The following is a 115,343-nucleotide window of genomic DNA, read 5'->3' on the forward strand; positions in this document are numbered from 1 at the left end:
CGCCAGGTCGTTGGCAAGCCAGTAGTCCACGCGACGCGCCTGCAGCATGCGCAGCCCGGTGGTGTTGTCCTTGACCTCCGTCGCGGGGATGCCTTGCGACCGGAGCCAGTCCGCTGGCGCGGATTCGCGCAGCACGACGATGCTGCTGCCGCGCAGTTCCTGCGGGTGCTGGAGGCTGCGCGTGTCGTCGGCCCGGGCGAAAACGGCCGTGGCGCCGCGCGCCCAGGGGCCTGCCCACATGAACATCGACTCCCGCTCCGGCGTGCGCGTCACGGCGACCATGCAGTGGCCGGGGTGTTGCTTGACGGTCAGCATCGCGCGCGGGACCGGCATGAACTGCTGGTTGAGCGTCACGCCGCTGAGCGCCTGCAGGCGCTCCAGCATCGCGCCACCGGGACCGCCCGGGCCCTTGCCCGGTGCCGACTCGAAGACGCCGGCGTTGGGATAGACCAGCATCTCCAGCACCCGCGGCTGCGCCAGCGCGGTGGCGGCGTGCAGCAGCAGCGCGAGCAGGAGGGCGACCCGTGGCATGGCGGCAGGCGCGGCGCCTAGCGTTTGAAGATGGGCGCAGCGTAGCTCAGCCGGCCTGGAGTTTCAGCACCGTCAGCAGCCCGCCCTCGGGCGAGTTGCTGATGGACAGCTGGCCGCCCAGCCGCTGCACGGACTTCTCGACAATGGCCAGCCCCAGGCCCGCGCCGCTGGCGGCCGTGCGTGCGGCGTCGCCGCGGTAGAAGGGCACCGTGAGCCGGACCAGGCGGTCGGGCGGCACGCCGGGGCCATGGTCGCGCACGCGCAGCTCCACCCAGGAGCCCTGGCGCGTGGCGCTGACGTCCACGCGCGCCGGCTCGCCGGGCTCATGGCCGTAGCGGCGGGCGTTCTCGAACAGGTTCAGCAGCACGCGGCCCAGCTCGGTGTCGTCGACGAAGACCTTGAGCGCGGCGCTGACCTGCACGCGGAAGCGGATCTGGTCGGGGTCGCGGAAGCCCTGCACCTCGCGCTCGACGATGTCGGCCAGCCGGGCCTCGCGCAGCTGCGTCTCGTTGGGCCGCGCGTAGTCCATGAACTTGCTGATGATGGCGTCGAGCTGGTCGATGTCCTGCGCCATGAAGTGCCGCGCCTGCTCATCGCTGACGCTCATCTCGGTTTCCAGCCGCAGCCGGGCCAGCGGCGTGCGCAGGTCGTGCGAGATGCCGGCCAGCATGACGGCACGGTCTTCCTCCAGCTTGGCCAGCTCGCGGGCCATGCGGTTGAAGCCCATGTTGACCTCGCGGATCTCGCTGGTCATGGTCGTCTCGTCCAGCCGCGAGTCGTACTCGCCCTCGCGGATGCGGCCGGCGGCCTCGGCCAGCTCGCGCAGCGGCTGGTTGATGAGCCGCGCGATCAGCGCCGAGCCGACGATGGTGGCCAGCAGCGCGATCAACACCCACCACCAGTTGCCGGCGAGGTTGACGGACAGCGGCGCGGCGGTGGTCCTGAGCCAGAAGGCGTCCTCGCCGACGACGTAGCGCACCCACAGGCCCGGCACGTCGTTGACGCTGCGCGCGACCAGCGTGTCCGGGCCCAGCGTGCCGCGCAACTCGGCGGCCAGCTTCTTCGCGAACGGGCTGGTGTCGTAGGGCAGCCAGCGGTCGGTCTGCTCGGCCACGCGCACCTGCACCGTGTCGCCCCGCGCCATCGACGTGATGACGGCCACGCGGTTGATGGGGTCGGTGTGCTCCAGCGCGATGCGGCTGAGCTTGACGAGGCCGGCCAGCTGCTCGGCCGACTCCAGCGCCCGCGGCTCGGCCTCCAGCAGCTTGAAGGTGTACTGCCAGGCCAGCACCGCGCCGGCCAGCAGCAGCGCCAGCCACGCGAACGTGCGCCAGAAGAGATTCAGCGCGAGATGCGGTCGCGGCATGCGCTAGCTGTTTTCATCCGGCACGAAGACATAGCCCACGCCCCAGACCGTCTGGATGTAGCGCGGCTGGGCCGGGTCGGCTTCCAGCATCTTGCGCAGGCGCGAGATCTGCACGTCCAGGCTGCGGTCGAAGGGCTCGAACTCGCGGCCGCGGGCCAGTTGGGCCAGCTTGTCGCGGCTCAAAGGCTGGCGCGGGTGGCGCACCAGCGTCTTCAGCATCGAGAACTCGCCGGTCGTCAGCGGCAGCTGCTCGCCGTTCTTCATCAGGCGGCGCAGCGCCAGGTCGAACTCGAACGGGCCGAAGGTGACCGTCATCGGTTCCTTGGACGGGGCGCCCGGGGCTTCCGGCGGCGGGCGGCGGCGCAGCACCGCGTTGATGCGGGCCAGCAGTTCGCGCGGGTTGAAGGGCTTGGCGAGGTAGTCGTCGGCGCCGACCTCCAGGCCGACGATGCGGTCCACGTCCTCGACCTTGGCCGTCAGCATGATGATGGGCGTCTGGTCGTTGGCGGCGCGCAGGCGGCGGCAGATGGTCAGGCCGTCTTCGCCGGGCAGCATCAGGTCCAGCACGATGAGGTCCACCGTCTCGCGGGTCAGCTGCTTGTTCAGCGCGCGGCTGTCTTCGGCCAGCAGCACTTCGAAGCCTTCCTGGGTCAGATAGCGGCGCAGCAGGTCACGGATGCGGGCATCGTCGTCGACGACGAGGATGCGGTTCTGGCGGGGATTGGCGGCGTTGTTCATCGCGCTTCCTGAATTTGTAACAGCGGCATTGTGAGCAGGTTTGAAACCCGGCCGCGTAGGACAGCAGGCATCGGTTACAGCTCGTTGCCATATCGGGGCCATGGTGGGCCGCTAAGCTGGGAAGCCCCTGTTGAAAGGAAGTGCCATGCGTGTGTTGACCGCCCTGTCCGTTCTGACCCTGGCCGCCGCGGCCCAGGCTGCCGAGGCGCCGCGGGAGCGGCTGAGCCTGTCGGCCAGCGCCACCGCGGAGGTGACGCGCGACGTGCTGGGCGTCAGCTTCTCCACCACGCGCGACGGTACCGAGCCCACCGCCGTGCAGGCGGCGCTGAAGCAGGCGCTGGATGCCGCGCTGGCCGAGGCGCGCAAGGTCGCCAAGCCGGGCCAGGTGGACGTGCAGACCGGCGGCTTCTCGCTGTACCCGCGCCACGACCCCAAGACCGGCAAGATCAATGGCTGGCAGGGCAGCGCGGAGCTGCAGGTGGAAGGCCGCGACACGGCCGCCATCGCGCAGCTGACCGGCCGCATCAGCACGCTGAGCATCGCCCGCGTGGGCTACAGCCTGTCGCGCGAGGCGCGCGAGAAGGCCGAGGCCGACATCACGGCCCAGGCCATCGGCCGCTACCGCGCCAAGGCGGCGGACTACGCGAAGCAGTTCGGCTACGGCGGCTACGTGGTGGGCGAGATCAACATCTCGGGCGACGAGGTGTCGCAGCCGCGGCCCATGATGGCGATGCGCATGGTCAAGGCCGAGGCGGCCGATGCCGGCCTGCCGACCGAGGCCGGCAAGGCGACCGTGACGGTGAACGTCAGCGGCAGCGTGCAGCTGACGCGCGAGTCGTCCCCGCGCTGAGCGACCCGGCCTACCCGCCGGGCCGGGGGCTCACTCAGACGGCGGTCCAGCCCCCGTCCATCGCCCAGGCCTGGCCGCGCACGTTGATGGCGGCGTCCGAACACAGGAACACCGTCAGCGCGCCCAGTTCCTCGGGCGTCGTGAACTGCAGCGAGGGCTGCTTCTCGGCCAGCAGGCGGCGCTTGGCCTCCTCGTTGTCGACGCCGTCTTTCGCGGCCAGCGCGTCCACCTGTTTCTGTACCAGCGGCGTCAGCACCCAGCCGGGGCAGACGGCGTTGACGGTGACCGGCGTCGTGGCCGTCTCCAGCGCGACGCTCTTCGTGAAGCCGACCAGGCCGTGTTTGGCGGCCACGTAGGCCGACTTCTGCGCCGACGCGACGAGCCCGTGCGCCGACGCGATGTTGACGATGCGGCCCCAGCCGCGCTTCAGCATGCCCGGCAGCGCCAGCCGCGTCGTGTGGAAGGCCGACGTGAGGTTGATCGCGATGATCGCGTCCCACTTCTCGACGGGGAAGTCCTGCACCGGCGCCACGTGCTGGATGCCGGCGTTGTTGACGAGGATGTCGATGCCGCCGAACTCGGCGTCCGCGTAGGCCACCAGCGCGGCGATGTCGCCGGGCTTACTCATGTCGGCACCGTGGTAGCCCACCTTGACGCCCAGCGCCGCGACCTCGGCCTTGGGCGCCTCGGCGTCGCCGAAGCCGTTCAGGATCACGTTCGCGCCCTGCCGCGCCAGCGACAGCGCGATGCCCAGGCCGATGCCGCTGGTGGAGCCGGTGACGAGGGCGGTCTTGCCTTTCAACATGGAGGGGTCCTTCCGGGTTGCTACGATGGTTTCAAAGGATTGAACCATGACCTCGCCCGACCTGCGCTTCGTCAATTGCCTGGACGCCACCGGTCTGCACCGCATGGCGTACTGGGAGTGGGCCGGCCCGGGCGCCGACGCGCCGGTGCTGGTCTGCGTGCACGGACTGTCGCGTCAGGGGCGCGACTTCGATGCGCTGGCGCGGGTGATGAGCAGCCGCTATCGCGTCATCTGCCCCGACGTGGCCGGCCGCGGCCGCTCCGACTGGCTGCGCCAGCCCGGCGGCTACGCAATCCCGGCGTATGTGTCCGACATGATCGCGCTGCTGGCGCGGCTGGACGTGGAGCAGGTGGACTGGGTGGGCACGTCCATGGGCGGGCTCATCGGCCTGGGCGTTGCGTCGCTGCGCGGTGCCGAAGGGCGGCCGGGCTTCATTCGCCGCCTCGTGCTCAACGACGTGGGCCCGGCCATCCGCTTCGAGGCGCTGCAGCGCATCGGCGGCTACCTGGGCAAGGTGCAGCGCTTCGCATCCCTGGCCGACGGCGCGGCCTATCTGCGCACCATCTCCGAAGGCTTCGGGCCGCACAGCGACGCCGAATGGCTGGCGCTTTCCGAGCCGCTGTTCCAGCAGGACGGCGACGGCTGGCGGCTGCGCTACGACCCCGCCATCGCCGTGCCCTTCGGTGCCGTGACGCCCGAACTCGCCGCCTTGGGCGAGGCCGCGCTGTGGGCCGCCTATGACGCGCTGACCTGCCCGACGCTGCTGATCCGCGGCGCCGACAGCGACCTGCTGAGCGCCGAGACCGCGCGCGCGATGACGCAGCGCGGGCCGGGTGCCCGCCTCGTCGAGCTGCCCGGTATCGGCCACGCCCCCACCCTGATCCGCGACGACCAGATCGCCATCGTGAGAGACTTTTTGAGTTCATGAAGACAGGCTTGATGCCCGAGGGCGCGGCCACCGCGCCCATCGTCGCGTTGCTGGACACCAGCACCGAACATTCCCACGCCGAGGTGGCCCGCGCGCGCGCCTTTGCCGAGCCGCTGCTGGCCGCCGAGACGCTGGACACCGGCGAGAACGCGCTGGCCCACGCCGACGGCGTGGCCACCATCCTGCAGGCCGTGGGCGCCGCGCAGGAGCTGCAGGCGGCGGCCTACCTGGTCTACGCGGCCGACTTCCTGACCAGGCCCGAGGACGTCGTCGCCAAGGCCTTTGGCGACAGCCACGCCAGCCTCGTCACGCACACGCGCAAGCTGGTGCAGATGCAGCGCGCGGCGCGGGCCGCCAAGGTCAGCACCGACCAGAAAGCCCAGCAGACCGAGCGCGTGCGCAAGATGCTGCTGGCGTTCTCGAAGGACCTGCGTGTCGTGCTGCTGCGCCTGGCCTCGCGGTTGCAGACGCTGCGCTGGTACGCCGCCAGCAAGACGCCTTGCCCGCCGGAGCTGGCGGCCGAGTCGCAGGCGGTGTTCGCGCCGCTGGCCAACCGGCTGGGCATCTGGCAGATCAAGTGGGAGCTGGAAGACCTCGCGTTCCGCTTCCGCGAGCCCGAGGCCTACAAGGCGCTGGCCAAGGGGCTGCAGGAGAAGCGCGTCGAGCGCGAGCAGCGCATCGAGACCGCGCGCGCGACGCTGCAGGCCGACCTGTACGCGCAAGGCATCGCGGCCGAGGTGCAGGGGCGGCCCAAGCATCTCTACAGCATCCACAAGAAGATGCAGGGCAAGGACCTGTCGCTGGACCGGGTGTTCGACTTGCGGGCCTTGCGCGTCATCGTCGCCAGCGTGGCCGACTGCTACGCCGTGCTGGCGCGGCTGCACGAGCTGTATACGCCGGTGCCGGGGGAGTTCGACGACTACATCGCCAAGCCCAAGCCCAACGGCTACCAGTCGCTGCACACGGTGGTGCTGGGGCAGGACCAGCGGGCCATGGAAGTGCAGATCCGCACGCGCGAGATGCATGACCACGCCGAGCATGGCGTGGCCGCGCACTGGGCCTACAAGGAGGCCGGCGCGCGCGGCTACGCCGGCGTCAGCGCGGCGGGCGAGTTCGAGGAGCAGGTGGCGCGCGCCCGCAAGGCCGTGCTGAACCAGCTGCTGGCCTGGGAGCGCGACACCGTGCAGGGCGAGGGCGGGGCGGTGTTCGACGACCGCATCTACGTCTTCACGCCGCAGGCCACCATCGTCGAGCTGGCGGCCGGCGCGACGCCGGTGGACTTCGCCTACGCGGTGCACACCGACCTGGGCCACCGCTGCCGCGGTGCGCGCATCGACGGCCAGATGCTGCCGCTGAACACGCCGCTGCAAAGCGGGCAGACGGTGGAGATCATCGCGACCAAGGAGGGCGGGCCGTCGCTGGACTGGCTGAACCCCGAGCTGGGCTATCTGCAGAGCCAGCGCTCGCGCGCCAAGGTGCGGGCGTGGTTCAACGCGCTGCAGCAGGCGCAGACCATCGCCAAGGGCCGCGAGCTGGTCGAGAAGCTGCTGCAGCGCGAGGGCAAGACGGCGCTGAAGCTGGACGAGCTGGCCGCGCGCCTGGGCTTCAAGGGCGCGGACGCGCTGTTCGAGGTGGTCGGCAAGGACGAGTACTCGCTGCGCAACATCGAGCTGCTGCTGCGTCCGCCCGAGCCGGTGGCCGACGAGGACGAACTGCTCGCCCAGCGGCACACGCGCAGCGCCAGCAGCGGCGCTCGCGGCGGCGTGCTGGTGGTGGGCATCGACTCCCTGCTGACGACGCTGTCGCGCTGCTGCCGGCCCGCGCCGCCGGACGCCATCGCCGGCTTCGTCACGCGCGGCAAGGGCGTGGCCATCCACCGCAGCGACTGCAGCAACCTTGCCGAGATGAAGCGCCGCTCGCCTGAGCGCGTCATCGCCGTCGAGTGGGGCGGTGGCGAACCCGCGGGCAAGAGTGCGCCGGTCTACCCGGTCGACGTGCTGGTCGAGGCCGGCGATCGGCAGGGTCTGCTGCGCGACGTGCTGGAGATCTTCGCCAAGGAGAAGATGAACGTCGTCGCCGTCAACACGCAGTCGCTGCAGGGCAGTGCCGCCACCAAACCGCGCACCGGCGGCGGCGACACGGCGTGGATGAGCTTCACGCTGGAGCTGTCCGACGCCACCAAGCTGGCCAAGGTGCTGCGCGACCTGTGCGCCATCTCGGGCGTCCGTTCAGCGCGTCGGAAGTGATTTGTGGACGAGCCCTCAAAAAGCATGCTATAGTGCGAAGCTCTTCAGGCGCGTAGCTCAGTTGGTTAGAGCACCACCTTGACATGGTGGGGGTCGTTGGTTCGAATCCAATCGCGCCTACCAAATTTGGTAGGAATCAGAAGCCCGATACGAAAAAGTTCGTATCGGGCTTTTTGTTTTGCTTGTGCGCATCCGGTGTCTGTCGCCGCTGGGATTTCTGTCATCGCGTTCGCGCGATGCGAATGTCGTTGGCGGTTTGGCACTGCGGCTGCAGAACTGATCGAGCGGCCTAGAAATTTCTTCGAGGCACTTCTCCGCCAATCTCGGAAACCCAAGGCGTCTGCACGAGCGCCGCGCCGCCCATTGATCAATTGGGCGGTCCGCCTGTCGGCCGGAATCGCTGCGCCAGCAGGCGCTTGCGCACTGCATGGATGCAGTCGCGCTGCGTGCAGAGCCCCGCGGCCTACGACAGGCGCAAGCTGCGCGTGGCTGCCGCCGGCGCTGCGGCTTCGGCTGGCAGCAGGTCTTCGGCGAGTCGTTCCAGCACCTGCTGCAGCAGGAGTTTTTCCACGATGAAAGACAGGCATCTCGACCGAGCGAGGGCCTCTTGACCAGCGAGTGCGCCACCCGCCGTCGATCCACGGCGAAGGCCGGCGTGGCGATGCGTGCCTACGGTGCCCCTGTCCCCAGAGGCGAGCGGTTGGAACCCCGAGCGCGCTGCGCCGGCGTCGTCCGCATGTTGATGCCCAGGTTTTATCTAACCGTCAATCTAGGGGGGTGAGGTCTAGGGGGGAGGGGGCGCTCTTACACTTTTTGCAAATACGCCAACTGAACGGGTTGGCTTTTGAACAGTCCGATCAGGGGGGTGTATGAAGCCAGCATTTTCAAAAGTCGCCGGGCAATTCTTCGCGCGCTTCGCGGCGGCGGGGCTGGTGGCCTCGCTGCTCACGCTCGGTGTGGCGTCACCCGCAGTGGCGGCTTCAGCCCCCGCGCCGTGGGTGGAATCGGCCGATGTTGCCGTCGTGCTCCTCCCGGGCGCGCCGGTGCTCGATGCGGGCGCACGGTCCCTGGACCTGGACGTCGCGACCTGGGTGGATGTGCCTGCCGCTCACGCAGGGCACCACGTGGGTTTCTACATCGGCGACGGGCTCAGCTTCGATGGCTTTGTCGACACCCCCTTCAGCTGGAATGCCACGGCGCAGCGTTTCGAGGGGGCCGGCCTGACGTTGGTCGTCCATGCGCCGACGAGTGTCTCGGCAGCGTGGGCCGGTCCGTTCTTCGATATCGGCGCGCTGGCTGCCGGGCAGCAGGCCGGGCCTGCCTTGAAGCTCACGCTGAGCTTTGCGGACAACCAGTCCTACCTCGACTGGGTCGACGCCGGCTCACTGCAGCTGAGCGTCACCGCCGTCACCAGCGCCGTGCCAGAGGCCAGCGCACTGTGGATGCTGGCCATCGGGCTGCCCGCCCTGGGCCTGTGGCGCCGCCGCTCGGCGGCGTGCGCCGGTGGCCGCTGACGCCATTCGGGCGCGTCGCCGCGCGCAAGCCTGAGTCGACAACCTGCCCGGCCTAGGTCCGGGTGTTCTGCGAGAAACACCCCATGACGCAACGCACGGCTCCGGCTGCAGGAACTGCCCAACGAAGCGCCCGTAGCCTGACCGAACTGGCCAGGCGGCTGCGCGAAGCCTGGCAGGGTGGGCGAGGCAAGGCCGGCGCGGCGCCGTCGCCGCAGGCGTCCAGCTTCCAGCTGGAGACGCTCGAGCCCCGGCTGCTGCTGTCGGCCGACCCCGTGCTGTCTTTCGGCGCGGCCGGCGTACTCCAGGTCACGCTGGGCGACGGGAACGACCAGGTGCTGGTGCAGAAGACCGGCATCGCTGGCGATGGCGGCCTGATCCTGGACCTGACGATCAACGGCCACAGCCAGCGCATTGGAGATGCCACGCACGGCGTGAGTGCCTTGCAGCTGGACGCCGGCGCGGGCGATGACCGCATCACGCTCGACGCCCCGGGCCTTCAGGCGCGGGTGGAGGGCGGGCTTGGCAGCGACGTGCTCCACGGGCCGCTGGCCGACAGCACCTGGCTCATCACCGGCGCCGATGCCGGCTCGGTCGGCGCGACGCAGTTCCGCGGCATCGAGCACCTGGCGGGCGCGGTCGACAACCAGGACACCTTCGTGCTGCAGGACGGCGGCTCGCTGTCCGGCGGGCTCGACGGTGGCGTGGGCGGCTATGACACGCTGCGTGTCGAGACCGCCGGCTCGCCAGCGCTGGCCTATGAAGCCAGCGGCCCCTACGGTGGCGTGCTGCGTGTCGACGCGCGCAGCGTGGCCTTCGACGGCCTGGAGCCCGTCAGCGTGCTGGCCGGCGCCAGCGGCGACGTGACCGTCTCGCTGACGCCCGGCAGCAACGACGCGACGCTGAGCTACGACTCGCTCACCAACCAGCTCGTCATCACCTCCAACCTGCCGCAGGGCAGCGTGGGCAGCTTCGAGACCTTCCTGTTCCGCGCGCCCACGGGCCGCACGCTGACCATCAACACCGGTTTCGGCGACGACCACCTCCGCGTGGCGGACCTGCGCGGCCTGGCCGATGTCGGCAGCTTCACCCTCGCCATCAACGACTCGGATGCGGTGTTCCTGGATTCGGACATCCGCATCGACGGCGACCTGTCGGTGTTCGCCGGCGGCAGCATCAACGTGGCCGCCAACGCCATCGTCGCGGTGGGCGGCGACATCGACATGCTGGCCAATGCCGACTTCGACCCCACGCTGGGTCTGATCGACGACCTGGGCGATCCGAGCCGCTCGCTCGGCCCCAGCTTCGACGCGGTGTCGGCCATCCGCATCGGCAAGGGGGCCCGCCTGTCGGGCGGCGACGTCACGCTCAAGAGCATGTCGTCCAACCAGCGCACGATCGACCTGTTCGTCAACGACATCGGCATCGCTTCGCTGACCGCCGCGCAGCGCAACGGCCTGCTGGTGCCGGCGCTGCCGCAGGACGCCATCGTGTCCTTCATCGATGGCGGCGGCGCGGCCGACACCATCGTCCGCAGCGACACCAACGGCAACTGGGCGGCCGACGGCTTCGTCGCCGGCACGATGATCGAGGTGCGCGGCAGCAAGTCCAACGACGGCTACTACAAGGTCGCGTCGCTGACCCCGAGCACGCTGACGCTGGACGTCGCGGCTCACCTCACGGCCGAAGCCGACAGCAGCGATACCGAGATCCGCGCGGTCAACTTCATGGCACCGGGCACGGTGCTGGACTTCCGCCACAACGACATCCTGTCGTCCGACACCGTGGTGCGCGCCAGCGGCGACTGGGTGGCCGACGGTTTCAAGCGCTTCCAGTTCGTGCGCTTCAGCGGCACGCCGGACGGTGATGGCGACGGTGTGGGCGACAACGATGGCGAGTACCTCATCTCGGCGGTCACGCCGGACACGCTGACGCTGTTCTACCCCTCGGCCATCAAGGCGCAAGCCGGCGTGGCCGGGGCATCCGCCTCGTCGCCCAAGGGTGACCCCGGCGCCGTGCCGGTGGCTGTGGCGGACCCCAACGTGCGCCTGGATGGCCGCGTGGCCCTGGTGTTCGCCGCCGCGGCAGGCGGTGGCACCGTCACCCGCTCGGATGCCGGTGGCAGTTGGCTGGCCGAGGGCTTCGCGGTGGGGCAGTCGGTGAACATCGCCGGCAGTGCGCGCAATGACGGCGGCGCCCGCCTCACGGCCGTCAGCGCGACGGTGCTGACGCTGTCCGACGACGCACCGCTGACGGCCGAAACCACGGCGCTCGCGACGATCAGCGCCACCGGCGCCGCCGAAGGCGGCACCGGCCTGACGCCCGAGCCGCTGCGGGACGAGTTCGACGGCGTGGCCAGCTTCAGCGGCTCGACCATCACGCTGGCCACCGGCACCTGGGCGGCCAAGGGCGCGGGCTTCGCGGTGGGCAACCAGATCAGCGTCAGCGGCACCGGCAGCGACAGCAGCGGCAAGTCCAACGACGGCTACCACCGCATCACGGCCGTGTCGGGCGCCACCCTCACGGTCGAGGGCACGCTGGTCACCGGGAGCGACATTGCCGCCAGCTTCGGCAATGTCGAGGCGCTGACGCTCGACCTGGCCGGCAACACCATCAAGCGCTCCAGCGGCAGCTGGCTGGCGGCCGGGTTCGCCGTGGGCCAGGAGGTGCAGGTCGCCGGCGCGCTGCTGGCCGACGGCGTCAACAACGGCAACTTCGTCGTCACCGGCATCAATGGCGCCACGCTGACGGTGTCCGCCCCGGGCTTCGCCGGCTTCCAGGCCGAAAGCTCGCAGGAGCTGGACGTCTACTTCGGCGCGGAGCACGGCCGGCCGCTGGTGTTCTTCGATGCTGCCACGCACAGCCTGCGCCGTGACGGCGGCAGCTGGGCCGACGACGGATTCCTGGCCGGGCGCCAGATCAAGGTGCGCGGCACGATGGCCAACGACGCCATGTTCGCCATCGGCTCGATTTCCGCGGACGGCCGCACGCTGGTGGTGGACCTGGCCGCGAGCGGTGGCGCCGTGGTCGCCAACGAACTGGTGCGAGCGCCAGACATCCAGGGCGTGCTGCCCAGCGACCAGGTGAACCCCAGCCACCCCAACAACCCGCTGACGGCGGGCCTGGTGGCCGAGAGCCTGATCGGCAGCGTCCCGACCAGCGCGCTGTTCGGCGCGTTCTTCGCGGCGCCGGTCAAGCTGCCGGTGTCCAAGTACTCGGGCACCGCCAGCAGCACCGTGCTGATCGACGACGGCGCCAGCGTGCTGGCGCGCGGCACGGTCGACATCGATGCCGATGCCGACGCCAACGTGATGCAGATGGTGGAAGGCCTGCCGCTGGGGGCCACCTACGTCAGCTCCACGGCCGATGCCCATGTGCGCATCGGGCTCGGCGCCACGGTGCGTGCCGACGGCGCGGTAACGCTGGACAGCACGGCCAACCATGCGATGACGGCGATGAGCGACGTCTCCGTCAAGAAGAAATCGGCTTCCATGCCCCGGCTCGCGCTGGTGTACGGCGAGGGCACCACCACCACGCTCACCGAAGTCGCCGAGGGCGCGCTGGTCAGCGGCCAGCAGGTGGCCATCAACGCCACCAACGACGGCAACGAATTCCTGGTCGACGCCGGCGGCAAGGCCCGGCGCGGGCCGGCCCTGGCGGTGATGGGCGTGGCGGTCAGCCACATCCGCACCTCGGCCGATGTGAAGGTCGACGGCGCGGTGCGCAGCCTGGGGGCCGACACCGCCGCGCACGGCGAGGCCCCCGCGGTCGCCTCGCTGCAGATCGGCGCCACGGCCGACAACAAGGAGAACGACACCACGTCGCTGGCGTCGACCAAGTTCGTCGGCTCGCTGCCGCTGGCCGGCGCGCAGGCCCACGCCGACAGCGTCAACCGCGCCACCGTCACCATCGGCAGCAACGCGCAGCTGACCAGCGCCGACAGCCTCAGCCTGGGCGCCGGCGCCAAGGACAACTTCCAGGCCTTCGCCGTAGGCGGCCCCAAGGGCCCCGGCGTGAGCGTGGCCGGCGCCCTCGTGAAGGCGGATGTCACCAACGAGGCGGAGGTGCGCGTGCAGCCGCGCGCCACGCTCGACGCCGTTGGCGACCTGGCGGTCGATGCGCATGCCGACATGCCCAGCCAGATCCGCCTCGGCGAGTACCTGGGCAACCTGCGCGACGCGCTGGACCTGGACAAGCCCGACCTGTCGCTGGACGACAGCAGCACGGCGCCCAACAACTCCACCAATCCGCTGGCCGGCGTGGAAGACCACATCGGCGAGGGCGCGGGCGCGGCCACCAGCCTGCTGGGCTGGGGCCTCGATGCCGCCGCCGGCATCGCGCAGGCCGTCACCGACCTGATGGCCGTGGTGCCGCCCAAGTACTTCGTGCCGAACTTCATCGCCACCACCTACACCGAGTCGTCGTCCAGCGGCAACCCGGGGCTGGCGGCGGTCGGCAGCGTCAACACCAGCCGGTTCGACAACATCGCCCGCGCCTCCATCGGCGAGGGCGCCCGCGTCAACCAGAACGCCGCGCTGCAGCGCGATGCCGACGCGGCGGTCACGGTCACCGCGTTGGCTACGGCCGACGCCATCCACATCGCCGGGCAGGCCAACCCGCTGAAGCCGATGGGTGGCACCAAGGGGACCGTCGGCGTGGGCCTGTCGACGGTGGACAGCGGCTATGCCGGCACCGCCGAGGCCTGGGTGGAGGATGGCGCGCAGGTCAGCGCGCCCGGCGGCATCCGGGTGGCCGCCACTCAGTCGGACGAGCAGGTGCTGGTGGCGCATGCCAGCGGCAGCGGCATGGCCGGCGCGGGCGGCGCGCTGGCGCAATCCGACGGCACGCACACGACGCGGGCCTGGATCGAGGACGGCGCGCGCGTGCACAGCGGCGGCGCCCTGGGCATCGAGGCCGAGCTGTCGCTGCTGTCCGTGCAGGCCAGCGGGGCTCTGCAGAAGACCAAGATCGCGTTCGGCGCCGCCTCGTCGGCGACGACACAGCACAACGTCACCGAGGCCTTCATCGGCGACCGGCTGACTGCCGCCGTGGCGCCGGCCCTGCCCGGGCTGGTGCAGGCCGACACCACCGCCACCGTGCGGGCGACGTCCTGGTCCGACCTGATTTCGCTCGGCGTGGCCGGCGCCAAGGCCGGCACGGGCTCCGTGGCGCAGGTGGTGGGCGCCCGCGCGAGCACCACGGTGGACGAGCACGTGCTGGCCGCGACGCAGGACAGTGTGCTGCGCGTCGGCACCGGCGCAGCGCCGGCCGGCGCGCTGAACATCCACGCCGAGGCGGATGGCAAGACCGTCGGCATCGCCGGCGCTGTGGGCCTGGGCGGCAAAGCCGCTGCGATCGGCCTGGCCGGGGCTATCGTCCAGAACGACATCGACCGCACCGTGGCCGCCGCGCTGGGCGGCGAGGTGCATGCGGGCACGGTCGACGTGCAGGCCAGTGCGACCGGCCTGCTGGTGGGCGTCAGCGCCAGCGCGGCGGTCGGCAACGGGCCCGACGCCGCCGGCTCGGTGATCAGCGGCGGCACCGGCACGACGGTCACCGCCACCGTCCGCGACGGCGCGCTGGTGCGCGCCCAGGGCGACCTGACCGTCGCCGCACGCAACGACACCCGCGTGGTGACGGTGGCTGGCGCGCTGGCCAAGGGCGGCAAGGCCGGCGCAGGCGTCGGTGCCTCGGCTCAGGACGTCGCTATCACCAGCGTCGTGCAGGCCCAGATCAACGCGGCCGACGTGGAGGTCGGCGGCCAGCTGGTGCTGCGGGCCGATGCGATCAACGACGTGCTGGCCATCGCCGCCAGCCTCGGCGCCTCGAACATGGTCGGCCTGGCGGGCTCGGCGGTGCGCCTGTCGGTGGACAGCACGGTCGACGCCCGCGTGACCGCCGGCGCGGACATCCAGGTGCAGGGCAGCGCGCTGGTGCAGGCGCTGGACGACACGCCGGTGCTGGTGGTGGCCGGCGGTGCCGCCTTCGGCCGCCAGCTGGGCGTCGGGGCCTCCGGCGCGCAGCTGAGCGTGCGCCGCCAGATGCTGGCGGCCGTCGATGACGACGCCCAGCTCGACGCCGACGGCCATGGCACGCCGCCCGCGGGCCGCGACGGGGCGCGCGTGCGCGGCGTCGTCGTGCGCGCCGTCGCCACCGATACCGTGGTGACCGCCGCCGCGGCTGGCGCGATGGCGCAGATGCCCGCGCTGGCCGCCTCGGTGGCTGACACCCGCATCGACAGCGCCGTGGACGCCCGCATCGGCGACCGCGCCCAGGTCAACCAACGCGACGCCGCCAGCGCCGATGCCGCGCAGGCGGTGCAGGTCAGCGCGCGCCACGAGGTGAACACCCTCGGCGTGGCGGGTGGCCTGGTCAGTGGCGGCCTGGTGGGCGTGGGCGCTTCGGCGGACCATGCCGCCATCAACGCGCATGTCGGCGCCGTCGTCGGCGCCGGTGCCCGCGTCGCGGCACGCGACGACATCACGGTGCAGGCGCTGAGCCTGCTGGACCTGACGAGCACCGTCGTCACCGGCACCTCGGTGTCGGCGGCCGGCCTGGTGGTCGACGGCTCGGTGTCGGTGCTCGGCGTCACGCGCGACGTACTGGCCGGCGTGGGCGCCGGGGCGCAACTCGCCGCCGGAGACGACGTCGTCGTCGATGCCCAGTCGCGCCTGCTGCTGACGCAGGTCGACGCCGGCCTGGCCCGTGGCGGCAACGCCGGCCTGGCGGGCGCCGTGGGCGTCTTCACGCATGACAACCGCACGCAGGCCCTGGTGGCCGATGGCGCCAGCCTGCGTGCCGGCGGCGACCTGCTGGTGCAGGCCGACAACGTCGCCAAGCTGCTCGGCGTGGCCGGCAGCCTGGCCGTGGGCAGCGCGCAGGCGGGCCTGGGCCTGTCGGCGATGACGCTGACGCAGACCGAACGCGTCGAGGCGCTCGTTGGCAAGAACGCGACGCTGGTCGCGCTCGGCGCCGGTGGCGCCGCGACCGTGCAGACGGCCGTGGGCGATGCGCGTGCCGCCGACGCCGCCTTCCACGGCGCCAGCGTCACCGCGACGAACACGCAGGACGTGCTGGCCATCGCGGCCGGCGGCGCGCAGGCCGGCCTGGTGGGCGTGGCCGGTTCGGGCGGTGCCGTGGTCATGGACGAGACCACCCGCGCGCTGGTCGGTGACGGCACGCGCATCAACGCCGACGGCCCGGGCGCCCAGGGCGTCAACCTGCTGGCCGACAACCGCAGCACGGTGATGGTGCTGGGCGGCGCCATCGGCGCGGGCAACCAGGCCGGCCTCGGCGCCGGCGCTGGGGTGTTGATGCTGAAGAAGCAGACCGAGGCCGTGCTGGGCGGCACCGTGCTGGCCCAGGGCCATGTGCGCGTTCATGCGCTTTCGCGCGAGGACGGCGTGGCCGCGGGCGGCGGTGCCGGCGTCGGCACCAGCGTCGGCCTGGCGGGCGGCGTGGCGCTGACCACGCTCGACCTGGCGACCCATGCCGGCATTGCCGCGCGGGCTCGTGTCGATGCCGGTGGCAGCGTCGCCGTGGCGGCGGACGACCAGACCCGGCTCGACCTCATCGGCGGCAGCCTGTCGGGCAGCAGCACGGCCAGCCTGGGCGGCGGCGCGGCCGTGGCGACGCTGACCAAGATCGTGGACGCCGACATCGGCGCCGACGCGGTGGTCGATGCGCGTGGCCAGGCCGCGCTGGACGTGCTGGCCGGCCGCTTCACCGCGCCCGTCTACACGCCCGCCGTGGCGAGCAATGTGCAGGTGGCGGCACCCGCCGGCATCGGCGCCCAGAGCGGCAGCAGCGATCCATCCCTGGATGGCGAGCGCAGCGTCGGCGCCGTGCGTCAGAGCGGCTTCCGCGGGCTGTCGGTCAGCGCCACCAACCGCGACGACATCGCCACCTTCGGCGTCAGCATCGGCGGTGCCGGCGAGGTGGCCCTGCAGCTGTCGGCCTCGGCCGCGCTGGTGAAGGCCGACACGCGGGCGGGCATCGGCGCCGGCGCCGCGGTCAATCAGGCGGCCGGCGGTAACGCGCTGCAGGACGTTAACGTGGCGGCGGCCAGCGACTTCCACCACCTCGGCATTGCCGGTGCCGGCGGCATCGCCGGCACCGTGGCCATCACGCCCGCGGGGGATCTGCTGACGCTGGACGCCCGCACGCTCGCCACGGTGGGCGACGGTGCCCGCGTGGCCGCGCAGCGGCATGTGCAGGTGCAGGCGGAGTCCCGGGAGGACGTGCTGGCCGTGTCGGTGGCGCTGGCCGGCAACAGCGCCGCGGGCGGGGCCGTGGCCGCGTCGGTGTCGGTGCTCGATCTGGACACCGCGACGCAGGCCCATGTCGGCAATGACGCCTGGGTGCAGGCAGGCGGCAACGTCGTCGTCAGCGCACGTGACGACAGCGACCTCGACGTGATCGGCGGCTCGGCCGGCCTCAGCCTAGGCCAAGTCGGCATCGGTGGCGCCGTCGGCGTGACGCTGCTGACCAAGCGCACGGAAGCCACCATCGGCAACGGCGCCACGGTGGACGCGGCGGCCCGGGCCGGCGACCTGGCGGGCGTGCTCGACGGCACGCAGGACGCCAGCGGTGCGTTCGGCACGGTGAGCCGTCGTGGCGTCATCGTGCAGGCGCGCTCGGCTGAAGACCTGTTCGGCGTTTCCGCCAGCGCGGGCGTGGGCAACTTCGTAGCGCTGGCCGGCGCCGTCACTGTGTCGATCATCGACAGCGACACCACGGCCGCCATCGGCGGCGGCGCACGCGTCAACGGCGGGCCGGGCGCGGCCGATGCCGGGCAGTCCGTCACCGTCGTGGCGGGCAACAGCCTTAACCTGAAGGCCATCGACGGCGTGCTCGCCGGCTCCACCGCCGGCAGCCTGTCCGGCGGCGTGGACGTGGGCATCGTGCGCAACGACACCCACGCCTTCATCGGCGACAGCACGGCCGCTGCGCGCGGCAACCTCCACGCGCGCAACGACGTGCTGGTGCAGGCCGTCGCGCACAAGCAGATCGACAGCCTGGCCGTCTCGGCCGCGCTGGGCCGCGTGGGCCTGGGCGGTGCGGCATCGGTCTACCAGCTGGGCGGCAACTTCAACGCCAGCTACAGCTTCGACGACGCCGGCACCCGCCGCAACGAAAACGCGCTGCAGGGCACCGACACCGATCTCGCCAACGCCGCGGACAGCCAGGCCCGGCCCACCCAGCTGATCGCCACGTTGGGCGGCTACGACGGTCTGACCGAGTTCGGCGCGGCCCAGGTCAGCGGCGGCCAGATCGTGCTGGCCGCCGACCCCGGCTGGCACACCGGCGATGCGCTGGTCTACCGCCGCGGTGCGGACGGCAACCAGGCCGTCGGCGAGCTGCGTGATGGCGTCGAGTACTACGTCATCGTCGACGCCGCCCAGCCCGGGCGCATCCGGCTGGCGGCCACGCTGGCCGATGCAGAGGCCGGCCACGCGCTGGCACTGTCCGGCGGCAGCGGCGGCGGCCACACGCTGGGCAGCGCGCAGGCCGACGCCGCCCGGCGCGCCGCCCGCGGCGCGGCCACGAGGCTGCAGGCCGCCGTGCCCACGCAGGGCGTGACGACCGCCACCCAGGCCACCACCGCCACCAGCGCCGGCACGCAGGCCTTCATCGGCCAGCACAACACCGTCGCGGCCGGCGACGGCATCACCGTCGGCGCCGACGAGCAGCTGGACATGACGCTGATCGTGGGCGCGGTGGGCATCGACGTGACGGCCCAGGGCGCCGGCATCGGGGCGTCCATCGGCATCGTCAACAACCAGTCCGATGTGCGGGCCGAAGTGCGTGACGGCGCCGTGCTGTCCGCCGGCGGGGACATCACGATCAGCAGCGACTACACCAGCGACCTGCGCGCGCTGGCCGTGGCCGGCGGCGTCGGCGGCATCGTCGGCGCGGCGGCGTCCGTCGTCTATGTGCAGGACGTGGCGACAGCGCGGGCCTTCCTCGCCGACGACAGCGGCGGTGGTGGCGTGCAGATCACGCAGGCCGACGCGGTGCGCATCGACGCCCGCTACGACGCCCGCATCCAGGCCACCACGACGGGCCTGGCCATCGCCTACAACCCGACGCTGCCCGGCGTGGCCGGCGGCGCGGCGGTCAACATCCTCAGCCTGCAGGGCGGCGCCGACGCGCGCGTGGGCAGCGGTGCGCGCATCGGCGCGGCCGCCGGCCAGACGGTGGGTGACCTGCACGTGGGCAGCGAGGCCCACAGCCGCATCGACAGCTACCCGGGCAGCAGCGTGATGGCGGTGGCCATTGCCGGCGGCCCCGGCGCGGGAGCGGCAGGCGCCGTGCTGCTGGCCGACATCGGCACCGACGCGCTCGCCACCGTGGGCGCCGGTGCGGACATCACCCTCGGCGGCGATCTCGACGTGGCCGCGCGCTCGCAGGTCCGGCTGGACGCCACCCTCGGTGGCGGCGCGATCGGCATCGGCGTGGGCCTGGGCGCGGTCATCGTCCGCGCCGACGTCACGGGCGCCACGCGCGCCGAGATCCAGACGCGCGGCGGCGCGGCGGGCGGCGGCAATGCGCGGGTGCGCGCGCGCAACGTCAGCCTGCTGGCCGATGCGCAGGCCACCCAGGTGGAGGTCGAGGCGGTCGGCGCCAGCGGCGGCGTGCTGCTCGCCGGCACCGGTGTCGACGTGAAGGTGACCGTGGCGCCAAGCGTGGCCGCCACGGTGGGCGCCGGCGTGGTCGTCGAGGCGAGCGGCAATGTGCGGCTCGACGCCCGCCATGCCAGTGCCGCGGTCCGGGCCGATGCGCTGGGCGTGGCCGTGGCCGGCGGTGCCGCCGTGGCGGTGGCGCTGGCCGATGCCACCCAGGCGGCCGACGTACGCGCCGGCATCGGCGAGGGCGCCGTGGTCAGCGCCGACGGTTCGGTGGGCGTGTTCGCCCGCGGCACGAGCGCGGCGCCCGTGCGGGCACAAGTCCGTCCGTTTGCCGGCAGCCTCCTGCTCGCCGGCACCGGCGCCGTCGGCCATGCGACGGCGAGCAGCACGGTCGATGCGTCGGTGGGTGCCGGCGCGCAGCTGCGCGGCAGCCAGGGCATCACCGTCGACGCCGACGGCGACAACGCCGCGCGCTCCGACGGCTTCAGCGTCAGCGTGGGCCTGCTGGCCGGCGTCGGCCTCGTCAAGACCGAGACGATCGTCAACGGCCGCACCACCGCCACGGTGGGCGACGGCGCCGTGCTGACCGGTGGCAACCTGCGGGTGCATGCGGTGGCCGAGGACAGCGGCGTGTCCGTCAGCCGCGCCGCCAGCGGCGGCATCTTCAGCGGCCGCGGCGCCGATGCCCGATCGGAGACCACCTCGGTGGTCGGCGCGACGCTGGGCGACGGCGTCACGGTGCAGGCCGGCAACGTCACCGTGCTGGCCGAGTACCTGCCCGAGGCCGACGCCACGGCCAAGGGCTATGGCGGCGGCGTCATCGACGCGGGCGTGTCGGTGGCCGACAGCCTGGTCACGGCCACGGTGGATGCCCGCATCGGCAGCGGCAGCCAGGTCGACGCCAGCGGCGACGTGCAGGTGCAGGCGCTGCGCCAATCCGTCGGCGCCCAGGCCGAGGACCGCGTGCTGGCCGTCAACGGCGCGGCGGACACGCTCACCTACGGCGACTTCGGCATCGACAGCGGCGACGTCGTCCGCTACCAGGCGAGCCAGCCCCTCGCCGGCCTGGCCAACGGCCGGGACTATCTCGTGCTCAAGGCCGCGCCCGGCGCCGCCGGCCAGCAGGTGCTGAAGCTGGGCGTGCGCTTCCAGGGCACGCCGGCCAGCACCACGTCGGGCGGCACGCGCATCGACTACGGCCTGGACGCCGACAGCGACCTCGTGCGCTTCGCCGGCAGCCACCTGCTGCAGACCGGTGACGCGCTGGTCTACGACGGCAGCGACGGCGCCGCGCTGACGGTGCGCAACGCCGATGGCTCCACCAGCGCCGTGACGGCCGGCCAGACGCTCTACGCGCGCGTCATCGACCCGCGCAGCATCAAGCTGTTCAGCAGCAAGGCCGCGGCGCAGGCCGGCAGCACGCCCAACGTCGACGGCCGCACCGCCGTCAACGCGGCCGCCGATCGCATCACGCTGGCCGGACACGGCTTCGTCAATGGCCAGGCGGTGACCTACCGCGACGGCGGCGGCCAGGGCTTCACGGTCGACACGGTCAACCTGGCGCTGGACGGCAGCTTCGCGCCCCTCACCAACGACGACGGCACGCTGAAGGCCGGTGACTCGCACGCGCTGTGGTTCAGCGAGCCGCACGGCTTCGTGAACGGCCAGGCGGTGCGCTACCACAGCGACGGCGCGCCGCTGGCGCTGGCCGGCGGTGGCAGCCTGGTCGAAGGCGCCACGTACTACGTCATCCGGCTCAGCGACAAGGCAGTGCAACTCGCGGCGACGCTGGCCCAGGCAACCACCACGCCGACGCCGCTGGCGCTGCTGGCCAGCGGCAGCGCGCAGGTCGGCCACAGCCTGACCGATCCCGGCATTGCCGGCCTGGTGTCGGGGCGCACCTACTACGTCACCGGCGCCAATGCAGGCAGCTTCCAGCTCGCCGCCGCGCCGGGCGGCGTCGCGCTGGACATCGCCTGGCAGGCCGACGCCGCGGCACCGTCGGTGAAGCAGTTCATCGGCAGCGAAGGCCTGGACCTGCAGGCCTCTGCCGGCCAGCACGGCCTGCGCATCGACATCGCCAGCGGCGCCAGCCTGGCGGGATCGCAGCGCCTGCTGGGCGCCGGCGGCGTGGCGCTAGCCGAGGTGTCGCCGCCGTCGGGCGACGGCCGCAGCTCGGCCTCGGCCAGCGCTTCGTCGGGCGGCCTGGTCACGGTCAATGTCGGCAGCGCCGACGTCACCGTCCTCTCGAACGTGACCGCCAGCATCGACGGTGACATCACCGCCGGTGGCGCGGTCGTCGTCCGCAGCGACGCCGACGGCGACGCGAGTTCCAACATCACCAACATCAGCGGTGGCGTGGTCGCGGTCAAGGTCTCCACCACCAACATCGTCGTCAGCAGCGCGGCCACGGCCCGCCTGGGCGGTCAGGTGACGGCGGGCGGCGACGTGCAGGTGCTGGCCAACAACCACAGCCGCCAGACCGCCGAAGCGCGGGCCCAGGGCGGCGGTTTCGTCGACGTGGCCACCGCGGGTGCCCAGTCCATCTACACCCCCACGACGCTGGCCGAACTGGCCGACGGCCTGGTGCTGCGCAGCGGCGGCGCGCTGCAACTGCAGGCCAGCCTGGGGGCGGACCAGCAGGCCCGCTCGCGCATCGGCTCCGGTGGCTTCGTCGCCAGCGCCGATGGCGACAGCCGCGCCACCATCGACGGCAGCCGCACCACGGCCCGCGTGGGCCGCGATGTCCGGGCAGACGCCGGGACCGTCGCGGTGCTGGCTCAGGGCAACGCCATCCGGCTGGACGCCAGCACGGAGACCGGCGCCGGCGGCCTGGGCGTCAGCAACGATGCCGACGCCACCGCCACGCTGGCCGACCGCGCGCAGGTGCAGATCGACGGCGCCGCGAAGCTCAATGGCCAGCGCGGCATGGACCTGCGCGCCGGCTACAGCGGCCTGGACATCGACGCCTATGCCAACGGCAACACCAAGGCTTTTGGCGCCCGTACCGACGTCAATGCCACCGCCACGGCCGACAACGACGCGCGCGTGGTCGCCAGCGCGGGTGCCACCATCGCGGCGTCGCCGCGCACCGCCGCGGGTGGCCTGCAGGCGGTGGCGGGCTATGACGCGCTGGCGCTGAACGTGCAGACCTTCGGCACGCAGCAGACCCCGTCCGCCCGCATCGATCGCACGGGTGCCTTCATCGACGTCGGTGGCGGCGAGGCCACGCAGACGGACGACGGCGACGGCCGCATCCAGTGGGATGCCGACGTCGACCTGCATGCCGGCATCAGCCCGCTGGTGGTGATCGCTGCCGGCGGCCAGGTCAGCAACCTGCCCGGCGGGCCGACGGTCACGACCAGCGGCGACACCATCAGCATCGGCGACATCCAGAACGCCGGCGGGCTGCAGGCGCGCCTGGTTTCCGAGACCATTGCCGACGCCAACCCCGCGTCGCCGGCAGGCGCCGGGCCGCTGTTCCGCGTGTTCGACAACTTCGAGTCGGTGACGATCCGCAATGCGTCCGACAAGTCGCTGCGCATCGGCAATATCAACCCGGCCAGCAGCCGCCAGCCCACCATCGACCTGCTGGCCGGCAAGGTGGACCTGGACTTCGACATCCGCCGCGAGAACGGCCCGACGACGATCGTCATCGAGAACACCTCGACGCTCGGCGCGCCCGACATCATCCTGGCCGGCACCATCACCAACCCGCTGGGCAGCACGACGCTGCGCGCGGCGGCCGGCGACATCGTCGCCCGCACCGACCGCGGCGAGATCGTGGGTGGCCACACGGCGCTGATCCAGTCGCGCCAGCTCACGCTGGAAGCGCGCCAGGGCAGCATCGGCTTCGACAAGGACGCCACCAACCACGACGGCGACGGCCTCGACGGCCGCAACCGCATCAGCGTCGACCTGGTGCGCAGCGCCAGCGGCGCCACCGGGCTGACGGCGCTGGCCGGTGGCGACGTGGCGCTGGACCTGGCCGGCCGCCTGCGCGACCCTGCCGCCACGACCGCCGTCTTCAACATCGACGCGGTGCATGCCGGCCTGGCAGGGCAGGGCGGCGTGGACGTGCTGCTGCAGCAGGCGGTGCGCGAGGCGCCCGGCAGCGGGGCGACCGCGCCCGCCGTGCTGGTGCGCACGCCCGACGACGCGTCTAGCGCGGACGATGCCGCCGGCGACCTGTACGTCAGCCGCTTCCGCCCGGACGGCGCGGCCAGCCTGCCCGACGTCAATGCCTTCTTCGGCCGCAACGCCACGGCCATGGCCGCCAGCTACGACGGCCTGGCGGCCGCGCCCGCCGTGACGCAGCGCGCCGGCCTGCGCCTGCTGGCCATGGCGGCCGCCGCCGAGGCGACGCTGGTGTCCACGGGCAGTGGCGGCATCCGTGTCGTGGCGGCTGACGCTGCCAGCACCGATCAGCTGCGGCGCGTGAACCTGCTCGCCACCGTCGACGTGCGGGGCACCGGTGTCGTGCAGGCCGATCTCAGCGGCGACGTCCGCTTCGACGAGACCGACGGCGATCTGTGGATAGACCGTGTGCAGTCGCGCTCGGGCAATGTGTCGCTCAGCACCCGGGGGGGCAGCATCCTGGATGCCCACACGGGCGCCACCGACCCGGGCAACACGCCGTGGGTGATCGGCAACGCGATCACGCTGGACGCCCGCGGCGGCAGCATCGGGCTGCTGAACGACTTCCTCGAGATCGATTCGTCGGCCCAGGCTGCGGGCGCGGTGAATGCCAGCGCCGACGGCAGCGTGTACCTGCGCGAGACGGTGGGCGACCTGGGCCTGGGCGGCGTGGTGTCGCGCGGCGGCGACGTGGCGCTCGTCACGCTGGCCGGCGGCATGACCGACGCGGCCGACGACGCGGCGGCCGACCTGCAGGCCGCGCACATCGACCTGCGTGCCAACGGCGGCGCCATCGGCACCCGTGCCAACCGCATCGAGATCGAAGGCGCCGGCACCGGCCAGCAGCAGAACGTGCTGGCGCTGGACGACGCCGTGCCGGCCGAGGGCCATCTGGTCGTCAGCGCCAGCGGCGGCGTGCACCTGGAAGGCATCGACGGCACGCTGCAGTTGCTGCGCGCGCAGTCCTCGGGTGGCGAGGTGGAGATCGCCACGCGCGACACGGTGCGCATGGGCGAGGACATCGTCGTGCTGGTCAGCGGCACCACGGTCTTCGGTGAAGCGGTGACCGCGGGCGGCGCCCAGGCCGCCGGCGTGGTGGAACTGCGCGCGGGCGACGACCTGACGCTGGCCGCAGGCACTCGCCTGTCCAGCTCGAAAGCCGTGGAACTGCGCGTGGATACCGACCCGGCCGACCCTGACCCCGCCCGCGGCGGCACGCTCGACCTGCGTGGCGCCATTGCTGCGCCGACGCTGCTGCTCGAAGGCGGCGCCGACATCGACTTCCTCCAGCTCAACGACCCGCTGGGCAGCAATGCGGGCGGTAGCACGACGGTGCGGGGCAACGGCGGCGACGACCGCATCTTCGCCCGTGCCGTGGCAGGCCCCACGACGCTTCAGGGCGGCGACGGCGCCGACCGCTTCTTCCTGGCCAGCAATGCCAGCAAGTCGCTGTTCATGACCGGCAGCGCCTACGACGACGGCGCCGGCGATGCTGCGCTGGCCCGGCTGACCGGCACGCTGGCGCGGCTGGGCGGCATCCAGGTGCAGACGGGCGCCGGCGGCCCCGGCGGCACCGTGGACGGCATCTACGTCAGCGCCGATGCGGCCACCGAGGGCCTCACCGGCCAGATCGGCAGCGGCCTCATCAGCGGCTTGGGCATGGCCGCAGGCACCGGCATCGGCTTCAACGCCGACGTTGGCGCGGCACTGCTGGTGGAGCTGAGCGGCCACGACGACCGGGTGCGCATCAAGGAGATGGGCGCCACGCTCTATGCCGGCGTCTACGGCGGCGACGGCGACGACGTGCTGGACGTCTACAACGACAGCGACCGCCTGGGCGGCATCGCCGGCATCGTCGCGTTCCAGGGCCAGGGCGGCCAGGACACGCTCAACGTGCGCGCCGACGCCAGCACCACGCCGGGCCAGGTGTCGGCCATCAGCCTGACGGGCATGGAGATGGGCCGCAACCGCCAGGTGGCGGTGCACAACAGCAATTTCGGCGCGGGCTACGACCTGTCCGCGGCCGACTGGCCGGGGGCCATCTACTTCGCCAGCCGCAGCCTGGACCTGCAGGGCAACAGCAGCTTCAGCAGCACGGTCGAGGCGGTCAACCTGCAGCTGGGCGGCGGCAACGACCAGCTGCGCATCGACAGCAGCTATGGCGGCGTGACCACGGTGCGCGGCGGTGGCGGTGACGACCTGCTCACCGTCGGCAGCAGCGCCACCGGCCTGACGCCGGGACTGCTCAACCGCGTGGACTTCGTGCGCGGCACGCTGCGCCTGGACGGCCAGGCCGGGGCCGACCGCATCGTGCTGGACGACAGCGGCGACGACAACGCCAACACCGGCACCTGGCTGGGCAACACCGTCAGCGGCCTGGACATGATCGGGCAGGTGCGCCTCGACGGCGACGACGCCGTCAGCGTCAAGCTCGGCCAGGGCGCCGACCGCTTCTACATCCCTGGCATGGACGCCGGGCAGAACCTCGCGCTCGACCTGGGCGGCGGCCAGGACCGTGTGCATGTCGGGGCCAGCGAAGGGCAGGAAGCCAGCGGCAGCCTGGCCGGCCTGCAGGGCACGCTGTCCATCGACGGCGCCGGCCCCGAGGCCGAGGACGAACTCTGGATCCACGACGAGGCGGACGCCGCCGGCCGGCTGTGGACCGTGCGCAACCAGGTGGATGCGGCGCTCACGCCCGTGGGCGACACCCCCTGGCGCTTCGACACCACCACCGTGCAGCGCAGCGGCGCGGCCGCCTTCACCTACCGCCGCATGGAGACCGTGGTGCTCGGCGCCGGCAGCGGCGACGACACGGTCAACGTCGAGTCCACGCACCGCGAGCAATCGCCGCTGGGCAAGAACGCGTCGTTCAACATCAATGCCGGCGCGGGCGACGACATCATCAACATCGGCACGCCGCTGACCAGCGGCGGCTACACGCTGGACCGTTTCCTGATCGACACCGGCACGCCCACGGCCGACAGCGTGCGCGGCATTGCCGTCGTCGTGGACGGCGAGGCGGGCGACGACAGCGTGTCCTATCTCGACACGGCAGCGACCACCGCCACCGACCTGGCCATCACCAACAAGCCCTTCGCGCAGATCTTCCCCGCGCAGGCGCCGGCCACCGGCGCCGACCCGCGCTGGCTGGCCCTCTATGGCCGCGTGCTCGGCGGCGACCCCACGGCCACGCCCTACGCGCAGGTCGTCATCAGCCGCGCCGGCACGCTGGCGCCGCTGAACGTCAACAGCCGCGGCATCGAGGGCCTCTCCGTGTCGCTGGGCAGCGGCAACGACGTGACGCAGCTGTACAGCCAGACCTACGGCTACGACATCACCGTGAACGCCGGCGCGGGCCGCGACAGCTTCCAGATCGAGGCCGGCCTCGACAACCGCGGCCACCTGGCCGTGTTCAACGGCGGCGATGGCGACGACCAGTTCTTCGCCGACATGGAAACCGGCGTGCCGGCCGGCACCGCCAACGTGACCTTCAACGGCGGCAACAACGGCGCCAACGGCGACACGCTGCGCATCGCCGGTGACGGCGTGGCGTCAGGCAGCTTCAACCCCAGCGCCACCGAAGCGCGGGCGGGCGAGATCCTCGTTCGCGGCAACCATTTCGCCTTCAGCGGCGTGGAGCCCGTGGTCATCCACGGCCTGTCTGCGCTGGACGTGAACACGCCTGCCGACGCCGCGGCCGACCTGCTGATCGACAGCGTCAACGTGGCCGACCTGAACCTGCCCAAGCTGGTGCTGCACACGCTGACCGTGGACGGTGTCGTCAGCTGGACGCGCCAGACCAACCTCAGCCAGCCCGTGGCGGCCGACACCCGCCACGCCGGCCAGGTGGTGGCCATCAGCAGCGACGGCAGCACCATGGCGCTGGCCGCCGAGATGGACGGCGGCACCGGCGGGCTGGTGCTGGTCTACACCTGGAGTGGCAGCGCCTGGGTCGAGCAGGCCAAGCTCTACGCGCCGGACCTGCGCGACGGCGGCGGCCAGGGCTTCGGCTCGGCACTGGCCATCGACGGCAACACGCTGGTCGTCGGTGCGTCGGGTGACGACTCCGGCGGCAGCAACGCCGGTGCGGCCTATGTCTTCGTGCGCAGCGGCACGGCCTGGAGCTTCCAGGGCCGCCTGCTGGCCGCCGACGCCACGGCCGGCGCCACCTTCGGCCAGTCGGTCGACGTCAGCGGCAACAGGATCGTCGTCGGCGCCGCGGGCGGCACGGCCGCGCGCGACGCTGCCTATGTGTTCACCCGCAGCACCTCGCCGCAGGGCACGGTGGTGTGGAGCCAGCAGCAGCGCATCGCCATCGGCGGCAGCGTGAACGCCGACTTCGGCTACGCGGTCAGCCTGTTCGGCGATGTGCTCGCGGTGGGCTCGCCGGCCGACAGCAGCGGCGGCCGCGTGAACGTCTACACCCGCGCTGGTGCGGTGTGGAGCAGCAGTGCGCAGCTGACGGCCTCCAACCCGACAGCGGGTGAGCGCTTCGGCCAGGCCATCGACATGGATGCCAGCCGCATCGTCGTCGGTGCGCCGCTGTGGGACGGCGTGGCCGGCAACCGGACCGACCAGGGCCGGGCCTTCGTGTTCCAGTCCAGCGGCGGTGCCTGGCTGCGCACGGCGCGCCTGACCGCCGATGGCGGCCTGCCCGAGGCCGAAGCGCTGAACAACGGCCGCGCCGGTGACCAGTTCGGCGCCAGCGTCGCGCTGGGCGGCCTGTACGTGGCCGTGGGGGCGCCGGGCTACGACGGCACGGCGCTCGACGTCGGCGGTGCCTACGTCTTCATGCAGCTGGCCGACCAGGGCAGCGGCAATGGCGCCAGCTGGGTGCGCAGCACCGGCGCCACCGGCGACGGCCGGCTGGGCGCCGCCGAGCCGGCCGGCAGCTCGGTCAACATCGCCGCGCCGTACAACACGGCCGACCGCTTCGGCAGCGGCGTCGCACTGGGCGGCGGGCGCCTGGTGGTGGGCATGCCCGGTCACAACGACGCGCCCGGCGGCACCCTGCTGCGGCCCGACGTGGGCGGCGTGCGCACCTTCTCCACCAACGGCGTGCTGCCGACGAACGTCAGCGCGTCGATGTGGGCCGAGCAACTGGCCGACCCGCTCAACCCCACCGCCGTCGGTTCGCGCTTCGGCGCCAGCACCCACTACGACGCGGCCTCGCGCACGCTGTTCGTCGGCGACTCTGGCGACAACGCGGTGTACGTCTACATCAACGAGGGCCTGTACTGGCGCCCGGTGCAGACCATCACCCGCGCCGAGGCCGGCTTCGGCGCCGACATCGACGTCGACGGCAACTGGATGATCGTCGGCGCGCCTCAGGGCGACCGCGCCTTCATGTACAAGCGCGAAGCCAACGGCGAGACCTGGACGCTGTACCAGACCCTCGCCCCCGGCCAGAGCGGCATCCGCTGGGGCGAATCCGTCGCCATCTCGGGCAACCGCGTCGTGGTCGGCATGCCTGGCGCCAGCGCCAGCTATGCCTCGGCCGGCCAGGCCGATCCGGCCTATTCGCTGCAGCTGGGCGTTGCCGGTGGTGCGTTCACCTATGTGTTCGGCGGCACCTGGTGGGACCCGGACAAGCTGCTGATGCCCAACGACGCGGCACTGCCGGACAACACGTCGTATGTGCAGAGCATCTTCCTGACCGACAGCGTCACGACGTCGGCCGGCAGCGTCTACCGCGCCCACACCCTCAGCAACGGCGCGACGACCGCGAGCACCTACCAGGGCCGCTACGTGCGCACGAGCAACCTGCCGTTCTCCCTGACCGGCACCATCCCCGCACACGTCATCATGGCCTTTGCCGACGTGCCGGGACCCAATGCGGACGAGGGCGACACCGGCAGCGGCCTGGTCTACAACAACGGCACCGGCAAGCTGCGCACGAGCTACACGACCAACGGCCGCGCCGTCGGCCTGACCCGTGGCGACACGACCACGAACGTGGCTGCCGGCTCGGCGACCTACAGGCTGAACGTGGCGTTCGACGGCGACGTCGAGCAGGTGTTCGTGGGCACCGACATCGGGCCGTTCTGGATCGAGATCAACGACAACGGCTCGCGCACCCGCTACAACAATCGCGTAGAGATCGACTTCAACACGGACGTGATCGACAAGAACATCACGTCCATCACGGTCGGCCCGCGCACCGTCTTCATGGTGTCGGACACCGAAGACTTCGAGTGGGTCAACGCCTTCATCTACGCCAACGACACGGACAACACCGTCACGGTGACGATCCCGGGCGACGAAGATGGCAACACCGACTTCGACCGCGTCTACGTCGCCAGCACGCGGCCCATCCCCGGCACCGAGACCGTTCACGCCACGTTCAACGGCCTGGCCGGCGCGCAGTGGGGCTCGGCCGTGGACATCGTCGGCGACCTCCTCGTGGTCGGCGCGGCCGGCAAGTCGCGCAGCATGATCTACAGCGCCACGGGCGCCGACTACACCAAGTGGACTGCGACCGTCGGCGGCTTCACCGACAACCCGCTGCGACCGCTGCAGACCTTCGACGGCGCGCAGGGCACGGAGCTGACGACCAACGGCAACCAGCTCTATGTGATGGGCGGCACGGGCGGCACGCTGCAGTCCTATGTCCGCAACGGCAGCCTGTGGGCCAGCGGCGGCGCCGAGCTGAACGCGCAGGGCACGACGCTGTTCAACGGCGGCAACGAGGCGCTGGACCAGGCCGGCAACCGCCTGCTGGTGGGCCAGCCGGTGGGCGCCGGCTCGCTGAGCCTGCATGACCAGAACGGCAGCTACATCGGCCCCAACCTGGTGGCAGGCAGCTACAACACCGCCACCCGCAGCATGCAGGTGGACGGCCGTACCACGCTGGGCTTCGGCGCCGGTGCGCAGATCATCAGCGAAGGCTTCTACGTGGCCGGCACGGCCAACACCGACAGCATCACCAATGTGCTGTACGGCCTGCGCCAGCGCGGCTCGGCCTGGCTGCCGGTGGGCAGCGAGCTGACGCCGGCGGCGGTCGCCACGGCCAAGGCCGGCGTGGCGGTCGCCATAGACGGTGACACCGCCGTGGTGGGCGCGCGCGACTTCGACGACCGCGGCGCGGTGTTCATCTACCGCGCCAATGCCGCCGGCCAATGGGTCTATGCCAGCCTGCTGCAGGCGCCGGATGGTGTGCGGGCCGACCAGTTCGGTGCCGCGCTGGCGCTGTCGGGCGACAGCTTGGTGGTGGGCGCGCCCAGCAAGGGCGCGGGCAGCGGCGAGCTGTACTTCTACCAGCGCCTGGGCGATGGCTGGACGCTGCGCACCGAGGTCGCCGGCACGGCCGGCGCGCGGCTGGGGGCGGCCGTGGGCCTCTCGGGCACCGTGGCCGTGGCGGGTGCACCGGGCGTCAACCAGGCGCGGCTGTTCAACTTCAACGGTAGCAGCTGGGCGGCGGGCCAGACGATCACCGGCAGCGGTGTGCTGGCCGGCGAGTTCGGCGCCGCCGTCGCGATCGACCAGGGCAGCCTGGTGGTGGGCGCACCGGCCGGCAACGGCAACAGCGGCGCGGCGGCCGTCTACCGGCTGGGCGGCAGCACCTGGGCGCTGCAGCAGACCCTGACCGCCGGCGCGCAGGCCGCCGTGGGCGACCGCCTCGGCGCGGCCGTCGACATCAGCGGCGACGTGGTGGTCGTCGGCTCACCGGCGACGGCGGGCGGGCGCGGCGCGATTTACGCGTGGCAGCGCACCGGCAACGTCTGGGGCAACCGCGCCGTGCTGCAACTCGCCACCGGTGCGGCCAACGACCTGCTCGGCACGTCCGTGGCGCTGGACCAGGGCCTGCTGATCGCCGGCGCCTCCGGCCGCGACGTGGCCGGCGTGGCCGACCGCGGCGCCGTCTACAGCTGGCGCCTGACGGGCACCGGCTGGCGCCTGGAAACGCCGCTCGACCCGATCTACGCCAGCGACAGCGAGGCCGGCGACATGGTGGGCCACGCGGTGGCGCTGTCGGGCCAGCGCGCGCTCATCGGCGCGCCGCAGCTGCAGGGCCGCCCGGGCGCCACGCCCGACACGGCCGGCACCGGCTATGCATTCGTGCGCAGCGTGTCGCCGCCGTCCACCGTCACCGTCATCGAGGACCAGGGCGCGCTGATCGCCGGCGCCAAGGCCAACACGCTCACCGGCTCGGCCGGCGGGCGTGCGCTGTCGGGGCTGACGTTCTTCGACATCGCGACGGTGCAACTGACCACCGGCAAGGCCGACGACAAGGTCCGCATGGGCAGCGCCGGCATCACGGCCTACGGCCTGCAGAACCTGCGCATCCTCACCGGCAACGGCGACGACCAGGTGGCGCTGCTGAGCGACCAGCTCAAGCCGCCGGCGGTCGGCACCTTCGTGCCGGTGGCCACGCCCCCCGGCCAGCCGCAGCGCTACGTGCAGCTGACGGGCGAGTTCAGCGTCGACACCGGCGCCGGCAGCGATTCGCTGCGGGTGTCCGCCGACACCGACTGGACGCTCAACGGCAACACGCTGGCGGCGCGCAACGGCGCCGTCGTGGCGCTCAGGAACGTCGACGCCGCCAGGCTGGAAGGCGGCGCCAGCGCCAACCGCCTGCAGGTGCTGGCCTGGGCCGGCAGCGGCCAGGTGGTGCTGGACGGCGGCGCCAACTCCGACGAGTTCACCATCAGCGCTGCGGCGCTGGACGCGGTGCGCCTGGAAGACGCCGGCGGCACGCTGGACCAGCTCACGCTGCAGGGCACGGCCGGCGCGGACGTCTTCACCATCAACAACGCGCTGGTGCAGCTGGGCAACAGCGTGCTGAACTACGCCGGCATGGAGGTGCTGGCCATCGCCGGGCTGGCCGGCGCCGACACCTTCACGGTGCTGGACAGCAGCGCCCAGCGCCTGCTGCTCGACGGCGGCGCCGACAGCGACCTCTACCGCGTGCTGCAGGGCAGCAGCAGCGTCCAGGTGCTCATCCACGACAGCGGCCCGCTGCCCTCGCTGCTGGCCAACGGCACGCGCGTGAACGTCGACACGCTCGAGGTGCCCTCCACGGCGACGGCCACCGGCCTGCGCTACCAGGTGGGCGCCAAGGTCGTGGACTACGACGAGACCATCGAGCAGGCCACGCAACCCACCGTGCTGCCCGACCCGCGCCGCACCTGGGACCTGACCGACGCCAATGACGTCGTCACCATCGACGGTGCCACGCTGAGGATCCGCAACGGCGTGACGGGCGCGACCGAGACCGTCGACCTGCGGCCCTATGCCGAGATCACCTTCAATGCCAAGGGCGGCGACGACCGCTTCGACATCGTCAACCTGCCGGACTGGCTCACGCGCGTGACGATCAACGGCCAGGGCGGCAACGACCTGCTGTCGGGCGGCAGCCTGTGGAAGTTCACGGGGGCCGGCAGCGGCACGGTCAGCGCCGCGGATGGCGTCACCGACCTGATCTCCTTCACCGGCATCGAGAACGCCACGGCGAGCGGCCCCGGCCAGGCCTTCGTGTTCGTGAACAACACCGCCTCGCTGGCGGGCACCGCCACCGGCAGCGGCGCCGCCACGCTGGACTTCAGCGGGCGCTCGGCGTCCGTGGCGGTCGCGCTGTCGGGCAGCCAGGCGGGCCGGGTGACGACCGCTGCGGCCGGCGTGGTGCTGGGCGGCTTCAGCGGCGTGGCCGGCCTGGTGGGCAGCCGGGCCGCCGACCAGCTGAGCGGGCCCAACCTGGCCAGCGCCTGGGCGCTGACCGGCGTCGATGCCGGCAGCCTGAACGGCAGCCTGGCCTTCAGCAGCTTCGAGACGCTGACCGGCGGCAGCGCCGACGACAGCTTCGCGCTCGGTGCGGGCGCCCGGATCTCCGGCGCGCTGGCGGGTGGGGGCGGCCGCAACACGCTGGGCTGGACCTTGGGTGATGGCAACGATGTGGTCACCATCGAGCGCAACAGCCTGAAGCTGGCCGGCGCGACCGTGCTGCCCAGCTTCAGCGGCATCACGGCGCTGCAGATCGACACCGGCGGCGGTGCCGATCAGGTGTCGCTGCTCGCTGGCGTGGTGGACGCGCAGACCGTGCGGGTGGACACCGGCGCGGGCGACGACATCGTCAACGTGCAGGAGATCGGCGCCGGCTACCCGCTGGCGCTGACCGTCGGCATGGGTGGCGACGCGCAGGACCGGCTGCTGGTGCAGGCGCAGGACGACCTGGCGGCGTTGGGCATGGCGGTGGCCGATGCCACGCTGACCACCGATGACGGCCAGGTCAGCGTGCGCTACAGCGGCGTGCATGCGCTCGACCTGGTGGGCAGCGTGGCGGACGACCAGTTCCGCATCGACGCCGCCAGCGTCGGCGTCCAGGCGCTGACCATCGCGGGCCAGGCCAACGCGGACTCGCTGGTCATCCAGCTCGGCGACATCGCCAACACCGTGCTGGTCGACGGGCAGCAGCTCGTCATCGACGGCCTGTCCGTGCAGATCGAGTCGATCGCCAACCTGGGCCTGCGCACGGCCGGGGGCGACGATGCGGTGACGGTGAAGAACACCATCGCCGGCACGACGGACATCGACACCGGCGCCGGCGCCGACCGCATCGATGTGCGCGGCATCGGCGGCGCGACGCGCGTGGCCGCGGGCGCGGACGACGACGAGCTGCGCATCGGCCAGGCCGGCGCCGGCCTGCACGGCATCGGCAGCCTGCTGCAGCTGGCGGGCGATGCCGGCCAGGACAGCCTGTGGCTGAACGCCGACGACGGCACGGCCACCGCGCTGATCGGGGCGCTGTCCGGCACGGCCGTCGACGGCCTGGGCATGGCTGGCTCGCTGCAGCTGGCCACGCTGGAGAACCTGGACGTGCAACTGGGCGCCGGCGCCGACACGCTGGACGTCAGCGGCACGCTGGCCGGGCGCACGCGGCTGGCCGGCGGCGACGGCGCGGACCGCATCGTCGTGCGCGGCGGCGTCGGCAGCCTGTGGCTGGGCGGCGAGGGCGGCGCCGACACGCTGGTGGTGCGCGACGTGGCCGGCGCGCTGGAAGTGCAGGGCGGCGCGGGCGATGACAGCGTGCGCCTGGGCGCGCTGGAGCCGCTGCCCGGCCAAGGGCTGCTGAGCCGCCTGGGCGGGACGGTGCTGGTGAGCGGTGGCGACGGCGACGACCGCCTCGACCTCGACAACACCGGCGACACCGTGGGCGGCCGCGCCACGCTGGCGGCGAGTTCGGTCACCGGCTTCGGCCTAGCGAGCGCGCTGGAGTTCGGCTCGCTGGAATGGCTGCGCGTGGGGCTGGGCAGCGGCGCCGACGTCGTCACCGTCGCCGGCACGCCGGCCGGCCGCACCGATCTCGACACCGGCGACGGCGCCGACAACATCAGCATCGTTGCCAACGGCGGCGAGCTGCGCGTCGAGGCCGGGCTGGGCGCCGACACCATCACCGTGCGCGGCAACAGCGCGCCGGTGACCGTCAACGGCGGCGACGGCAACGACACCGTCAACCTCGGCAACCCGGGCCGTGGCCTGGGTGGCAACACGACCACCACCGGCCCCGGCCGAGCCACCGGCGGCACGCTCAACGGCCTGGCCGCCCGCGTGACCGTGGCCGGCGGTGCCGGCGAGGACCTGCTGTTCCTGGACGACACCGGCGACATCGCGGCCAACATCGGCACGGTGGACGCCGACACCCTCACCGGCTTCGGCCTGGGGCAGGGCGTGGTCTACGGCACGCTGGAGCAGCTCAGCATCAAGCTGGGGCTGGGCGCCGACGAGGTCACCATCGCCGGCACCCATGCCGGCAGCACGTGGCTGGACACCGGCGCCGGTGCCGACACCGTGACGCTGGCGGCCGCCAACGCCGGCGCGCTGACCATCGCCACGAATGCGGGCAATGACACGGTCAACGTGCGGGCCAGCCGCGAGGCGCTGGTGGTGCAGCTGGGCGTGGGCGACGACGCCATCAACCTCGGCAGCCAGGCGCCTGCGTCCGGCGGGCGGGCCGCCACCATCGCCGGGCCGGTCACGGTCAACGGCGACCTGGGCAACGACCGGCTGCGGCTGGACGACACCGGCAACACGCAGAAGCTGGACTACGTCGTCACGCCCACCCGCATCACCGGGCTGGGCATGGCGGCGGGCATCACGCTGGCGGGCATCGAGTCGGTGAAGGTGGAGCCGGCATCGGCCCCGGCGCCGCTGCCGCTGCCAGCGGCGGCGCGCGTCGACTGGACGGCCCGCTACCTCGCGCCGCCCACTCCGAGCGCGGCAGTGCCTATGCCGGCCCCAGCGGCGGCGTCGGGTGCCGACAGCTGGATCGCGGAGTTCCTGAACGCCGCCGCGTTGCCGGATACGACGGACGCGCTCGCCAGCCGGGCGGTGCAGGCGCCCACCGCACCGGTGCTGCGCAAGACGGTCAGCACCGCGGCGCTCTGATCTCTGGCCACAATGCCCCCGACCTCACACCCCCCACGAGCATGCAGCAACTGATCTACGAAACCGTCGTGCCGGTCACCGCGGCCCGCCATGGCCGCTGTGCGGTGCAGACCGCGCTGCACTACGGCTTCAGCCGCCACCTCAACTCGGTGCCGGTCATGGCGGCGGAGTTCGCGCCGGCCAGCGTCGACCATGTGCTGGTCTTCGCCGAGACGGGCACGGCCGGCGAGCTGGTGCCGGTGGTGTTGCTCGGCACGCGCGCCGGCGAGAACCTCTACCTCGGCGCGCAGGACGCCTGGCAGGCAGGCTATGTGCCGGCCTTCCTGCGCCGCTACCCGTTCGTGTTCTCCACGGAGGACGAGGGCAAGACCTTCACGCTGTGCGTGGACGAGGCGTTCCGCGGGCTGAACTGGCAGGCGCAGGGCGAGGCCCTGTTCAACGCCGACGGCACGCCCACCGCCTACGTGGACGGCGTGCTGCGCTTCCTGCAGGACTACCGGCGCGAGTTCACCCGCACCCGCGAGCTGACCGCGCGCCTGCAGGCCCTCGACCTGTTCGAGGCGATGCAGGCCCAGTTCACCGTGGGCGGCGGCGAGAAGCGCCAGCTGGGGGGCTTCCACGTCATCAACCGCACGCGCCTGAACGCGCTGGACGACGCCACGCTGGCCGACCTGGTGCGCGGCGGCGAGCTGGAGCTGGTGCACCTGCACCTGCAGTCGCTGCGCAACTTCCAGGCGCTGAGCCAGCGCCTGGCCAGCGCCACGCCGCCCCTGCCGCAGGCCGAGGCTGTCGGCGCCCTGGCCAACGGCTGAGGTGCTGCGCACCGAAGCCGTTCAGGCGCCGGCCGCGACCGCATCGAACGCGGGGCGGTCGGAAGCACAGGACTGGGCGCGCCTGGCGACGGCGCGCGACGACGCCGAGTTCGACCCCGCCTGGCTGGCGCTGCTGTGCGCGCAGCTCCCGGCCGTGCGTGCCGCACTGTTGGTGCGCGGGTCACATCAGCGCGGTGGTTTCAGCGCCGCCGCGGTGTGGCCGGAGGCCGCCCAGGCGGACCGCAGCCTCGCGCCGGTGGCCGAGCGCGCGCTGGCCAGCGGCCGTGGCGACCTGCGCGGCGCGGTCTCGGGATCGTTGCCGGCACTGGACGGTGAGCCGGTGCACCTCGCCTATCCCGTTGCCGTCGACGGCGTGCTGCATGGCGCCGTGGCGCTGGAGCTGCAGCCGGTCTCGCCGCAGGAGCTGCAACGTGCGCCGCGTGTCGTGCACTGGGCCTGCGCGCAACTGGAGGCCCGGCTGCGGGCGCAGGCCATGTCGGCCATGCGGGAGGATTTTTCGCGCGTGTCGCAGGCCGGGGAGTTGCTGGCCACGGCGCTGCAGCATGCGCGCCTGGGGGCCGCCGCGCTGGCGCTGGCCAACGAACTGTCGGCACGCCTGTCGGCCCAGCGGGTCAGTGTGGGCCTGGTGCGCGCCCGCAGCGTCGAGGTGGTGGCGATGTCGCACACCGCACTCGTGGAGGCCAGCACCGATGGCGTGCGCCTCATCGTCGATGCGATGGAAGAGGTGCTGGACGCCGGCCTGCCGCTGAGCCATCCCGCCGCGCCGGAGCTTGACGGTGCAGACGCCGTGCCGCTGCCCGACGCGCCTGCCCAGGCGGCGCTGGCTGCGGCCAACGGCAACGCCGGCGTGCTGTCGGTGCCGCTGGTCGACGCCGCCGGCGTGGTGGGCTTGCTGACGCTGGAGCGTGCCACGGCCGCCTTCAGCGAGGCGGAGACCCACGGCCTGCGGGCGCTGGGCCAGTTGCTCGGGCCGGTGCTGGCACTGCAGCGCGACAACGAGCGCGGCCTGTGGCGGCGGGCGGTGGATGGCACGGGCGACACCTGGCGCCGCCTGACCGGGCCGGGGCATGCCGGCCTCAAGCTGGGCACGCTGGGCGTGCTGTTGCTGCTCGCGGTGCCGCTGCTGGTGGACGTGCCGCACCGCGTGGCGGCACGCACCGTCATCGAAGGCGAGATGCAGCGTGCCAGCGTGGCGCCGTTCGCTGGCGTGGTGGCCGAGGCGCCGGTGCGCGCCGGTGACACCGTGCGCGCCGGTGCGCTGCTGGCCCGCATGCAGGACCGGGACCTGCAGCTCGAGCAGGCGCGCTGGCTGGCCGAGGAGGACCTGGCGGATCGCCGCTACCGGCAGGCGGCCGCGCTGCGCGACCGCGCCGAAATGGCCCAGGCCCAGGCGCGCATCGCCCAGGCGCGGGCGCAGCGGCAGCTGGCCGACGAGCAGTTGGCGCGGGCGCGGGTGCTGGCGCCGTTCGACGGCGTCGTCGTCAGCGGTGACGGCCGCAGCCTGCAGGGCCTGCCGCTGGAGCAGGGCAAGCCGATGTTCGAGATCGCGCCGCTGAACCGCTGGCGCGTCGTGCTGGAGGTCGACGAGCGGGACATCGCCGCGGTTCGCCCAGGCCAGCGCGGTGAGCTCGCGCTGGCCGGTTTGACCGGCGAGCGCGTGCCCTTCGCGGTGCGCCAGGTCACACCCGTGTCGACGGCCCGTGACGGGCGCAACTTCTACCGCGTTGAAGCCGACGTGGCCCAGGCCGCGGCCGACGGTGCACGGCTGCGCCCGGGCATGGAAGGTGTCGGCAAGATCGAGGCCGGCCACGCGACGTTGGCCTGGATCTGGACCCACGGGCTGACCGACTGGCTGCGCCTGGCCCTCTGGAAGTGGCTGCCTTGATGCCTGAGCCCCTCGCCCGGTCTTGCCCCGCTGAACGCGGGCAAGCCCAGTCGGTCTTGCAGATCGCGCAGCCGACGGAGCGGCTGCCCTTCGGCAGGCGCGACAAGTCCTCAGGACTTGTCGTGTCCGGCCTCAGCCCCCGAGGGGACGGCGATGCTCGTGGCATGGAGCCACGAGCACATCGCCAGACGGGCCGGCTTGGGAGCGGCCCGACGCTCGGCCCGGAGACAGCGGTATGAACCAACGCCCCATCCTGTCCGAGGACTGGTACCGCGTGGCCTTGCTGAAGCCGGCGCTGCGCAGCCACGCGCAGACGCATCGCCATGTCTACCGCGGGCAGGTCTGGTACCTGCTGCGCGACACGGTGTCCAACCGCACCCACCGCTTCCAGCGCTCGGCGCGCCTGCTGCTGGCGGCGATGAACGGCCAGCGCACCGTGCAGCAGTTGTGGGAGCGCGTGAACCGGCAGCTCGGCGACCAGGCGCCCACGCAGGGCGAGGTGGTGCAGCTGCTGGGCCAGCTGCATGCCGCCGACCTGCTGCAATGTGACGTGCCGCCCGATGCGCAGGAGGTGTTCGAGCGCGGCGAGCAGCAGCACCAGGCCCGGCGCCGCCGCGGCTGGAGCAACCCGCTGGCCATCCGGCTGCCGCTGGTCGACCCGGACGCCTGGCTGAACCGGATCACCCCGTTCATCCACCTCGTCTGGAGCCGCTGGGGCGCCATGGCCTGGCTGGCGCTGGTGCTGCCGGCGCTGATGCTGCTGCCGCCCCATTGGGCCGACCTGTCCAACAATTTTTCGGACCGGGTGCTGGCCACCCACAACCTGCTGCTGCTCGGGCTGGTCTTCCCGCTCATCAAGGTGCTGCATGAGCTGGGCCATGCCTTCGCCGTCAAGCGCGGCGGCGGCGAGGTGCACGACATGGGCGTGTTGCTGCTGGTGCTGGTGCCGGTGCCCTACGTCGAGGCCAGTGCGGCGGCCGTGTTCCGCTCCCGCGCCGAGCGGGCGCTGGTGGGGGCGGCGGGCATGCTGGTGGAGCTGGCGCTGGCGGCGCTGGCCTTCTACCTGTGGCTGCTGGTGGAGCCCGGGCTGCTGCGCTCGGTGCTCTTCAACGTGATGCTGGTGGCGGGCGTGTCGACGCTGGTGTTCAACGGCAACCCGCTGCTGCGCTACGACGCGTACTACATCCTCATCGACTGGCTGGGCATGCCCAACCTGGCCCAGCGTGCCACGCGCTGGTGGGGCTGGGCGCTGAAGCGCTACGCCTTCGGCATGCGTGACGCCGAGGCGCCGCAGGCCAGCCGCGGCGAACAGGCCTGGTTCGCCTTCTACGGCCTGGCCTCCAGCCTCTACCGGGTGCTCGTGGCCCTGGCCATCGCCCTGTTCGTGGCGGGCCAGTTCTTCTTCATCGGCGTGCTGCTGGCGCTGTGGTCGCTGATCACGATGCTGGCGCTGCCGCTGGCCAAGTCGGCGGCCTGGCTGTTCAGCCCGACGCTGGCTGGGCGCCGCGTGAGGCCGCTGGCGACGGTCGCGTCGGCGCTGTTGGCGGCTGCGGTGCTGCTGTTCGCGGTGCCGCTGCCGTCGCGCAGCGTGGCCGAGGGCGTCGTCTGGGTGCCCGACGTGGCGCAGGTGCGCGCGCTGCGCGATGGCGAGGTGTTGACGCTGGCCGCGGCGGGCAGCCGGGTCGAGGTGGGCGACGCCTTGCTGCAGTTGCGCGACCCGCGCCTGGAGGCGCAACTGGCCCAGGCCGACGCGCGCGTGCAGGAATTGCAGGGGGCCTGGCAGGCGCACTGGAGCGACCGCGCCGCCGCGCAGCTGGCCCAGCAGCAGTTGCAGCAGGAGCAGGCGACCCAGGCGGTGCTGCGGCAGCGCCTGGACGAGCTGACGATTCGCGCGCGGGCTGCCGGCCGCTTCATGCCGCTGCAGGCGCAGGACTGGCCGGGCCGGTGGGTCAAGGCGGGCGAGTTGTTCGGCCATGTGCTGGACGACGCGCCGGGCGCCGCACCGGCCGTGGCCCGCGTGGTCATCGCGCAGGACACCGTGGACCGGGTGCGGCATGCCACGCAGTCGGTGCAGGTACGACTGGCCCACGACCTGGCCGCTGCCGCGCCCAGCCGCATCGTGCGCGAGGTGCCGCAGGCGGATGCCTATCTGCCCAGCGCCGCGCTGGCCGTGGAGGGCGGCGGCCTGCTGCCCACCGACCCGCGCGACCCGCACGGCAGCCGCACGCTGGAGCGCACCTTCCAGTTCGACCTCGCGCTGCCGCCCGGCGCCCGCTGGGGCGAGCGCGTGCATGTGCGCTTCGTGCATCCGCTGGAGCCGGTGGGCTGGCAATGGCTGCGGGCCACGCGGCGGGTGCTGATGACGCAGCTGCAATGGTGAACGACCACCGCTTGGCACCCGCGGCCGTGCTCGCGCCGGACCGGCCTTTTGCCGAGCGGGCGGAACGCACCGAGCCGTGGGCCGACCGGGCGCTGCGGTGGCTGGCCGACCATGGCCAGGGCTGGCTGGACCGGCGCCTGCCCTGGCGCCAGCGGCGACTGGCGCGCATCGTGCCGCTGGTGCTGGCCCACGAGGCCGAACTGCGTGCGCTGGACGACGCCGCCCTGCGCACCCGCACCGCGGCACTGCGCGCGCAGCTGCGCCGCGACGGCGTGGACGACCTGCAGCGGCTGGCCGCCGCCTTCGCGCTGGTGCGCGAGACCGCCGGCCGCGTGCTGGGCATGCGCCACCACCCCTGCCAGATGATGGCGGGCCTGGGCCTGGTGCAGGGCTGCCTGGTGGAGATGGCCACCGGTGAAGGCAAGACCTTCGCGGCGACGCTGGCGGCCGCCACGCTGGCGCTGGCCGGCCACCCGGTGCATGTGATCACCGTCAACGACTACCTGGCCGGCCGTGACGCCGCCGACATGGCGCCGCTATACCGCGCGCTGGGCCTGACCGTGGCGGCCATCGACCACGCGATGGACCGTCCCGCGCGTCGGGCTGCGTATGGCCGCGACATCACCTACTGCAGCAACAAGGAACTGGCCTTCGACTACCTGCGCGACCGCACGGCGCCGCAGGGCCGGCGCAGCGCGCTCCATCAGGCCTGGGGCCGGCTGCGCGATGGCGCCGAGGCCGGTGACGCCGACGCGCCGCTGGTGTTGCGCGGCCTGGCCTTCGCCATCGTCGACGAGGCGGACAGCGTCTTCATCGACGAGGCGCGCACGCCGCTGATCCTGTCGGCCAGCCGCGAGCAGGCCGACGACGCCGGGCCCTGCCTGGAGATGCTCGCGCTGGCCCGGCGCCTGGTGCCCGGCGTCGACTGCGAACCCGACCTGCTGGCCCGCACGGTGCGGCTCACCGACGCCGGCCGCGCGCAGCTCGAAAGCCATGCGCGTGGGCTGGGCGGGTGGTGGACGTCGGTGCGTGGCCGCGAGGAGAAGCTGCTGCAGGCGCTGTCGGCGCTGCTGCTGTTCCAGCGCGACCGGCACTACCTGGTGGCCGACGATGCCATCGTCATCGTCGACGAATCCACCGGGCGCGCGATGCCGGACCGGGCCTGGCAGCGGGGCCTGCAGCAGTTCATCGAGGCCAAGGAGGGCGTGCCGCTGACGCCGCCGCGCGAGACCCTGGCGCGCATCACCTACCAGCGGCTGATGCGGCGCTACCTGCGCCTGTCCGGCATGACCGGCACGGCCACCGAGGTGGCCGGCGAGATCCGCCGCGTCTACGGCCTGCCGGTGGCGCGGGTGCCGCTGCACCGCCCGTCCCGGCTGGTGCGGCTGCCCACCGCCGGCCTGCCCGACCAGACCGCCAAGTGGCAGGCCGTGCTGGACATCGTGCGGCGCGTGGCGCTGGGCGAGGGCCGCCCGGTGCTGATCGGCACGCGCTCCGTCCAGGCCTCGGAAACGCTGAGCGGGCTGCTGCACGAGGCCGGCATCGAGCATGCCTTGCTGAATGCACGGCAGGACCAGGACGAAGCCGCGCTGATCGCCCGCGCCGGCGAGGCCGGGCGCGTGACCGTGGCCACCAACATGGCCGGGCGCGGCACCGACATCCGCCTGGGCGCCGGCGTGGCCGAGCGCGGCGGCCTGCATGTCGTGCTGACCGAGTTCCACGGCTCGGCCCGCGTCGACCGCCAGCTCATCGGCCGCTGTGCCCGCCAGCATGATCCGGGCAGCGCCCAGGCCGTGGTGGCCGTGGACGACGAGCTGTTCACGAGCTGCATGCCGCGCCTGGCGGCCCGGCTGGCGCGGCGCGCCGTCGTGCCATCCTGGCAGATCGAGGCGCTGCGGCGTCTTGCACAACAACAGGCCGAGTCACGCGACGCGCAGCTGCGCTTGCGGACCATGGCCCAGGACCGCCAGCTGCAGCGCCTGCTGGCTTTTTCGGGAGTGGGTGAATGAAGCGATATTGGGCGGCAGGGCTGCAGGCCCTGGGCATGGCGTCCGCGCAGGCGGCCGGCGCACCTGCGCCCACATCGCCCTACGAGTGCGTCATCGACGTCGACCAGACCGTGGAGCTGCGCGGCCCGAGCGAAGCCCGCATCCAGAGCGTGCTGGTGCGCCGCGGCGACAAGGTGCAGGCCGGGCAGACGCTGGTGCTGCTGGAGACCGCGGTGGAGCAGTCGGCCGTGGAGGCCGCCGCCTACCGCGCGCAGATGCAGGGCCGCATCGACACCGCCCGCGCCCGTGTCGAGTTCGCCGACAAGAAGCTGGCGCGCGTCCAGGGTCTGCATCGGCAGGAGTACGCCACCAGCCAGCAGCGCGACGAGGCCGAGGCCGAGCAGCGCCTGGCGCACTCGGAGCTGCGCGAGGCCACCGAGGGGCAGGAACTGGCGCGCCGCGAAGCCCAGCAGGCGCGCGATGCGCTGGCGCGGCGCAGCCTGCGCAGCCCGTTCAACGGCGTCGTCGTGGAGCGGCGCGGGCACCCGGGCGAACTGGCCGACGGCGGCGCCGCCCGTCAGCCCATCCTCAAGCTCGCCCGCGTCGACCCGCTGCGCGTCGAGGCGGTGCTGCCGCTGGCGCTGTGGGGGCAGGTGAAGGTGGGCGGCAACGCCACCGTGCTGCCCGAAGTCCTCGGTGGCCGACACCCCGCCAAGGTGACGCAGGTGGACAGCGTCATCGATGCCGCCAGCGGCACCTTCTCGGTCCAGCTGCAGCTGCTCAATCCGCAGGGCCGGGTGCCCGCCGGCATCCGCTGCAAGCTGGAGCTGGACCGGGCCGGCAACGGCGCCGTGCGGCCATGAGGGCGCACCTCGCCGCGTGCCGCGGGGTGCTGCTGGTCGCGGCCCTGTGGCCGCGCATCGGCCACGCGGAGGAACCGTACAACGACGAGCCGCGCCCGCCGCCGTCCTGGGTCTTCGGCCAGTCCACGCCGACGGGCAGTGCCGCCTGTGACGGGACCAGCACCACGGCCAGCGGCGAGCCGCTGACGCTGGCGCGTGCGATCTCGGTGGCGCTGTGCAACAACCCGCGCACCCGCATCGCGTGGGCAGGCGTTGCGGCGCAGGGGGCGCTGCTCGGCCAGGCGCGGGGCGGCTATCTGCCCCACGTGGCCGTGGCGGCCTCGCGCAGCGAGGACCGCCAGGCCACCTCCGGCCGGGACCCGACGACGGTTGCCGCCACCGGCGCCAACCTCACGCTGAACTGGCTGCTGTACGACTTCGGCGTGCGCCGCGCGGCCCTGACGCAGGCGGAGCGCGGGCTGGAGGCGGCCGTGGCCAGCCGCGACGCCGGCTACCAGGACACCGTGGCCGAGGTCGGCCAGGCCTGGTACGAGGCGCAATCCGCGGCGGGCGCCGTGGCCGCCGCCCAGGTGGCCGAGGCCACGGCGGGCGACGTGCTGAAGGCGGTCGAAGCCCGCCAGGCGGCGGGCATGGCGCTGGCGCTGGATGCGCTGCGTGCGCGCAACGTGCGCGCCGAGCGCTGGCCCAGCCTGAACCTGAGCTACGGCAACTACCGCAACGGCCGGCCCAACACCGCGCTCAGCAGCGGCCGCAGCCACGAGCAACTGGTGGCGCTGACGGTCAGCATCCCGCTGTTCGACGGCTTCAACCGCGTGTACCGCGAGCAGGAGCAGCAGGCAGCGCTGGACGCCCGCCAGGCCGAGGCCGCGGCCACCGAATCGCGCATCGCCCACGAAGTCTGGCGCGGCTACCACGGCGTGGTGGCCGAGACCGCCGCCGTCACCGCCAGCGAAGCGCTGGTGCAGGGCACGCAGGCCGCGCTGGACGCCACGCAGGCCCGCTACGTGGCCGGTGCGGCGGACGTTGCCGAGCTGCTGTCCGCCCAGCGCGACCGCGCCAGCGCCGGCCAGGAGCGGGTGGCGGCGCTGGCCGCCTGGCGCCAGGCCCGGCTGCGGCTGCTGGCCAACCTGGGCGCCTCCGGCTTCTGGGCGCCGGCGGCGCGGCCGGTGAACTGAAGCGCTCGGCCGGCGTCAGGCGCCCGGCTTCGCGCCGCCCTTGACGGTGAGCACCAGGCCTTGCTGGCCGGGCCGCGCGGGCAGCGTGTCGCTGAACCAGTCGCCCGGCTGGGCCGGCGCCTGGCCCGAGGGGCTGATGCGGACCTGCACCGTGACGGCGCTGAAGCGCGACAGCGGCCGGTCGGGCGACATCGCGTGACGGTCGTCGATGACGACGTCGGCGGGCAAGTCGCCGGCACGCAGGCGCACGACGGCGGCCGGCATGCGCTCGCCCGCGGGGCGCACGACGACGAACACTGTGGCCTGCGGCGGGATGCGGTCGGCCAGCGCGGCATCGATGCTGACGCGGGCGCTGAGTGACGCCGCGGCGCCCGGCGCCGACAGCCGCTGCAGGTCCGACTCCACGCGCAGGGCCATGTCCGAGCCCGGCGGCAGCAGCGCCAGCAGGCGCTGCCAGTGCCGGCGTGCGGTGTCGATGTCGCCACCGCGCAGCGCGGCCGCGCCGGCCAGCGCCAGTGCCTTGGGCTGGTTGGCGTCCAGTGCCAGCGCCGCCGCGATGGCGGCCTGCGCCGGCCCACCGAGGTCGCCTTCGTGCGCCGAGCCCAGCGCGTCGGCGAGGTCGGCCTGCAGCCGCGCGACGATGTCGGCCGGCGCCTGCTGGCGCGTCGCCGCAGCGATGGCCTGACGGTACGACTGGGCGGCATCGCCGAAGCGCTCCATCGTCTCCTGCGAGCGGGCCAGCACCAGCCAGCCTTCCAGGTCGTCGGGGTTTGCGCGCAGGCGCTCGGTCAGGCGGGCGACGGCGGTCTCGACCTGGTTGCCGCTGCCTTCGTGCGTGGCCGCGGAGGCCATTGCCAGCTCCGCCACGGCGCGCGGGTCGCCGGCGTGCAGGTAGAGCGCCAGCGCGGCCACGGGCAGCGCCACGCTGAGCAGCGCGGCGGGCAGGCGGGTCTGCCAGGGGCTGTCGCGCAGCGCGGGCGCCGGGCTGGCAGCCTCCAGCTCCTGCAGGAAGCCCAGCTGCAGTTCGTCCAGCGCCTGCTGGTGCTCGGTGGGGCTCAGGGCCTCCAGCGCCAGTTCCTCGCGCTTGCGTCGGTACAGCTCGCGCAGGCGATCCCGGGCGTCGGCCGGCGCGTCACGCGGCTCGCGCAGCAGCGGCCACAGCAGGCCGCCCAGGGCCAGCAGCAGCAGCGTGATGGCGACCGTCCACAGCGGCCAGAGGGTGGACGTCATGGCGTACCTCCGTCGTCCAGCAGCCGGCGCGCGCGTTCGCGTTGCGCGTCGTCGAGGGGCTGGGGCGGGGCGGCTCGCCGGCGCCGCTGCAGCGTGGCGGCCAGCGCGGCCAGGCCGGCGAGGCCCAGTCCGAACGGGGCGCCCCACAGCAGCCACGTCGATGGCCGCAGCGGCGGCGCGTAGCGCACGAAGCTGCCGTAGCGCTGCTCGAAGAAGGCCAGTACCTCGTCGTCGCTGCGGCCGGCCTGTAGCTGCGTGCGGATCTCGCGGCGCATGTCGGCGGCCAGCGGCGCGCTGGACTCGGCGATGGTCTGGTTCTGGCAGACGACGCAGCGCAGCTGCGCCGCCAGCGCCGCCTCGCGGGCGTCGACATCGGCCATCGCGCTGCAGGCCAATGCCAGCAGGCAGGCGCTCATGACGAGGCGCTTCATTTCAGGGACCTCACGATGGGCATCAGCGTGTCGCGCCAGACCTCGGCCGTAACGGGGCCGACATGGCGGAAGCGCACGCGGCCGGCGGCGTCTATGACGAAGGTCTCCGGCACGCCGTGCACGCCGAAGTCCATGCCGACGCGGCCGTCGGCGTCGACGGCCGACCCGAGGTAAGGGTCGCCGACCTGCGCCAGCAGCGCGCGCGCCGGGCCCTCGCGGTCCTTGTAGTTGAGGCCGAACAGCGGCACGCCGTCGCGCGCGGACAGCACCTTCAGCGCCGGCATCTCGGTGCGGCAGGGCTCGCACCACGAGGCCCAGACGTTCAGCAGCCAGACCTGGCCGCGCAGCTGGGCGATGTCCAGCCGGCGCGTGGCGTCGTGCAGCAGCGGGCGGTCGATGGCGGGCGCGGCGTGGTCGATCAGCGCCGACGGCAGCGCGCGCGGGTCGCGCCGCAGGCCCAGACCCAGCGCGACGGCCAGCGCGAGGAAGACCAGCAACGGCAGCAGGTAGCGCATCAGGCGGGCTCCCCGTGGCTCACTGGCAGAGCGGCAGCTTCGCGGCGGCGGGCGGTGCGATAGCGTTTGTCTGCGAGGGCCAGCAGGCCGCCGAGCGCCATCAGCGCGCAGCCGATCCAGATCCACGCCAGGAAGGGCTTGACCTGGATGCGCACGGTCCAGGTGCCGTCGGCCAGCGGTTCGCCCAGGCCCACGAGCAGGTCCTGCTGCAGGCCGGTGGCGATGGCCGACTGGCTCATCGGCATGGCCTGCGTGCGGTAGACGCGCTTCTCGGGGTGCAGCGTCGGCAGCGCCTGCCCGTCGCGGCTGACGCTGACGGCCACGCGCTGCGCGTCGTAGTTAGGGCCCTTGACCGTCTCGGTGGCGCCGAGGCGGAACTCGAAGCCGCCGACGTTGACCGGCGTGCCCGGCGCCAGGCTCAACTCGCGCTTGCTCTCGAAGCCGCCCGACAGCGTGACGCCGAACACGAACACGCCGACGCCGGCATGCGCCAGCAGCATGCCCCACCAGGCGCGCGGCTGTTTGGCCCAGCGGCCGCGCCAGTCGCCCCGCAGCCGCTGCCACGCATGCGCCAGCGCGCTGCACAGGCACCAGGCCGCCAGCAGCAGGCCGAAGGCGGACAGCGGCGTCCACGCCGTGCCGGGCTCGCGCGGCAGCAGCCAGCCCAGCAGCCAGGCGCAGATGCCGCTGGCGGCCAGCGCCCAGCGCAGCTGCACGCGCAGTTCGGGCAAGGTGCTGCGCTTCCAGCGTGCCATCGGGCCCACGCCCATCAGCACCAGCGCCGGCACGATGAGCGGTACGAACACGGCCTGGAAGTAGGGCGGGCCGACGGAGATCTTGTCGCCGCCCAGCACGTCCAGCAGCAGCGGGTACAGCGTGCCGATGAGCACGGCCAGCGCGGCGGTGGCGAACAGCACGTTGTTGACCAGCAGCAGCGTCTCGCGCGACAGCACCGCGAAGCGGCCGCCCTGCGCGATGGTGGGCGCGCGCCAGGCAAACAGCAGCAGCGACGTGCCGACGACGGCCACCATGAAGCACAGGATGTAGAGGCCGCGGCCGGGGTCCACCGCGAACGCGTGCACCGACGTCAGCACGCCCGAGCGGACGAGGAAGGTGCCCAGCAGGCTCAGCGAGAACGCCACGATGGCGAGCATCACGGTCCAGCCGCGGAACGCGCCGCGCTGGTCGCTGACGATGAGCGAATGGATGAGCGCCGTGCCCACCAGCCAGGGCATGAAGGACGCGTTCTCGACCGGGTCCCAGAACCACCAGCCGCCCCAGCCGAGCACGTAGTAGGCCCAGGCGCTGCCGAGCAGGATGCCCAGCGTCAGGAAGGTCCAGGCCGCCAGCGTCCACGGCCGCGACCAGCGCGCCCACGCGGCGTTCAGCTCGCCCGACAGCAGCGCTGCGATGCCGAACGCGAACGCGACCGAGAAGCCCACGTAGCCCATGTAGAGCAGCGGCGGGTGCAGCACCATGCCCGGGTCCTGCAGCAGCGGGTTCAGGTCGCGGCCTTCGGCCGGGGCGGGCACGAGGCGGTCGAACGGGTTGGACAGCAGCAGCAGGAACAGCAGCAGCCCGACGCTGACGAGGCCCATGACGCCCAGCACGCGCGCGGCGAAGGCCGGCGGCAGCGCGCGGCTGCGCAGCGCGACGGCCAGCGTCCACGCCGACAGCAGCGCCTGCCACAGCAGCATGGAGCCCTCGTGGCTGCCCCACACGGCGGTGAAGCGGTAGATGGCCGGCAGTTCGGAGTGCGAGTTGGACGCGACGTAGCGCACCGAGAAGTCGCCGGCGAGGAAGGCCTGCGCCAGGCAGCCGAACGCGAGCCAGACGAACAGCGCCTGCAGCGCCGCGGCCGGGCGGGCGACGCGCATCCAGCTCGCCACGCCCCAGTGCGCGCCGGCCAGCGGCAGCACGGCCTGCGTGCCCGCCACCAGCAGCGCCAGCACGAGGGCGAAGACGCCGATCTCCGGGATCACTTCGCGACCGCCTTGTCGTGGGCCTGCTTCAGCGCGGCGGCGGCCGGCGGCGGCATGTAGTTCTCGTCGTGCTTGGCCAGCACCTCGGTGGCGGTGAAGACGGCGTCGGTCAGCCGGCCGGAGACGACGACGCCCTTGCCCTCGCGGAACAGGTCAGGCAGCAGGCCGCGGTAGTGCACGGTGATGCTGTGCGCGCCGTCGGTGACGACGAAGCGCAGGTCCAGCCCGTCGGCGGCACGCTGCAGCGAGCCCGCCTCGACAAGGCCGCCCAGCCGGAACGCGGCCTGGCGCGGCGCCTCGCCGGCGTTGACCTGTGTGGGGCTATAGAAGAAGGTCACGTTGCTGTTCAGCGCCCTCAGGACGAGGGCGGTGGCGATGGACACGGCCGCGAGGCCCAGCGCGACGAACAGCAGGCGGCGTTGGCGGGGCGTCATGGCGCGTCGCCTCGCTGCAGGTCGCGCGCGCGGCGGCAGCGCTGCCACAGCAGCAGCAGTTCGGCGGCGAGCAGCAGGCCCGACACGCTGAAGGCCAGCGCCAGGTAGAAGCCGTGGTCGGCAGCGTTCATTCGTCAGCCTCCAGCGCGGCGCGTTCGGTGATGAGGCAGCGCACGCGGGCCAGCGCGGCGGCGATGCTGTAGGCCCAGCAGGCGCCGGCCATCAGCAGCATGCCGATCAGCATCGTGTGGGTCATCGTCGGGGCCGCATCGAAGCGGATGGTGGAGCCCTGGTGCAACGTGCTCCACCATTGCACCGAGAAGTAGATGATGGGCACGTTGACGACGCCCGCCAGCAGCAGGATGGCGCCGGCGTTGTCGGCACGGCGCGGGTCTTCGATGCTGGACACCAGCGCGAGGTAGGCGAGGTACAGGAACAGCAGGATCAGCTCGGACGTCAGCCGCGCATCCCACACCCACCAGGTGCCCCAGGTCGGCTTGCCCCAGGCCGCACCGGTCCACAGCGCGATGGCGGTGAACACCGCGCCGGTGGGCGCCAGCGCGCGCGACAGCAGCGGCGACAGCCGCGTGCCGAACACCAGCCCCAGGCCCGCGTGCGTGGCGGCGATCAGGTAGAGGAACATCGACATCCACGCGGCCGGCACGTGCAGGAAGATGATGCGGTAGACCTCGCCCTGCTGGTGGTCCGTCGGCGCGACGGCGAAGCCCACCCACAGGCCGGCCGCGGCCAGCACCGCGGCGAGGCCGGCAAACCACGGGATGAGGCGGCCGGCGAGCGCGTGGAACAGCGGCGGCGAGGCGAAGCGCCGCCAGCGGGCCGGTGTGGCGTGGGGCAGGGCGTGGGTCGGGTTCATGGTGTCATTCCAGCGCCAGCCGCAGGGCGGCCGCGCTGGCCCAGGGGCAGAGGAAGGCGGCCAGCGACAGGCAGGCGCCCAGCAGGCTGAGGTGCGGCGCCGCGGGCAGGCCTTGCTGGCTGGCCGACACGGCGGCGCAGCCGAACACCAGCGGTGGCACGCTCATGGGCAGCACGATGAGTGCCAGCAGCACATGGCCGCGCAGCCCCAGCGTCAGCGCGGCGCCCAGTGCGCCGATCAGCACCAGCGTGGGCGTGCCCAGCAGCAGCGACAGCACCAGCAGGCCGGCCGCGTCGCCGTGCATGCCGTACTGCAGCGCCAGCAGCGGCGCCACGACGATGAGCGGCAGGCAGGCGATGCACCAGTGCGCCGCCGTCTTCAGCGCCACCAGGCCCATCAGCGAGCGCGGCGCGAGCAGCCATTGCTCCAGGCTGCCGTCGGCCAGGTCGGGCTCGAACAGGCGGTGCAGCGAGATCAGCACGGCCAGCAGCGCCGCGACCCAGACGACGCCGGGGCCGATGGCGCGCAGCAGTGCGGCGTCCGGCCCGATGGCCAGCGGGAACAGCCCGCCGACGAGCACGAAGAACAGCAGGCCGCCGAGCGCATCGGCCGGGCGCTGCAGCGCGATGCGCAGCTCGCGCAGGAAGACGGTGCTCAGCATGCGGCGGGCTGGCTCAGCACCAGCGGCCGGCACTGGCCGGCGGGCAGGCGCAGCGGCTGGTGCGTCGCGATGACGGCGAGGCCGCCGCCGCTCAGATGCTCGGCCAGGCGCGCGTCGAACAGGCGCTCGCCGGCCTCGTCCAGCCCGGCGCAGGGTTCGTCCAGCAGCCACAGGCGCTGGCGTGCCAGGCTCATGCGTGCCAGCGCGGCGCGGCGCTGCTGGCCTTGCGACAGGCGCCGCACCGGTCGGGTGGCGACAGCCTCCAGCCCCCAGGCCCGCAAGGCCTGGCCAGGTGCCGTGGCCTCGCTGCCGGCAAGCTGCTGCGCAAAGCGCAGGTTGTCCAGCGCGCTGAGTTCGGGGCTGAGGCCGTTCAGGTGGCCCAGGTAGGCCACGCCGGCCTGGCCCGCCTTCACCGGCTGGCCGCCCCACCGGGCAGCGCCGGCGGCAGCCGGCACGAGGCCGGCCAGCAGGCGCAGCAGGCTGCTCTTGCCGCTGCCGTTGGCGCCGCGGAGTTCCAGTGCCTGCCCCGGGGCCAGCTCGAAGCTCAGGCCCTTGAAGACGCTGCGGCCGCCGCGGCGGCAGGCCAGCGTGTCGGCGTTCAGCAGCGGCAGGCCTTCCTCATGGCTTGGCATCACCGACCCGGGCGGCCTCGTCGCTTTTCGGGACCTTCTGGCCCGGCGTGTCCATCGGGCCTTCGCCCGGCGGGATGTGCGGCAGCCGGTGCGCGATGCCCTTGTGGCAGTCGATGCAGGTCTTTTCCTTGTTGGCCAGGTAGGTGGAGTGCATGTTCTGCGCACGCTGGCTCTGGCGCGTGAAGTCCATCGAGTCGTAGTTGTGGCAGTTGCGGCACTCCAGCGAATCGTTGGCCTTCAGCCGCGCCCATTCGTGGCGGGCCAGCTCCAGCCGCTTCTCCTGGAACTTCTCGCGCGTGTCGATGGTGCCGAAGATCTTGCCCCAGACCTCCTTGGAGGCCTGCATCTTGCGGGCGATCTTGTCGGTCCAGTCGTGCGGCACGTGGCAGTTGGAGCAGACCGCGCGCACGCCCGAGCGGTTGGTGTAGTGGATGGTGCTCTTGAGCTCGGCGAACACGTTGTCGCGCATCTCGTGGCAGCCGGTGCAGAACTTCTCGGTGTTGGTGAGCTCCATCGCCGTGTTGAAGGCGCCCCAGAACATCACGCCGCCGATGAAGCCGCCGATGGTCAGGAAGCCCAGGCTGAAATGGACGCTGGGGCGCCGGATGACGACCCAGTAGCGCTTCAGGAGATTCAACATGGCTGGTGGCTCCGGGTCCTGCTCACTTCTTGCTGCTCTTCTCGTTGGCCTTCTGGGCCTGCATGGCGCGCTGGATCACCGTGTCGACGTCCTGGAAGTTGTTCTGCACGATGGGCCGCACGCCGTCTTGCGGCACATGGCACTGCATGCAGAAGTATCGGCGCGTGGACACCTGCGCCAGCGTGCGGCCGCTGCGGTCCATGTAGTGCGTGACGCTGACGGGCACGGCCTGCGTCATCTCGGTCTTGGCGCGGGCGTGGCAGTCCAGGCATTTGTTGAAGTTCTTGTCGATCTGGTAGCCGTCCACGCGGTGCGGGATGGTGGGCGGCTGCATCGCGTAGTTGCGCGTGCGGCGCACGTCGTCGTTGACGGCGTTGCCCAGCACCGGCGGCTTGGTGGACTCGGTGATCGGCGTCGGGCCGCGGGCGGCGTCGACGAAGGACCGGGCGGGCTGCTGCTGCGCGACGGCGAGGCCGGTGCACAGGCTCAGCAGCAGGGCGAGGTGTCTAAGCATCTTCATGGCGGGACTCCTCAGACCTTGGTGATCTTGACCGCGCACTTCTTGAAGTCGGTCTGCAGCGAGATCGGGTCGGTGGCGTCCAGCGTGACCTTGTTGATCAGCTGGCTGGCGTCAAACCACGGCACGAAGACGAGGCCGCGCGGCGGCTTGTTGCGGCCGCGGGTCTCGACGCGGGTGCGCATCTTGCCGCGCCGCGAGGCGACTTCCACCTCGCTGCCGCGCCGCACGCCCAGCGCCTTGGCGTCGTCGGGGTGCATGTAGCACAGTGCATTGGGCACGGCGCGGTGCAGCTCGGGCACGCGGCGCGTCATGGAGCCCGAATGCCAGTGCTCCAGCACGCGGCCGGTGGACAGCCAGAACGGGAATTCCTTGTCCGGGGCCTCGGGCGGCGGCTCGTAGGGCAGCGCGAAGATGACGGCCTTGCCGTCGGTGTGGCCGTAGAACTGGTAGCCGGTGCCGGCCTTCACGTAGGGGTCGCTGCCCTCGCGGTAGCGCCACAGCGTTTCCTTGCCGTTCACGACCGGCCAGCGCAGGCCGCGGGCCTTGTGGTAGTCGTCGAACGGGGCCAGGTCATGCCCGTGGCCGCGGCCGAAGGTGGCGTACTCCTCGAACAAGCCCTTCTGCACGTAGAAGCCGAAGGCCTTGGACTCGGCGTTCTCGTAGGCCTTGTCGGCGTCCGACAGCGGGAACTTGTCGACGTTGCCGTTGCGGTACAGCACGTCGAACAGCGTCTTGCCGCGCACCGACGGCTGCTTGGCGATCAGCTCCTCGGGCCAGACCTCCTCGATCTTGAAGCGCTTGGAGAACTCCATCAGCTGCCAGAGGTCGGAGCGCGCGTCGCCCGGCGCGTTGACGAGCTGGTGCCAGAAGTGCGTGCGCCGCTCGGCGTTGCCGTAGGCGCCTTCCTTCTCCACCCACATCGCGGTGGGCAGGATGAGGTCGGCGGCGACGGCCGTGACGGTGGGGTAGGCGTCCGACACGACGATGAAGTTGTCCGGGTTGCGGTAGCCCGGATAGGCCTCGTTCATCAGGTTGGCGCCGGCCTGCATGTTGTTGTTGACCATCACCCAGTAGGCATTGAGCTTGCCGTCCTTGAGCATGCGGTTCTGCAGCACGGCGTGGAAGCCCGGCTTGTCGGGGATGGTGCCGTGCGGGATCTTCCAGATCTCCTCGGCGTGCTCGCGGTGCTTGGGGTTGGTCACCACCATGTCGGCCGGCAGGCGGTGCGAGAAGGTGCCCACCTCGCGCGCGGTGCCGCAGGCCGACGGCTGGCCTGTCAGCGAGAACGGGCTGTTGCCCGGCGACGCGATCTTGCCGGTCAGCAGGTGGATGTTGTAGATGAGGTTGTTGGCCCAGGTGCCGCGCGTGTGCTGGTTGAAGCCCATGGTCCAGAAGGACATGACCTTGGTCTTGGGGTCGGCGTACAGCTCGGCCAGCGCCAGCAGGCGGTTCTTGGGCACGCCGGTCAGCTTGGCGGTGTATTCCAGGTCGTAGGTGGACACGAACTTGGCGTATTCGTCGAAGCTGATGGGCTTGGCGCCCGTCGGATCTGCCGCGTTCTTGGCCGCCTTCTGCAGCGGGTGCTCGGGGCGCAGGCCGTAGCCGATGTCGGCGTTGCCGAGCTTGAAGTTGGTGTGCTTGTTGACGAAGTCTTTGTTGACCCGGCCCGTCGAGATGATGTGGTGGGCGATGTAGTTCAGGATCGCCAGGTCGGTCTGCGGCGTGAAGGTCAGCTCGATGTCGGCCAGCTCGTAGGAGCGGTGCTCGAAGGTTGACAGCACGGCCACCTTGACGTCGGGACCGGACAGGCGCCGGTCGGTCACCCGCGTCCAAAGGATGGGGTGCATCTCCGCCATGTTGGAGCCCCACAGCACGAACACGGTGGCCGCCTCGATGTCGTCGTAGCAGCCCATCGGCTCGTCCATGCCGAAGGTGCGCATGAAGCCGGTGACGGCCGAGGCCATGCAGTGGCGCGCGTTCGGGTCGAGGTTGTTGGTGCGGAAGCCCGCCTTCATCAGCTTGGACGCGGCATAGCCTTCCCACACCGTCCACTGGCCCGAGCCGAACATGCCGACGGACGTGGGGCCCTTGGCCTTCAGCGCGGCCTTGAACTTCTCGGCCATCACGTCGAAGGCCTTGTCCCAGGACACGGGCTGGAACTCGCCGTCCTTGGCGTACTGGCCGTTCTTCATGCGCAGCAGCGGCGTCGTCAGCCGGTCGTCGCCGTACATGATCTTGGACAGGAAGTAGCCCTTGACGCAGTTCAGACCGCGGTTCACCTCGGCCTCGGGGTCGCCCTGGGTGGCGACAACGCGGTTGTCCTTGACGGCGACGCTGACGCCGCAGCCGGTGCCGCAGAAGCGGCAGGGCGCCTTGGACCAGGTCAGCTGCGACGCGTCCGCGTAGGCGTTGCCGGTCTGCGCGACCGCGATGGGAATGCCGGCGACGGAGCCGGCCGCTGCGGCGGCCGATTGCCGGACAAAGTCACGCCGTGTGGTCGACATGAGGGATCTCCGTGTTCAATGAGTCTAGCGACTCGACGTGCTGGTAGACCATGGCCACGCCGATGACGCCGGGGGCTTGCTGGATCAGGCCGACCTGATCCAGGATGGCGCCGCTCGTGGGCGCCTCGAGCGTGACGACGAACTTGCCGCTGGCGTCGGTGCCGTGGATGCGGGCGTCGGCCAGCTGGGTGATGGCCGCGGTGACGTCAGCGCTGCGGTCGGGCAGCGCGTGGACGACGAGGCTGGTGATGTGGAGCTCGTCGTGCATCAGCTGCCCGGCGGCCCGGCGAACATCTGGTAGATCCAGATGGTGAAGCCGTAGCCGGCGACCGTCATGACGGCGAGCACCGGCGCCATCACGATGGAGAGGAAGAGGAAACTCCTGAGCTCCTCGGTCCGGGTGGAGGGCGGACCGTCAGGAAGTCGGCCACCGGCGGGATCTAACATCGCAACTCCTGACCATCAATGAATTGATTCTCGGGGCTTCGCGTGACGCCGGCGCTGGTTATATCGACCTGGGTTGATGTGTGTCAAACGAGGCGGCGCCGGTGGCTTTTCCGCGCGTCCCGCGACCCTGCGGGGCGGAGGAGCGCCCGGGTAGACCCCAGGGCTGGCTAGATTTGATATCGCTACCATTTGCTCGATACATCTATCAGGCAAATGGAGTCCCTGTGATTTCTCTGTTCAAGTGTGTGGTGGGGGCGTCGTGCATCGCCATGGCGACGCTGGGGGTGCCGGGTGGTGCCGCCGCCGCGCCGGCGGCGATGCCGGCCACGTTCGACAACCCGGTGCTCAGCGGGTTCGCGTCGGACCCCAGCGTCTGCCGCTCGGGCGAGGACTTCTATCTCGTCACCAGCACCTTCGAGTACCTGCCGGGGCTGCCGGTCTATCACAGCCGCGACCTGGTGCACTGGCGGCTGATCGGCAATGCGCTGTCGCGCGAGAGCCAGCTGAGCTTCGTGGGCCGCAAGAGCTCGCAGGCCATCTTCGCGCCCACCATCCGCTGCGAGGCGGGGCGGTTCTACATCGTGACGACCGACGTCGGCGGCATCGGCAACTTCTTCATCACGGCCGGCGACCCGGCGGGGCCGTGGTCCGACCCGGTGCGGCTGCCTGAGGCCGTGTTCGGCATGGACCCGTCGTTCTTCTTCGACGATGACGGCACCGTCTACTACACGCGGCACGGTGGCGGCCGCAACGGCGGCGTCTACCAGGCACGCGTGGACCTCAAGGCCGGCAAGCTGCTGGAGGAGCCGCGGCTGGTGTGGAGCGGCATGGGCGGCATCTGGCCCGAGGGGCCGCATCTGTACAAGCGCAACGGCTGGTACTACCTGATGATTGCCGAAGGTGGGACGTCGTATGACCACCGCATCACGATGGCCCGTTCCCGTTCGCCGTGGGGGCCGTTCGAGGCCCACCCGGACAACCCGGTGCTGACGCACCGCCATCTGCCCGACCACCCCTTCCAGGCACTGGGCCATGCCGACCTGGTGACCACGCCGAACGGTGACTGGTGGGCGACGCTGCTGGCCATCCGCCCGCAGGCGGCCGCCGGCGGGCGGCATCACCACATCGGCCGCGAGACGCTGCTGTCGCCGGTGCGCTGGCGCGAGGACGGCTGGCCCGAGTTCGGCCAGCGCGGCGCGCTGGACCAGCCGCAGCCGACGAAGGGCCTGCCGGGCTGGCACCCGTGGCCGCAGCCCGCGGTGCGGGAAACCTTCGCGGCCGACCGCCCGCTGCCGCCGCACTGGACCTTCCTGCGCACGCTGGCGGCGGGCCGGTGGTCGCTGGCGGCCCGGCCGGGGCAGCTGCGCCTCATCGGCGGCCGCACGGGGCTGGACGTGGTGGGCACGCCGGCTTTCGTCGGCCGTCGCCAGGAGCGGCTTAACCAGCGCTTCGCCACGGAGATGGACTTCGCGCCGGCCGCGCCGGGCGACACGGCGGGCGTGGCGCTGCGCATGAACGAGTCTCACCACGCGCTGCTGCGCGTGACCGGCGCGGCCGAGCGGCGCGTGGAGTGCGTGCTGAAGACCGGCGGGGCGCCGGAGGTGCTGGCGTCGGCGGCCGTGCCGGCGGCGGCGCTGCAGCTGCAGGTGCGGGCAGAGCCTCGGCAGTACCTCCTCGCCTGGCGGGCCGCCGGTGCGGCGGGCGACTGGCAGCCGCTGTGCAGCATCCCCACGCACCGGCTGTCCACCGAGACGGCCACGGGCTTCACCGGCGTCTACCTGGGCCTGTTCGCGCAGAGCGCCACGGACAAGCCGGCGACGGCCGACTTCGCCTGGGTCGACTTCGAGGCGCCCGGCCCCTGACCGCCGGCCGCGGCGCGGCGTCGATGCCGCGCCGCCACGAGTCGGGAAAACGATAGGTCGTCTGACAAGGGGCGGGACTAGACTGAAATGGTTGCGTTATCAATAATTTGGTTGATTTACCGCTAAACGGCCTGTCGCGTCACGGCGGGCACCCCACAAAGGCCCGCGCACGAGGCCAACAAGGAGACAAGAGTGAACGGATATCCGATGGAAGCCGGCCGCCGCCGCCTGGGCGTGGCCCGTGATGTTTTCGCAACCACGACGCTGGCCGGCATGATTGCCTGTGCCTACGCGCAAGGGGCGCCTGCGCCGGCGGCCGCCGCGTCGGCGCCGGCCGCCAAGGGCAATACGCTGGAGACGGTGACGGTCACGGGCTTTCGCAGTTCGCTGGCCAACGCGGTGCGTGAGAAGCGCGACGACGTGGGCCTGAGCGAGACGGTGTTCGCCGAGGACATCGGCAAGTTCCCCGACGCCAGCATCGCCGACTCGCTGTCCCGCATTCCCGGCGTGCGCGTCAACCGCGCCAGCATCGACGGCGAGGGCATGAACATCTCCATCCGCGGCATGGGCGCCAACTTCACGCGCGTGCTGCTGAACGGCGCGCCGATGGCGTCGGCGTCGGCCGGTTCCTGGGGCGGCAACATCAGCGCCAACCGCGAGGTGGACATGGACTTCCTGCCGTCGGAGCTGTTCCGCAGCGCGACGGTCTACAAGAGCCAGCGGGCCGGCATCATGGAAGGCGGCATCGCCGGCACGGTGGACATGCGCAGCCTGCGGCCGTTCGACAAGCAGGGCTTCCGCTCGGCGTTCACGCTCAGCGGCAACTACCGCGACCAGGTCGGCAAGTGGAGCGACACCGGCTCGGCCATCGTCAGCAACACCTGGCGCTCCAGCACCTTCGGCGACTTCGGCGCGCTGGTGGGCACCGCCTGGGGGCACACCAAGTACAAGACCACCGGCTTCCAGACGGTGGACATGCGCAACTTCCAGCTCAAGTCCTTCCAGGCCAACGCGGCCGACAACCCCAACAACACCGGCGGCGGCTCGCAGTCCACGCCCGACACGGTGCCCAGCGGCCTGGCGCTGAACGACCTGCCGGCCTTTGCGCGTCCCATCCTCGTGCCGGGCACGCAGATCAACCGCCAGATGCTGCTGGACCTGAACCCCGGCGCCAGCATCAAGCAGATCGACAACGCGCTGATGGGCCGGCTGGGCCGCCACATCAGCTACGAGGGCGAGCGCGAGCGCGCCAGCGGCATCGTCAGCCTGCAGTGGCGCCCCAACGAAAAGTGGGACCTCTACCTCGACATGATGGGGGCCGAGAAGTCCAACAAGATGGTCTACAACGGCATGAACGCCGGCACGCGCGCGAACACGCCCATCCCCATCGGCATGGAGTTCGACCGCCGCGACTGCAACGGCGGCTGCGTGCTGACCAAGGCGACGTTTGCCAACACCTTCTGGTCGCTGGAGTTCCGGCCCATGGAGGAGAAGACCAAGTTCTGGAGCTTCAACCCCGGCTTCGAGCTGCGGCCCAGCGACGACTGGGTCATCGACGGCCACTTCAACAAGACCTACAGCGACTTCTACCGCGACATGCCCACGGTGCTGCTCGCCACGCGCTCGCCCAACTCCGTCATCACCTACGACAACAGCCGCCCCGGCGAGCTGCCGCGCTACAGCAGCAACCTCAACATCAACGACCCCACCAACTTCGGCTGGTACCAGGCCGGCCAGGGCCTGTCGGGCCTGCGCATGGACCTCTACGACCGCCGCAACACGACGGACGGCGCGCGCCTGAACGTGAAGTGGGGTGACGAGGCTCTCAACGTGCGCATGGGCGTGGCGCGGGACGACATCGAGCGCCGCTACCGCGGCTACTCCGTCGCGGACGCGTGGATGAACGTGGCCTGCGGCAACAACGTCAACTACCGCTTCGTCCAGCCCAACCCGCAGCTGCGCAGCCCCGGCTGCGACGGCCGCAGCACGCCGGGTGCCATTGCCGATGCCGCGACCGCCTACCCCGGCTTCGGCACCGGCTCCACGGCCGGCGCGCCGGCGCTGGCCTACCTGGGCTCGGTCGTCACCAACGCCAAGGTGCCCGACTACGCGATGGCGTCCCCGCAAGGCTTCATCACCGTCAACTGGGACAAGTTCGCCAAGGACACCGACTACGCCTACTTCCGCGACAACATCCGCCGCGGCTTCAACAACGGCAGCGGTGGCTACATCCGCGAGGTGGTGGAGGCCGCGTACGGCGAGATCAGCGGCGTGCTGCGGCCCTTCGACCGCACGCTGCGCTACAACGCCGGCATGCGCTTCGCGAGCACGCTGCAGACCATCGGCGAGGTGCGGTCGCAGGCCGATCCGCGCAACGCGACGCTGCAAAACGGCGGGCTCTACGACAACGAGGCCGTGTGGGTCTACGAGACCACCAAGTACACCAACCTGCTGCCGTCGTTCACGCTGGCCTACAACATCATGCCGGACCTGATCGGCCGCGCGTCGGCGTCCAAGTCGCTGACCCGCGCCAACCCGGCCGACCTGCGCCAGACCAGCCTCTCCATCGGCGACCAGGGCGCGCGCCAGGGCAACATCACCAACCCCAACCTCAAGCCGTTCAAGTCCAACAACTTCGACCTGTCGCTGGAGTACTACCTGAACCGCGAGGCCTACGTGGCGCTGAGCGGCTTCGGCAAGGACCTGGTGGGCCGCCCCGGCAACCGGCTGGTCACCTACACGCTGGCACAGCTGGACGCGCTGTACGGCACCGTGGGCCTGACCGACGCGCAGCTGCAGGCCGTCACCGCCAGCGGCGGGCGCGACAAGCACCTGGTCGAGATCACCGAGCCCTACAACATCGACACCAAGCTCAAGGTGCGCGGCCTGGAGCTGACCTGGCAGCAGCCGCTGGACTTCCTGCCGATCAAGGGCTTCGGCTTCACGGCCAACTACACGTACACCAAGCAGACCGACGAGCTGCCCAACGCGCTGCCGGTGGCCGGCGTGCCGCCGCGCACGAACAACCTGACGGTCTACTACGAGCGCAACGGCCTGAGCTTGCGCGTATCGCGCCAGTACCAGTCCGAGCACATCGTCAACGCCAGCGTGGGCCTGTCCACGCCCGGTGCCTACATGTGGACGATTGCCCGCACGCAGATCGACGCGTCCGCCGGCGTGAACCTGAAGCAGGCCTTCGGCTTCCCCTACGACGCCAGCCTGAACGTCAGCGTCTGGAACGCGACCGACGCGGTCAGCCGCACCTATGTGCAGTTCCCCGGCGCGGTGTTCGACGAGTACAAGCCGGGCCCGAGCTACAACGTGTCGATGCGCGTGGCCTTCTGAGGCCGCATGAACGAGCTGGCCGCCGCCTGCAGGGCGCCGGCCTCTGGTGCCCCCTGGGCTTGGGCCGGCTGATCAGCCGGCCTTTTTTGTGGACGGCCCGCGTGCCGCCGAAGCCATGAACAAACCCTCCTTGCTCGGCCGTGCCGTGGCGGCCCTTGGCGCGGCGTCCGTGCTCGTGGCGGCGGCGCAGGCGCCCGTGCCCGGCAGCAACCCGGCGCTGCGCGACGTCTTCACCGCCGACCCCGCGCCGCTGGTCGTCGGCGACACCGTCTACCTCTACGTGGGCCACGACGAAGCCCGGGGCAGCGAGATGTTCACGATGAAGGAATGGCTGGCCTACTCGTCCACCGACCTGAAGCACTGGACGCCGCACGGCCCGGTCATGAAGGCCACCGACTTCAAGTGGGCCGTGCGCGACGCCTGGGCCGCGCAGGTCGTGCAGCGCGGCGGCAGGTTCTACCTCTACACGACGGTCCAGCACGACGACACCCATCCGGGCAAGGCCATCGGCGTCGCGGTGGCCGACCACCCGCTCGGGCCGTTCAAGGACGCGCGCGGGTCGGCCCTCGTCACCGACGCGACGACGCCCAGCCCCTATGGCTGGAACGACATCGATCCCACCGTCTTCATCGACGACGACGGCACCGCCTGGATGGCCTGGGGCAACCCGGTGCTCTACCTGGCGCGGCTCAAGGCCAGCATGACCGAGCTGGACGGGCCCATCGAGAAGGTGGCGCTGCCCAACTACACCGAGGGGCCGTGGCTGTCCAAGCGCCAGGGGCTGTACTACCTGACCTACGCCGCCATGGCCCACCAGGGCCTGTGGGAGCACCTGGCCTATGCCACCGCGCCCAGCCCGCGCGGCCCGTGGACCTACCGCGGCCTGCTGACCGGCACGGCCAGGAACAGCTACACCATCCATGCCGGGCTCATCGACGACTTCAAGGGCCAGTCCTACCTTGTCTATCACAACGCCACGCTGACGCTGCCCGATGGGCAGACGGGCGCGCTGGGCCGGCGCTCGGTGGCGCTGGAGTACCTGCACTACCTGCCGGACGGCCGCATCGCGCCGGTCGTGCAGACGCCCGAAGGCCTCAGCCGCCCGCCCGTGCCACCAGCGGTGACGCCCGCGTCGCCCGACCCCGGGCGCTCCGACGCGCGGCTGCGCGTCGATCAGTTCATCCAGGGCTACCCGTCCGCGTGGCGGGGCGTGCCCATGCTGGCGTCCGTCAAGTCACCGTTCGACGAGGCGCCCGAGCCGCGCGGCTTCAACAGCGACGGCGGCGCGAGCCGGCTGGCGCAGACCTTCGTGCCCCATGCCGACTTCACGCTGGGCTCCATCAGCCTCTACGCCGGCGACGGCCACGGCACGCGCGCCGGCAGCCCGCTGCGGCTGGTGCTGCTGGACCTCGGCCCCGCCGATGCGGGTGCAGACACCTACGGCGCGGGTGCCGACCTGCTGGGCACGGGCGACGGCCTGGCGCTGGCCTGTCAACCGCAGGGCGCCGGCCTGCTGGGCATCGCACTCGTCGCCGGGCCGCCCGTCACGTTGAGGGCCGGCCGCCGCTATGCGCTGGAACTGCGCGGCACGCGCAACGGCCTCGACCTCTACCTGCGCGCCAGCCGCGCCGATGTCTATGCCGATGGGGCGGCCTACCTGGACGGTCGGTTGCTGAAGGACAAGCAAGGCCGGCCGGCCGACTTCGCCTTCGCGCTCTATGCCGCCCAGCCTTAGTCGGCCGGGCGCCGGTCGCTGAACCGCAACCAGTCCACGTCGACATGGCCGGCCTGGTCGGTCGCCGCCGTGTTGAAGCAGAACAGCGCCACCTGCGGCCCCTGGAAGGTGCCCGTGCGCCAGTCGTAGACCAGCTCGAACTCGTCGCCCAGCGGCCGGGCGGTGCTGCCGTCCAGCCACGACAGCCGGCCCCGTTCGCGCGTGAAGTCCATCTCCAGCCGCAGCGTCACCGTGCTGGCCGCCAGCGGCACGCCTGGGCCGGGCCGCACGGTAGCGGCTACGCGGTCGCCGTTGTCGATGATGGTGTGCCGCTCCAGCCGCAGCCCGCCATCCTTGCCACGCACGGCCGCGATGCCGGCGTTGACCTTGCCCAGTGTGCCCAGCCCGCAGCGGTCGCCGGCCGCCAGGCCGGCCAGGTCCAGCCGCACGTCGGCGCGGCTGTACGGCCCCTGGCCCTTCTGCGTCAGCGTGTTGCGGGCGGTCCAGAAGCCTTCGGCGCGCGTCGCCTTCAGCCGCAGGAAGCCGGGCCGCTCGCTGAGCGACCAGCGCGTGTCGTCGGGGTTGTGGTTCCACGCCCACTGCAGGCCCAGCGTCGGCGCGTCGAACTCGTCGGACGTGGCGGGCTGCTGCGGCGGCTGGCCCTGCACCGGCTTGCGCGCCACGGCCGGCACGCGGTTCGGCGCCTCGGGCGTGCCCCACACGGGCCAGTCGTCGCGCCAGAAGATGGGGCTGAAGTTCGTCACGCGGCCGATGGCCGGCTTGTCCTGCATGACGAAGCCCCACCAGCGCCCGTCGGCCAGGTCCACGATGGCGCCCTGGTGGCCGCCGCTGGTGGCGCTGTCGATGGCATGGATGGTCTCCCACGGGCCGGTCAGCGCGCGGGCGCGCGAGATCGTCATCGCCAGCCGCCGCGGCACCGCGTTGAACAGGTAGATCCAGTCGCCGCGGCGGACCAGCTTGGAGCCCTCGGCGCCGGGGATGTGGTGGATCTGGCGGGTCTCGGTGACGCGGGTCAGGTCCGCGCTCAGCGACAGCAGCGTCACCGTGCCGTCGCTGCCGATGGCGGTGGCGATGTAGGCCCGGCCGTCGGTGTCGAAGAACAGCGCGGGGTCGAAGGCCGCGCGGTCCAGCGCGTGGCAGCGCCACGGGCCGGCCACCTGGGCGGCGCGGCACAGCCGTGTGTTCTGGCCCACCACGGTGAACGCGACGATGAACTCGCCGCCGTGAAAGCGCAGGCTGGGCGCGAACACGCCGCGCCGGTAGACGCTGCCGCCCGTCAGGTCGAACGCCGGGCCGCCATCCAGCCGCGGCAGCACATGGCCGGCGATGCGCCAGTTGACGAGATCGCGCGAGTGCAGGATGCGCAGCCCCGGCGAGTTCGCGAACGTGGTGGTCGCGAAGTAGAAGTCCTCGCCGACGCGGATGACGTCGGGGTCGGGGTAGTCGGCGTACAGCGGCGGGTTGGTGTAGGTGCCGTCGCCGTTGTCGGCCTGCCAGGCCAGGGCGGGCAGGGCGGCCAGCAGCAGCGTGGCCGCGCCCAGTGCCAGCGCGATGCGCATGGCGAGTGGCAGCTTCATGGGAGGTTGTCCTTCAGGTAGATCTCGATGCGCAGCGGTACCGTGTCGGCCTGGCCGCGCTGGCGCGTCAGCCGCGCGAGCGCCAGCCGGCAGGCCAGCTGCGCCTCCTGTGCGGCCGACTGGCCGATGACGGCGCTGGCCGTGCCGTCCAGCAGCGCGGCGCGGGTGTGCGGCGTCAGCTCGTGGCACACCCAGGCCACGCCGCGCCGCCGCAGCGCCGCGTGGATGCCGTCGTTGCCGGCGCCGATGCTGTAGAGGCCGGCCAGGTCGGGCCGCTCGTCCAGCAGCCGCGTCACCAGCGGCTGGGCCGACTCCGCACGGTCCTTGCAGGCCAGCGGCGGCAGCAGCGCCAGCCCGGGATGTTCGGCCGCCATGCGCTCGCGAAAGCCCGCCAGCCGTTGTGCGTGATCGTGCAGTGCCTGCGAGCCCAGCACGAGCCCCACCGGGCCCGGCCGCCCCGCCAGGCTGCGCGCCAGCAGCGAGGCCGCCGTGCGGCCCGCGGCGCGGTTGTCGATGCCGACGAAATGCAGGCGGCCGCGCGCGGCGATGTCGGACACCAGCGTGATGACGCAGGTGCCGTCACCCGCCATGCGCTCCACCGCGTCGCGCACCAGCGGCTCGTCCTCCAGCATCAGCACCACGGCGTCGTACTGGCCACGCAGCCGGCGCACGGCGGCCGACGCGGCGGCCGGTGCGAACGCGTCCGTCGTGCGCACATCCACGCGGGCGTGCTGCTCGGCCAGCCAGGGTGCCAGCGCGTGCAGCGCCTCGCGCAGCTGCTCGACGAAATGGTTGGGCCCCGCCGGCAGCAGAAAGCACAGCAGCCAGCTGCCGCCGCGCGGCCGCGGTGCGGTGGCGGGCTCCTGCTGCAGCGTGAGCCGCGACACGGCCTCCTGCACGCGCGCCAGCGTGCGTGCGCTGACGCCCGGGCGCTGGTTCAGCACGCGGTCCACGGTGGCCAGGCTGACGCCGGCTTCCCGGGCCACGTCGTTCAGCCGGGCCCGCCATTCGGGGCGTTGCGGCAGCGCCGTCACCGCGGGCTCCCGCCTTCGGTCAACTTCATGAGAAGTCTTGTCTCTGCTTGTTTGGTATCGCTATCATATTTATCCGCCAACCCATACTTCCTGGCGTTTCCCCCAACGAGATGGCTGACCGGGAAGGGGTGACGAGAGCGGTACCAACGACAGTCAGGAGACCTCATGTACGGCAACCCCTGGCGGCGCGTGGCCGCTGGCCTGGCGCTGGCCCTGGCGGCGGCGCTGCCGGCGCTGGCGCGCGAGCGCATCGACCTCGCCGCCGGCTGGCGCTTCCATCGCGGCGACCCGGCCGGCGCCACCGCGTCGCTGATGTACGACGTGCGCCCCGAGGTGACCGCCTCGGCCGACGGCAAGGTGGCCGACGCGCGGCCCGACGAGGCCGTCAAGGCCACGGCCGCCGCGCCGGGCCGCGTGCTCAAGCCCTGGGTGCTGCCCAGCGCAAACGCCTTCATCGGCGACCCGGCCAGGCGCCACCGCCGCCCCGACGGCCACCCCGGCAGCGACGTCGCCTTCGTGCAGCCCGGCTTCGACGACCGCGGCTGGCAGGCCGTCACGCTGCCGCACGACTGGGCCATCGCCGGCCCGTTCCTGCAGACGGGGCCCTACGGCGGCATGGGTCGGCTGCAGACCTGGGGCCCGGTCTGGTATCGCCGCGCGCTGGACATCCCCGCCAGCGACCAGGGGCGCTCGCTGTTCCTGGACGTGGACGGCGCGATGGCCTACGCGACCGTCTGGCTCAACGGCAAGCTCGTGGGCGGCTGGCCCTACGGCTACAACTCGTTCCGGCTGGACCTGACGCCGTGGGCCCGGCCCGGCGGCGCCAACCAACTGGTCATCCGGCTGGACAACCCGCCCGAGTCCGCCCGCTGGTACCCCGGCGCGGGGCTGTACCGCAAGGTCTGGCTGACGAAGACGGCGCCGGTGCACGTGGCCCACTGGGGCACCACGGTGACGACGCCCGAGGTGTCGGCCGAGCAGGCCACCGTGCAGGTCCGCGTGCGCGTGGACAACGACGGCGCCGCGGCCGCGGCGGTGGACGTGTTGACCGAGGTCTTCGCGCTGGACGCAGACGGCCGGCCCACCGGCGACGCCGTGGCCGCCGCGCGCAACCCCGGGCTGGGCGTGCCGGCGGCCGGGCAGGGCGAGGTGACGGCCTCGCTGCGCATCGCCAGGCCGCGCCTGTGGGGGCCGGCGCCGCAGCAGCGGCCGCAGCGCTACGTCGCCGTCACGCGGCTGGTGAGCGTGGCCGGCGAGGTGGATCGTCATGAGACGCCCTTCGGCATCCGCACGCTGCGCTTCGATGCCGACACGGGCCTGCACGTCAACGGCCAGCCGGTGAAGCTGCAGGGCGTCAACCTGCACCATGATCTTGGCGCCTTGGGTGCCGCCTTCCACGTGCGCGCCGCCGAGCGGCAACTGCAGATCCTGCAGGCGATGGGCGCCAACGCCATCCGCCTGGCGCACAACCCGCCGGCGCCGGAGTTCCTGGACCTGTGCGACCGCCTCGGCCTGCTGGTCGTCGACGAGATCTTCGACAGCTGGGAGCGCAAGAAGACGCCGCTGGACTTCCACCTGATCTTCCCGGACTGGCACGAGCCCGACCTGCGCGCCATGCTGCGCCGCGACCGCAACCACCCGTCCATCGTCATGTGGAGCATCGGCAACGAGGTGGGCGAGCAGTACACCGGCGAAGCCGGCGCCGCCGTCGCGCGCCGCCTGCACCAGATCGCCCGCGAGGAAGACCCGACGCGCCCGACGACGACGGCGATGAACTTCGCCAAGTCCGATATGCCGCTGCCCGCCGAGGTGGACGTCATCAGCCTGAACTACCAGGGCGAAGGCATCCGCCAGGACCCCGAGTTCATCGGCACCGACCGCATCCGCACGCCGCCGCAGTACCCGCACTTCCACGCGAAGTTCCCGGGCAAGCTCATCGTCAGTAGCGAGACGGCGTCGGCCTTCAGCAGCCGCGGCGTCTACCTGTTCCCGGTCACACCGGCGCAGAGCTCCATCACGCGCGACGGCCGCGGCGGCGACTCGCAGGCGCTGCAGGTCAGCGGCTACGAGCTGCACGCGGTGGACTTCGGCGCGTCGGCCGACAAGGTGTTCAAGGCGCTCGACGCCCACCCCTTCGTCGCTGGCGAGTTCGTCTGGACCGGCTTCGACTACCTCGGCGAGCCCACGCCGTACTACGCGGCGCGCAGCTCGTATTCCGGCATCGTCGACCTGGCCGGCTTCCCCAAGGACCGCTACTGGCTCTACCAGTCGCGCTGGCGGCCCGAGCTGCCCATGGCCCACCTGCTGCCGCACTGGACCTGGCCCGAGCGCGTGGGCCAGGTCACGCCGGTGCATGCGTTCACCAGCGGCGACGAGGCCGAGCTGTTCCTCAATGGCCGCTCGCTGGGCCGGCGCAAGAAGGGCCCGGGCGAATACCGGCTGCGCTGGGACGACGTCGTCTACGAGCCCGGCACGCTGACGCTGCGGGCCTACAAGGGCGGCCAGCCCTGGGCCACCACCAGCGTCGCCACGACCGGCGCCGCGACGCGGCTGGCGCTGCAGGCCGACCGCGGCACCATCGCCGCCGACGGCAGCGATCTCAGCTTCGTCACGCTGCGCGTCACCGACGCGCAAGGCCGCACCGTGCCGCGCGCCGACGCGCGCATCCGCTTCCATCTGGACGGCCCCGGTGACATCGTCGCCACCGACAACGGCGATGCGACCAGCTTCGATGCCTTCCCGTCGCTGAGCCGCCGCGCGTTCAGCGGTCAGGCGCTGGCCATCGTCCGCGGCCGTGCCGGCGTGGCGGGCCGGCTGGTCGTGCGCGCCGAGGCCGACGGGCTGTCGACGGCGGAGGTCGTGATCACCACGCAGCCGAAGTAGAGCCGCCGCGCGCTCGATGCTCCGGCGTGACGCGTCCGTCGGGGCTCGCTCTGCTCATGCCGATCTAACGAGTTACCAACGCGGCATCATCAATCAGCAGGATGCAGGCCGCCAACTGGCTGGGCAGGATGCAGCGCATGGACACCCCTGAAGCCCCCGACGCCGCTGCAGAGCCATCGCCTCCCGCAGAAGGATCCGCCGCAGCCACGAGCCCGTCGGAAGCCACCGCGGAGCCTGACGTCGCCGCGGCGCCGGCGCATGTTCTCTCCATGGAAGCTGCCGAGAACGCCGTGGCCGCTGCCGATGCATCGGTGGCCCAGGTGGTGCAACAGCTCTCTCAATCGGCTTGACGATTGGCCTGCAAAGCCAGTGGCGAGCGTGTGTTAGTCCCTCAAGAAGGATAGGAATCACATGGCCTTCCCAACTGCAGTCAACAGCCAGATCACGGATGCCGTGACGCAATCCAACGTCAAGGTGCTGGGCGACGCGCCCGCCATGGCGATGGGCAATCTCTACCAAGCCACCGCACAGGCACTGGCAAACGCTGCCCACAATGCCACTGCGGCGCAGCAGCAGGGCAATGAGATCGCCCAGGCGGTGACCACCCGCTGTGTCCAGGTGCTGCTGGGCGGCGCTGCCGACAAGGTGTGATCCATGGCCTTCCCAACCTCTGTCAATGATCAGATCACCGACGCCGTCACGCAGGCCAATGTCCAGGTCCTGAGCGACGCCGCGGCGGCATCGATGGGTGCCCTCTACCAGGCCACGGCCGAGGCGCTCGCGCTGGCGGCGCAGAACGCTGCCAGCCAGCAGCAGCTCGGCACCAGCCTTGCACAGGCGGTCACCACACGCGCCATCACCACCCTGCTGGGCGCTGCCGCATCGAAGTCATGACCGAGGAAGCTGCGGCCACCAACGATCAGATCGTTGATGCGATCCAGCAGGTCAACGACCTGCTGCGCGGCAGCCGGCAACCTTTCGCCGCCGGCGCCGCCTACCAGGCGCTCTCCCATGCACTGAGCCTGGCGATGCACAACGCAGTTCAACAGCAGCAGCACAGCTTCACGCTGCGCTGCGCGATGACCACGGCTGCCGCCACCGCCCTGCTGGACGGTCGCACGGAACAGGCCGAGGCCGTGCTGAAGCTGGCCGAATCACCGCTGATGAACCCCGGCATCGACGTGCAGATCAATGCACTCCATGCCGTGTTGGTGAGCTTGCGCGACGAGATCGAGAAGACCCTCGCGGCGGTGCCGGAACCTGCCGCTGAGCCGACTACTTCCACCGCTTGAAGAGGCGCGCCGGGACGACGCGCAACGGCGGGGCATCTTCGTCCAAGGGTCCCGGCCATCGGCCTCAGGAAAGGGCGGTGCTGTCGCGGCTGCCGCCAGCAACGCGGCTGCCGTTCATGACACCGGTGCAACGGCCGGCGCGCGCATGGGTAACGCACCACGGCCGGACGTCGCACCTGGGCGCTCACTGCGGGTACTTCTTCCCCGCCGTCTCCAACGCCCAGTCATCGCTGCGTGCCGGTGCCGCGGGCAGGCCGTCGCCGCCGACGAGGTTGGACTCGCTGGGGTTGTCCATCCACGCGTAGCGCGCCGCCACGGGGGCTGCCACGGCCGGGCTGCTGAGGACGACGGCGTCGCCCTCGATGCGCGCCGTGGCCGGCGCGAACTTGCGGTCCGCCCCCGCCAGCACGAAGCCGCGCAGCGCCTCGCCCGCCAGCGCCGCGCGCAGGCCACCGCCGGTGTGCTTGAAGCGCAGCCACAGCTCGTTGCCGCGCACCTCCGAGCCAGCCAGCACCGGCCCGCTGGCTGGCGCCGTGCGCAGGCCCAGGTCGTGCAGCGCCAGGCCCGCCAGGCGCTGGCCCACCGTGCGCTTGTTGCGCGGGTGGATGTCGTTGGCGTCGCCCACGTCGAGGGCGACCGCCATGCCGGTGTGCGACAGCTTCAGCGCCTGCGCCTGGGCGTCGCGCAGTTCGGCCCAGCCGCCCTGGCCGGGGCGGTTGTTCTGCAGCGGCAGGAAGGACGCCAGCTGCACGAAGAAGAACGGCAGCTGCGGCTGGCCGAACTGTGTGCGCCAGTCGGTGATGAGGCGCTGGAAGCCGCCGGCATAGGCCGCCGCGCGGCCGGTGTTGCTCTCGCCCTGGTACCAGAGCACGCCGCGGAAGGACAGTCCCTGCAGCGGCGCGATGAGGCCGTTGTGGGCCAGCGTCGGCGCGTCGTTGGCCGTGGGGCCGTTGCCCACCGTCACAGCCTCGACGCGGGCGCGCCAGGCGCCGGCCAGCGGCACCGCGCCGGCCGCGGTGTCCAGCCGCAGCGCGGCGGCGTCGCCATGAATGCCGCCGCCGCCGCCCGTGTCGGTCACGCGCACGGCGATCCAGTTCGCCCCTGCGCGCAGCAGGCCGGCGGGCACGGCGTAGCGGCGCGGCTGGTCGTAGCCGCACTGGCCGCCCACCTTCTGGCCGTTGACCCACACCTCGTCGCAGTCGTCCACCTTGGCCAGGTGCAGCTCGGCGGCGCCAGCGGCCTGCGCGGCGTTCAGCGGCACCTGGCGGCGCAGCCAGACGATGCCGTCCACGTCCGCCAGCCCCTGGCCTTCCCAGACGCCCGGCGCCTGCAGCACGGGCCAGGCGGCGTCCAGGTCGCCGGTGGCCGACCAGCCGCTGGCGTCCACGCCCTGCCAGGGCAGCCCCGGCTGCCAGGCGGCCACGCGCGTCTCCAGCCGCTGGCGCAGCGCCCGGGCGAAGCCGGTGTTGTCGGCAGGCAGGTCTTTCACGAAGGGCGCCAGCTCGGCGTCGGCCAGTGCCACGTCGCGGCGCACCCAGGTCTCCAGGTGCGAGCCGCCCCAGGCGGTGTTGACCAGACCCACGGGCACGCCCAGCGTCGTCTGCATCTGGCGCGCGAAGTGGTAGCCCACGGCGCTGAACTCGCCCACCTTGCCGGCCTCGGCCACCACCCACGGAGCCGGCGCGATGTCGGCCTCGGGCCGCAGGCTGGCGCGCAGCGGCACGCGCAGCTGGCGCAGCTGCGCGTTCTGCGGTGACGCGACGTCCTGCGCCCCGGTGTCGGTGGCCTGCAGCGGCCATTCCATGTTGGACTGGCCGCTCAGCAGCCAGACGTCGCCGATGAGCAGGTCGCGGCGGCGGGCCTCGCCGTCGCCGGTCACGCGCAGCTCATGCGGCCCGCCGGCCTTCAGCGCGGGCAGCTGCGCGGTCCAGCGTCCGTCGGCGCCGGCCTTTGCGGAGGCTTTGTTGCCGGCCAGCGCCACGGTCAGCGTGCGGCCCGGCGTGGCCCAGCCCCAGATGCGGATGGGCTGCTCGCGCTGCAGCACCATGTGGTCGCCGAACACCTGGGCCAGGCGCACGTCGGCCTGGGCCGTGGCGCCGAGCAGGCCCAGCAGGGTGGGAAGAAGCGGCCGCGCGAGGCGGCGCAGGGCGGATGAATGCATGGGTCTCCTTGTGAGCGGGTGTCGCCTGTTTGCGGCGATCGTTTGTGTAGCGCTATCAGCCGGCGTCACCGCCGGGCAGGCGCGATTTTGCAGGCTGGGTGGCGCTGGCCGTGACGGATTGGGCCTGCCGGCGCTGTAAAGAGAAGCAATGTGCGCGCAACCAATGTCGTGGTATCCCTGTGATGGCTTACCATCCTGCGACGCCGGCCCGCCGTGGGCGCGGGCAGGTCCCACGGACGCAAGCGAACCATCGAGGTCGAGAGTGAATCAACCCGCGCGCCAGCGGCGTCGCACCAAGGCGGCCACGATTGCCGATGTGGCCGGGCTGGCCGGCGTGTCGCCGATGACGGTGTCCCGCGTCGTCAACGACGAGCCCGGCGTGAGGCCGGAGACGCGCGAGAAGGTCAGCGCCGCCATCGCCGCGCTGAACTACCTGCCGCATCCGTCCGCCGGCCGCGCGCCCGACGCCGAGTCCATCCGCATCGGCATGGTGTTCCACGATCCGACCGTGGGCTACCTGTCCGACTTCATGATGGGCCTGCTCAGCAAGGCCAGCCTGCGCCACCTGCAGCTGGACGTGCAGCGCTGCGAGCAGCGCGACGATGAGGAGGAAATCGTCCGGCGCATGATTGCCGGCGGCCTCCATGGCCTGATCCTGCCGCCGCCGTTCTGCGACTCGGAGCCGCTGCTGCAGCGGCTGGCCGCGCACCATGTGCTGGCCGTGACCGTGTCCAGCGGCCGTCCCAGCGCGCTGGCCAGCGCCGTCGGCATCGACGACCAGCGCGCCGCGTACGAGATGACGCGCCACCTGCTGTCGCTGGGCCACCACCGGCTGGGCTTCATCCTGGGGGACCGGCACCAGCACTGCAGCGAACGCCGGCTGGCGGGCTTCCGCAGCGCGCTGCGCGACGCCGGGCTGGACCCGGCGCAGGCGGCGCAGCTGGTCCAGGGCGACTTCAGCTACCGCTCCGGGCTGGACGCCGCCGAGCGGCTGCTTGCCGGGCCGCAGCGTCCCACGGCCATCTTCGCCAGCAACGACGACATGGCTGCCGCGACGGTGGCCATCGCGCACCGCATGGGGCTGGACGTGCCCAGCGACCTGGCCGTCGTCGGCTTCGACGATGCGCCGCTGGCCACGACGATCTGGCCCGAGCTGACCACCGTGCGCCAGCCGGTCATGAAGATGGCCGGCGCGGCGGTGGAACTGCTGGTGCGCCACATCCGCGCGCGCCGCGCCGGCAAGCCGCTGCCCAGCGAGCATGTGCTGATGCCGTTCGAGCTGGTGCGCCGCCAGTCCGACGCCGCGCCGCGCTCGCGCCCGCCGCTGCGGCTGGGCGCGGTGGCCTGAGCGGGTCACTGGAACAGCCGCTGCGCGAAGTAGTACAGGTCCTGCCGCCACTGCGCCGCGTCGTGGCCGTGCGCCGGCACATGCCAGACATGCGGCACGCCGAGCGCCTGCAGCCGGGCGTGCACGCCCTGGCTGACGCGCAGCAGCCCGTCCTGGCTGCCGCAGGACAGCCACAGCAGCCGGAACGGCCGGGCCGCGTCGGCGTCGGGCAGCAGCTCGGCCGGCGCCCGCGTGTTGGGGGCCGACGAGAAGCCGCCCACCCAGGCGAAGCGCTCCGGGTGCGTCAGCCCGAAGTTCAGTGCCTGGCCGCCGCCCATGGACAGGCCGGCCAGCGCGCGGCCCTCGCGGTCGGTGCGGGTGCGAAAGCGCGCCTCGATGGCGGGGATCACATCGTCCAGCAGGTCGCGCTCGAAGCGGGCGAAGGCCGGTGCCGCGGCGAACACATTGCCCTCGGCGCGGTCGTTGGGTTGCGCGCGGCCGTTGGGCATGACGACGATCATGGGCTGGGCGCGGCCGTCGGCGATGAGGTTGTCCAGCAGCACCTCGGGCGCCGCGAAGCGCTGCCACTCGGTCTCATCGCCGCCGATGCCGTGCAGCAGGTACAGCACAGGGTAGGCGCGCTGCGGGTCGTACCCCGGCGGCGTGTAGACCAGCAGGCGCCGGCGCGTGCCGACGGTGCGCGAGTCGTAGCTCAGCATCTCCAGCCGGCCGTGCGGGATGCCGTCGCGCGGGCGGTCCCAGCCCGCCGGCGGCGGCGCGAAGGCAGGCCGGTCGTCGGCCTGCAGTTCGATGGGCCAGCTCAGCGGGCGTTGCGCGTCGGCCGGCTGCGCCGCCGCAGCGCCGGCCAGCGCGAGGAGAGAGGCCATCAGGGAACACCGGAGTCGCGTCATCGTCGGGCAAGGTGGGTGGGGAAGGGCGGTGCATGCTAGGCAGGCTGCCCGTGCGCAGGCCAATGACTTCTGGCCGCCCGGCGATTTGCTTTTCGTCATGGCCTCCCTCAGCGGCACGCGCGCCGCACCTCAGCTTGATGGCCTCGATGCCCGTTCCGTGATCGAAACGCGCTTGAATTTGATTGCCGGGCGTCGACGCGGCTTTCTAGGATGGCACTGATATATCACCGGGCCGCGCCGCCCTGCTGAAAGGATGCCCATGAAGCCTGCAGTCCCCGCCGGCGCCGGCCCGCGGCCGGCCACGGTGTCCGACGTGGCCCGGCTGGCCGGCGTGTCGACGATGACCGTGTCGCGCGTCGTCAACGGCGAGTCCAGTGTGAGGCCCGACAGCCGCGCCCGCGTGCAGTCCGCCGTCGCCGCGCTGAACTACATCCCCAACCCGGCCGCGCGCAAGCTGGCCGGTGCCCGCCCCATCCTGCTGGGCCTGCTCTACAGCGACGCCCGCGCCGGCTACCTGAACGGTTTCATGCTGGGGCTGCTGGGCAAGATCAGCCTGCGCCATGTGCAGCTGAACGCGCAGTGCTGCGACCCCGGCAGCGACGGCCTGGACGCGGCGGCCGCGATGCTGGCCCAGGGCATCGACGGCCTCATCCTGCCGCCGCCGTTCTGCGAGTCCCAGGCGCTGCTGGACCTCGTGGCTGCCAGCGGCACGCCGGTTGTCACCGTGTCGGCGGGCCAGCCGTCGCCGCAGACCCACGGCGTCAGCATCGACGACCGCCAGGCGGCCTACGAGATGACGCGCCACCTGCTGGCACTGGGCCACCAGCGGCTGGGCTTCATCGCCGGCCACCCTGGCTACAGCAGCAGCGAGCGGCGCCAGGCCGGCTTCGAGGCCGCCGTGCGCGAGGCCGGGCTGAACCCCGCGCTGGACGTGCAAAGGGCCCAGGGGCAGTTCACCTACCAGTCCGGGCTGGACGCTGCCGAGCAGCTGCTGACCGGCGCCCGCCGGCCGTCCGCCGTCTTTGCCAGCAATGACGACATGGCCGCCGCCACCGTCGCCGTGGCGCAGCGGCTGGGCCTGTACGTGCCCAGCGACCTGACGGTGGTGGGCTTCGACGACGCGCCGCTGGCCACCACCATCTGGCCCGAGCTGACGACGGTGCGCCAGCCCATCGGCGACATGGCCAGCGCGGCCGTGGACGTGCTGGTGCGCCACATCCGCGCCTGGCGTAACGGCGTGCGGCTGCCGCCCGGCCAGCAGGTGATGGCGCACACGCTGATCCGCCGGCAGTCCGACGCGGCGCCCAAGCTCCGGCCGGCCGTGCGGTTAGGCATCGTCGCCTGACGCAAGCCGTTGCGTGTTTCGGGGTTGGCGGTGGGGTTGTGGCTTTCCCGAGACTCAGGGAAACCCGTTCGGAGCGACATTCGGGCTCTGCCTAGAATTTGTTGCACTGCACAGGAGACCTCCGCATGGCGACTGCCCGCAAAAAGCCGGCATCCACCGACGACACCGCCGCCCCCCAGGCCAAGCCCGGGCTGCGCGTGCTCAAGAAGTACCCCAACCGCCGCCTGTACGACACGCAGACCAGCAGTTACATCACGCTGGCCGATGTGAAGCGCATGGTGCTGGACGGCGTGGACTTCGAAGTCCACGACGCCAAGACCCACGAGGACCTGACCCGTTCCATCCTGCTGCAGATCATCCTGGAGGAAGAGACCGGCGGCGTGCCGATGTTCTCCACCAGCTCGCTGGCCCAGATCATCCGGTTCTACGGCCACGCGATGCAGGGCGTCATGGGCGGCCTGCTGGAGCGCCAGATGCAGGCCTTCACGGACATGCAGCAGCGCTTCACCGAGCAGACGCCCGGCATGCCCTTCAGCCCCGAGGCCTGGACCGGCCTGATGGGCGGCTACGCCGAGCAGTCCAAGTCGCTGATGAACCAGTGGCAGGAACAGATGAAGAATGCCGGGGCGATGTTCCCGTTCGGCCCCAAGAAATAGCGCGGGCCGCGACATCGCCGAAAATACGGCGATGAATGAAACGTCCACCTCCGTCCCCAAGATCGGCTTTGTCAGTCTGGGCTGCCCGAAAGCCCTGACCGACAGCGAGCTCATCCTCACCCAGCTGCGCGCCGAGGGCTACGAGACCTCCAAGACCTTCGCCGGCGCCGACCTGGTGATCGTCAACACCTGCGGCTTCATCGACGACGCCGTCAAGGAAAGCCTGGACACCATCGGCGAGGCGCTGGCCGAGAACGGCAAGGTCATCGTGACGGGCTGCCTGGGTGCCAAGGCCGGCGCCGCCAGCAGCGATGCCGGCAGCCTCGTCCGCGAGATCCACCCCAGCGTGCTTGCCGTGACCGGCCCGCATGCGACGCAGGAGGTCATGGACGCGGTGCACACGCATGTGCCCAAGCCGCACGACCCCTTCGTCGACCTGGTGCCCAGCTACGGCATCAAGCTCACGCCCAAGCACTACGCGTATCTGAAGATCAGCGAGGGCTGCAACCACCGCTGCTCGTTCTGCATCATCCCGAGCATGCGCGGCGACCTCGTGTCCCGCCCCATCGGCGACGTGCTGAACGAGGCCCGCGCGCTGTTCGAGAGCGGCGTGAAGGAACTGCTTGTCATCAGCCAGGACACGTCGGCCTACGGCGTGGACGTGAAGTACCGCATGGGCTTCTGGGACGGCAAGCCGGTCAAGACCCGCATGCTGGACCTCGTCGCCCAGCTCGGCGAGATCGCCAAGCCTTACGGCGCCTGGGTACGCCTGCACTACGTCTACCCGTACCCGCACGTGGACGAAGTGCTGCCGCTGATGGCGCAGGGCCTGGTGCTGCCCTACCTGGACGTGCCGTTCCAGCACGCCCACCCGGACGTGCTCAAGCGCATGAAACGCCCGGCCAACGGCGAGAAGAACATGGAGCGCATCCTGCGCTGGCGCGAAGCCTGCCCGGAGCTGGTGATCCGCTCCACGTTCATCGCCGGCTTCCCCGGCGAGACCGAAGCCGAGTTTCAGTACCTGCTGGACTTCATGCAGGAAGCACAGATCGACCGCGCCGGCTGCTTCGCCTACTCGCCGGTGGAGGGCGCCAGCGCCAACGACATCGCCGGCGCGCTGCCCGACGAGGTGCGCGAGGAGCGCCGTGCGCGCTTCATGGCGGTGGCTGAAGCCGTGTCGGCCGCCAAGCTGCAAAGCCGCGTGGGCCAGACGCTGCAGGTGCTGGTGGATTCCGCCCCGGCGCTGGGCCGCAAGGGCGGCGTGGGCCGCACCTACGCCGACGCGCCCGAGATCGACGGCACCGTGAAGATCCTGCCGCCCGAGAAGGCCAGCAAGACGATGAAGGTGGGCGATTTCGCCCGCGTGCGCATCGTCGCTGCCGACGGGCATGACCTGGTGGGGAGCCTCGTTTGAAGCGGAGCCGGGCCACGACGCTGATCCATCACCCCTACCGCGCCCCCGAAGGCTGGGACGCGGTGCCGGTGCCGGTGGCCAAGGCGTCGACCGTGCTGTTCAAGGACACGGCCGACCTGCACAAGCCCCGGCCGCGTGACGGCCTGACCTACCGCTACGGCCTGCACGGCACGCCCACCAGCTACACGCTGGCCGCGCGCCTGGCCACGCTGGAGCATGCCGAGCACTGCCTGCTGGTGCCCAGCGGCCTGGCGGCGGTGACGCTGCCGTCGCTGGCCATCCTGCGCCCCGGTGACGAGGTGCTGGTGCCAGACAACGTCTACGGCCAGAACCGGTATCTCACCGAATCGTGGCTGCCGCAGTGGGGCGTCACGCACCGCTTCTACGACCCGATGACGGTGCCGGAGCTGCGCGAGAACACCCGGCTGGTCTGGCTGGAAGCGGCGGGCTCCATCACGCTGGAGTTCCCCGACCTGCTGGGCACGCTGGCCGCCTGCCGCGCGCGTGGCGTCGTCACGGCGCTGGACAACACCTGGGGCGCCGGCCTGGCGTTCAACGGCTTCGAGCCGGCGCCACTGACCCACCCAGGCCTGGGCGCCGACATCGTCATGCAGGCGCTGACCAAGTACCCCAGCGGCGGCGCCGACGTGCTGATGGGTTCCGTCTGCACGCGCGACAAACGCCTGCACGACCGACTCAACCACGCACACGAGCACCTGGGCTACGGCCTGGGGCAGAACGATGTGGAGCTGGTGCTGCGCGGCCTGCCGACGCTGCAACTGCGCTATGAGGCGCAGGACCGCGTGACGCGCCAGCTGGCGAGCTGGATGGCCGGCCGGCCCGAGGTGGCGCGGGTCTTCCATCCGGCGCTGCCCGGCTCGCCGGGCCACGAGCATTGGCTGGCCGTCGGCGGTGCGGGCGCGGCCTGCCTGTTCTCGGCGGTGTTCAAGCCCGAGTACAGCGCCCGCCAGGTGGATGCCTTCGTGGACGCGCTGCAGCTGTTCGGCATCGGCTACTCGTGGGCCGGCCCGATGAGCCTGGCGGTGCCCTACGACATGAGCCGCAGCCGCAACCTGCCGCTGCCGTTCGACGGCGGCACGCTGGTGCGGTTTGCGATCGGGCTGGAAGGCGCTGCCGACCTGCAGGCCGACATCGCGCAGGCGCTGTCAGCCCTTGGTTGACACCTTGTGTCGCATCAGCTGGCCCTTCTGGCGAAAGGGCCAACGATCCGCTGGCGCGTCTCGTCAGTCCTTGCGGCCTGTTGATGCGTGCCGCATCAATTGGCCCTTTTCACGCTCCCAGTCGCGCTTCTTCTCGGTCTCGCGCTTGTCATGCTGGGCCTTGCCCTTGGCCAGCGCGATGTCGGCCTTCACGCGGCCGCCCTTGAAGTGCAGGTTCAGCGGCACCAGCGTGAAGCCGCGCTGCTCCACCTTGCCCACCAGCCGCTTGATCTCGGCCTTGTGCAGCAGCAGCTTCTTCGTGCGGTCGGCCTCGGGCGTGACGTGCGTTGACGCACTGCGCAGCGCGTTGATGCGGCAGCCGATCAGGAACAGCTCGCCGTCCTTGATGAGCACGTAGCCGTCGGTGAGCTGCACTTGGCCGGCGCGGATGGCCTTGATCTCCCAGCCCGACAGCACGACGCCGGCCTCGAACTGTTCCTCGATGAAGTAGTCGTAACGGGCGCGGCGGTTCTCGGCAATGGACATGGAAGCGAATTTGGGGGCCGAGGCCCTTCTTACAATCCCGTCATTCTATGAAGCAGGTCAAAAAGTCCGTTCTGCTCTGGTACACGCCGCAGGAGATGTACGAGCTGGTCACCGCCGTGGAGCGCTATCCCGAGTTCCTGCCGTGGTGCAACAAGGTCGATGTGCTGGCGCAGGACGGTGATGCCGTCACCGCGCGCCTGCACCTGGCCTACGCCGGCGTGCGGCATGCCTTCACCACCCGCAACCGCAACGAGACCGGCCGCACCGTGCGCATGGAGCTGGTGGACGGCCCGTTCTCGCACCTGGACGGCGTGTGGCAGTTCCTGCCGCTGAACAAGCCCGGCACGACCGGCGAGCCCAGCGCCTGCAAGATCGGCTTCGAGCTGAGCTACGCGTTCAGCAGCGGCGCGCTGGAGGCCGTCGTCAGCCCCGTGTTCGACCGCATCGCCAACACCTTCGTCGACAGCTTCGTGCAGCGGGCGGAAAGCATCTACGGTGCGCGTTGAGCTGGTCTGGAGCCCGCAGGCGGGCGATGTGCAGCAGCGCTGGCTGGATGTGGCCGACGGCGCCACGATCGAATCGGTGCTGCGCGGCTGCGCCGGCTTCACGCCGCCGCCGGGCGAGTTGCGCGTGGGCATCTGGGGCCGCGTGCGGCCGCTGGACACCGTGCTGCGCGAGCGGGACCGCATCGAGGTCTACCGCCCGCTGACCGTGGACCCCAAGGAGGCCCGCCGGCAGCGCTACGCCAAGCGGGGCGAGCGCATCGTGTCGCGCCACCGGCCCAAGGCCGGCGGCTGAATCACTTGCACTCGCTGGTGATCAGGTTGCGCGCGCGCTCGACCTCGGCCTGGCGCTGCGTGTCGTCCATGAAGACGCGCTCGCCCGCCTCGTTGGTGCGGGTGATGCGGATGCCGCTCTGCAGGTCGCGCAGCTGGGCCTGGGCGCGGCCGCAGTTCTCGCGGCGCGTCTCGGCAAGGCGGCGCTCCTCTTCCTTCTGCTTGGACGCTTCCTTGTCCTGATCCTGCTTCTGGCGGGCGGTCGCGTCCTGCTCGGCCTTGGTGGGGGCGCTCGGGGCAGCGCGGGGCGCGGGTGCGGACGCCGCGGCGCTGGCCGCCATGCCGGCCGGCACCACCGAGATCACGCGCACGGCGTTCGCGGGGCGCTGCAGGATGTCCTTGTCCGGCGTGCCCGACGGCGGCGGGCGGTCGCTGTATTGCACGTTGCCCTTGGCGTCTTTCCACTTCCACTGCGCCTGCGCGGAGGCGGCCAGGACCAGACCGATCAGGGCGACGAAAAAGGGCTTGCAATGCATCGAAGCAGTGTACCCGTGGGGCCTCCGTATAATGCCGCTTTGCGTCTGGAGCTTTCCTCATGCGCCTTCTCGGCAAAGCGCTCACCTTCGACGATGTTCTGTTGGTGCCAGCGTTCTCCCAGGTGTTGCCCCGCGACACCAGCCTTGCGACCCGTCTGTCGCGCAACATTCCCCTGAACCTGCCGCTGGTGTCCGCCGCGATGGACACCGTGACCGAGGCCCGCCTCGCGATCGCGATCGCGCAGGAAGGCGGCATCGGCATCGTGCACAAGAACCTGTCGGCGGAAGCCCAGGCGCGCGAAGTCGCCCGGGTCAAGCGCTACGAGAGCGGCGTCGTGCGCGAGCCGCTGACGATCAGCCCCGACGCCCCGGTGCGCGACGCCGTCGAGCTGACCCGCCTGCATGGCTTCTCGGGCTTCCCGGTCGTGCAGGGCAAGAAGGTCGTCGGCATCGTCACCGGCCGTGACCTGCGCTTCGAGACGCGCATGGACGCCAAGGTCAGCGAGATCATGACGCCCGCGAGCAAGCTCGTGACCGTCAAGGAAGGCGCGTCGCTGGAGCAGGCCAAGGCGCTGATGCATGCCCACAAGCTGGAGCGGGTCGTCGTCATCAACGACGACTTCGAGCTGCGCGGCCTGATGACGGTGAAGGACATCACCAAGCAGACCAGCTTCCCGAACGCGGCGCGTGATTCGCACGGCGGCCTGCGCGTCGGCGCGGCGGTGGGCTTCGGCGAAGACACCGAGCAGCGCGTCGAACTGCTGGTCAAGGCCGGCGTGGACGCCATCATCGTCGACACAGCCCACGGCCACAGCGCCGGCGTGCTGGAGCGCGTGCGCTGGGTCAAGCGCAACTTCCCCGGCGTGGACGTCATCGGCGGCAACATCGCCACCGGCGCGGCCGCGCTGGCGCTGGTGGAAGCCGGCGCTGACGGCGTCAAGGTCGGCATCGGCCCCGGCTCCATCTGCACGACGCGCATCGTCGCGGGCGTGGGCGTGCCGCAGATCACGGCGGTCGACAACGTCGCCACCGCGCTGCGCGGCACCGGCGTGCCGGTCATCGCCGATGGCGGCATCCGCTACTCCGGCGACGTGGCCAAGGCCATCGCCGCGGGCGCGGACTGCATCATGATGGGCGGCGCCTTCGCCGGCACCGAGGAAGCCCCGGGCGAGACCATCCTGTACCAGGGCCGCACGTTCAAGAGCTACCGCGGCATGGGTTCCATGGGCGCGATGGCCAAGGGCAGTGCGGACCGCTACTTCCAGGACACGTCGGCCAACAACCCGAACACGTCCAAGCTGGTGCCGGAAGGCATCGAAGGCCAGGTGCCCTACAAGGGCTCGGTCGTGCAGGTCATCTTCCAGATGGCCGGCGGCCTGAAGGCGTCGATGCACTACTGCGGCTGCGCCACCATCGCCGACATGCAGAACAAGGCCGAGTTCGTCGAGATCACGACGGCCGGCATGCGTGAGAGCCACGTGCACGACGTGCAGATCACGAAGGAAGCACCGAACTACCGTAGCGAGTGAGCTACTGACCGCATGAACGGGGCGATCTGCGAATCGCCCCGTTTCTCATTTCAGAACCACGATGAGCCAGCCCCAGCAACGCACCCCCGCCATGGGTTTCATCATGGCCGCGGTGCTGATCGACATGATCTCCATCGGCCTGATGGTGCCGGTGCTGCCGCACATCGTGGGCACGTTCACGCACAGCAACGACGAGCAGACCGCGGCCTTCCTGCTCGTGACGATGGCCTTCGGCGTGGCCAACTTCCTCGGTTCTCCGGTGCTCGGTGCGCTGTCGGACCGCTTCGGCCGCCGGCCCGTGCTGCTGATCGGTTTTGCCGGCCTGGCGCTGAGCTTCTTCGTGACGGCCATGGCCACCGCGCTGTGGATGCTGGTGGCGGTGCGCCTGTTCTCGGGCGCCATGCAGGCCAACATCGCCATCGCCAACGCCTACGTGGCCGACATCACGCCGCCCGAGGACCGCGCCCGCCGCTTCGGCCAGCTGGGCGCGATGTTCGGCATCGGCTTCATCCTGGGCCCGGCGGTGGGCGGCTGGCTGGGCCACTACGACGTGCACTGGCCCTTCATCGCCGCCGGCAGCATGGCCGTGCTGAACTGGTGCTACGGCTTCTTCGTGCTGCCCGAGTCGCTGCCCCGCGAGCGGCGCACGCCGCTGGACTGGCGCAAGGCCAACCCCGTCTCCGCGCTGCGCGGGCTGGCGGCGCTCAAGGGCGTGGGGCCGCTGGTGTCGGTCATCGCGCTGTCGTCGCTGGCGCAGTTCATGTTGCACATGACCTGGGTGCTCTACACCAAGTTCCGCTTCGGCTGGGGGCCGCTGGAGGTCAGCTGGTCGCTGCTGGTCGTGGGCCTCGTGTCCGTCATCAGCCAGGGCGTGCTGCTCAAGCCGCTGCTGAAGCGTTTCAGCGCGCAGCGGCTGGCCCTCATCAGCATGACGTCCGGCTCGCTGGCCTACCTGGGCTTCGGCCTGGCCACCGAGGGCTGGATGATCTACGTCATCATCGGCCTCAACCTGCTGGGCGGCGTGGGCGCGGCGGCCTTGCAGAGCATCGTCTCCAACGCCGCCGGCCCCGCCCACCAGGGCCGGGCCATGGGCGCCGTGTCCTCGCTGAACAGCCTGATGGCCGTGCTCGCACCCCTGGTGGGGCTGACGCTGCTGGCCCAGGTGTCGCACCGCCCGCCGGCCGACCCGTTGATGGGCCTGCCGTTCTACGCCTGCGCGGCCCTGCAGGCCGCGGCCATGCTCATCACCCTCCGTTTCTTCCGCAGCCAGCCGGCCCCGCAGCCGGCTTGAAAGACGCGCCATGCAACACGACAAGGTCCTCATCCTCGACTTCGGCTCCCAGGTCACGCAGCTCATCGCGCGCCGCGTGCGCGACGCGTCGGTCTACTGCGAGATCCATCCGAACGACGTGTCGGACGACTTCATCCGCTCGTTCGCACCCAAGGCCATCATCCTCAGTGGCAGCCACGCGTCCACCTACGAAGACCATGAGCTGCGCGCGCCGCAGGCCGTGTGGGACGCCGGCGTGCCGGTGCTGGGCATCTGCTACGGCATGCAGACCATGGCGGTGCAGCTGGGCGGCAGCGTCGAGTGGAGCGACCACCGCGAATTCGGCTACGCCGAGGTGCGCGCGCATGGCCACACCAAGCTGCTGGACGGCATCCAGGACTTCGAGACGCCCGAGAAGCACGGCATGCTGAAGGTGTGGATGAGCCATGGCGACAAGGTCGCCACGCTGCCGCCCGGCTTCAAGCTGATGGCCTCCACGCCCAGCTGCCCCATCGCCGGCATGGCCGACGAGGCGCGCGGCTTCTATGCGGTGCAGTTCCACCCCGAGGTCACGCACACGCTGCAGGGCGAGGCGCTGCTGCGCCGTTTCGTGCGCGACATCGCCGGCTGCAAGGGCGACTGGCAGATGGGCAGCTACATCGACGAAGCCGTCGCGAAGATCCGCGAGCAGGTGGGCGACGAGGAAGTCATCCTGGGCCTGTCCGGCGGCGTCGACTCGTCCGTGGCCGCGGCGCTGATCCACCGCGCCATCGGCGACCAGCTGACCTGCGTCTTCGTCGACCACGGCCTGCTGCGCCTCAACGAGGGCCAGATGGTCATGGAGATGTTCGCCGGCCGCCTGCACGCCAAGGTCGTGCACGTGGATGCCAGCGAGCAGTTCCTCGGCAAGCTGGCCGGCGTGACCGACCCGGAGCGCAAGCGCAAGATCATCGGCGCCGAGTTCGTCGAGGTGTTTCAAGCGGAGGCCTCGAAACTCAAGAACGCCAAGTGGCTGGCCCAGGGCACCATCTACCCCGACGTGGTGGAGAGCGGCGGCACCAAGACCAAGAAGGCCACCACGATCAAGAGCCACCACAACGTCGGCGGCCTGCCCGAGACGCTGGGCCTGAAGCTGCTGGAACCGCTGCGCGAGCTGTTCAAGGACGAAGTGCGCGCGCTGGGCGTGGCGCTGGGCCTGCCGGCCGACATGGTCTACCGCCACCCGTTCCCCGGCCCGGGCCTGGGCGTGCGCATCCTGGGCGAGGTCAAGCGCGACTTCGCCGACCTGCTGCGCCGCGCCGATGCGATCTTCATCGAAGAGCTGCGCAACACCATCGACCCGGCCACGGGCAAGAGCTGGTACGCGCTGACGAGCCAGGCCTTCGCCGTGTTCCTGCCGGTGAAGAGCGTGGGCGTCATGGGCGATGGCCGCACCTACGACTACGTCGTCGCGCTGCGCGCCGTGCAGACCAGCGACTTCATGACGGCCGACTGGGCCGAGCTACCGTACTCGCTGCTCAAGCGCACGTCGGGCCGCATCATCAACGAGGTGCGCGGCATCAACCGCGTCACCTACGACGTCAGCAGCAAGCCGCCCGCGACCATCGAGTGGGAGTGACCGAAGGGCGGGGCCGGCGGCCAGCGCGCTAAGCTCGCGGCTCCCACCGGAGCCTCCCGCATGCGTGCCGCCCTCAGCCTTCTCGCCCTCGTCATCGTTGCCGCCATCGTGCTGTCGCTGGCCAAGAAGCAGGCCACGGCGCTGAAGCCGGCGGCTGCCAGCGCGGCGTTGCCGGCGCCGCAGGCCGTGGGCCAGCAGGTGCAGGGCAGCCTCGACGAGGCGGCCCGGCGCGCCGCCGAGGCGGCTGCGTCCGCCACGCAGTGAGGCCGTGCCGGCCCACAAGCTGTTCTTCGCGCTGCGGCCCGACGACGCGACGGCTGAGCGCATTGCGCGTGTCGCCACCGCCGAGCACGCGGCGCGTGGCCTGCCGCCGCGCCTGCGCGCCAGCCGCGTCTTCCACATCACGCTGCATTTCTTCGGCGCGTTCGCTGGCGAGCCGGACGCGAGCCTCGTCGCCACCGCGAGGCGCGCCGCGGCCGAGATCGCCCGGCCGGCGTTCGACCTGGGCTTCGACCGCTTCGCGAGCTGGGGCGATGAACACGCCCGCCAGCACCCCTTCGTGCTGACCGGCGGCCAGGGCCTGGAGGCGGTGCGCGAGCTGCGCGACGCGCTCGTCGAGCGCCTCGTGGCGCATGGCCTGGCGGCACCCGAGCGTGACTACGAGCCGCACCTGACGCTGCGCTACGACAAGCGCCGCGCGCCGGCCTGGCCGGTCGACCTGCCTGGCTGGGTGGCCAGCGAGTTCGTGCTGGTGAAGAGCCCGCAGGGGCTGACGCGGCACGACGTCATCGGCCGCTGGCCACTGCAAGGCTGAGCGGGTCGGCGCCCGGTCCTACAGACCCGTCCGCCGCTCACCGACCGGCGGCGCGCCGCGCTGCCGCCACGATGAGCAGGCCTCGCAAGGAGACCTCGCCATGATCCTCAAGCCCCTCATCGCCCTGGTGGCCACGTCATTGCTGGCCATGAAGCTGGCCCGGCACCTGAACCCGACGCCACGGCGCCTCGTGAAGCATGACCAGCGTCGCCACCGCGACGAGATGCACCGCTGGGAAGGTGAGGGCGGCAACCTGCCGCCGGCGCCACAGCGCTGAAGTGGGTAGCGGACGGCTCAGCCGTCCACCACCGCCTGGGCCAGCGCCCGCACGCTCAGCGGCGCCGAGCCCTCGGCCTTGTTGGAGATGGTGACGAAGCAGTCCTGCCCGGCGCCCGCCGTGCCGCGGATGATGCGGGCGAGCTCGGCACGGGTCTGCGGGTCGGGGTCCAGCATCTCGGTGAACTCGCCGTATTTCTTCTCGGCCTCCTCGTAGCCGTAGGCGCCGTGCAGGCGGTTCAGGTTCCAGCGCGCCACCAGCTGCCCCGGCCACAGCGCGCGCAGCAGCGGCAGCTGCTCGGCCAGGGGCGGCAGCTTGGGGTGCAGGCCCACGCAGTAGCGGGCGCCGGTGTCGCGCAGCAGCGCGACGAAGTCCGGCGTCAGCCAGGCCGCGTCGCGCACTTCCACGGCCAGCACGCCGACCGGTGGCTTGGGGCAGGCCAGCAGCAGCGCATGCAGCAGGTCGAACTGCTCGTTCATGCGCGCGAGCCGGCCACCCGGCAGCGGGCTGAGCTGGAACACCAGCGCGCCCAGCGTCGCACCGAGGCCCTCGTAGGCCGGCTCGATGAAGGTCTGCAGCGTCGTCGCCGGGTCCAGGAACAGCGGGTTGGGCTGCTGACCGCGGCCGTCCTCGTCGCGCAGCAGTGCGTCGGTGACGAGGCTGGGCGCCTTGACGGTGAAGCGAAAGCCGCGCGGCACCTGTTCGGCATGACGCTGGAACTCGCTGGCGGCCAGCGGGCGGTAGAAGCCCCGGTCGATGCCGACGGCGCGCAGCAGCGGGTGGGCCGCGTAGGCCGGCAGCCCGGTGCGCGACAGCGTGGACTCGCTGTGCCGGCCGGCCCACACCAAGCCCTGCCAGCCGGGGTAGCTCCAGGTCGACGTGCCCAGGTGCACCCGCGGCGACAGCCGCTCGGCCAGCACGACGTCCTCGGCCCGCGGCGGCGCGGGCTGCACGCCGCGGGCGGGCTTGCCGGCGGGCGCCTCGGGCGGCGCGCCGAACAGGTCTTCCATCATGGGCGCACGTCCACGCCGGCGGCCGTCAGCGCCGCGCGCAGCGCGCGTGCGAAGGCCAGCGCATGCGGCCCGTCGCCGTGCAGGCAGACGGTGTCGGCGCGCAGCCGCACGGTCTCGCCCGTCACCGCCTGCACGGTGCCGTCGCGCACCATGCGCAGCGTGCGGGCGACGGCCTCGTCCACATCGTCGACCAGCGCGCCGGGCTGGCTGCGCGGCACCAGGCTGCCGTCGGCGCGGTAGCCGCGGTCGGCGAACACCTCGGCCACCGGGCGCAGGCCGGCCCGCACGGCGGCGCGCAGCAGCTCGCTGCCGGCCAGGCCGTAGAGCGCCAGCGAGGGGTCGACGTCCAGCACGGCCGCCGCGATGGCGTCAGCCAGCACCGGGTCGCGCGCGGCCTGGTTGTAGAGCGCGCCGTGCGGCTTCACGTGGTGCAGCGCGCCGCCCTGCGCGCGCACCAGCGCGGCCAGCGCGCCGATCTGGTAGATCAGGTCGGCGCGCACGTCGTCGGGCTTCAGCTGCATCTCGCGGCGGCCGAAGTGCTCGCGGTCGGGGTAGCTGGGGTGCGCGCCGATGGCCACGCCGCGGTCCAGCGCCGCAGCCACGGTGCGCTGCATCAGCCGCGCGTCGCCGGCATGCCAGCCGCAGGCGATGTTGGCAGAGCTGACGAGGGCCAACAGGTCGGCGTCGTCGGGGGCGCCTTCGCCGAGGTCGGCGTTCAGGTCGACATGCATAGCGCGGTGCTCATCTGGTTCAGCAGCAGTTGTTGTTGCCGGAGGGCGGCCACGGCGTCCTCGCGGTTGCAGCGCTCGAAGCGCAGCGTGGCGCCCAGCGGCAGCTGGGCGAGTTTCCACAGGTCGGCGCGGATGACGACGGCGACCTTGGGGTAGCCGCCGGTGGTCTGCGCGTCGGCGAGCAGCACGATGGGCTGGCCCGACGGCGGCACCTGCACGACGCCGGGCAGCACGCCGTGCGAGGCCAGCTCGGCGCCGCGCTCACGCGCGAGCGCCGGGCCGGCCAGGCGGTAGCCCATGCGGTTGCTCTGCGGCGTGACGGTCCAGCCGGTGGACCAGAACGCGTCGGCCGGGAAGTCGTCATGCTCGGGGCCGGGCAGCGCGCGCACGCTGGGCGTCCACACGGGCGGGCGCAGGCCGACGGCGCGCGAGGGCAGGGCGGCGCCGGCGTTCAGCGGCAGGCGGTCACCGTCGCGCAGCGCGCGGCCGTCCAGCCCGCCGAAGTGCGCCTTCAGGTCGGTGCTGCGCGAGCCCAGCGCCTCGGGCACGTTGACGCCGCCGGTGACGGCCACGTAGCTGCGCATGCGCTCGCGCGGTGCGGCGAGCTTCAGCGTCTGGCCGGCGCGCACGCGCTGGCGCCACCAGGGGCGCACGGCGCGGCCGTCGAGCTGGGCGTCGGTGTCGGTGCCGGTGACGGCGATGCAGCTGTCGGCATGAAAGCGCAGCGTGGCGCCGCCCAGCGTGAACTCCAGCCCCGCCGCGCCGGGCGCGTTGCCAACGAGCAGGTTGCCGGCCTGCAGGGCGAACTCGTCCAGCGCGCCGCACAGGCTCAGGCCCCGGTCGCGCCAGCCGGGGCGGCCGAGGTCCTGCACGGTGGCCAGCGGGCCGGCTCGCACGATCTCGATCATGTCGGCACGAAGCGCACGCGGTCGCCGGGCGCCAGCAGCGTGGGCGGCTCGGCTTGCGGGTCGAACAGCGGCAGGGCCGTGCGGCCGATGAGCTGCCAGCCGCCGGGCGTGGCCAGCGGGTAGATGCCGGTCTGCGCGCCGCCTATGCCCACGCTGCCGGCCGGCACCGACAGACGCGGCTCGCGGCGGCGCGGCGTATGCAGCGACTCATCCAGCCCGCCCAGGTAGGCAAAGCCGGGCTGGAAGCCGAGGAAGTAGACGATGTACTCGGCCGCCGTGTGGCGCTGCACGACCTCGTCGGGGCTCAGCCCGCAGTGCGCGGCGACGTCGCCAAGGTCGGGGCCGTCGTAGCTGACCGGGATCTCGACAAGCCGGCCCGGCCGCTGCGCGCGCGGGGGTTGCGCCCACAGCGCGTGCGCTGCGGCCTCCAGGCTGGCGGGGTCGGTGTGCAGCGGGTCGAACACCAGCGTCAGGTTGTTCATGCCGGGGATGAGTGCGTGCACGCCGTCCGCGTCGGCCAGCGCCGCCGCGAGCTGCCACAGGCGCTGCTGCTGCGCCAGCGACGCGGGCGCCGGCAGCGTGCAGCACAGCGCCTGTTCGCCCAGGGGATGGACCGTCAACTCACTCATGGGCGAAAGCATGCCATGGGCGCTGCGGCGGCCGGCCGGACTGCCGGCCTCGCCTAAACTTCTGGCCCGATGACCGACCCCCTCTTCACCCCCGCCGACGAGTACGCCATGCGGCTGGCGCTGGACCAGGCGCACAACGCCTGGCTGGTGGGCGAGGTGCCGGTGGGCGCCGTCATCACGCGCGGCGGCCAGGTCATCGCGACCGGCTACAACCGCCCCATCACGACGCACGACCCGACGGCCCATGCTGAGATCGTCGCGCTGCGCCACGCCGCCACGCTGCTGGAGAACTACCGGCTGCCGGAGTGCGAGATCTTCATCACGCTGGAACCCTGCGCGATGTGCGCGATGGCGCTGATGCACGCGCGCTTCAAGCGCGTGGTGTTCGCGGCCACCGACCCCAAGACCGGCGTGGCGGGTTCCGTCACCGACCTGTTCGCGCTGCCGCAGCTCAACCACCACACGCGCATCGAGCAGGGGCTGCTGGCCGACGCCTCGTCCAAGCTGCTGCGCGACTTCTTCACCGAGCGCCGCGAGGCCGCCCGCGCCCGCCGCGCCGAACGCCAGGGGCTGATCCCCACCGGCGAAGCCACCCACCTGGACGACACCCCATGACGACGCTCACCCTGTTTTCCCCGGCCGGCGCGGTGCAGAAGGCCGATGCGTTGAAGCGCGCTGCCAGGCGGCTCACGGCGCTGGGCTTCGATGTGAGCATCGACGCCGATGCGCTGTCGCGCCAGCAGCGCTTTGCCGGCGACGACGCCGCGCGGCTGGCCGCGCTGCACCGCATTGCCGACGCGGCGCCGTCCGTCGCGCTGGCCTCGCGCGGCGGCTACGGCCTGACCCGGCTGCTGGACCAGATCGACTGGGCGCGCATCGCCGGCAGCGTGGAGCGGGGCACGCGCTGGGTGGGCTACAGCGACCTGACGGCGCTGCAGAACGGCTTCATCGCCCGCCACAAGGGCCTGGCGATGTGGAGCGGCCCGCTGGCCTGTGACGACTTCGGCCGCGCCGAGGCGGACGGCGGCGTAGACGAGGTGACGCAGGACTGCTTCACCGAGGCGATGAGCGGCGCGCTGGAGGCCGTGGGCTTTCGCGCGCCCAGCGCCGAGTTCGACGGTCTGGAGGCGCGCGGCCGGCTGTGGGGTGGCAACCTCACCGTGCTGTGCTCGCTGCTGGGCACGCCGCACTGGCCCAAGATCAAGGGCGGCCTGCTGTTCCTGGAAGACATCAACGAGCACCCCTATCGCGTCGAGCGCATGCTGCTGCAACTGCAGCAGGCCGGCGTCATCGACAACCAGGCGGCCGTGCTGCTGGGCGACTTCAGCGGTGCGGCGAAGACGCCCAATGACCGCGGCTACGGCCTGAAGGACGCGGTCGCCGCGCTACGCGCCCGCACGAAGACGCCGGTGCTGACCGGCCTGCCGTTCGGCCATGTGCGCACCAAGGTGTGCCTGCCGGTGGGCGGCACGGTGGAGCTGTACGTGCAGGGCCGCGAGGCCATCCTGGGCTGGCAGTCGGACCCGCGGCTGGCCCATGCTGCCCACCACGACCACGGGCCCGACTGCGGCGACGACTGCGGCCACCATCACTGAAGTCACAGGGGGTTTTCCTGGCCGTCTTTACGCGCCGGGCCAGCCTGTCTAGACGAGTGGCCCGACTATGATTCCGACCGTCGCCCCGGCTCGTGCCGGGGCGTCTTGTTTTTCGAAGGTGTCGTTGTGGGATCAGTCAGCGGTTGGATGAAGGCGTGCGTGGGCGCAGTCGCGTTCGTGCTGCTCGCCGGCTGCAACAACAGCCCGCATCCGCACGGCGCCGAACGTGAGAACACGCTCTACATGGCGTTCGCCGAGCGCTCGCCGCGCTATCTGGACCCGACGTCCTCCTACGCCGCGCCCGAGAGCACCTACGTCTACGAGATCAGCGAGCCGCCCTACGGCTACCACCCCCTCAAGCGGCCGTACACGCTGATCCCGCGCACGGCAGAGACACTGGCCAAGCCGTACTACCTGGACGCCAAGGGCAACCGCCTGCCCGACGACGCGCCGGACGAGCAGATCGCCGAGGCGGTCTACGACATCGCCATCAAGCCGGGCCTGAAGTGGTCGCCGCACCCGGCGTTCGCGAAGGACGCGCAAGGGCAGTACCGCTATCACCACCTGAAGCCCGGCGAGCTGGGCGACAAGCGCAGCCCGTTCGCGTTCGAGCACCTGGCCACGCGCGAGGTGGTGGCGGCCGACTTCGTCTACGCGCTCAAGCGCCACGCCAGCCCGCGGCTGGAGGCGCCGGTGGCGGCGGTGTTCTCCGAGCACGTCATCGGGCTCAAGGACTACATCGCCACGCTCAAGCGCGAGAGCGAGAAGCAGCTAGCGGGCCTGCCCGAGAACCTGGCCGACAAGCCCTTCCTGGACCTGCGCGGCTGGCCGCTGGCCGGTGCCGAGGCCGTCAACGACCACCTGCTGCGCATCCGCCTGAAGGGCCGCTACCCGCAGTGGCAGTACTGGCTGGCCACCACGTTCACCGCGGCCATCCCGTGGGAAGTGGACGCCTTCTACGCCCAGCCCGGCATGGCCGCCAACTCCATGAGCTGGAACCAGTGGCCGGTGGGCACGGGCGCGTTCATGATGACCGAGTACGTGCAGGACCGCCGGCATGTGATGAGCCGCAACCCCAACTACCGGCTCGAGACCTACCCCTGCGACGGCAGCCCCGGCGATGCCGAGGCCGGCCTGCTGGCCGACTGCGGCAAGCCCATGCCGTTCGTCGACAAGGTCGTCGCCATCAACGTGAAGGAGGCGGTCCCGCGCAAGGAGCTGTTCAAGCAGGGCTACCTGGACCTGCCCGAGATGGACCGTTCGGACTGGGGCGTGAACCTGGCCGTGGACCGCGACGACTCCGACGAGGTGAAGCGCTTCTTCCAGGAGCGCGGCTTCCAGCTGCCGATGAACGTGGACATCACGAACTGGTACATGGGCTTCAACTGGCTGGACCCGGTCGTGGGCCGCGGCGACACGCCCGAGCAGCAGCGCCGCAACCGCGCGCTGCGCCAGGCCATCTCCATCGCCATTGACTGGGAGGAGGGCTACGGCCGCATCTTCCGCGACAAGGGCGGCGACGCCGCCCACGGCCCCATCCCGCCGGGCGTGTTCGGGTCCAGGGAGGGCGAGCCGGGCGAGTTCAACCCGGTGACGCACCGGCTGGTGAACGGCAAGGTCGAGCGCCGCCCGATTGAAGACGCCCTCCAGCTGATGAACGAGGCCGGCTACCCCGGCGGTCGCGACGCAAAGACGGGCAAGCCGCTGGTGCTGAACTACGACTTCCAGCGCGTCGTCACGCCCGAGCTGAAGGCCGAGAACGACTGGCTGATCCGCCAGTTCGCCAAGCTGGGCATCCAGCTGGACATCCGCGCGACCGACTTCAACCAGTTCCAGGAAAAGATCCTGAAGGGCAAGCACCAGATCTTCTGGTGGGGCTGGTTCGCGGACTACCCCGACGCCGAGAACTTCCTGTTCCTGCTGTACGGCCCCAACGCGAAGAGCCTGCACGAGGGCGAGAACACGGCGAACTACGCCAACCCCGAGTTCGACCGGCTCTACCGCAAGCTGCAGTCGCTGGAAGACGGCCCCGAGAAGGCCGCCGTGATGGCGAAGATGAACGACATCGCCCGCCAGGACGCGCCGTGGGCCTGGGGCTACTGGAGTTACTCGGGCCTGGCCTTCCAGCGCTGGCTGCACAACGGCAAGCCGGGCGTCGTCGTGCGCGACCGTGCCCGCTACCTGCGCGTGGACGTGCAGGAGCGCGCCCGCAGCATCGCCGCGTGGAACCAGCCGGTCTGGTGGCCGCTGCTGGTGCTGGCGGCCGGCGGGCTGGCCATCGCCGTGGCGACGCGCCGCGCGTGGGCCCGCCGCGAGACGGCCACGGCCGTGGCGACGGGGGAGGCCGCCTGATGCTGGGCTTCATGCTGCGCCGGCTGGGCTACGGCCTGGCCATCCTGATCGGCGTCAACCTGTTCACCTTCTTCCTGTTCTTCTCGGTCAACACGCCGGACGACATGGCGCGGCTGAACATCGGCGGCAAGCGTGTCACGCAGGCGCAGATCGACACCTGGAAGCAGGAGCGTGGCTACGACAAGCCGCTGTACTTCGACGCCAGCCGCCAGGGCGCCGAGCAGCTCACGCACACCATCCTGTGGGAGCGCTCGGTGAGCCTGTTCGCGCTGGACTTCGGCAAGAGCGACGCGCGCCAGGCCATCAACATCGGCCACGAGGTGAAGGTGCGCATGGGCGTGAGCCTGCAGCTGGCGCTGCCGCTGTTCATTCTGCAGGTCATCGTCAGCGTCGCGTTCTCGCTGCTGCTGGTGTTCTTCCGGCACACGCGCATCGACTTCTGGGGCGTCGTGCTGTGCGTGCTGATGCTGTCCATCAGCAGCCTGTTCTACATCATCGTCGGCCAGTTCCTGTTCGCCCGCGTGCTGAAGCTGGTGCCCATGAACGGCTTCGCGGGCGGGCTGGATGCGGTGCGCTTCCTGGCGCTGCCCATCCTGCTGTCGCTGCTGAGCCGGCTGGGCGGCGAGGCGCGGCTGTACCGCGCGATGTTCCTGGAGGAGATGGGCAAGGACTATGTGCGCACCGCGCGCGCCAAGGGCCTGTCCGAAGGCCGCGTGCTGGGTCGCCATGTGCTGCGCAACGCGCTCATCCCCATCATCACGAGTGCGGGCAGCTACCTGCCGTATGTCTTCCTCGGCAGCCTGGTGTTCGAGAGCTTCTTCGGCATCCCGGGCCTGGGCGCCTTCGTCATCGAGGCCATCACGGGGCAGGACTTCGCCATCGTGCGCACCATGGTCTTCCTCGGCGCGCTGCTCTACATCGCGAGCAATGCGCTGATCGACGTGGCCTACACGTGGGTGGACCCGCGGGTGAGGTTGCAATGAAGCTTGTGCTGCTCTGGACCGACCTCGCGCTGTGGCTGATGGTGGCTGCGGGCGTCGCCTACGCGGTACGCGTGCGCGGCCAGGCCCACCTGCGCGCCACCTGGCAACGCGTGCTGCGCGACCCGGTCGCGGCGAGTGCCGGCGTCGTCATGGCGCTGTTCCTGCTCGTCACGCTGGTGGACAGCGTCCATGTGCGCCGCGCGCTGGAGACGACGGGCGGCGCCACCGTCTACGACACGCGCACGCTGTCCGCGCTGGACCTGCTTCTGGCGCGGCAACTCGACATGCGCGAGGTCAGCTACTCGGTGCCGCTGGGCACGCACGGCTTCAACAAGGAAAGCGTCGTCGATGCCCAGGGCCACGCCGGGCGCGACTATCCGCGGCTGAAGTTCGGCGGCGCGCACCTGGCCGACCCGGCCACGCAATGGGCCGGCGATGTGGGCCGCCGCGCCGCGCTGGGGCTGGCCGGCGGCCTGGCCGTGGCCGCGCTGCTCTTCGGGCTGACAGCCGCCGCGCTGGCCCGCCAGCACCACGGCTGGCGCCACGCGCTGGCCGACCTGGCCGCGGACCGCACCTTCTATCCGCTGCGCGCCGTGCTGATCACGCTGACCGTCGTGCTGTTGCTGGCCGGCCCGGCCCTCGCGCTGATGCCGCACTACCACGTGCTCGGCACCGACCGCACCGGCAACGACGTGCTGGTGCAGGCGCTGAAGAGCGTGCGCACGGCCTTCGTCATCGGCGCGCTGTCCACGCTGGCCACGCTGCCGCTGGCACTCCTGCTGGGCGTGCTGGCCGGCTATTACAAGGGCTGGGTGGACGAAGCCATCCAGTACGTCTACACGACGCTGAGCTCCGTGCCCAACGTGCTGCTCATTGCCGCCTGCGTGCTGATGGTGCAGGTGTTCTTCGACAAGAACCCCGATGCGTTCGAGACGGCGCTGGAGCGCGCCGACCTGAAGATGCTGATGCTGTGCGTCATCCTGGGCCTGACCGGTTGGGCCGGCCTGTGCCGCCTGGTGCGCGCCGAGACCTTGAAGCTGCGCGAGCTGGACTACGTGCAGGCCGCGACGGCCTTCGGCGTGGGCGACGCGGCCATCATGGCGCGCCACATCCTGCCCAACGTGATGCACCTGGTGCTCATCACCGTCGTGCTGAGCTTCTCCGAACTGATCCTGTACGAAGCCGTGCTGACCTACGTCGGTGTGGGCGTGGACCCGACGACCAGCAGCTTCGGCAGCATGATCAACCTGGCCCGCAACGAGATGTCGCGCGACCCTGTGGTGTGGTGGAGCTTCGCCGCGGCCTTCGGCGGCATGGTGAGCCTGGTGCTGGCCGCCAACCTGTTTGCCGACGGCGTGCGCGATGCGTTCGACCCCAAGGCCCGCTCGGCCCGGCCGCGCGTCTTCCGCAAGCGAGGGGCGGACCATGCTTGAGATCGCCGACCTGCGCGTGCAGCTGGATGCCGAGGCGGGCCTCGTGCGCGCCATCGACGGCATGCGGCTGACGCTGGCCCGCGGCGAGACCTTCGCGCTGGTGGGCGAGAGCGGCTGCGGCAAGAGCATGACGGCGCTGGCGCTGATGCGGCTGCTGCCCGAGAACGGCCGCGTGACCGGTGGCGCCGTGACGCTGGACGGGCAGGACCTGCTGGCGCTGCCCGAGCGCCGCATGCGCGACGTGCGTGGCGGGCGGGTGTCCATGATCTTCCAGGAACCGGCCACCAGCCTGAACCCGGTGATGCGCGTGGGTGACCAGATCGTCGAGGCCATCGAGGCGCATACCGACCTGCGCGGTGTGGCCGCGCGCGCCAAGGCCGTCGACTGGCTGCGCCGCGTCGGCATCCCCGAACCCGAGCGCCGCGTCGACGACTACCCCTTCCGCCTGTCCGGCGGCCAGAAGCAGCGCGTGATGATCGCCATCGCGCTCGCCGCCGAGCCCGACTTTCTTGTGGCCGACGAGCCGACGACGGCGCTGGACGTGACCATCCAGGCGCAGATCCTGGACCTCATCCGCGACCTGCAGCGCGAGCGCCAGCTGGGCGTGCTGCTCATCACGCACGACCTCGCCGTCGTCAGCGGCATGGCCCACCGCGTGGCGCTGATGTATGCCGGCCAGATCATCGAGGTCGCCCCGGCGGCCGAGTTCTTCGCCCATCCGAAGCATCCCTACGCGCGGCTGCTGCTGCAGGCCTTGCCCGATGCCGCCCGCCGCGGCGAGCCGCTGGCGGCCATTGCCGGCACCGTGCCGCCGCTGTGGCTGGACTTCGCCGGCTGCCGCTTCTGGCCGCGTTGCGACAAGGCCATGGTGCACTGCGCCGGCACGCTGCCCGCGCTGACCGAGGAGGGGCCGCAGCATCAGGTGCGCTGCCTGCTCTACAGCCAGCCCGGCGACGCACTGCCGCGCCCCGCAGCACAACCCAGGGCGCTGCCGCCCGCGCCGCCTGTCCACGGCGCGCCGCTGCTGGACGTGCGCGACCTGCGCGTGCGCTTCCCGCTGAAGGCGCCGCTGTTCCATCGCGGGCCGCGCCATTTCGATGCGGTCGACGGTGTCAGCTACCAGCTGCATGCCGGCCGCACGCTGGCACTGGTGGGCGAGTCGGGCTGCGGCAAGACGACGTCCGGCAAGGCCATCGTGCAACTGCTGCGCCGCCAGGCGCAGATCAGCGGCCAGGCGCTGTTCGACGGGCAGGACCTGTTCCAGCTCACCGGCAGTGCGCTGGTGCAGGCGCGCCGCAGCGTGCAGATCATCTTTCAGGACCCGTTCGCGTCGCTGAACCCGCGCATGCGTGTGGCCGATGTGCTGGAGGAGGGCCTCATCGCGCTGCGCCCCGAACTGGACGCTGCCGCCCGCCGCGAGCGCCTGCACACGTTGGTCGACCAGGTCGGCCTGCGCCGCGACGCGCTGCAGCGCTGGCCGCACGAGTTCTCCGGCGGCCAGCGCCAGCGCATCGCCATCGCCCGCGCGCTGGCCGTCGAGCCGCGCCTCATCGTCTGCGACGAGCCGACGTCCGCGCTGGACGTGTCCGTGCAGGCGCAAATTCTCAATCTGCTGCGCGAATTGCAGCGCGAGCAGGGCCTGGCCTACCTGTTCATCACGCACAACATCGGCGTCGTCGAGTACATCGCCGACGACATCGCCGTCATGCAGCGCGGCCGCATCGTGGAGCAGGGCGCCTGCGCCGCCGTGCTGGGGCAGCCGGCCCAGGCCTACACCCGCGATCTGCTCGCCGCCGTGCCCCGCCTGGCCCGCTAGCACGCACCTGCGCGTCGCGCAAAGGCAACGTCTAGGGAATTCACTCTAGGGGCGGTAACGTTCGGAAACCCAAGTAAATCAAAGGTTTACGAAGGGGTTCTGGCGCGCTAGGTGCATTTACGGGGCGAGAGCCATGTTGCACCCGCACAAACTGCGGCACCCCAATCTGAGCCCACCGCTCAGGCAAGGAGCGACCCGAACCCCGGGTCAGTACCGCCACGTTACCGGGCGGGCCCGTCGTCTCTTCAGGAGCCTCAATGTTCAAAGTCACCACCATCAGTAGTGCGATTCTGGCGCTGGCCGCCGGGTCCGCGCTGGCCCAGGAATCCCAGAAGCTCGAACGCATCCAGATCACCGGTTCGAGCATCAAGCGCGTCGAATCCGAGACGGCGCTGCCCGTGACGGTCATCTCGCGCGAATCCATCGAGAAGTCCGGCGCGACCAACGTCGAAGACATCCTGCGCCGCCTGTCGGTGAACTCCGCCCAGCTGTCCGACTCCACGCAGGGCGCCGGCTACGCCACCAGCAACGCCAACCTGCGCGGCCTGGGTGCCAATTCCACGCTGGTGCTGCTGAACGGCCGCCGCCTGGCCGGCCACCCCTTCGGCTCCATCGGCGGCTCGGTCGCGGTGGACCTGAACAGCATCCCCTTCGCCGCCATCGAGCGCATCGAAGTGCTGCGTGACGGCGCCTCCGCCATCTACGGCACCGACGCCGTCGCCGGCGTCATCAACTTCATCACCCGCAAGGACTACGACAAGGGCGAGCTGACGGTGCGCTACGGCACGCCGGAGAAGAACGTCGGCGGCAAGGAGAACGGCGGCTCGATCGCCTTCGGCACCGGCAACCTGGACAAGGACGGCTACAACTTCCTGGTCACCGCCAACATCAAGGAACAGACCCGCCTGGAGGCCGTCAAGCAGGCGTGGTACTCGCGCCATGCGACCGAAGTCCCCGGCTCCGCGCCCCCGACCTCGTTCCGTGCCTACCCGGGCCGCTTGATGGACATCGGCATCTCGCCCGGTGCCTACACGAACCCCGGCGCCAACATGTCGGCCTGCGATCCGGTCAACACCGTCATCCAGCTCGGCGGCAAGACGCCGAACGGCGTGGATGACGTCAAGCGCTGCCGTGCGATCTACGCGGCCATGCTCGACAACCTGCCGGACAGCACCAAGACGGACCTGTTCGCACGCGGCACGTTCCGTATCGATGCCGACAACCAATGGTTCATCGAGGCCTCCGCGGCCCGCAACCACACCACCGGCCGTGCAGCGCCGACGCCGATCGACGGCACGGCGATGAAGGTGCGTGCCGACGGCTCGTACCCGAACGTGCTGATGCCCGTCACCAGCAAGTACTTCCCGACCGCGCTGCTGACTCGCCTGGGTTACACGCCCGCCGACTACGTGTCGGCCACCATCGGTGGCGTCGGCTACACCGAAATCGCGTACCGCTCGCTGGATCGCGGCAACCGTGTCAGCGACAACAACAACGAGCAGTACCGTGTCGTCGTCGGCGCCACCGGCCTGTTCTCGGGTTGGGACTACGACGTCGGCCTCAATGTCGCGCAGGCGCGCGGCACGCTGAACTACAGCGGCTATCTGCTGGAAGAGCCGTTCCTCAAGGCGATGGCCACGGGCAACGTCAACCCCTTCGGCCCCAACGACGCCGCTGGCGTTGCGCTGCTGGACGGTGCTGCGCTGGAAGGCAAGGTCCGCCAGTCCAAGGGCACCACCGTCGTGCTGGACGCCAAGTTCAGCCGCGAGCTGATGAAGATGGACGGCGGCATGATGGCCGTCGCCGTCGGCATGGACCTGCGCCGCGAGAAGGCTGACGACAATCCCACCAACATCGAGTACTCCAAGGGCTCGCACATCGGTGGCGAAGGCTCCGTGCCGGCCACCTCGGCCAGCCGCAACATCTCGGCCATCTACAGCGAACTGTCCATTCCGTTCGCCAAGGGCTGGGAAGCCGCCGTGGCGGCCCGCTACGACAAGTACAGCGATTTCGGCGGCAGCTTCAACCCGCGCGTCGCGCTGCGCTTCCAGCCCAGCAAGGAAATGCTGTTCCGCGCCAGCGCCGGCACCGGCTTCCGCGCACCGACGCTGTGGGACGTCAACAGCCCCGTGTCCAACACCAACACGGCCGACCCGCAGACCGATCCGGAATGCCCGGTGGCGCCTGACGCGCAGGGCAATCTGGTTCCCCAGTGCAACACGCAGTTCAACGTGCGTCTGTCCAGCGACAAGAACCTGAAGCCCGAGAAGAGCCGCCAGTTCGCCTTCGGCGCCGTCTTCGAACCCATCCGTGACCTCAGCATCGCCATCGACTACTGGAACATCCAGAAGAAGGACCAGATCGGCGTCATCAGTGGCGACACGCTGATGGCTGAGCCCGGCCTGTACGCCAAGTACAAGGCGCGTGTGCGTCGTGCGCCCAACGGCTTCATCTCCTACATCGAGACGCCGGTCGAAAACCTGGGTGAGCTGAAGACCTCCGGCATCGATATCGACATCAAGTCGGGTCTGCAACTGGGCACCTTCGGCAAGCTGGGTGTCGGCTTCGCGGCCACGCGCACGCTGAAGTATTCGCTGCAGAACGGCAAGGACCTGCCGTTCACCGACTACGTCGGCAAGTCGCTGGGCGGCAACCCGCCGGTGCCGACCTGGCAGCACACGCTGTCGTTCGACTGGACGCTGGGCAGCTGGAACGTCGCGCTGGAGAACGTGTTCACCAAGGGCTGGGAAGAGTCGGCCGCCGTGGTCAACACCAACCTCGGCGTGGACGCTCCCTACCAGGTCAAGAACACCAGCCGCTGGAACCTGGCCGTCAGCTACCGTGGCTTCAAGGACCTGCGCCTGGCGCTGGGCGCCCGCAACGCCTTCGACCAGGACCCGCCGTTCGTCGCCTCGTCCAGCTACGGCTCGCACGCCGCCGGCTTCGCCGGTTCGTTCGCCGATCCGCGCGGCCGTTTCATCTACGGCACGGTCACTTACCAGTTCAAGTGAAACCTGCTGTTGCCAGCCCGGCCTGAGGGCCGCTGGCAGCAACCACAAAGGGGAGCGCGCCGGGCACGCTCCCCTTTTTTACGCAAAAGTTCACGGATGAGTGCCGTCAGGCGCCGCGCCAGCCCGCCGTTCGTCGCCATTTCCTGTCTTTTTGTATCGAGCTGCTTGTAATCAGCCTGTTTCGGCTGTCCGGGTTAGCCCCAAGAGGAGGGGCGGAGCGCAGGGCTAAGATGACGGCATGGCCAAGTCTGGCCGTGAGATGTGGTTTTTCTACATCTTGTTCGTGGCGAAGAAACGCGTGCCCGACGGCTCAAGCCACCGGGCGTTTTTTTTGGCCAGAACAGGTGTAAAGAAAGCTTGCATCCCCGGCCAACTGCGTGTTTTCAACGAGGCGGGAGCGCTCTCTCCGCGATCTAGAATGCACGCCCTTCGGGACCTCGTAGACGGTGGGGTGCAACTTCCTCCGTTCCACAGTGGCCGCATTCCTGAAAGAAGTCATTGACTGTGATTTGTAGTTGCAAGAAGGAGCGCGCATGAATTTTGCGCAGGAGAAGCAGGGCGCGTCCCGGTTCACGGGCTTCGGCATCGTGGTCCTGATCCACGTCGTGGCCATCTACGCGCTTGCCAGCGGCCTGGCTCGCGATATCGTCAAGAAGGTCACCGGCCCGATCGACGTGAAGGTCATCGAGGAGAAGGTCAAGCCGCCGCCGCCGCCTGAAAAAGTGGTGCCGCCGCCGCCGGATCTCAAGGCCCCGCCGCCGCCTTTCGTGCCGCCGCCTGAGTTCCAGGTGACCGCACCGGCGCCGCCGGCCCCTCCGATGCAGTCGACGCAGGTCGCGCCGCCCGCCACGGACGTCATCCGTCCGCAGCCGGCTCCGGCCCCCGCGGCGCCGCCGGCAGCCCCCAAGCCGACCAAGATCACGGCCGGCATGGTCTGCACCAAGATGGGCAAGCTCGAAGCGCCCGCGGTCAACTGGAGCGGTGAAGCGCTCTACAAGGCCGTTGCTACCGTCAAGGACGGTCGCGTGACGGGTGTCGAGATCACCGCACTTCGCGGTGGCGTGGACCGCAAGGCCCAACGCACGTTGACGCAAGCCATCGTGCAGCACTTGCAGGAAACCTACGAGTGCCCGGGCAACCACGTCTTCGAACAAGAGTTCCAGTTCAAGATCGACTAATCGTCTTGAACGGCGCGCTCCCGCAGGGGCGCATCCAGAACGTATCAAACCAGAATCTTTCCCTAGGAGTTGACTCCATGATTTCTCGCATCACCGGCTTCCTGGCCGCCATCGCCATGGCCGCGACCCTGGCCGCTTCGCCCGTCCACGCGCAAGATCAGAAGCCGGCCGACGCCGCCTCGGCCGCTGCAGTCGACGCTGCTGCCGCTCCCGCCCCCGCTCCCGCCGCTTCCAAGCCGGCCGAGAACCCGTACGCCCTGTCGAACATCATTGCCCACGGCAACGTCGTCGACCAGGCCGTGCTGGTGCTGCTGGGCATCATGTCCATGGGTTCGTGGTACATCCTGGTTGTCCGCCTGTGGGACACCGCCAAGCTGTCGTCCGAAGCCAAGGAAGTCCGCGCCACCTTCTTCAAGAAGCCCAGCCTGGCCGATGGCCTGAAGGGCCTGAAGGAAGAAAGCGCCTTCCGCTACATCGCTTCCACCGCCATCGAGGCTTCGGAGCACCATGAAGGCGCGCTGACCGAGAACATCGACCACAGCAGCTGGGTGACGATGAACGTCGACCGCGCCGTTGCCGACGTCAACACCAAGATCTCCGCCGGCCTGGGCTTCCTGGCGACCGTCGGTTCGACCGCTCCCTTCATCGGTCTGTTCGGCACGGTGTGGGGCATTCTGAACGCGCTGACCGCCATCGGTCTGGCCGGCCAGGCTTCCATCGACAAGGTCGCCGGCCCCGTGGGCGCCGCTCTGATCATGACCGCTATCGGCCTGTTCGTCGCCGTGCCGGCCGTGCTGGGCTACAACTGGCTGGTCAACCGCAACAAGTCGGTCATGAGCCAAGTCCGTTCCTTCGCCGGCGACCTGCACGGCGTGCTGATGGGCAACCGCGCCGTCGCCAAGCGCTAATCCCTGAGCTGAAGCTCGCACAGGAGCCAATGCCATGGGCATGAACGTCGGATCCTCTTCCGGCGATGAAGATGTGGTCTCTTCCATCAACACCACGCCCCTCGTGGACGTGATGTTGGTGCTGTTGATCATCTTCCTCATCACCGTGCCGGTGGTGACGCAGTCGATTGCCGTGACTCTCCCCAAGGAGACCAACGTCATTCGCGTCACGAAGCCGGAAAACATCGAAATCTCGGTCAGCAAGGACGGCGACGTCTACTGGGGTACCAAGCTGGTTCCTGACATGGAGGAGCTGGTGAAGCGCCTCGGCAAGGAATCGGTCAAGAACCCGCAGCCCGAGGTGCACATTCGCGGTGACGACAAGTCCCGCTACGAGTCGGTCGGTCGCGTGATCTTCGCCAGCCAGCGTGCAGGCATCATGAAGGTCAACTTCGTCACCGAGCCGCCGGCTCGCAACTGATCCCAGGAGTTACACATGGGAATGAACGTTGGAAGTTCGTCTGGCAGCGGTGAACCCGAAGTCATGATGGACGTCAACACGACGCCTCTGATCGACGTGATGCTGGTGCTGCTGGTGATGCTCATCATCACCATCCCGATCCAGCTGCACACCGTCAATCTCGACATGCCGCCGCCGAGCCCGAATCCTCCGCAAGAGGAGCCGGTCGTGCACACGGTCATGATCGACTTCGACGGCACCGTCTACTGGGACGAGAACGCGCTGACCGGCCTCGACGCCGTGAACGCGAAGATGCAGGAAATCGGCTCCAAGAGCATTGGCGAACAGCCCGAGATCCACATCAAGCCGAACAAGCTCGTCGACTATGGCGTCGTGGCTGCGGTGATGGCTTCGGCCCAGCGCAACAACGTCAAGAAGATGGGCATGGTTGGTAACGAGCAATACGTCAAGTGACGTGGGCTCGGGCCAGCTGACGCCGATACTTTGAGCGCGCTGCCCGAAAGGGTGGCGCGTTTTTGCTTTGCAGGAGAGCAAGTTGAAGACTTTGAAGACCGTGGTGGCCGTCGCCGTTGGCGCCCTGGCCCTGTCCCTGAACGGCGCGCCCGGTGCCGAGTTCGGTTTCAGCCGGGCGTCTGCCCAGGAAACCGTGCGCAAGGAAGTTGGCACGCCGCTGGGCGAGGCCAGCAAGCTGTACAAGGCTGGCAAGCACAAGGAAGCGCTCGCCAAGCTGCGTGATGCCGAAGCCGTGGCCAACCGCACGCCGGGCGAGAACTTCGCCATCGAAGGCCTGCGCTTCTCCGCCGCCATGGGTGCCAGCGACGCCGACACGATGGCCCGCTCGTTCGACGTGCTGAAGGCCAAGCTGGGTGGCCCCCAGCAGCTGCAGTACATGGAAGCCATCGCCGGCACCTACCTGCGCGCCAACAACGCGCCCAAGGCACTGGAGTGGGCCAACAAGTACTTTGCAGCCGGCGGCAGCAGCCCGTCGGTCAAGCAGATGCAGCAGCAGGCGCAGTTCAAGTCGGGTGACATGACGGCGGTCCTGAAGGACACGCTGGCCGAGATCCAGGCCGATGAGAAGGCTGGCCGCGCGCCGACGCAGGACAAGCTGAACATCCTGCTGTACGCGGCCCAGAAGAAGGGCGATGCGGCCATCGAGTCCTACGCCGTCGAGCGCCTGCTGAACCACTATCCGCGCAAGGAACTGTGGGCTCAGGTGCTGGGTGGCCTGCAGGGCAAGAAGGGCTTCGCGGCGCGTTTTGCGCTGGACGTCTATCGCCTGCAACTGGCGACCGGCAACCTGCGTACCGCGGACGACTACATGGAAATGGCCCAGCTGGCTGCACAGGCCGGCTACCCCGACGAAGGCAAGAAGGTCGTCGAGCAGGGTCTGGCCGCCAACATTCTGGGCCAGGGCGCCGAAGGTGCGCGCCACAAGCGCCTGCTGGACCTGATGGTCAAGAAGTCCAACGAGGCCAAGACGGGTGCCGCCGCGGCCGAGAAGGCGGCCAGCGACTCCAAGACCGGCGACGAGCTGGTCAAGCTGGGCCTGTCGCGCGTGTTCGCTGGCGACAAGGCTGGTGGCCTGAAGCTGGTCGATGCCGGCATCGCCAAGGACAACTTCACGCGCGCCGACGACACCAGGTTCTACCAGGGCCTGGCGCTGTACACCGCTGGCGAGACGTCCAAGGCGCAAGCCGCCTGGCGTGCCGTCAAGGGTGCGGATGGCTCCGGCGAGCTGGCCCGCCTGTGGCAGGTGCAGTCGCGCAGCGCCAAGAAGTAAGCACTGTCGCTTCGATGAAATGCAAAAGGCCCCTCGGGGCCTTTTTTCATGGGCGCGCGGTGGGCGGCATCACTTGGGTGCCATGCGGATGGCGCCGTCCAGGCGGATCACCTCGCCGTTGAGCATGTCGTTGGTGATGATCTGGTGCACCAGCTTGGCATAGTCGTCCGGGCGGCCCAGGCGGCTGGGGAAGGGCACGCTGGCGGCCAACGCGTCCTGCACCTCCTGCGGCATGCCGAACAGCATGGGCGTGCCGAAGATGCCTGGCGCGATGGTCATGTTGCGGATGCCGCTGCGGGCCAGGTCGCGCGCGATGGGCAGTGTCATGCCCACGACGCCGCCCTTGGAGGCCGAGTAGGCCGCCTGGCCGATCTGGCCGTCGTAGGCGGCCACCGAGGCCGTGGAGATCAGCACGCCGCGCTCGCCGGTGGCCTCGGGCTCGTTCTTCGCCATCGCCTCGGCGGCCAGCCGGATCATGTTGAACGTGCCGATCAGGTTGACGTTGATCGTCTTCGTGAAGCTGGCCAGCGGGTGGGCGCCGTCCTTGCCGACGGTCTTGACGGCCGGTGCGATGCCGGCGCAGTTGACGAGGCCCATCAACTTGCCGAGGGCAGTGGCGGCTGCGACGGCGGCCTGGCCGTCCGCCTCCTGGCTGACGTCGCACCTGACGAAGCGGCCGCCCAGCTCGGCGGCCAGCTGCTCGCCACGCTCGACCTGCAGGTCCGCAATGACGACCTTGGCGCCGTGACTGGCCAGCATGCGGGCCGTGCCTTCGCCGAGGCCCGAGGCGCCGCCGGTGACGATGAACACCTTGCCTGCGATTTCCATGATGAGGATCTCCTGGGTTTGATTGACGTGAACGTCAATTGTCAGGCACAAAAAAGCCGCGGGCTGTGGGCGCCGCGGCTTTCCGTGGAAGCTGTGAACTTCAGCTGCTCAGCGCCGCCAGCGCGTTGCGCGTGATCTCGTCGACGGAGCCCAGGCCGGCGATGCGGCGGTACTTGGGCGCGCTGGCGTCGCCGGTGGCGGCCCATTGCGAGTAGTAGTCCACCAGCGGGCGGGTCTGGGCGGAGTAGACGTCCAGGCGCTTCTTGACGGTGGCTTCTTCGTCGTCGGCGCGCTGCACCAGGTCTTCGCCGGTCTCGTCGTCCTTGCCTTCCACCTTGGGCGGGTTGAACTTGACGTGGTAGGTGCGGCCCGAGGCCGGGTGCGAGCGGCGGCCGCTCATGCGCTCGATGATGGCGTCGAACGGCACGTCGATCTCGAGCACGTAGTCCAGCTTCACGCCGGCGGCCTTCATCGCGTCGGCCTGCGGAATGGTGCGGGGGAAGCCGTCGAACAGGAAACCGCCGGCGCAGTCGGCCTGGGCGATGCGCTCCTTGACCAGCGCGATGATGAGGTCGTCGCTGACCAGGCCGCCCGACTTCATGACGGCATCGGCCTGCTGGCCCAGCGGCGTGCCGGCCTTGACGGCGGCGCGGAGCATGTCACCGGTGGAGATCTGCGGAATGCCGAATTGCTTGCAGATGAAGGCAGCTTGGGTGCCTTTGCCGGCGCCGGGCGCGCCCAGAAGGATCAGTCGCATGGGTCTCCTCGTTGTGTCGGGGCCGTTAAAAAACCCCGCCTCGGTCAGCGGTCAAGTATCGCATGTGGGCTTTCGGGGGGCTGACGTGCCAGGCGCCGCTCAACCCGTGATCAGCCGCCGCACGCGCTCCAGGTCTTCGGGGGTGTCGACGCCCGGGCCGGGCTGTTCGGCGCTGACATGCACGGCGATGCGCTCGCCATGCCACAGCACGCGCAGCTGCTCCAGCGACTCGATCTGCTCCAGCGGGCTGACGGCCAGCGTGGGGAAGCGGCGCAGGAAGCCGGCGCGGTAGGCGTACATGCCCACGTGGCGCAGCGCCTGGTTGGGCTGTCCGGCGCCGTCGCGCCACCACGCGATCGGCGCGCGCGAGAAGTACAGCGCCCGGCCGGCCTTGTCGGTGACGAGCTTGACGACGTTGGGGTTCGCAAACTCGGAAGGCTCGGTCAGCGCGTGCGCGACGGTGGCCACCACGCAGTCAGGCTGCGCGGCCAGCGTGGCGGCGCAGGCATCGATCATGGCCGGCGAGATCAGTGGCTCGTCGCCCTGCACGTTGACGACGGCGGCATCGTCGGCCAGGTCCAGCTGCTCGACGGCCTCGGCCAGGCGGTCGCTGCCGGAGAGGTGGTCGGCGCGCGTCATCAGCGCCCGCACGCCGTGGGCGGCGCAGGCGGCGGCGACTTCGGGCGCGTCGGTCGCGACGACGACCAGGCCCGCGCTCGACCGGGCCGCCCGCTGGGCGACGCGCACGATCATCGGCAGGCCGCCGATGTCGGCCAGCGGCTTGTTCGGCAGGCGGGTGGACGCCAGCCGCGCCGGGATGATGACCGTGTAACTCACGGCGCGAGCACGACGGGCGGCGCCGGCGCGTCCGGGTCCCACGGCTTGGCCTCGCTCTCCAGCATCAGCGGGATGCCGTCGCGGATGGGGAAGGCCAAGCGGTCGGCGCGGCAGGCGAGGGCGGGTTCATCACCGCGCAGCAGCGTCAGCGGCCCCTTGCACAGCGGGCACACCAGCATTTCGATCAGTCGTTGATCCATCGGGACGGGAAAAGGTTGCGCAGTTGGGCGTCCAGCGCGGCCTCGAAGCCGGCGCCGGGCGAGAAGTCTAGCGTCACGACCCAGACCGGCGTCGTACCGACGCATTCGGGCCGCAGCTTGACGGCGTCCTTCTCGGTCAGCACGACGGCGGCGGTGTCGGCCGGCCAGGGCAGGGCGGTGAAGTCGGCGTGGTCCGGCAGCGGCAGCGGCGCGGCGGCCACGCCCAGGCCGGACAGCATGTCGAAGAAGCGCTGCGGCCGGGCGAGGCCGGCGCAGGCGACGAGGCCAGGTTGGCCGCGCAGCTCGAGCAGCGTGTCCATCGAGGCCGGCCGGCCGGCCCACCAGTCGGCCAGCGACGCGGCGCCAGCCAGCCGGCGCTCGGCGACGAAGCCGGGCAACGCTGTGCTGGGTGCAGGCGCGTTGTAGACGACCAGTTGATCTGCCGTGAGCGCCGCGGGCGGCTGGCGCAGCGGCCCGGCCGGCAGCAGGCGGCCGTTGCCCAGGCCGCGTTCGTCGAACACCAGCAGGCTAAGCGCCCGCGGCAGCCGCCAGTGCTGCAGCCCATCGTCGCTGACGAGCAGGTCCAGGTCGGGGTGGGCCGCCAGCAGTGCACGCGCGGCGGCCACGCGGTCGCGGCCTACGGCCACCGGCACGCGGCCGCGCAGGTGGATGAGCAGTGGCTCGTCACCGGCTTCGCGGGCGGTGGACACGCGCGTGACCAGATGCACGCCGTCCCCGTCGCGCCCATAGCCGCGCGAGATCACGCCGGCCTTCAGGCCGCGGGCGCGCAGCAGGTCCAGCAGGGCGAGGGTGGTAGGCGTCTTGCCGGCGCCGCCGACGATCCAGTTGCCGACGACGATGACCGGCACCGGCAGCGTTTCGGTGCGCTTGAGGCCCATTCGGTAGGCCAGCGTGCGCAGCGCGAGCAGGCCCCGGTAGAGCCCGCTCAGCGGCAGCAGCGCGGTGGACAGCGGTCCGCCGGTCAGCCACTCGCGCTGCAGGCGGTCAGCGAGCGTCGGTCTGCGCGGCGAAGGTGACACGGCTCAGGCCCACGCGGCGCGCCGCGTCCATCACGTTGATGACGGCCTGGTGGGGCGTGGCGGCGTCGGCCGAGATGATGACGGACGCCTCGGCATTGCCACCCGAAGCCTGGCGCAGCACGCCGACGAGGATGTCCACCGAGCGGCCTTCCACGGCCTGCTTGTTGATGACGAAACGGCCGTCGGCGGCGATGCCGACGATGACCTCCTGCGGCCGGTCCTTGAGCTTCTCGGCGTCGGCCGACGGCAGCGTGATCTGCAGCTCCGTGAACTTGGAGTACGTCGTCGACAGCATCAGGAAGATCAGGATCACCAGCAGCACGTCGATGAACGGGATCAGGTTGATCTCCGGCGGCTCGCGATGGGGGGAGCGGAATCTCATGGGTCAGTTCATCCGTTGTGTGCGGCAGTTGCGCCGCGGACCGGCGCTGGGCCGCCCCAAGCCGGCCCGCAGGCGATGTGCTTGCGGCTCAATGCCGCAAGCATCGCCGTCCCCTCGGGGGACCGGCTGGGCGCGCCCGCGTTCAGCGGGGCGAGACCAGACGAGGGGTTGTCCATCTCAGACGGTGTAGCGGCGCAGTTGGCCCAGCAGGCGGTCGGCGGCGCCTTCCAGCTCCAGCACGTACTCCTCGATCTTGCCGCGGAAGTAGCGGTAGAACATCAGCGAGGGGATGGCGATCATCAGCCCGAAGGCGGTGTTGTAGAGCGCGATGGAGATGCCGTGCGCCAGCTGGGCGGGGTTGCCGCCGCCGGGCGTCTGGCTGCCGAAGATCTCGATCATGCCCACCACGGTGCCCATCAGGCCCAGCAGCGGCGCGGCCGTGGCGATGGTGCCCAGCGTGTTCATGTAGCGCTCGAGCTGGTGCACGGCGCGGCGGCCGGCGAACTCGAACACCAGGCGCAGCTTGCCCTCGGGCATCTGCGGCTCGGCGGTCACGGCGCGCAGGCCGGAGGCCAGCACCTCGCCCAGCACCGAGTTCTCGGCCAGGCGGTCCACCATGTCGGGCGTGGGCAGCTGCTGCGCGCTGACGTTGAGCACGTCTTCCAGCAGCCGCGGCGGCAGGATGCGGCTGCTGCGCAGGCTGGTGAAGCGTTCGATGATCAGGGCCAGGGCCACCACGGAGCACAGGAGCAAGGGCCAGATCGGCCAACCGGCGGCTTGTATGATCGAAAACAAGGGCGTCCCCGTCAGAAAAAAGGCCGCTGACCGGCCGGGAAGTGCGCGGGATTATGGACCCAGGCCAGCCCTCCGCCGCCACAGTGCAGGCCCCAGGAAAGCGTTCCCACAATCCACCGCCGCTGTGGATAACTTTGTGGGCAAGCTCGGGGCGGTGGGCCGCAGAGGCCGTCAAATCAAGGCCTTGGACAACTTGCCTCCAATTTGAGCAGCGGAATTCGATTTGAAAAACAAGACCTTATGTGTTCATGACGGCTCGATGACGGGCGCCGTGAGCCGAAATCGCCCGCCAGCCCAGCATTGGCGCGGCTGTGGACTTCCCGGCCCGCGCCGGCATTGGGTTTGCGCGTGATTGAGGGGCGCGAAGCCGCGTCGAATCGGCGTGTCTGGGGCGTGGCGGGCCTGGTGGAGGCCGTCGCGCAGAGCCTGGCGGAGCGGTTCTCGGTCGTCGTGGTCGGCGGCGAGATCTCGGGCTTCACGCGGGCGTCCAGCGGGCATTGCTACTTCACGCTGAAGGATGCCGACGGCCTGGCCGCCAGCCTGCGCTGCGCGATGTTCCGCCGTGCGGCGGCGATGCTGGACTTCTCGCCGGCCGACGGCGCGCTGGTGGAACTGCGGGGCCGCGTGGCCGTCTACGAGCCGCGGGGGGAGCTGCAGTTCGTCGTCGAGGCGATGCGTCGCGCGGGGGCCGGCACGCTGTACGAGCAGTTCCTGAAGCTGCGCGCGCGGCTGGCGGCCGAGGGGCTGTTCGATGCCGAGGCCAAGCGGGCGCTGCCGGCGCATCCACAGCGCATCGGCGTCATCACGTCCGCGGCCGGCGCGGCGCTGCACGATGTGCTGACGGCGTTGGCGCGGCGGGCGCCGCAGGTGCAGGTGGTCGTCTACCCCAGCCCGGTGCAGGGGGCGGAGGCGCCGCCGGCGCTGGTCAACGCGCTGCGCACGGCCAACGAGCGGGCCGAGGTGGATGTGCTGCTGCTGGTGCGCGGTGGCGGCTCGCTGGAGGATTTGTGGGCGTTCAATGACGAGCGCGTCGTGAGGGCCGTCGCGATGTCGGCCCTGCCTGTGGTCTGCGGTGTCGGGCACGAAACCGACGTGACGCTCAGCGACCTGGCCGCCGACCTGCGCGCGCCCACGCCGACGGCCGCCGCCGAGCTGGCGGCGCCGTCGCGCGACGCCTTGTTGCAGCAACTGGCGAACCTGGAGCGTGCGCTGATGCTGCGGCTGGACCACCGGCTGCAGTCCGTCGCCCAGCGGCTGGACCGCCTTGCCCTGCGGCTCGCGCGGCCCAGCGACGTGCTGGCCCGCCAGCGCCGGCTGCTGGATCTGCTGGCCCAGCGCGCCGCCGCGGCGCCGGGGCGGCGCATCGAGTTGCAGCGCCAGCGCCTGGCGCACCTGGCGCCTCGGCCGGCACGCGCGCTGGCCGAGACGCTGCGCCGGCAATCGACGCGCCTGGATTCGCTGGAGGCCCGTCTGCAGGCGCTGGACCCGCAGCATGTGCTGGCCCGCGGCTATGCCTGGCTGGACGACGGGCAGGGCGGGGCGATCACGTCGGCGCACGCGCTGCTGCCCGGCCACGAGGTGCGCGCCGTGCTGGCCGACGGCAGCGTCGACATGCGCGTGCTGCAGGTACGGCCTTTGCCTCCAGGGTGATTGGCGCCTCCCTACAATCCGCCGCGTTTCCCTTCCCCCCAACACACAGAGGTTCACTCCATGGAACACACGCTGCCCCCGCTGCCTTACCCCATCGACTCGCTGGCTCCGCACTACAGCAAGGAAACGCTGGAGTTCCACCACGGCAAGCACCACAACGCTTACGTCGTGAACCTGAACAACCTGCAGAAGGGCACGGAGTTCGAGAGCAAGACGCTGGAAGAGATCATCAAGACCTCCAGCGGCGGCATCTACAACAACTCGGCCCAGATCTGGAACCACACGTTCTTCTGGAACTGCATGAAGCCGCAAGGCGGTGGCGAGCCGACCGGTGCGCTGGCTGACGCCATCAACGCCAAGTGGGGCAGCTACGCCGCCTTCAAGGAAGCCTTCGTGAAGAGCGCCGTTGGCAACTTCGGTTCCGGCTGGACCTGGCTCGTCAAGAAGGCCGACGGCACGGTCGACATCGTCAACACCGGCGCCGCCGGCACGCCGCTGACCACCGCCGACAAGGCGCTGCTGACCGTCGACGTGTGGGAACACGCCTACTACATCGACTACCGCAATCTGCGCCCGAAGTTCGTCGAGACCTTCCTGTCGAACCTGGTCAACTGGCAGTTCGCCGAAGCCAATTTCGCCTGATCGGGCCAGCCCGATGCAAAGGCCGGCTCTGCCGGCCTTTTTTATTTCATCGGGTTTTCGGGCCGAGCGCCGGGCCGCTCCCAAGCCGGCCCGCGATGGCGATGTGCTCCCGGCTGGATGCCGGGAGCATCGCCGTCCCCTCGGGGGACCGACCAGACTCGCGCGCGTTCAGCGCCGCGAGGTTGGGCGAGGGGCTCACTGCGATACCTGAATCACGTGCCTCACCAGCGGATAGACCTGGTGCTGCCAGCGCCGCCCGCTGAACACGCCGTAGTGGCCCACGTTGGGCTGGATGTAGTGGGTGCGCATGTAGAGCTTGAGGCTGGTCGCCAGCTCCTGCGCGGCCAGTGTCTGGCCCACCGAGCAGATGTCGTCGCGCTCGCCCTCGATGGTCAGCAGCGCCGTGCGGCGGATGGCCGCCGGGTTGACCTTGCGGCCCTTGAACCTCAGCTCGCCGCGCGGCAGGTCGAAGGTCTGGAACACGCGCTCCACGGTCTCCAGGTAGAAGTCGGCGGACAGGTCGGCCACCGCCATGTATTCCTCGTAGAAGGTGCGCGTGATCTGCGCCTTGTCGAACTCGCCGGCGACGAGGTGCTTGTAGTAGTCCTTGAACGCGTTGGCGTGGCGGTCCTTGTTCATGCTCATGAAGGCCGACAGCTGCACGAAGCCCGGGTAGACGCGCCGCCCCGCGCCGCGGTGGCGCCAGGGCACCACGCTGATGAGGTTCTTCCGGAACCAGCCAATCGGCTTGCTGGTGGCCAGTTCGTTGACGGCCGTGGGGCTGACGCGGCAGTCAATGGGGCCGGCCATCAGCGTGAGGCTGGCGGGCGTGGCGGGGTGGTCGTCCTCGGCCATCAGCGATACCGCAGCCAGCGCGCTGACGCAGGGCTGGCAGACGGCCACGACGTTCGAGTTCGGGCCCATGTGGGCCAGGAAGTCGATGAGGTGCTGGGTGTACTCGTCCAGCCCGAAGCGGCCTGCGGCCAGCGGCACGTCGCGCACGTTGAGCCAGTCGGTCACGTAGACGTCGTGGTCCTGCAGCAGCGTGCGCACCGTCTCGCGCAGCAGCGTCGCGAAGTGGCCCGACATGGGCGCCACCACCAGCACCTTGGGTTGCGCCGGCGCGCCGGGCTTGGCAAAGCGCAGCAGCGTCGCGAACGGCGTCGTCAGCGCGGGCTCCTCGACGACGGGCCAGCGCTTGCCGCCGCTCGCCACCTCGGTGATGCGCCAGTCGGGCCGCGCGTGCGTGACCTGTGCCAGCTCGAACACCTGGCCCGCCGCGGCGGCCGGCCGCGCCCACCAGCTGTGCGCGACGACGTGCGGGTCCTGCAGCAGCGGCAGCGACAGCCGCGTGGCCTCGCGCAGCGGCCACAGCAGGTCGGCGTGGGCTTGGTAGGCGGTGTACATGGCGTCTCCGGTGTGATGCACGAGGTATCGCAAGGAGCGCGCCAACATGGCATGGCGCTTGCGTCGAAGAGGTGCATGACCGACAGGAGACGCTCCATGCCCGTTGCCACGCCGACCAAGAAGACCGCGGTGCGCAAGACCGCCCGGCCTGCCGCACCCGTCCCCGCGGCGCAGGCCACGCTGACGCTGAGCAGCAAGAACTACTCGTCCTGGTCGCTGCGCGGCTGGCTGCTGACGCGTTTTGCCGGCCTGGGCTTCGACGAGGTCATGGTGTCGCCCGACGACGAGGATGCGAGGAAGGAACTGCTGCTGCTGGCGCCGTCCATCCGCGTGCCCTGCCTGCGGCACGAGGGCGTCACGGTGTGGAACAACATGGCCATCGCCGAGTACCTGAACGAGACCTTCCCCAAGGCCGGCCTGTGGCCCGCGGACCGCGCGGCGCGTGCGCACGCGCGGGCCATCTGCGGCGAGATGAACTCGGGCTTCGCCAACCTGCGCTCGGCGCTGCCCATGAACCTGAAGGGCCATTTCCCGCGGCACAAGATCTGGGCCGGCGCCAGGCCCGACATCGAGCGCATCGTCGACATCTGGAGCGACTGCCTGGCCACCTACGGCGGGCCCTTCCTGTTCGGCAAGCAGCGCGGCGCGGCCGACGCCTTCTTCGCGCCCGTGACGACGCGCTTCAAGACCTACGACGTCGCGCTGCCGCCCGCCTGCGCCGCCTACTGCGACACCATCCTGGCGATGCCGGAGATGCAGGCGTGGATCGCCGACGCGAAGCAGGAGCCCGAAGAAATCGAGCTGCTGGACATGGACTTTTAGGACCAGGGCGTCGGAACGGGCACGTCCTCACATGCCGGCGGTGCGTCGACGGACTTGAAGTCCGCCGGCGACACGATCTCCAGGTACTCCATGTCCGGCGAGTAGTCGAACAGGTAATGCACGATGCCCGGGCGCTGGTGCACGCAGTCGCCGGCCTCCACCAGCGTGACCTTGTCCTCGTACATGAACTTGGCCCAGCCCTTGGTCATCAGCACGATCTGGAAATCCGCCTCATGGCGGTGCCATCCCGTGCCCTTTTCGGGGGCCATGTTCGCCTTCACAAGGTGCGCGATGACGCGCCCGCCGGTGGCCGCGGCCACGCCGAGGTCGCGGTACAAAAAGAAATCCCGGAGCCCGTCGCTGCGCCAGGGCGTGTCGCCGGGCTTCACGTGAGAGAACTGCGTGGTCGCAGCGCCGAGAGGGTCTGAAAGATCCGACATGGCAAGGCCTCCTGGAATGCGGGAAGGGGCACCCGGGCCATGCAAGACGCATTCCCGGCGCCGCCGTTGCCATTGGCTTGATGCAGATCAGTCCCCGGCGGCAGTCGCCTGCCTAGAGTGCCGGCGTGAGCGCTTCTCCCCCTGGCCTGCACGCCGCCGATGCGAGCGCGCAGGCGCTTGCCCCCTTCACGACCTGGCCCGACGGCCCGGGTGGCGTGGCGCTGTCGCAGTTCCAGGTGGCCGGCATGCATTGCGCGGCCTGTTCCGGGCTCATCGAGGACGCGCTGCGCAAGCTGCCCGGCGTGGCCGGCGCCAGCGTGAACCCGGCCTCGGCCCGGCTGGCGCTGCGCTGGCGGCCGGCGCAGCTGGCGCTGGCGGACGTGCTGGCCGCGCTGCAGGCCATCGGCTACCGCGCCAGCCCGGACGTCGCCGCCTCGGCGCGCGAGCTGCGCCGCCGGGAGCGGCGCCAGGCACTGTGGCGGCTGTTCGTGGCCGGCTTCCTGATGATGCAGGTCATGATGATGGCCACGCCGGCCTATGTGGCCGAGGCAGGCGAG

At 71.2% G+C, this 115,343-nt stretch carries 85 protein-coding genes and 1 tRNA gene (2 of these 86 only partly in view); 49 read left to right on the forward strand and 37 right to left on the reverse strand.

All coding sequences use genetic code 11. The features are described 5' to 3' along the window. The 3 genes in view from AC1Q7O_RS03725 to ompR are tightly spaced (at most 46 nt apart) and all read right to left on the reverse strand, a layout consistent with a single transcriptional unit that may run on beyond the window. Positions 1-531, reverse strand: the 5' portion of a protein-coding gene (locus AC1Q7O_RS03725; protein ID WP_492659123.1) for a substrate-binding periplasmic protein. Its footprint begins 180 nt before the window's first position; only the first 531 of its 711 coding nucleotides appear in the window; it begins with the start codon at positions 529-531; the stop codon falls past the left edge of the window. Between the two features lie 46 nt (positions 532-577). Continuing rightward, complete coding sequence (locus tag AC1Q7O_RS03730; protein ID WP_492659124.1) at positions 578-1,897, reverse strand: ATP-binding protein; 1,320 nt, start codon at positions 1,895-1,897, stop codon at positions 578-580. A gap of 3 nt (positions 1,898-1,900) precedes the next feature. Beyond that, positions 1,901-2,635 (reverse strand): osmolarity response regulator transcription factor OmpR, encoded by a 735-nt coding sequence (gene ompR, locus AC1Q7O_RS03735; protein ID WP_492659125.1) that lies wholly within the window; start codon positions 2,633-2,635, stop codon positions 1,901-1,903. Positions 2,636-2,780: 145 nt separating this feature from the next. Between ompR and AC1Q7O_RS03740 the strand changes: the two genes are divergently transcribed. Then, on the forward strand, positions 2,781-3,485 hold the full coding sequence (locus AC1Q7O_RS03740; RefSeq protein WP_492659126.1) for an SIMPL domain-containing protein: 705 nt from the start codon (positions 2,781-2,783) through the stop codon (positions 3,483-3,485). Positions 3,486-3,519: 34 nt separating this feature from the next. Here AC1Q7O_RS03740 and AC1Q7O_RS03745 read toward each other — a convergent pair whose 3' ends face one another. Further along, a complete protein-coding gene (locus AC1Q7O_RS03745) occupies positions 3,520-4,290 on the reverse strand; it encodes a 3-hydroxybutyrate dehydrogenase (protein ID WP_492659127.1) in 771 nt (256 codons plus the stop codon). Between the two features lie 46 nt (positions 4,291-4,336). Between AC1Q7O_RS03745 and AC1Q7O_RS03750 the strand changes: the two genes are divergently transcribed. The 11 genes from AC1Q7O_RS03750 to AC1Q7O_RS03800 all read left to right on the forward strand — a co-directional run bounded on the left by AC1Q7O_RS03750 (position 4,337) and on the right by AC1Q7O_RS03800 (position 45,248). Beyond that, positions 4,337-5,218 carry an alpha/beta fold hydrolase gene (locus tag AC1Q7O_RS03750; protein WP_492659128.1) on the forward strand — a complete coding sequence of 294 codons (882 nt, stop codon included), beginning with the start codon at positions 4,337-4,339 and terminating at the stop codon, positions 5,216-5,218. Then, positions 5,215-7,464, forward strand: a complete 2,250-nt coding sequence (locus AC1Q7O_RS03755) for a RelA/SpoT family protein (protein ID WP_492659129.1) — start codon at positions 5,215-5,217, stop codon at positions 7,462-7,464. Before AC1Q7O_RS03750 ends, AC1Q7O_RS03755 begins: the two co-directional genes overlap by 4 nt. 46 nt (positions 7,465-7,510) lie before the next feature. Beyond that, positions 7,511-7,587, forward strand: a tRNA-Val gene (locus AC1Q7O_RS03760). A 746-nt stretch (positions 7,588-8,333) separates the two neighbouring features. Then, positions 8,334-8,978 carry a hypothetical protein gene (locus AC1Q7O_RS03765; RefSeq protein WP_492659130.1) on the forward strand — a complete coding sequence of 215 codons (645 nt, stop codon included), beginning with the start codon at positions 8,334-8,336 and terminating at the stop codon, positions 8,976-8,978. Between the two features lie 83 nt (positions 8,979-9,061). Further along, positions 9,062-36,124, forward strand: coding sequence for an LEPR-XLL domain-containing protein (locus AC1Q7O_RS03770; protein WP_492659131.1), 27,063 nt, complete (start codon positions 9,062-9,064; stop codon positions 36,122-36,124). 41 nt (positions 36,125-36,165) lie between these two features. Beyond that, entirely contained in the window at positions 36,166-36,936 is a 771-nt protein-coding gene (locus tag AC1Q7O_RS03775; RefSeq protein ID WP_492659132.1) for a SapC family protein, read from the forward strand. 1 nt (position 36,937) lies between these two features. Further along, a complete protein-coding gene (locus AC1Q7O_RS03780; RefSeq protein ID WP_492659133.1) occupies positions 36,938-38,842 on the forward strand; it encodes an efflux RND transporter periplasmic adaptor subunit in 1,905 nt (634 codons plus the stop codon). Between the two features lie 235 nt (positions 38,843-39,077). Next, positions 39,078-41,222, forward strand: coding sequence for an efflux RND transporter periplasmic adaptor subunit (locus AC1Q7O_RS03785; protein ID WP_492659134.1), 2,145 nt, complete (start codon positions 39,078-39,080; stop codon positions 41,220-41,222). Further along, positions 41,216-43,231 (forward strand): preprotein translocase subunit SecA, encoded by a 2,016-nt coding sequence (locus AC1Q7O_RS03790; RefSeq protein ID WP_492659135.1) that lies wholly within the window; start codon positions 41,216-41,218, stop codon positions 43,229-43,231. The genes AC1Q7O_RS03785 and AC1Q7O_RS03790 overlap by 7 nt, the downstream gene beginning before the upstream one ends. Then, positions 43,228-44,073, forward strand: a complete 846-nt coding sequence (locus tag AC1Q7O_RS03795; RefSeq protein ID WP_492659136.1) for an efflux RND transporter periplasmic adaptor subunit — start codon at positions 43,228-43,230, stop codon at positions 44,071-44,073. The genes AC1Q7O_RS03790 and AC1Q7O_RS03795 overlap by 4 nt, the downstream gene beginning before the upstream one ends. Beyond that, positions 44,070-45,248 carry a TolC family protein gene (locus AC1Q7O_RS03800; protein ID WP_492659137.1) on the forward strand — a complete coding sequence of 393 codons (1,179 nt, stop codon included), beginning with the start codon at positions 44,070-44,072 and terminating at the stop codon, positions 45,246-45,248. Before AC1Q7O_RS03795 ends, AC1Q7O_RS03800 begins: the two co-directional genes overlap by 4 nt. Before the next feature lie 15 nt (positions 45,249-45,263). Here the strand turns inward: AC1Q7O_RS03800 and ccmI are convergent, their stop codons facing one another. Genes ccmI through napE form a run of 14 tightly spaced genes read right to left on the reverse strand, consistent with a single transcriptional unit; the run spans position 45,264 to position 56,118 of the window. After that, complete coding sequence (gene ccmI, locus AC1Q7O_RS03805; protein ID WP_492659138.1) at positions 45,264-46,478, reverse strand: c-type cytochrome biogenesis protein CcmI; 1,215 nt, start codon at positions 46,476-46,478, stop codon at positions 45,264-45,266. Beyond that, positions 46,475-46,909: a cytochrome c-type biogenesis protein gene (locus AC1Q7O_RS03810; RefSeq protein ID WP_492659139.1), complete on the reverse strand. Its 435-nt coding sequence runs from the start codon at positions 46,907-46,909 to the stop codon at positions 46,475-46,477. Before AC1Q7O_RS03810 ends, ccmI begins: the two co-directional genes overlap by 4 nt. Then, positions 46,906-47,424 (reverse strand): DsbE family thiol:disulfide interchange protein, encoded by a 519-nt coding sequence (locus tag AC1Q7O_RS03815; protein WP_492659140.1) that lies wholly within the window; start codon positions 47,422-47,424, stop codon positions 46,906-46,908. The genes AC1Q7O_RS03810 and AC1Q7O_RS03815 overlap by 4 nt, the downstream gene beginning before the upstream one ends. Next, positions 47,424-49,406 (reverse strand): heme lyase CcmF/NrfE family subunit, encoded by a 1,983-nt coding sequence (locus AC1Q7O_RS03820; protein ID WP_492659141.1) that lies wholly within the window; start codon positions 49,404-49,406, stop codon positions 47,424-47,426. The genes AC1Q7O_RS03815 and AC1Q7O_RS03820 overlap by 1 nt, the downstream gene beginning before the upstream one ends. Then, the gene (ccmE, locus tag AC1Q7O_RS03825) at positions 49,403-49,840 is read right to left on the reverse strand and encodes a cytochrome c maturation protein CcmE (protein ID WP_492659142.1); all 438 of its coding nucleotides are present in this window, start codon (positions 49,838-49,840) and stop codon (positions 49,403-49,405) included. Before ccmE ends, AC1Q7O_RS03820 begins: the two co-directional genes overlap by 4 nt. After that, positions 49,837-49,971 carry a hypothetical protein gene (locus AC1Q7O_RS03830; protein ID WP_492659143.1) on the reverse strand — a complete coding sequence of 45 codons (135 nt, stop codon included), beginning with the start codon at positions 49,969-49,971 and terminating at the stop codon, positions 49,837-49,839. Before AC1Q7O_RS03830 ends, ccmE begins: the two co-directional genes overlap by 4 nt. Next, the gene (gene ccmC / locus AC1Q7O_RS03835) at positions 49,968-50,714 is read right to left on the reverse strand and encodes a heme ABC transporter permease CcmC (RefSeq protein ID WP_492659144.1); all 747 of its coding nucleotides are present in this window, start codon (positions 50,712-50,714) and stop codon (positions 49,968-49,970) included. The genes AC1Q7O_RS03830 and ccmC overlap by 4 nt, the downstream gene beginning before the upstream one ends. Before the next feature lie 4 nt (positions 50,715-50,718). Continuing rightward, positions 50,719-51,375: a heme exporter protein CcmB gene (gene ccmB / locus AC1Q7O_RS03840; RefSeq protein ID WP_492659145.1), complete on the reverse strand. Its 657-nt coding sequence runs from the start codon at positions 51,373-51,375 to the stop codon at positions 50,719-50,721. After that, on the reverse strand, positions 51,369-52,007 hold the full coding sequence (ccmA, locus tag AC1Q7O_RS03845; protein ID WP_492659146.1) for a cytochrome c biogenesis heme-transporting ATPase CcmA: 639 nt from the start codon (positions 52,005-52,007) through the stop codon (positions 51,369-51,371). Before ccmA ends, ccmB begins: the two co-directional genes overlap by 7 nt. Then, positions 51,994-52,647 carry a cytochrome c3 family protein gene (locus AC1Q7O_RS03850; RefSeq protein WP_492659147.1) on the reverse strand — a complete coding sequence of 218 codons (654 nt, stop codon included), beginning with the start codon at positions 52,645-52,647 and terminating at the stop codon, positions 51,994-51,996. The genes ccmA and AC1Q7O_RS03850 overlap by 14 nt, the downstream gene beginning before the upstream one ends. A gap of 22 nt (positions 52,648-52,669) precedes the next feature. Continuing rightward, positions 52,670-53,167: a nitrate reductase cytochrome c-type subunit gene (locus tag AC1Q7O_RS03855; protein WP_492659148.1), complete on the reverse strand. Its 498-nt coding sequence runs from the start codon at positions 53,165-53,167 to the stop codon at positions 52,670-52,672. A gap of 11 nt (positions 53,168-53,178) precedes the next feature. Next, positions 53,179-55,671, reverse strand: a complete 2,493-nt coding sequence (napA, locus tag AC1Q7O_RS03860) for a periplasmic nitrate reductase subunit alpha (RefSeq protein WP_492659149.1) — start codon at positions 55,669-55,671, stop codon at positions 53,179-53,181. Further along, entirely contained in the window at positions 55,652-55,939 is a 288-nt protein-coding gene (locus AC1Q7O_RS03865) for a chaperone NapD (protein ID WP_492659150.1), read from the reverse strand. Before AC1Q7O_RS03865 ends, napA begins: the two co-directional genes overlap by 20 nt. Then, a complete protein-coding gene (napE, locus tag AC1Q7O_RS03870; protein ID WP_492659151.1) occupies positions 55,939-56,118 on the reverse strand; it encodes a periplasmic nitrate reductase, NapE protein in 180 nt (59 codons plus the stop codon). The genes AC1Q7O_RS03865 and napE overlap by 1 nt, the downstream gene beginning before the upstream one ends. Positions 56,119-56,342: 224 nt before the next feature. Here napE and AC1Q7O_RS03875 point away from each other — a divergent pair, with 224 nt between their 5' ends. The 3 genes from AC1Q7O_RS03875 (at position 56,343) to AC1Q7O_RS03885 (ending at position 63,060) form a co-directional block, all read left to right on the forward strand. Beyond that, positions 56,343-57,980, forward strand: a complete 1,638-nt coding sequence (locus tag AC1Q7O_RS03875; protein ID WP_492659152.1) for a glycoside hydrolase family 43 protein — start codon at positions 56,343-56,345, stop codon at positions 57,978-57,980. A gap of 192 nt (positions 57,981-58,172) precedes the next feature. Continuing rightward, complete coding sequence (locus AC1Q7O_RS03880; RefSeq protein ID WP_492659153.1) at positions 58,173-61,325, forward strand: TonB-dependent receptor; 3,153 nt, start codon at positions 58,173-58,175, stop codon at positions 61,323-61,325. A gap of 115 nt (positions 61,326-61,440) precedes the next feature. Next, complete coding sequence (locus tag AC1Q7O_RS03885; RefSeq protein ID WP_492659154.1) at positions 61,441-63,060, forward strand: glycoside hydrolase family 43 protein; 1,620 nt, start codon at positions 61,441-61,443, stop codon at positions 63,058-63,060. Here AC1Q7O_RS03885 and AC1Q7O_RS03890 read toward each other — a convergent pair. Both AC1Q7O_RS03890 and AC1Q7O_RS03895 read right to left on the reverse strand, forming a co-directional pair. Beyond that, complete coding sequence (locus AC1Q7O_RS03890; RefSeq protein ID WP_492659155.1) at positions 63,057-64,637, reverse strand: glycoside hydrolase family 43 protein; 1,581 nt, start codon at positions 64,635-64,637, stop codon at positions 63,057-63,059. The two genes, AC1Q7O_RS03885 and AC1Q7O_RS03890, sit on opposite strands and share 4 nt — an antisense overlap. Continuing rightward, a complete protein-coding gene (locus tag AC1Q7O_RS03895; RefSeq protein ID WP_492659156.1) occupies positions 64,634-65,671 on the reverse strand; it encodes a LacI family DNA-binding transcriptional regulator in 1,038 nt (345 codons plus the stop codon). Before AC1Q7O_RS03895 ends, AC1Q7O_RS03890 begins: the two co-directional genes overlap by 4 nt. 165 nt (positions 65,672-65,836) lie before the next feature. Between AC1Q7O_RS03895 and galB the strand changes: the two genes are divergently transcribed. The 5 genes from galB to AC1Q7O_RS03920 all read left to right on the forward strand — a co-directional run bounded on the left by galB (position 65,837) and on the right by AC1Q7O_RS03920 (position 69,846). Next, positions 65,837-68,554: a beta-galactosidase GalB gene (gene galB, locus AC1Q7O_RS03900; protein WP_492659157.1), complete on the forward strand. Its 2,718-nt coding sequence runs from the start codon at positions 65,837-65,839 to the stop codon at positions 68,552-68,554. Between the two features lie 137 nt (positions 68,555-68,691). Beyond that, positions 68,692-68,904: a hypothetical protein gene (locus tag AC1Q7O_RS03905; RefSeq protein ID WP_492659158.1), complete on the forward strand. Its 213-nt coding sequence runs from the start codon at positions 68,692-68,694 to the stop codon at positions 68,902-68,904. A gap of 61 nt (positions 68,905-68,965) precedes the next feature. Continuing rightward, positions 68,966-69,205: a RebB family R body protein gene (locus tag AC1Q7O_RS03910; RefSeq protein ID WP_268166343.1), complete on the forward strand. Its 240-nt coding sequence runs from the start codon at positions 68,966-68,968 to the stop codon at positions 69,203-69,205. A gap of 3 nt (positions 69,206-69,208) precedes the next feature. Further along, positions 69,209-69,448, forward strand: a complete 240-nt coding sequence (locus tag AC1Q7O_RS03915; protein WP_492659159.1) for a RebB family R body protein — start codon at positions 69,209-69,211, stop codon at positions 69,446-69,448. Then, positions 69,445-69,846: a RebB family R body protein gene (locus AC1Q7O_RS03920; RefSeq protein WP_492659160.1), complete on the forward strand. Its 402-nt coding sequence runs from the start codon at positions 69,445-69,447 to the stop codon at positions 69,844-69,846. The genes AC1Q7O_RS03915 and AC1Q7O_RS03920 overlap by 4 nt, the downstream gene beginning before the upstream one ends. Positions 69,847-70,030: 184 nt before the next feature. Here the strand turns inward: AC1Q7O_RS03920 and AC1Q7O_RS03925 are convergent, their stop codons facing one another. Next, positions 70,031-72,007, reverse strand: coding sequence for a sialate O-acetylesterase (locus AC1Q7O_RS03925; protein WP_492659161.1), 1,977 nt, complete (start codon positions 72,005-72,007; stop codon positions 70,031-70,033). 262 nt (positions 72,008-72,269) lie between these two features. On the opposite strand from AC1Q7O_RS03925, the gene AC1Q7O_RS03930 reads away from it, so the two are divergent. Then, positions 72,270-73,355, forward strand: a complete 1,086-nt coding sequence (locus AC1Q7O_RS03930; protein WP_492659162.1) for a LacI family DNA-binding transcriptional regulator — start codon at positions 72,270-72,272, stop codon at positions 73,353-73,355. A gap of 5 nt (positions 73,356-73,360) precedes the next feature. On the opposite strand, the gene AC1Q7O_RS03935 is transcribed toward AC1Q7O_RS03930, so the two are convergent. Beyond that, positions 73,361-74,221 (reverse strand): alpha/beta hydrolase, encoded by an 861-nt coding sequence (locus AC1Q7O_RS03935; RefSeq protein WP_492659163.1) that lies wholly within the window; start codon positions 74,219-74,221, stop codon positions 73,361-73,363. Between the two features lie 283 nt (positions 74,222-74,504). Here AC1Q7O_RS03935 and AC1Q7O_RS03940 point away from each other — a divergent pair, with 283 nt between their 5' ends. The 4 genes from AC1Q7O_RS03940 to AC1Q7O_RS03955 all read left to right on the forward strand — a co-directional run bounded on the left by AC1Q7O_RS03940 (position 74,505) and on the right by AC1Q7O_RS03955 (position 78,841). Continuing rightward, positions 74,505-75,590: a LacI family DNA-binding transcriptional regulator gene (locus AC1Q7O_RS03940; RefSeq protein ID WP_492659164.1), complete on the forward strand. Its 1,086-nt coding sequence runs from the start codon at positions 74,505-74,507 to the stop codon at positions 75,588-75,590. Positions 75,591-75,715: 125 nt separating this feature from the next. After that, a complete protein-coding gene (gene phaR, locus AC1Q7O_RS03945) occupies positions 75,716-76,246 on the forward strand; it encodes a polyhydroxyalkanoate synthesis repressor PhaR (protein WP_492659165.1) in 531 nt (176 codons plus the stop codon). Between the two features lie 31 nt (positions 76,247-76,277). Beyond that, positions 76,278-77,660: a 30S ribosomal protein S12 methylthiotransferase RimO gene (gene rimO / locus AC1Q7O_RS03950; RefSeq protein WP_492659166.1), complete on the forward strand. Its 1,383-nt coding sequence runs from the start codon at positions 76,278-76,280 to the stop codon at positions 77,658-77,660. Further along, positions 77,657-78,841 carry a PLP-dependent transferase gene (locus AC1Q7O_RS03955; RefSeq protein WP_492659167.1) on the forward strand — a complete coding sequence of 395 codons (1,185 nt, stop codon included), beginning with the start codon at positions 77,657-77,659 and terminating at the stop codon, positions 78,839-78,841. The genes rimO and AC1Q7O_RS03955 overlap by 4 nt, the downstream gene beginning before the upstream one ends. Before the next feature lie 63 nt (positions 78,842-78,904). Here the strand turns inward: AC1Q7O_RS03955 and smpB are convergent, their stop codons facing one another. Further along, entirely contained in the window at positions 78,905-79,366 is a 462-nt protein-coding gene (gene smpB, locus AC1Q7O_RS03960) for an SsrA-binding protein SmpB (protein ID WP_492659168.1), read from the reverse strand. A gap of 47 nt (positions 79,367-79,413) precedes the next feature. On the opposite strand from smpB, the gene AC1Q7O_RS03965 reads away from it, so the two are divergent. Continuing rightward, positions 79,414-79,872, forward strand: coding sequence for a type II toxin-antitoxin system RatA family toxin (locus tag AC1Q7O_RS03965; RefSeq protein WP_492659169.1), 459 nt, complete (start codon positions 79,414-79,416; stop codon positions 79,870-79,872). Further along, the gene (locus tag AC1Q7O_RS03970) at positions 79,862-80,164 is read left to right on the forward strand and encodes an RnfH family protein (RefSeq protein WP_492659170.1); all 303 of its coding nucleotides are present in this window, start codon (positions 79,862-79,864) and stop codon (positions 80,162-80,164) included. The genes AC1Q7O_RS03965 and AC1Q7O_RS03970 overlap by 11 nt, the downstream gene beginning before the upstream one ends. Before the next feature lies 1 nt (position 80,165). On the opposite strand, the gene AC1Q7O_RS03975 is transcribed toward AC1Q7O_RS03970, so the two are convergent. Next, on the reverse strand, positions 80,166-80,678 hold the full coding sequence (locus AC1Q7O_RS03975; RefSeq protein WP_492659171.1) for a DUF4124 domain-containing protein: 513 nt from the start codon (positions 80,676-80,678) through the stop codon (positions 80,166-80,168). A gap of 59 nt (positions 80,679-80,737) precedes the next feature. Here AC1Q7O_RS03975 and guaB point away from each other — a divergent pair, with 59 nt between their 5' ends. The 6 genes from guaB (at position 80,738) to AC1Q7O_RS04005 (ending at position 86,186) form a co-directional block, all read left to right on the forward strand. Next, positions 80,738-82,207: an IMP dehydrogenase gene (gene guaB, locus AC1Q7O_RS03980; protein ID WP_492659172.1), complete on the forward strand. Its 1,470-nt coding sequence runs from the start codon at positions 80,738-80,740 to the stop codon at positions 82,205-82,207. Between the two features lie 61 nt (positions 82,208-82,268). Then, positions 82,269-83,498 carry an MFS transporter gene (locus tag AC1Q7O_RS03985; RefSeq protein ID WP_492659173.1) on the forward strand — a complete coding sequence of 410 codons (1,230 nt, stop codon included), beginning with the start codon at positions 82,269-82,271 and terminating at the stop codon, positions 83,496-83,498. 10 nt (positions 83,499-83,508) lie between these two features. Next, positions 83,509-85,095, forward strand: a complete 1,587-nt coding sequence (gene guaA / locus AC1Q7O_RS03990; protein WP_492659174.1) for a glutamine-hydrolyzing GMP synthase — start codon at positions 83,509-83,511, stop codon at positions 85,093-85,095. Positions 85,096-85,155: 60 nt separating this feature from the next. Next, on the forward strand, positions 85,156-85,359 hold the full coding sequence (locus tag AC1Q7O_RS03995) for a hypothetical protein (RefSeq protein WP_492659175.1): 204 nt from the start codon (positions 85,156-85,158) through the stop codon (positions 85,357-85,359). 4 nt (positions 85,360-85,363) lie between these two features. Then, the gene (locus AC1Q7O_RS04000) at positions 85,364-85,909 is read left to right on the forward strand and encodes a 2'-5' RNA ligase family protein (RefSeq protein WP_492659176.1); all 546 of its coding nucleotides are present in this window, start codon (positions 85,364-85,366) and stop codon (positions 85,907-85,909) included. Between the two features lie 100 nt (positions 85,910-86,009). Continuing rightward, positions 86,010-86,186 carry a hypothetical protein gene (locus AC1Q7O_RS04005; RefSeq protein WP_492659177.1) on the forward strand — a complete coding sequence of 59 codons (177 nt, stop codon included), beginning with the start codon at positions 86,010-86,012 and terminating at the stop codon, positions 86,184-86,186. 17 nt (positions 86,187-86,203) lie between these two features. Here the strand turns inward: AC1Q7O_RS04005 and AC1Q7O_RS04010 are convergent, their stop codons facing one another. The 4 genes from AC1Q7O_RS04010 to pxpB are packed head-to-tail and all read right to left on the reverse strand — an operon-like array spanning position 86,204 to position 89,467. After that, a complete protein-coding gene (locus tag AC1Q7O_RS04010; RefSeq protein ID WP_492659178.1) occupies positions 86,204-87,199 on the reverse strand; it encodes a DUF72 domain-containing protein in 996 nt (331 codons plus the stop codon). Next, a complete protein-coding gene (pxpA, locus tag AC1Q7O_RS04015; protein WP_492659179.1) occupies positions 87,196-87,930 on the reverse strand; it encodes a 5-oxoprolinase subunit PxpA in 735 nt (244 codons plus the stop codon). Before pxpA ends, AC1Q7O_RS04010 begins: the two co-directional genes overlap by 4 nt. Then, positions 87,915-88,838: a 5-oxoprolinase subunit C family protein gene (locus AC1Q7O_RS04020; protein ID WP_492659180.1), complete on the reverse strand. Its 924-nt coding sequence runs from the start codon at positions 88,836-88,838 to the stop codon at positions 87,915-87,917. The genes pxpA and AC1Q7O_RS04020 overlap by 16 nt, the downstream gene beginning before the upstream one ends. Next, the gene (gene pxpB, locus AC1Q7O_RS04025; RefSeq protein WP_492659181.1) at positions 88,835-89,467 is read right to left on the reverse strand and encodes a 5-oxoprolinase subunit PxpB; all 633 of its coding nucleotides are present in this window, start codon (positions 89,465-89,467) and stop codon (positions 88,835-88,837) included. Before pxpB ends, AC1Q7O_RS04020 begins: the two co-directional genes overlap by 4 nt. Before the next feature lie 69 nt (positions 89,468-89,536). On the opposite strand from pxpB, the gene tadA reads away from it, so the two are divergent. The 12 genes from tadA (at position 89,537) to AC1Q7O_RS04085 (ending at position 104,986) form a co-directional block, all read left to right on the forward strand. Further along, a complete protein-coding gene (gene tadA, locus AC1Q7O_RS04030; RefSeq protein ID WP_492659182.1) occupies positions 89,537-90,082 on the forward strand; it encodes a tRNA adenosine(34) deaminase TadA in 546 nt (181 codons plus the stop codon). Then, a complete protein-coding gene (locus AC1Q7O_RS04035; protein WP_492659183.1) occupies positions 90,079-91,062 on the forward strand; it encodes an LD-carboxypeptidase in 984 nt (327 codons plus the stop codon). The genes tadA and AC1Q7O_RS04035 overlap by 4 nt, the downstream gene beginning before the upstream one ends. A 147-nt stretch (positions 91,063-91,209) precedes the next feature. Next, on the forward strand, positions 91,210-93,414 hold the full coding sequence (locus AC1Q7O_RS04040) for an ABC transporter substrate-binding protein (protein WP_492659184.1): 2,205 nt from the start codon (positions 91,210-91,212) through the stop codon (positions 93,412-93,414). Next, positions 93,414-94,397 (forward strand): ABC transporter permease, encoded by a 984-nt coding sequence (locus AC1Q7O_RS04045; RefSeq protein ID WP_492659185.1) that lies wholly within the window; start codon positions 93,414-93,416, stop codon positions 94,395-94,397. The genes AC1Q7O_RS04040 and AC1Q7O_RS04045 overlap by 1 nt, the downstream gene beginning before the upstream one ends. After that, on the forward strand, positions 94,394-95,830 hold the full coding sequence (locus AC1Q7O_RS04050; RefSeq protein WP_492659186.1) for an ABC transporter permease: 1,437 nt from the start codon (positions 94,394-94,396) through the stop codon (positions 95,828-95,830). Before AC1Q7O_RS04045 ends, AC1Q7O_RS04050 begins: the two co-directional genes overlap by 4 nt. Beyond that, positions 95,823-97,646, forward strand: coding sequence for an ABC transporter ATP-binding protein (locus AC1Q7O_RS04055; protein ID WP_492659187.1), 1,824 nt, complete (start codon positions 95,823-95,825; stop codon positions 97,644-97,646). The genes AC1Q7O_RS04050 and AC1Q7O_RS04055 overlap by 8 nt, the downstream gene beginning before the upstream one ends. Positions 97,647-97,903: 257 nt before the next feature. After that, positions 97,904-100,657 carry a TonB-dependent receptor plug domain-containing protein gene (locus tag AC1Q7O_RS04060; protein WP_492659188.1) on the forward strand — a complete coding sequence of 918 codons (2,754 nt, stop codon included), beginning with the start codon at positions 97,904-97,906 and terminating at the stop codon, positions 100,655-100,657. Between the two features lie 605 nt (positions 100,658-101,262). Beyond that, on the forward strand, positions 101,263-101,835 hold the full coding sequence (locus AC1Q7O_RS04065) for a hypothetical protein (protein WP_492662663.1): 573 nt from the start codon (positions 101,263-101,265) through the stop codon (positions 101,833-101,835). Between the two features lie 77 nt (positions 101,836-101,912). After that, positions 101,913-102,743, forward strand: coding sequence for a MotA/TolQ/ExbB proton channel family protein (locus tag AC1Q7O_RS04070; protein WP_492659190.1), 831 nt, complete (start codon positions 101,913-101,915; stop codon positions 102,741-102,743). A gap of 34 nt (positions 102,744-102,777) precedes the next feature. After that, positions 102,778-103,203, forward strand: coding sequence for an ExbD/TolR family protein (locus AC1Q7O_RS04075; protein ID WP_492659191.1), 426 nt, complete (start codon positions 102,778-102,780; stop codon positions 103,201-103,203). A gap of 15 nt (positions 103,204-103,218) precedes the next feature. Then, entirely contained in the window at positions 103,219-103,656 is a 438-nt protein-coding gene (locus AC1Q7O_RS04080) for an ExbD/TolR family protein (protein ID WP_492659192.1), read from the forward strand. 82 nt (positions 103,657-103,738) lie between these two features. Further along, the gene (locus AC1Q7O_RS04085) at positions 103,739-104,986 is read left to right on the forward strand and encodes a hypothetical protein (protein WP_492659193.1); all 1,248 of its coding nucleotides are present in this window, start codon (positions 103,739-103,741) and stop codon (positions 104,984-104,986) included. Positions 104,987-105,055: 69 nt separating this feature from the next. Here AC1Q7O_RS04085 and AC1Q7O_RS04090 read toward each other — a convergent pair whose 3' ends face one another. From AC1Q7O_RS04090 to AC1Q7O_RS04120, 7 genes are all read right to left on the reverse strand, one after another. Next, positions 105,056-105,814 carry a 3-hydroxyacyl-CoA dehydrogenase gene (locus AC1Q7O_RS04090; RefSeq protein WP_492659194.1) on the reverse strand — a complete coding sequence of 253 codons (759 nt, stop codon included), beginning with the start codon at positions 105,812-105,814 and terminating at the stop codon, positions 105,056-105,058. A gap of 100 nt (positions 105,815-105,914) precedes the next feature. Beyond that, positions 105,915-106,571 carry an adenylate kinase gene (adk, locus tag AC1Q7O_RS04095; RefSeq protein ID WP_492659195.1) on the reverse strand — a complete coding sequence of 219 codons (657 nt, stop codon included), beginning with the start codon at positions 106,569-106,571 and terminating at the stop codon, positions 105,915-105,917. 99 nt (positions 106,572-106,670) lie between these two features. After that, positions 106,671-107,408 (reverse strand): 3-deoxy-manno-octulosonate cytidylyltransferase, encoded by a 738-nt coding sequence (gene kdsB / locus AC1Q7O_RS04100; protein WP_492659196.1) that lies wholly within the window; start codon positions 107,406-107,408, stop codon positions 106,671-106,673. Further along, positions 107,405-107,608, reverse strand: a complete 204-nt coding sequence (locus AC1Q7O_RS04105; RefSeq protein ID WP_492659197.1) for a Trm112 family protein — start codon at positions 107,606-107,608, stop codon at positions 107,405-107,407. The genes kdsB and AC1Q7O_RS04105 overlap by 4 nt, the downstream gene beginning before the upstream one ends. Further along, positions 107,593-108,648, reverse strand: a complete 1,056-nt coding sequence (lpxK, locus tag AC1Q7O_RS04110; RefSeq protein ID WP_492659198.1) for a tetraacyldisaccharide 4'-kinase — start codon at positions 108,646-108,648, stop codon at positions 107,593-107,595. Before lpxK ends, AC1Q7O_RS04105 begins: the two co-directional genes overlap by 16 nt. Next, positions 108,614-109,030: an ExbD/TolR family protein gene (locus AC1Q7O_RS04115; RefSeq protein ID WP_394514117.1), complete on the reverse strand. Its 417-nt coding sequence runs from the start codon at positions 109,028-109,030 to the stop codon at positions 108,614-108,616. The genes lpxK and AC1Q7O_RS04115 overlap by 35 nt, the downstream gene beginning before the upstream one ends. A gap of 177 nt (positions 109,031-109,207) precedes the next feature. Beyond that, positions 109,208-109,825: a MotA/TolQ/ExbB proton channel family protein gene (locus tag AC1Q7O_RS04120; protein WP_492659199.1), complete on the reverse strand. Its 618-nt coding sequence runs from the start codon at positions 109,823-109,825 to the stop codon at positions 109,208-109,210. 348 nt (positions 109,826-110,173) lie between these two features. On the opposite strand from AC1Q7O_RS04120, the gene xseA reads away from it, so the two are divergent. Next, complete coding sequence (gene xseA / locus AC1Q7O_RS04125; protein ID WP_492659200.1) at positions 110,174-111,475, forward strand: exodeoxyribonuclease VII large subunit; 1,302 nt, start codon at positions 110,174-110,176, stop codon at positions 111,473-111,475. Between the two features lie 60 nt (positions 111,476-111,535). Further along, on the forward strand, positions 111,536-112,117 hold the full coding sequence (locus tag AC1Q7O_RS04130) for a superoxide dismutase (protein WP_492659201.1): 582 nt from the start codon (positions 111,536-111,538) through the stop codon (positions 112,115-112,117). A 195-nt stretch (positions 112,118-112,312) separates the two neighbouring features. Here AC1Q7O_RS04130 and AC1Q7O_RS04135 read toward each other — a convergent pair whose 3' ends face one another. Next, a complete protein-coding gene (locus tag AC1Q7O_RS04135) occupies positions 112,313-113,524 on the reverse strand; it encodes a polyhydroxyalkanoate depolymerase (protein WP_492659202.1) in 1,212 nt (403 codons plus the stop codon). Positions 113,525-113,620: 96 nt separating this feature from the next. Here AC1Q7O_RS04135 and AC1Q7O_RS04140 point away from each other — a divergent pair, with 96 nt between their 5' ends. Beyond that, a complete protein-coding gene (locus tag AC1Q7O_RS04140) occupies positions 113,621-114,346 on the forward strand; it encodes a glutathione S-transferase family protein (RefSeq protein WP_492659203.1) in 726 nt (241 codons plus the stop codon). Here the strand turns inward: AC1Q7O_RS04140 and AC1Q7O_RS04145 are convergent. Continuing rightward, positions 114,343-114,786 (reverse strand): cupin domain-containing protein, encoded by a 444-nt coding sequence (locus AC1Q7O_RS04145; protein ID WP_492659204.1) that lies wholly within the window; start codon positions 114,784-114,786, stop codon positions 114,343-114,345. The genes AC1Q7O_RS04140 and AC1Q7O_RS04145 overlap by 4 nt on opposite strands. A 125-nt stretch (positions 114,787-114,911) precedes the next feature. Here AC1Q7O_RS04145 and AC1Q7O_RS04150 point away from each other — a divergent pair, with 125 nt between their 5' ends. Continuing rightward, on the forward strand, positions 114,912-115,343 hold the start of the coding sequence (locus AC1Q7O_RS04150; protein ID WP_492659205.1) for a heavy metal translocating P-type ATPase. It continues 1,773 nt past the right edge of the window; only the first 432 of its 2,205 coding nucleotides appear in the window; the start codon lies at positions 114,912-114,914; the stop codon falls past the right edge of the window.

This window comes from Roseateles sp. GW823-FHT07B05 (assembly GCF_058794515.1).

What these genes read in the sequence shown, in the direction of transcription:
- AC1Q7O_RS03730 (WP_492659124.1), bottom strand. Translation starts at nt 1,897, where the DNA reads ATGCCGCGACCGCATCTCGCGCTGAATCTCTTCTGGCGCACGTTCGCG.
- ompR (WP_492659125.1), bottom strand. Translation starts at nt 2,635, where the DNA reads ATGAACAACGCCGCCAATCCCCGCCAGAACCGCATCCTCGTCGTCGAC.
- AC1Q7O_RS03740 (WP_492659126.1), top strand. Translation starts at nt 2,781, where the DNA reads ATGCGTGTGTTGACCGCCCTGTCCGTTCTGACCCTGGCCGCCGCGGCC.
- AC1Q7O_RS03745 (WP_492659127.1), bottom strand. Translation starts at nt 4,290, where the DNA reads ATGTTGAAAGGCAAGACCGCCCTCGTCACCGGCTCCACCAGCGGCATC.
- AC1Q7O_RS03750 (WP_492659128.1), top strand. Translation starts at nt 4,337, where the DNA reads ATGACCTCGCCCGACCTGCGCTTCGTCAATTGCCTGGACGCCACCGGT.
- AC1Q7O_RS03755 (WP_492659129.1), top strand. Translation starts at nt 5,215, where the DNA reads ATGAAGACAGGCTTGATGCCCGAGGGCGCGGCCACCGCGCCCATCGTC.
- AC1Q7O_RS03765 (WP_492659130.1), top strand. Translation starts at nt 8,334, where the DNA reads ATGAAGCCAGCATTTTCAAAAGTCGCCGGGCAATTCTTCGCGCGCTTC.
- AC1Q7O_RS03770 (WP_492659131.1), top strand. Translation starts at nt 9,062, where the DNA reads ATGACGCAACGCACGGCTCCGGCTGCAGGAACTGCCCAACGAAGCGCC.
- AC1Q7O_RS03775 (WP_492659132.1), top strand. Translation starts at nt 36,166, where the DNA reads ATGCAGCAACTGATCTACGAAACCGTCGTGCCGGTCACCGCGGCCCGC.
- AC1Q7O_RS03785 (WP_492659134.1), top strand. Translation starts at nt 39,078, where the DNA reads ATGAACCAACGCCCCATCCTGTCCGAGGACTGGTACCGCGTGGCCTTG.
- AC1Q7O_RS03790 (WP_492659135.1), top strand. Translation starts at nt 41,216, where the DNA reads ATGGTGAACGACCACCGCTTGGCACCCGCGGCCGTGCTCGCGCCGGAC.
- AC1Q7O_RS03795 (WP_492659136.1), top strand. Translation starts at nt 43,228, where the DNA reads ATGAAGCGATATTGGGCGGCAGGGCTGCAGGCCCTGGGCATGGCGTCC.
- AC1Q7O_RS03800 (WP_492659137.1), top strand. Translation starts at nt 44,070, where the DNA reads ATGAGGGCGCACCTCGCCGCGTGCCGCGGGGTGCTGCTGGTCGCGGCC.
- ccmI (WP_492659138.1), bottom strand. Translation starts at nt 46,478, where the DNA reads ATGACGTCCACCCTCTGGCCGCTGTGGACGGTCGCCATCACGCTGCTG.
- AC1Q7O_RS03810 (WP_492659139.1), bottom strand. Translation starts at nt 46,909, where the DNA reads ATGAAGCGCCTCGTCATGAGCGCCTGCCTGCTGGCATTGGCCTGCAGC.
- AC1Q7O_RS03815 (WP_492659140.1), bottom strand. Translation starts at nt 47,424, where the DNA reads ATGCGCTACCTGCTGCCGTTGCTGGTCTTCCTCGCGCTGGCCGTCGCG.
- ccmE (WP_492659142.1), bottom strand. Translation starts at nt 49,840, where the DNA reads ATGACGCCCCGCCAACGCCGCCTGCTGTTCGTCGCGCTGGGCCTCGCG.
- AC1Q7O_RS03830 (WP_492659143.1), bottom strand. Translation starts at nt 49,971, where the DNA reads ATGAACGCTGCCGACCACGGCTTCTACCTGGCGCTGGCCTTCAGCGTG.
- ccmC (WP_492659144.1), bottom strand. Translation starts at nt 50,714, where the DNA reads ATGAACCCGACCCACGCCCTGCCCCACGCCACACCGGCCCGCTGGCGG.
- ccmB (WP_492659145.1), bottom strand. Translation starts at nt 51,375, where the DNA reads ATGCTGAGCACCGTCTTCCTGCGCGAGCTGCGCATCGCGCTGCAGCGC.
- ccmA (WP_492659146.1), bottom strand. Translation starts at nt 52,007, where the DNA reads ATGCCAAGCCATGAGGAAGGCCTGCCGCTGCTGAACGCCGACACGCTG.
- AC1Q7O_RS03850 (WP_492659147.1), bottom strand. Translation starts at nt 52,647, where the DNA reads ATGTTGAATCTCCTGAAGCGCTACTGGGTCGTCATCCGGCGCCCCAGC.
- AC1Q7O_RS03855 (WP_492659148.1), bottom strand. Translation starts at nt 53,167, where the DNA reads ATGAAGATGCTTAGACACCTCGCCCTGCTGCTGAGCCTGTGCACCGGC.
- napA (WP_492659149.1), bottom strand. Translation starts at nt 55,671, where the DNA reads ATGTCGACCACACGGCGTGACTTTGTCCGGCAATCGGCCGCCGCAGCG.
- AC1Q7O_RS03865 (WP_492659150.1), bottom strand. Translation starts at nt 55,939, where the DNA reads ATGCACGACGAGCTCCACATCACCAGCCTCGTCGTCCACGCGCTGCCC.
- napE (WP_492659151.1), bottom strand. Translation starts at nt 56,118, where the DNA reads ATGTTAGATCCCGCCGGTGGCCGACTTCCTGACGGTCCGCCCTCCACC.
- AC1Q7O_RS03885 (WP_492659154.1), top strand. Translation starts at nt 61,441, where the DNA reads ATGAACAAACCCTCCTTGCTCGGCCGTGCCGTGGCGGCCCTTGGCGCG.
- AC1Q7O_RS03890 (WP_492659155.1), bottom strand. Translation starts at nt 64,637, where the DNA reads ATGAAGCTGCCACTCGCCATGCGCATCGCGCTGGCACTGGGCGCGGCC.
- galB (WP_492659157.1), top strand. Translation starts at nt 65,837, where the DNA reads ATGTACGGCAACCCCTGGCGGCGCGTGGCCGCTGGCCTGGCGCTGGCC.
- AC1Q7O_RS03905 (WP_492659158.1), top strand. Translation starts at nt 68,692, where the DNA reads ATGGACACCCCTGAAGCCCCCGACGCCGCTGCAGAGCCATCGCCTCCC.
- AC1Q7O_RS03910 (WP_268166343.1), top strand. Translation starts at nt 68,966, where the DNA reads ATGGCCTTCCCAACTGCAGTCAACAGCCAGATCACGGATGCCGTGACG.
- AC1Q7O_RS03915 (WP_492659159.1), top strand. Translation starts at nt 69,209, where the DNA reads ATGGCCTTCCCAACCTCTGTCAATGATCAGATCACCGACGCCGTCACG.
- AC1Q7O_RS03920 (WP_492659160.1), top strand. Translation starts at nt 69,445, where the DNA reads ATGACCGAGGAAGCTGCGGCCACCAACGATCAGATCGTTGATGCGATC.
- AC1Q7O_RS03925 (WP_492659161.1), bottom strand. Translation starts at nt 72,007, where the DNA reads ATGCATTCATCCGCCCTGCGCCGCCTCGCGCGGCCGCTTCTTCCCACC.
- AC1Q7O_RS03935 (WP_492659163.1), bottom strand. Translation starts at nt 74,221, where the DNA reads ATGGCCTCTCTCCTCGCGCTGGCCGGCGCTGCGGCGGCGCAGCCGGCC.
- AC1Q7O_RS03940 (WP_492659164.1), top strand. Translation starts at nt 74,505, where the DNA reads ATGAAGCCTGCAGTCCCCGCCGGCGCCGGCCCGCGGCCGGCCACGGTG.
- phaR (WP_492659165.1), top strand. Translation starts at nt 75,716, where the DNA reads ATGGCGACTGCCCGCAAAAAGCCGGCATCCACCGACGACACCGCCGCC.
- rimO (WP_492659166.1), top strand. Translation starts at nt 76,278, where the DNA reads ATGAATGAAACGTCCACCTCCGTCCCCAAGATCGGCTTTGTCAGTCTG.
- smpB (WP_492659168.1), bottom strand. Translation starts at nt 79,366, where the DNA reads ATGTCCATTGCCGAGAACCGCCGCGCCCGTTACGACTACTTCATCGAG.
- AC1Q7O_RS03965 (WP_492659169.1), top strand. Translation starts at nt 79,414, where the DNA reads ATGAAGCAGGTCAAAAAGTCCGTTCTGCTCTGGTACACGCCGCAGGAG.
- AC1Q7O_RS03975 (WP_492659171.1), bottom strand. Translation starts at nt 80,678, where the DNA reads ATGCATTGCAAGCCCTTTTTCGTCGCCCTGATCGGTCTGGTCCTGGCC.
- guaB (WP_492659172.1), top strand. Translation starts at nt 80,738, where the DNA reads ATGCGCCTTCTCGGCAAAGCGCTCACCTTCGACGATGTTCTGTTGGTG.
- AC1Q7O_RS03985 (WP_492659173.1), top strand. Translation starts at nt 82,269, where the DNA reads ATGAGCCAGCCCCAGCAACGCACCCCCGCCATGGGTTTCATCATGGCC.
- guaA (WP_492659174.1), top strand. Translation starts at nt 83,509, where the DNA reads ATGCAACACGACAAGGTCCTCATCCTCGACTTCGGCTCCCAGGTCACG.
- AC1Q7O_RS03995 (WP_492659175.1), top strand. Translation starts at nt 85,156, where the DNA reads ATGCGTGCCGCCCTCAGCCTTCTCGCCCTCGTCATCGTTGCCGCCATC.
- AC1Q7O_RS04005 (WP_492659177.1), top strand. Translation starts at nt 86,010, where the DNA reads ATGATCCTCAAGCCCCTCATCGCCCTGGTGGCCACGTCATTGCTGGCC.
- AC1Q7O_RS04010 (WP_492659178.1), bottom strand. Translation starts at nt 87,199, where the DNA reads ATGATGGAAGACCTGTTCGGCGCGCCGCCCGAGGCGCCCGCCGGCAAG.
- pxpA (WP_492659179.1), bottom strand. Translation starts at nt 87,930, where the DNA reads ATGCATGTCGACCTGAACGCCGACCTCGGCGAAGGCGCCCCCGACGAC.
- AC1Q7O_RS04020 (WP_492659180.1), bottom strand. Translation starts at nt 88,838, where the DNA reads ATGATCGAGATCGTGCGAGCCGGCCCGCTGGCCACCGTGCAGGACCTC.
- pxpB (WP_492659181.1), bottom strand. Translation starts at nt 89,467, where the DNA reads ATGAGTGAGTTGACGGTCCATCCCCTGGGCGAACAGGCGCTGTGCTGC.
- tadA (WP_492659182.1), top strand. Translation starts at nt 89,537, where the DNA reads ATGACCGACCCCCTCTTCACCCCCGCCGACGAGTACGCCATGCGGCTG.
- AC1Q7O_RS04035 (WP_492659183.1), top strand. Translation starts at nt 90,079, where the DNA reads ATGACGACGCTCACCCTGTTTTCCCCGGCCGGCGCGGTGCAGAAGGCC.
- AC1Q7O_RS04040 (WP_492659184.1), top strand. Translation starts at nt 91,210, where the DNA reads ATGAAGGCGTGCGTGGGCGCAGTCGCGTTCGTGCTGCTCGCCGGCTGC.
- AC1Q7O_RS04045 (WP_492659185.1), top strand. Translation starts at nt 93,414, where the DNA reads ATGCTGGGCTTCATGCTGCGCCGGCTGGGCTACGGCCTGGCCATCCTG.
- AC1Q7O_RS04050 (WP_492659186.1), top strand. Translation starts at nt 94,394, where the DNA reads ATGAAGCTTGTGCTGCTCTGGACCGACCTCGCGCTGTGGCTGATGGTG.
- AC1Q7O_RS04055 (WP_492659187.1), top strand. Translation starts at nt 95,823, where the DNA reads ATGCTTGAGATCGCCGACCTGCGCGTGCAGCTGGATGCCGAGGCGGGC.
- AC1Q7O_RS04060 (WP_492659188.1), top strand. Translation starts at nt 97,904, where the DNA reads ATGTTCAAAGTCACCACCATCAGTAGTGCGATTCTGGCGCTGGCCGCC.
- AC1Q7O_RS04070 (WP_492659190.1), top strand. Translation starts at nt 101,913, where the DNA reads ATGATTTCTCGCATCACCGGCTTCCTGGCCGCCATCGCCATGGCCGCG.
- AC1Q7O_RS04075 (WP_492659191.1), top strand. Translation starts at nt 102,778, where the DNA reads ATGGGCATGAACGTCGGATCCTCTTCCGGCGATGAAGATGTGGTCTCT.
- AC1Q7O_RS04080 (WP_492659192.1), top strand. Translation starts at nt 103,219, where the DNA reads ATGGGAATGAACGTTGGAAGTTCGTCTGGCAGCGGTGAACCCGAAGTC.
- AC1Q7O_RS04090 (WP_492659194.1), bottom strand. Translation starts at nt 105,814, where the DNA reads ATGGAAATCGCAGGCAAGGTGTTCATCGTCACCGGCGGCGCCTCGGGC.
- adk (WP_492659195.1), bottom strand. Translation starts at nt 106,571, where the DNA reads ATGCGACTGATCCTTCTGGGCGCGCCCGGCGCCGGCAAAGGCACCCAA.
- AC1Q7O_RS04105 (WP_492659197.1), bottom strand. Translation starts at nt 107,608, where the DNA reads ATGGATCAACGACTGATCGAAATGCTGGTGTGCCCGCTGTGCAAGGGG.
- AC1Q7O_RS04115 (WP_394514117.1), bottom strand. Translation starts at nt 109,030, where the DNA reads ATGAGATTCCGCTCCCCCCATCGCGAGCCGCCGGAGATCAACCTGATC.
- AC1Q7O_RS04130 (WP_492659201.1), top strand. Translation starts at nt 111,536, where the DNA reads ATGGAACACACGCTGCCCCCGCTGCCTTACCCCATCGACTCGCTGGCT.
- AC1Q7O_RS04135 (WP_492659202.1), bottom strand. Translation starts at nt 113,524, where the DNA reads ATGTACACCGCCTACCAAGCCCACGCCGACCTGCTGTGGCCGCTGCGC.
- AC1Q7O_RS04140 (WP_492659203.1), top strand. Translation starts at nt 113,621, where the DNA reads ATGCCCGTTGCCACGCCGACCAAGAAGACCGCGGTGCGCAAGACCGCC.
- AC1Q7O_RS04145 (WP_492659204.1), bottom strand. Translation starts at nt 114,786, where the DNA reads ATGTCGGATCTTTCAGACCCTCTCGGCGCTGCGACCACGCAGTTCTCT.